A 111,522-nucleotide genomic window follows, 5' to 3' on the forward strand; every position below is an offset into this window, starting at 1 on the left:
CCGAGATGGCCTATTTCGAGTGTCTGCACGAAGTGAAACTGATCGTGGATCTGATCTACGAAGGCGGCATTGCCAACATGGACTACTCGATCTCGAACACTGCCGAATACGGCCAGTACGTCACCGGCCCGCGCATTCTGAAATACGACGAGACCAAAGCCCGCATGAAAGCCGTTCTGGACGACATCCAGCAAGGTAAATTCGTCCGTGACTTCATGCTGGAAAACGCCGTTGGTCAGCCGACCATCAAGGCGGCCCGTCGCGCCAACGACGAGCATCAGATCGAAGAAACCGGTGCCAAGCTTCGCGGCATGATGCCGTGGATCTCGGCCGGCAAGATGGTCGACAAAGAAAAGAACTAAGCCTGACTTTAGTCAGCATAAGGGCGGCCGCAATGGTCGCCCTTTTTTGTTTGCACAATAAAGTGACGCGACACATAAACACCCGGTCAGATTAGTCTTTTTCGCGAATTCGCGCTGCCCGACAGGACAAACCAATGGTTCAACAGCCGACAAAACAGGATTGGAGCGGCGTCTTCACGCTGGGCCTGATCTGGGGCGCGACGTTCATGGTCGTTGCCCTGGCGCTTGAAGGCTACGGCCCGATCACGGTTGCAACGTCAAGAACCACCTTGGGGGCCGTGACGCTTCTGATACTGATGTGGGTGACCGGGCGCAGAATGCCGATCCTGACGCCTGCTCTGGCGGGATCGATACTTCTGATTGGTGTTTTATCCACTGCCATACCCTTCATGCTGCTCAGCTGGGGGCAACAATTTGTACCATCCGCATTTGCCGGGCTGTCGATGGCCGCTATTCCGCTGATGGTATTGCCGCTCGCGCATTTCTTTTCTGACGAGCCACTTAATCTACGCCGGTTGCTGGGCGTGTGTCTGGGTTTCTCGGGCGCTTTGGTGTTGATCGGTCCCGGTCTGGCACAGCTTGGCCAAGGAACCGAACCTCTGGCCCAATTGGCCTGCGTCACTGCCGCATTATGCTATGCGTCTTCGTCAATTTTGACCCGTCGCTGCCCGCCTGTCGATCCGCTGGCGCTGGCTGCGCTGACCCTGCTTGTGGGCGCTGCCTTGTTGGTGCCGATCATGCTGATGACCGAAGGCCTGCCCAAATGGCAAGGCACGCGCCCAACACTCGCTCTGATCGTCCTTGGCTTGGTACCGACGGCATTCGCCAACCTGCTGCGCGTGTCTATAACCCGCAGCGCCGGGTCGGTCTTTTTGACATTGGTGAATTATCAGGTACCCATCTGGTCAATGGTATTTGGTGCGTGGGTTCTGTCCGAAGCCCTGCCCCTGCGCTTTTACATCGCTTTAACCCTGATCCTGACAGGCATGGCCATCAGCCAATGGTTCAGCCTGCGAAAAGTTCTGTTCGGGCACTAGCTTGTGGCGGCCTCGACTTCGGCCACGATGCTATCCACCACTTGGGTCAGCAGCCCATCGTCCTCGCATTCGGCCATGACACGGATCAGCGGCTCAGTCCCGGATTTGCGGATCAGCAACCGGCCCTGCCCATTCAGCCGCGCCTCAGCATCGGCGATGGCCGCCTGAACACTTTGAACCTCCAACGGAGTCTGATCGCTGGAATAGCGCACATTCTTCAGCAACTGCGGCACGGTTTCGAACTGCTTGGACAGATCAGACGCCTTGCGCCCGGACAGAACCATTTCCGCAAGGAAATGCAGCCCGGCCATCAACCCATCACCGGTGGTGGCATAGTCGCTCATCACGATATGTCCGGACTGTTCCCCCCCAAGGTTAAACCCGCCTTCCCGCATCCGCTCGACCACGTAACGGTCACCGACCGCCGTACGCTCCAGACGCAGTCCTTGTGCTGTCAGGTGACGCTCCAGACCCAGATTGGACATAACGGTCGCCACCAATGCCTCACCTTTCAACTGGCCCGATTTCTTCCAAGCCGTCGCCAGCAGCGCCATAAGCTGATCGCCATCGGCCACCTGACCGGTTTCGTCGACTACAACCACCCGGTCCGCATCACCGTCCAGACAGATGCCGACATCTGCCCCATGGGCCACTACAGTTTCCGCCGCCAGTTGCGGTTTCGTGGATCCGCAGTTGAGGTTGATATTCTTACCATTGGGCGCAATACCAACGGGAATAACATCGGCGCCCAGTTCCCACAGAACCTCTGGTGCTGTGCGGTGGGCTGCGCCGTTCGCACAATCGATCACTACTTTGAGACCATCCAAACTCACGTCACGCGGCAACGACGATTTCACGCGCTCGCCATAACGGAAACGTGCGTCATCGACGCGGCGCGCCCGGCCAATGTTTTGCGCCTGAGCGGGCCTGACGCCTTCGTCGATCAGCCTTTCGATCTCGATCTCGGCCTGATCGGACAGCTTATAGCCATCTGGCCCGAAGAACTTGATCCCGTTGTCTTCCGCCGGGTTGTGGCTGGCCGAGATCATAACACCCAGATCAGCCCGCATGGACCGTGTCATAAGACCAACTGCGGGCGTCGGAACAGGCCCCAGCAGCAGAACGTTCATACCCGTGGACGTCAGGCCCGCCGTCAGGGCATTTTCCAGCATATACCCGGACAGGCGCGTATCCTTGCCGATGACCACGCGGTGCACACCTGTTGCGTCGCGGCGAAAATACCGCCCAACCGCTGCCCCGATGCGCAAGGCCATTTCCGCTGTCATCGGATGCGTGTTGGCGGTGCCCCGCACCCCGTCGGTTCCGAACAGCTTGCGCATATGTGTCACTCCGTGATTTATCGTGAGACCGGATTACCGGACAGCAGCCCATAGGCGCAAGGCCTGAGAGGTTTCGGCCACGTCATGAACCCGGATGATCTGCACACCCTGAGACAATCCAGCCAGAGCCACCGCAATTGATCCCGGCGCGCGCGCAGTCTTGCGCGGCTCTTGCCCAATTGATCCGATGAAGCCTTTGCGCGACACGCCCAGCAGGATCGGACAGCCCAGCCCGTGAAACAGGCTGAGATTGCGCAGCAAGGTCAGGTTGTGATCTTCGGTTTTGCCAAACCCGATTCCTGGATCCGCGACGATTAGATCGCGGCTCAGGCCCAAACCTTCGAGCATCGCAATCTGATCCTCCAGAAAGTCGTACACATCCAGCAAGACGTTGTCGTATTGCGGATTGTCCTGCATCGTGGCCGGGTCACCCTGCATGTGCATGACACAAACAGGTGTGTCCTGCGCCGCACAGAACGGCGCCAGATCTGGATCAAACGTAAAGCCCGACACATCGTTCACCAATCCTGCCCCAGCTTCACAGGCGGACTTTGCAACATCGGCCTTGCGGGTATCGATTGAAATCAAAGCGCCTGTTTCTGACCGGATCGCTTCGATCAACGGTCGGGTCCGGGCAATCTCTTCTTCCGCTGGCACAAAATCCGCGCCCGGGCGGGTGGATTCTCCACCAATGTCCAAAATCGTGGCCCCATGCGCCACCATCTCGGCAGCTGCCGCTTGGGCAGCGTCCACGGAGCTGTGAACACCGCCATCCGAAAAACTGTCCGGCGTCGCGTTGAGAATGCCCATGATATGGGGGGCCTGCATGTCCAGACCCGCGATGTCAGCCCGCGGTCGGGTCAAACGGCTCAGATGATCAGACGGGACTTCCGGGGCAGGGACGATTTCGGGTTCAAACCCGCGCCGCAGGGCCTCAACATGGGTGAACCAGAGGGGTTGGCCCGCCAGCAGTACAGCGCCTGCGGGACGTGCTGTTCCACTCTGAACCAGCGGTCTGTAATAGGTGCTCACAGCTGGGCCTGATCCACGGCAACAGCGCGCAATGGTGTTTTGGGTTCTGTCGGCAATGCGCCGCCGATCACCATCATTTCGCTGGCTTCAAAAGTCGCCGCGAACCATGCGGCCAACGCTACGGCATCCGACGGTGCGGCAGACGGGCCGTCAACAGCGTCCAATACGATCTTGGATGGCGCCCAGACGCAGATCTGGCCATTCTTCATCGCCCAGTCCAATTCGGTCCTCGTTGAAACCACAACACAGCGATGGTCCCGCGCCGCCAGCACCCACGCGTTTTGCTCGATGGCCAGTAAATCGATCCGGCGTTGCGTCATGGCGTGGCCAGTTTGCGGAGCTGCCAGTTCCGACGCCCCGACACACAGGATCAACGGTCGCTGACGGCTCTCCAACTGATCAATCCATCCAGTCAGGTTATCCGAGGAAATGGCGTCATTCGACAGGAAGACAAGGCGGGGATGCGGGCGTTCTTCTTCGACCACATCGTGATGGGTGGAATCTTTCCCACGCACGATCTCAACGCCCAGCGCACCCGGGCCCCGATCCAGTTTTTCTATGCGGACAAAAACTCTTACAGCCTGAGGCTCAAGCAGTATGCGTTCAGCAACACGCTCTGCCAATGTCTCGAGCAGGTTCAGGCGTTCGGCGGCCAACTCATAGGCAATGGATTCCGTTACCCTGTCATAAGACAGGATGCGATCCACATCATCGTCGATCGGGTCCTTCAGAGGCCGGACTTCGACCACGATATTGAAACAGATCCGTTGGGTCGTTCCCCGCTCGGCCTGGAATGCACCAATTTCGACTTCGACAATATGGTCGCGTAGCGAGATACGATCCAACGGCCCTCGGGGGGACGTCGCCTCGGACCGTTCGGACGGATGTGCGAATGCCAGACGGATTTCAGAACTCATGGGTCAGGCCTTTTCGGGCTCGTTGCAAAGTTCGCCTACTATAGGCGTTGCGAGGGCCTATAGCATTCAAACAAGCGCCATTCCAACCGCCGATTGCGGCGTCAGGCGACCCGAAACCAGTTCATCATCCCGGAAGCGGCGTGCCCCAGCATATGGCAATGCAGCAACCAGTTCCCCGGATTATCCGCAACCAATGCGATCTGACGCGCCTGCCCTCGCCCAACCAAAACGGTGTCACGCCAGGGGCCAAGGGAACCATCGTCCAGGATCAGTCTGAAGTGATGCCCGTGTAAGTGCATCGCGTGCGGAAAGGCTGTTTCATTCACAAACTCAATCCTGTGCAAACTGCCAAAAGCAGCATCCAGAAACGGCTCATCGGGGCGTTTGGCGTAACCGTTCAGCGCCCAGAACCGGCCCAATTGTGCCAATTCGCGGCCCGACAATTCGGTTTCGCCCAGACGGGCATTTTCCAGCCAGCGCATTGCACCGCCTTGAAGAACCATATGGTGCGTTTGTGCTTCTTGAAGATTCCCGATCTGAGGCAATGGATTAGGCGGCAAAGCTGACACACCATTCCTGTGCAACCTCGCGGCATTACCTTTGACGTCGAACCTAGCCAGACCAAAGGCTCCATCCCTTTCTACACTGACCAGGCTTGCGGAATCTCCTTCGGCGGTGACATCGACAATCAGGTCCGCGCGCTGCGCGGGTGCCAGCGGAAAAGAGCTGGATAGCTCCAATGGCTTTTCCAAAGGCATTCCATCCAATGCGACGATCCACCCCGAAAAACCATCAATATCCAGATCGAATATCCGAGCGTTGGAGGCGTTAATCAATCGCAGTCGCAGTCGCTGGTTTCTTCGCACCGCAAACACAGGATCAAATGATCCGTTGACGGTAACGATATTCCCAAGCCGACCTGCATGGCTCAGATCATGACCATTGTCGAAATCATCTGTTATCTGAGCGGTTTCCGGGTCCAACCGCCAGTCGTCCACCATCAACACAAGGTCTTGATCGACATCTGGCGCCATGGCCTCATCGACGATCAGCGGCCCATAAAGTCCACGGGCCACCTGTTCCATCGACCGGTTATGCGCGTGGTACCAATATGTACCGGCGTCAGGAGCGATGAAGTCGTAGTTAAAGGTCTCGTCCGCACCAACCGCGTCCTGCGTAAGCCCGGGCACGCCATCCATGGCGTTGTCTATGCGAATCCCGTGCCAATGAATCGATGTTGGTTGCGGAAGCTCGTTCATCAGCTGGCGTTGCACAGGTTCACCCTGCTTCACCCGCAACGTTGTTCCGGGGATCGAACCGCCATAGCTCCAGACCGTCGTTTCAGGAAATCCATCAGGAGCAACGCGCTGCCGGCTCACATGTGCCTTGAGCGGTGGGAAACCGGCCCGGGCCGCCAGTGGTAACATTGAGGCTGCAGCGGCAGTTTTCAGAATATGTCGTCGGGTGAAAAGCATTACGGGCCTCCTGGCCCGCAATATAGACTGCAACTCGCCCTGCGCCATCAAGCTTCCAGCGCAGGTGCGTCAATCAGTTGCTCGCCGTCCGGTAGTTGTGGCGATAGAAAATGTGCACGCCAATCCGCGCAGTCTGCTTATAAACCCGCGACCAGGACGGGCGAACCGCCGTCGTGTGGTAGTGCGTCGCCCCTTCAGTCAGCTCTTTGGCAACGCCGTCGATGGCGGCCCGGGCGACTTTTGACACCCGCTCATAAGCCTTCTTCTCGTGAATGACTTCTTTGCGACCATCGCAGGTGTAAGTGAACTGGCACTGGTATTTCTTACCGGTACCCTGGCGGATTACACCACACAGAGAGCTCGGAAAGCGGCTGCTCTTGACCCGGTTCAGGATGACTTCGGCCACGGCAAACTGACCGCGAACACTTTCACCACGCGCTTCGAAGTACAGCGCTTCGGACAGGCACTTCCAGTTTTCGTCACCGGTTGCAGCGGGTTGCTGGTCAAGCCAGTCTTTGGAATAGGTCACTTCAACAGGTTTAGCCGCCTTTCGGGGCTGGAACAATTTGAAGTAGTCACGAAAGCTCTGCGCCGGCAATTCGCTGCGGGCGACAAGCTCTTCTTTTGCAGTATCAGTTGCTTCCCTTTCAGCAAAGGACGCACTCGGCAGCACGGTTGCTGCCAATGCGGCAACAGCCATTATGTAACGTAGCATCAGATAACCTCGCACAGGCACTTCACGCGCCATACCCTCCCCCGGCGGGCGCGACGAGGCATCTAACGCAATCAAGCGCAAAGGTCCAGCCTTTGAGAAAATGCAAGTGGAAAACCGCCCGTAGCGAAAATTACTTTCGCTTACGAGTGGCTCGATAACCCACTAATCCTTGGGTTTTGACGCTGTGTCAACCCCCAAGTCTGGAGGAAATTGCCAGTTGAGCGGCAGCCAGCCGAGCGACGGGAACCCGGAAGGGTGAGCACGAAACATAGTCAAAACCCAAATCCCTGCAGATGGCGATTGATTCGGGGTTTCCGCCGTGTTCTCCGCAAACCGACAGGGTCACATCCGGTTTGGCAGCACGGCCGCGTTCCGCCCCGAGCTTCAACAGTTCACCCACCCCATCCGGATCAAGGACGTGGAAGGGATCTTCGCCAAAAACACCTTGTCGCACATAAGCCGACATGAAACGCCCCGCGTCGTCGCGGGACAACCCATAGGTCATCTGTGTAAGGTCGTTGGTGCCGAAACTCATGAACGCGGTCTGCGGTGCGATCTCTTCCGCCCGGAGACAAGCGCGCGGGGTCTCGACCATGACACCCAACCGATATTCGAATTCCTGCCCGCGTTCGGACGCAACCGCAGCGGCCACGGAGTCGATGCGGGATTTGACCAGTTCAACCTCGCGCTTGGCTGAAACCAGCGGGATCATCACTTCGGGCACGACCGGAGCACCGTTTTTTCTGGCGTCCAGTGTGGCTTCAAAAATCGCACGGGCCTGCATGTCATAGATTTCGGGCACGGTCACACCCAGGCGAACGCCGCGCAGGCCAAGCATCGGGTTGTATTCGGTCATCGCGGCCACCCGACGCTCGACGTCGGACACCGGAAGGTCAAGCGCCTCAGCCAGTTCTCGCTGCCCACTACGCGTGGTCGGCAGAAACTCGTGCAGAGGTGGATCGAACAGACGAATGCAGACGGGCTGCCCTTCCATAATTCTGAACAACTGAACAAAGTCTTCACGCTGCATCGGAAGCAATCGCTCCAGCACAGCAGCCCTGCCCGACGACGTTTGTGCGAAAATCATCTCGCGCATCACGATCAGACGGCCGGGATCAAAGAACATATGCTCTGTCCGGCACAGACCGATCCCCTGAGCCTGAAAATTCCGCGCCGTCTGTGCATCCGCCGGTGTGTCTGCATTGGCGCGGATGTCAATGTCACGCTCGGCATCGGCCCACGCCATCAATGTCTGAAAGCAATCATCCAGCGCGGCCTCAAGCATGGCTGGTTGGCCTGCCAGCACCTGACCCGAACTACCATCGATGGTCAGAACATCACCGGTTTTGAAAACACGCCCGTCCGGTGCGGTCAGCATCTTCTTCTTTGTCTGGAACCGGATGTCGGAAGCACCAACGATACAGGGCAAGCCAAGTCCACGACCAATCACAGCGGCGTGGCTGGTCATCCCGCCCTTTTCCGTCAGAACCGCAACGGCTGCGTGCATCCCGCGTACATCTTCGGGTGAGGTTTCGCGGCGAACCAGTACACAAGCTTCACCGCGCGCGGCACTGGCCTGAGCCTCTGCCGATGTGAACACGATCTTTCCGGTCGAGGCACCAGGGCTTGCACCAATGGCTGATGTCAGAACATCGCGGCGCGCTTCGGGATGAACCTGTCGGTGCAACAATTCGTTCAGCGCATGCGGATCCACCCGCATTACTGCTTCCTGCGGCGGAATTATTCCATCTTCAGCCAGACGAACCGCAATCCGCATCGCCGCGCGCGAGGCTCTCTGAACCCGGACACCATCAAGAATATGCACGTTGCCATTTTGGATGACGAATTCCACCTGCATCTCTTCGCGCAGTTTTTCGCGCATAAGTGCGGCCTGAGATTTGACCTCGGCGAAGGCATCGGGTGCGACCTCTTCAAGCGACGGGCCGCGTGGATCTTTTTCCAGAAACAAGGCCGCCACATCTTCGCCCAGCGCATCCCGGCCCTGGCTCTGGCTCAGGTAGCGGCCCGTGATCTGCGGCATTCCGGTAGTGGAATCGACCAGTTGCAAGACGCCTGACCCGCATTCCCCTTGTCCGACCCCGGGAATCATCTCCTGAATGACCAGTCCAAGCCCGGCGTCGGCCGGGGCGCCTTTGGCCTGCCGCAACAAGCGCGCAGAAGTCCCATCCCAGGCGCGGGCCATAGAGCGTAGAACACCGATCAACTGTTCGCCTCTGTCCCGAGGGAAGGCTTCGTCCGTTTCATCTTCGTATGCGCGCAAGGAGTGGCGCAAACCCTCGCTGCCATCCATGTCGATGTCGTCGAACACATCCGCGTCCAGCCGCGCCACGTGAATCGCATAACTTTGAACGAACCTAAGATACAGCGCCGCAGCAGCCTCTGCCCCCATGGTATCGGACAGGTCCACATAGCGCGCATCATTCATCCCGATGTTCAGAACCGCACCGGGCCCACCCCAGTCGGGGTCTTCAGAGCTTGGTCGGACGCAAAGCAATGCCGATGGATCGAACTGTTCAAGGATCGCAGCCAGGTTCGGAACTTCGCCCTCCGCAATCTGATGGACCGCTTCAAACGACAATGCGACGGTCCGAGGCACGGGCAGGTCCAGGCGGACCAGTCGTTGCAGACACTTGGCCCTCCCGCCATGGGTATGGGCCGTGACCGGCGCGTCGGATGTAATGAGCGTGGTATGCGGATTATTCTGCACTGCAGCACCTTTTGATTTGCGTGCAGCATAAGCGCTTGCGTCCATCGCGCAAGGGCGTTCTGGGCGCGCAGTCCCGCGCGCCCGGCGTATTAACCTTCGATCCGGGTCAGATCGGCCACACTGGAACAAACCTGCCGAATCTGGCTAAGCAGGTTCAGGCGGTTGCGGCGAACAATGTCGTTGTCGGTGTTGACCTGCACGTCCTCGAAAAACGCATCCACCGGACCGCGCAGCGCGGCCATGGCGGCCATGGCCGTCGGGAAGTCTTCCGATTTCAGCGCTGGATTGATCTGGGCCTGCGCATCATCCAGTGCCGAGAACAAGGCTTTTTCGCTGTCCGTCTCCGCGAACTTCACATCCGCCCCATAGGAGTATTCCACCCCGTCTTTTTCTTCAGCCTGCATAAGAATGTTGTTGGCGCGTTTGAATCCCTGCACAAGGTTCTCGCCGTTCTCAGTCGCAATCACCGCGTTCAGAGAACGAGCGCGTTTGACCAGCAGGTTGAGATCGTCATTCCCCTCCATCGCGATACAGGCGTCGATGATGTCGTGGCGGATACCCTCGTCGCGCAGGAACACCTTTAGACGGTCGTGGAAGAACGCCAACAGGTCGGCCGGAGCAGACGAAATAATCGCATTCGCGGCCTCAACCTGATGTGCCAGATCATGCACACGTTTTGCGGCAGCTTCCGCGGCCTCACCTGTAGCCTGCGCTTGCTGTGCCTTGGCCTCAAGAACGGCGGCCTGCCATTCCGGCAGTTTCAACAGCGAACCCAGCGCAGTTGCAAAGGTCTGGTTCAGAGGCAGTCGAAGATCGTTGGTCAGGATCAACCGGATCACACCCAGCGCCGCACGGCGCAGGGCATATGGATCCTTCGACCCGGTTGGTTTTTCGTCGATCGCCCAGAAACCGGTGAGCGTGTCCAGCTTGTCAGCCAGTGCGACGGCCACCGAAACCGGTGCAGTTGGCACGTCATCGGACGGGCCGAGCGGTGAATAGTGCTGTTCACTGGCTTGGCCGACTTCAGCGGGAAGACCAGCCGCGTTGGCATAATAACGCCCCATAAGCCCTTGAAGTTCAGGGAATTCATACACCATCTCGGATGACAGATCTGCTTTACAGCCCTGCGCGGCCAGCATAGCCAATGCGGGATCGGCTGAAACTGCAGGAGCCAATTCATGCGCCAGCGAGGCAATGCGGTTCACCCGTTCCCCTTGTGACCCCAGTTGCGCGTGGAAGGTGACAACATCCAACTTATTGACCCAGGGTTCAAACCCATCGGATTTGACGATGCGCAGGTCGTTCTCCCAGAAGAATTTCGCGTCTGCCAGACGTGCTGACAGAACCTTTTGGTTGCCTGCCAGAATAGTCGCGCCGTTATCGGCGGTTTCACGGTTGGCGACGGTGATGAAGCGTTCGATCCGACCGCTCTTGGGATTGCGGACCGAGAAAAACTTCTGATGCTCTTTCATCGAGGTCTGGAGAACCTCAGGCGGCAGGTCGAGGAATTCTTCGTCGATCTTCCCCATCAGCACCACGGGCCATTCGACCAGACCGGCAACTTCAATCAGCAGACCTTTGTCTTCGACTACTTCCAAACCGGCTGCAAAGGCCATGTTCTGGGCGTCGTTCCAGATATGCTCGGCACGTTCTTGGGGCGACAAAACCACGAAAGCGCGTTTCAGCTTTGCGGCGTAATCCCCAAAAGATGTAACCGAAATTCGGTTGGGGGCCATGAAACGATGACCGGCTGTGGTGTCGCCAGTCTTGATGCCTTCGACCTCCATCGGTACGACTTGTGCCCCGGTTTCATCTGTCAGGATGCAGAGGATTGAATGCAGCGGGCGCACCCAACGCAGGCTGCCACTGCCCCAGCGCATGGACTTGGGCCAGGGAAAATTGCGGATGGTGGCTTCCAGAACTTCAGCAATAATCCCGGCGGCCGGACGACCCGCCTTTTCAATGGTGGCGAAATAGACCGCACCCTTGGGTGTCTCACGCTCTTCCAATTGATCGCGGGTCAGACCTGCGCCCCGCAGGAATCCTTCAATCGCCTTGTCTGGCGCACCGACCTTTGGGCCCTTGCGTTCTTCCCGGATTGTGGGACTTTCAGCCAGCAGCCCCTCGATCGCCAGCGTCAGACGGCGGGGAGTGGTCAGGGCAGCGGCGCTTGCATAGGTCAAACCGGCCTCGACCAGACCATCGGTAATCCGCTTTTTCAGATCCTCACCGGCACGGGCTTGCATCCGTGCAGGGATCTCTTCGGAAAACAGTTCGATCAGCAGGTCGGGCATTGTCGGTCCTTAGAAATTGACGATCGTCTGAATGACGATGGCATTGGCGATATCCACAAAGAAGGCGGATACAAGGGGCAGTACAATAAAGGCAATAGGGGATGGGCCATATCGCTTGGTCACGGCGGTCATATTTGCAATTGCCGTGGGCGTTGCGCCCAATGCAAAGCCGCCAAAACCAGCCGCAAGTACAGCAGCGCGGTAATTCGACCCCATAACCGGAAACAACACCCACAAGACGAATGCCACCGCAAAAAGTGTCTGTGCCGTCATGATCACGACGATGGCCAGGCCCAGCTCAGCTATGGTCCAAAGTTGCAGGCTCATGAGGGACATCGCCAGAAACGCGCCCAGTGCAAATTCGGATATCAGGGCCAGCGACGGCGTACGCGACACTTTCGGAGCACCGGGGAAAACCGCATCACGCAGATTTGCGATCACTATGCCCATAATCAGGCACGGCACGAACAGTGGCAGTTTTAACCCAGCCGCCGATATCGCCTCACTCAGAATGTACCCTAAGATGATGGCCAGATTCAGATACAGCAAAACGCGCATGATGGTCAGATGATCGATGCGGGTCGTCTGCCCATCATCTTCATCCGGCAATCCGACGCTGTGTTCTTCTTCCGGGCGATTGGGGGTCAGACCGCGCCCCTCAACAAGCAGGCGCGCAATTGGTCCGCCAACCAACGCGGCCAGCACAAGCCCCAAGGTGGCAACAGCCACACCCAGCTCAGTCGCGCCACTCAGGCCGGTTGCTTCCGCAACATCCGGCGCCCAGGCAATCGCAGTACCGTGCCCGCCAATAAGCGAGGCTGATCCGAACAGCACACCCGCTTGTGCCGGATAGCCAAACATCGCTGCCCCGGCGGCGCCGATCACGTTTTGAAAGACAATCGTTGTCAGTGTCAGAACAAGCAGCAAAAATAACGGCTTACCCCCTGCTACGAGATCGGAAAGTCGCGCGTTCAAACCTATACCGGCAAAGAACAAGACCAGCAGAAAATCTCGGGCTGACAGCCCAAAGGACAGCTCAACGTTGAACACCAGAAACAGCAGCAAAACAAACAGTGAGGCCAGCAACCCGCCGGTCACGGGCTCGGGGATATTAAAATTTCGCAGTGTAACGACACGGGCGTTGATCTCGGCTCCGATCAGATAGACCGCAAAGCCCAGCGTGGCCGTCAGGAAATCGGGGATTTCAACGACATGGCCCACGGCACACTCCTTTTAGTTTTCCGGCCGCGGCGGGCATTCCTCGCCAACAACAGTGCCGTCATAGGCTTTTTCACCGCAATTGTTCAACGCATGCCAAACGTATCCCTTTCCGTCCATTGTAACCGCCACAATCCGGTCCACCCCGAAATGGATGTTCTTTGCGCCCAAGAACGCCCGAGCCTGTCCGGATTTCAACGCATCAGCAAGCGACACGGCATCGTAGCAGTCGAACCAACCCGGTGCGGTCAAAGGCTCGGGGTTGTCGACCGGAACAAAACCGGCCATCTGATCCGGTGTCAGTTCGGTTTCAAAACAGGCGCGATACCGGATCGGGGAGCTGTCTGCGTCAATCGCCCGGAAATCCGAATAGGCGATGGGTGTCGGCACTTCCGTCCCTTCTGTCACAAGGGCAACATCCTTGCCCGGTTGCGGCTCAACCTCATAGTAAAAGCCGTAGACCTGCAAGTAATACATGCCCACACCTGCCAGTACAGCCGACAGCAGCAGAAGGATTGCCAGCAATTTTCCCGTCATCTTTCAGGCCGCCTCTTTCAAGTTCTTGTAAAATAGGACAGGTTTCACTCGGGTACAGGCAGAAACGAGGTCAAAACCATGGAATCCACTCTTGCCGTCGGGTTTTTCGGCGCATTGTTTGCGATCATGAACCCGGTTACCAACCTCCCGGTGTTTCTGAGCGTCACGCAGGACTTGCCCGCCGCCGAACAGCGCAAGATTGCGGTAAAGACGGTGACCTACTGCCTGATCCTTGGGGCAGCCTTTGCCTTGGTCGGAAGTCAGGCGCTTGGCCTTTTTGGCATTAGCGTAAATCACCTGCGTGTCGCTGGGGGGCTGGTGGTCATGATGATCGGCCTCAACATGCTGAACGGGCGCGAAAGCACCTCTCACCACGGAACCAAGGGGGAAAAGGAAGCTTACCCCGAACCCGACACCGTAGCCTTTTACCCGCTGGCCTTTCCCATTTTGGTAGGTCCGGGAACGATCACAACGCTGATCCTGTATGCACACCAGATCAAGACGCCAGTCGAAACCTTTGTTTATGCAGGGGTATTCCTTGCCGTGGTCGGGCTGCTTCTGATCACGTTCTGGAACGCCGCCTGGCTGGCGGAACGACTGTCCGACAATGCGCGCGTGATCATGGGCCGCTTCATGGGCATGATCCTTGCGGCCATCGCTGTGAGCATGATCGCAGACGGCCTGAAAGCACTGTTGCCGGGGCTGGCCTGATTGCCTCATCAGGCTGAATGTCCGGCGGCCTCGGTCTGCACAAACGCATCCGCACATTGCTTGGCCAGAGCACGCACCCGCCCGATATAGGCCTGCCGTTCGGTGACTGAAATTACGCCGCGCGCGTCCAGCAAGTTGAAGATATGGCTGGCCTTGATGCACTGGTCATATGCCGGGTGCGCCATGATGATACGTTTGCCGGTTTTGGGATCGTCGTGCGCCTGCGCCAGAATGGTGGCACACTCAGCCTCGGCCTCTTCGAAGTGGCGCAGCAGAACCTCGGTGTTTGCCACATCGAAGTTCCAGCGGGCGTATTCTTCTTCGGTCTGTTTGAAGATATCGCCGTATTTCAACAGGCTGGGCGATTGCGGATCGTTGAACGGCATATCCATGACATGATCGATACCCAGAACGTACATCGCCAGACGCTCCAGACCATAGGTCAGTTCACCCGATACCGGCACGCAGTCATGGCCGCCGACCTGCTGGAAATAGGTAAACTGGCTGACTTCCATTCCGTCACACCAGACTTCCCAGCCCAGACCCCATGCCCCCAGCGTCGGGCTTTCCCAGTCATCTTCGACAAAACGGATGTCGTGCAGGTCCATGTCAATGCCGATCGCCTCCAGGCTGCCAAGATACAGCTCTTGCAGGTCCGGCGGGCTGGGTTTGATCAGCACCTGGTATTGGTAGTAATGCTGCAAGCGGTTCGGGTTCTCGCCATAGCGACCGTCCGTTGGGCGGCGCGAGGGCTGTACATAGGCCGCGGCCCAGGCCTTGGAACCCAGTGCGCGCAATGTCGTCGCGGGATGGAACGTCCCTGCCCCGACCTCCATGTCATATGGCTGCAGAATCGCGCAGCCTTTTGACGCCCAATAGGTCTGAAGCCGCAGGATGATCTCCTGAAAAGAACGCGGTGCGCTGGTCGGTTCGGTCATGACATTCCCTCTGGGCGCCTTTACGCCCGGTTCCGGTCGGTTTTGCCCTTCCTATGCAAGGGGCCAAGGGGCGTCAACGGGGCTTTGACCAACGGCTGTAACTGCAGGGCCACACCGTAAATTCCCCGTATTCATGGCATGGCGTTTGGCAAATGAATTCGAGTATTCTGCACCAAAGCACGAACACTGCATAACACGGGCAGACTATGACACGCGTATTTTCAGCAATCCTATTGTTTCTTCTGGTCGGCCTGCGTGCCGCAACCGCCCAACAAGACCCCGGCGTCTGGGTTCAGGTCGAGGCTCAGCCCTCGCTGCGCGAAGCGCAGGAACGGGCACAGGCCTATGCCGGAGCGTTGCCTGACGTGAACGGGTTCCGTCTAAACAGCGGCTGGTACGCCATCGTAATCGGCCCTTATACACGCACCGACGCCGAACAGGTGCTGCGCGTCTATCGGGCGGAGGGTCAGATTCCGCGCGACAGCTACATCGCTTTTTCCAACGCGATGGGACAACAATTCTGGCCCATCGGAGCAAACGTACTGAACCGTGGCACCGTTGCGGCGCCAATTGAACCGGCGGCGCAGCAGGAAGAGGCTCCGGCAGTTGTCACGCCCCAGGATTCGGATGAAACCCGCGCACAAGCGCTTCAGTCCGAACGTCTGCTGACCGCGCAGGAGCGCAAGGATCTGCAAACGGCTCTGGGCGCGGCAGGGTTTTACAACTCGACCATTGATGGCGCTTTCGGGCAAGGAACCCGCCGCTCGATGGGCGAATGGCAGCGGTTCAACGGGTATGAGGCCACGGGCGTTCTGACCACGTTGCAGCGCAAGGCCCTGATGGATGAATACAATGCGCCGCTGATTTCAGTCGGGATGGAACGGTATTCGGACGACAAGGCCGGGATCGCGCTCGACATGCCTTTGAGCGCTGTGCGCCTTGACCGTTACGAGGCGCCTTTCGCACATTTCGCCAGCAACTCTGACCTGAACGCCAAGGCTCTTCTGATCAGCCAGGACGGCGACAAGAATACATTGCGCGCTCTCTATGAGGTGATGCAGTCGCTTGAAATCGTTCCGTTGAACGGCCCTCGTGATCTGGGCCGTGACAGGTTTACCCTTGAAGGGCGCGGCAATGGCGTTGTGTCCTTCACTCAGGCGCGATTGACGGACGGCAAGATCAAGGGGTTCACTCTGGTCTGGCCCGAAGGGGATGAGGCACGCCGTCTGCGGGTGCTGGCTGCGATGACCTCCAGCTTCAGCACCACAGACGCGGTTTTGGATTCCGCTGCCGGCGCAGATGCGGAACAGCGCATCGATCTGGTGTCAGGCCTTCAGGTCCGCAAACCAAGGCTGTCACGTTCAGGTTTCTTCGCGGACGAGAATGGTACAGTTCTGACCGTTTCCGAGGCGGCCGACAGCTGCACCCGGATCACTCTGGATGGTGATCAGGAAGTTCAACTGGCCTTGACGGATCAGGATCTTGGCGTCTCGGTCCTGCGGCCCGCGCAAACCCTCGCGCCCATGAGCGTTGCCGCATTCAGCGCCGCTCAGCCCCGCATTCAGTCGGAAGTGGCTGTATCCGGTTTCTCCTATCAGGGCGCATTGGGCGGACCCTCGCTGACCTACGGGCAAGTCGCGGATATCCGTGGCCTGAATGGTGAACCCGGCGTCAAACGTCTGGCTTTGAACGCGCAACCCGGCGACGCGGGTGGCCCGGTATTCAATGACAGCGGCAACGTTGTCGGTATGTTGTTGCCCACACCGTCCGAAGGGCGCACCCTGCCCGCCTCGGTCAGTCTTGCAGCCACTGTTGATCGGTTGACTGAGATTCTGGCAGAGGCCGGAGTTTCAGGTCAATCGAGTGAGGAAACCACGCAAATCTCACCCAACGAACTGAACCGGCGCGCGACCGGCATGACGGTTCTGGTTCACTGCTGGGATTGAACCGACAGCATATCATTGCAAAAAAGCGCCGTATGAAAGTACGGCGCTTTTTCGTTACAGAACGTCCGGTGTCACGTGGATCAAGGTCGGCACGGGCGCATCGAACGCGGCGCGGACTGCGTTTTGCATCTCTGCGACATTTGAGGGGGCTGTGGAAAGCGCACCAAAGGCTTCGGCCAGTTTGCAGAAATCCGGGTTATGCGCCATGACCGCATTGGGTGCGATCTGGCTGCGAACCATGCTGTCTTCGATCTCTTTCAGCTTGCCATTATCCCACAAGATAATCGGAAGAGACAAACCCAACTCAACTGCCACGCCCAGTTCCTGCATTGTGTAATGGAACCCGTAATCCCCGGCGATAACTGCCGTGGGTTTTCCGCGTCGCGCCACCGCCCCTCCAATTCCCGCAGGTAATCCGTAGCCAAGGGTGCCAAAACCCGTCGGATGATGCCAGTGATGGGGATAGGCCATGTCCCACGCCTCTTTTGCGACATAAGCGAGCTGGGTCATGTCCGAATAGATCATGGTGTCGGCGGGCATAGCTGCGCGCAACGAATCTGCGATCGGCACAATTCCGGGCCGTTCGGCATCTACCTCGGCGCGCCATCGGGCGCGTGCTTCGGCCACTTCTTCCGGCGACCATCCCGTTGCTGGTTTCATGTCCTCGGTCGCGTACCACAAGGCGCGGGCAAAGCTTTGACTATCGGCCTGCAACTTGATTGCAGCGCGGTGACGATCAGACAGAACCTCGGGATCGAGATCAACACGTATCAACGTCGCTTGGTGTCCCAACTCTTGCCGCCACAAATCGACTTCACCCAGCTCAGCGCCAACTGCGATCACCAGATCTGCCGAGGCAACGACTTCGGCGCTGCCAGGACGCGGCAACATGGACCCGAAGTTCAACGGATAGTTCATCCCAACCAGCCCGCGCCCGGCGAAGGTGGTAAAGCAGGCCGCCCCCAACTGAGTCAGAATCTGCCGCCAATCGTTGGACTTGCAGCCGCCGCCCAGAATGAACAGCGGCCTGCGCGCAAGGTTCAACATGGACACAACCGATGACACATCAGGCGGCAACGCTTTGGTGCGCAGCGCGGATTGGTTTGGGAACGAGGCGGGCTCGGCCTCGGCCTCCAACTGCGCGATAGGCACCTGAATGTGTTTGGGCCGCGGGCGCGACAGCTCGAATTCCTCAAAAGCTCGCTCAATCAGCCCATACGCAGCCTCAGCCGAATTGGCCTGCGCCGACCAATCTGTGACCGTCCCGGCTGCCGCACGCTGGTCTTTCATCTGGTGCAACTGACCACGATTGGCTTGTGTTTCGTCCAGGCAGGAGGACAACACCAGCATCGGAACAGAGTCACTGTAAGCCTGTCCAATCGGCGTCATGGCATTGCACAATCCCGGACCGGTGATCACATAGGCGACACCCGGCTGGCCGGTCGCGCGCGCATAACCGTCGGCCATGAACCCTGCGCCCTGTTCATGCCGGGCAAGAACATGCGTGATGCCAGCCTCTTCGATGCCGCGATACATTTCCTGATTGTGGACGCCGGGAATTCCAAAAATCACATCCACGCCACGGTCCTTGAGCATATGCGAGATTTGCGCGCCAAGGGGTCTTTTCATCAGCCTCTCCAGAATTGAACGGTGAAGATTGCATAAACGGCCAACAGCTCTAGCCGTCCGACCAGCATTCCGATTGTCAGCAGCCATTTGGCAGTGTCGTTGAGACCCGCAAAATTACCAGCCGGTCCAATCTGATCACCGAGGCCGGGGCCTACATTGGCCAGCGCGGTCGCAGCCCCGGACACGGAGGTGATGAAATCCAGACCCGTCAGTGCCAACGCCCAGGACAACACGCCCATCGACAGAACGAAGAACATGAAAAAGCTCATAACCGATGTCAGAACATCCCGCCCGACCGGCCGCCCATCATAAAGCGGCATGAACACGCCATGCGGGGACCTGATCCGTTTGATCTGAGTTTTGATAGACGCGATCAGCAATTGGTACCGGAAAATCTTGATCGAGCACGCGGTCGACCCAGCGCATCCACCGATCAGACCGATCAGGAAGAACAACATGATCGGAAAACTACCCCACCCCATGTAATCGACACTGGCATATCCGGTACCGGAAATGATTGAGGTGATATTGAACAGAGACTCGCGAAAGGCCTGTTCCCAGTGATGCGGAAAAACCGATGTCAGGAAGACTGACATAATGACAACCAGAACCAGAATGGTCGCCAGAAACGCTCTGATTTGGCTGTCTTTCCACAAGGACGCTGTGTGGCCGTTGGCGAGTTGGACGTAGCGTACAAAAGGAAGTGCTGCCAAAACCATGAAAACAGATGCCGCATATTCAGTCGGACCCGAAAATGTCCCAAACGACGCATCGTAGTTCGAGAATCCACCGGTGGAAATAGTGGTAAAAGCGTGCACCAGAGCGTCAAAGAAACTCATTCCGAAACCAGCGTAAACAAGCACGCAGACGAGTGTCAGGAAGACGTAGATCAGGGAAATCTGCCCCGCGATCTCTTGCGCGCGAGGCAGGATTTTTCCCATGGTTTCAAAACCTTCCGAACGGAAGATTTGCATACCACCCACCCGCAGCTCCGGCAGGAACACCATCGCGACGACGATGATGCCGATGCCTCCCAGCCATTGCAGGATACCGCGCCATAACAAAAGCCCCTTCGGCAGCGAATCCAACCCCGATATCACGGTTGAACCGGTTGTCGTCAGGCCGGACATCGCCTCAAAATAGGCATCGACAAAGCGCAGCTCGGTATCGCCGAACAGAAACGGAATTGCGCCGAAAACAGGCAGCGCCACCCAGACCCCTGTCGTCAACAGGAAGGTCTGCCGAATGGTCAGCCCCTCGCCCACTCCGTTCGAACAGCTCATCGCCAGAACGGATCCGGTCAGCATCGTGATGATCGCGCTTTCCAGGAAGACATTCCATTCGCCGCGTCCCTCGATAAAGTCCGCGAGCATAGGGAACAGCATGGTCGCCCCAAGAATGGCGACCAGCAAGCCAATCACATATCCGACCGGGCGAAGATCCATCATAACGCGCAGCGTTGGCGCGCCAGCCCGACGGTGTCAAGCAGATGATCCCGGTTTACGTGTCGGTTTTGGTATCTGTCCCCGGCATTGCGGGTGGTTTGGACGGCGTGCGAGATTTGCGCGCCTGAGGTTTTGGCTGTTCAACCGCGGGTGCTGGCTTTGCCGATGCCGCAGTTGGCGCAGGTTTGGTTGCCGCAGCCCGACGCACGCGTGGTGCAGGTTTGGGGCGCTCTGTGGTCGTTTTTTCGGTTACAGCGGATACCTCGGTTTTGCTTGCAATAGCTTTGGCCGGAGCAGGAGAAGCTTTGGTCGGAGTAGTACGGGCTGGTGCCGATTTCACCGGGGCTGCTTTACGCGCAACGGGTTTGGCAACTTTCGCAGCGGGTTCAACCGGTTTTGTGGCTGTTTTCGCTTTTGCTGCCGTTGCTGGTTTTGCTTTCACAGGCACCGCGGAAGCCGCTCGAGGTTTGGCAGTAAACTCGACCGATTTGGCTTCGGATTTGGCCGGAGTGGATTTTTGCATCGGTTTTTTTTCTGCTGGGACCGCGGCAACTGATACACGTTTGGTTCGCGGCGCAGTTGGTTTGGGTTGTGCCGCACGTTTCTCAGCCGTCTTTTCCACTACTGGCGCCGGGGTTGATGCTGCCAGATGCAAAGCATGGACGGGAGCCATCGGCAGCTCAAGCGCCGACCGGGTCATGATCTGCATGATTTTCATCTGGTTGACCATTGCATAGCCAGCCATGCGAATTGCCGCAGCTTGAAACTCCAAAGGTTGGATAATCGGATTCATCACATGTTTCTCCTGTAAATACGATGCAGCCCGAACTTGGTGGATAAAGTGCCTTGCCCGCTCCGATTTCTCGAGCGGCGGGTGCGGTCTTGCAGTCCAAGGCGTCTCACGTCTCGGCTTCCTTTCGGGGCCGTACACCATTCCAATGGCAAACATACGGCTGCTGCATTCCCGATAGATATACATCAAAGGACTGCGCAAATGCAGCATTATTGCTGCATTGCGGCAAAAGAACGCTTACTGCCAAAATCTCTGATTAAATTCTAGCCGCTTACGCGGGAGTATTCACCCTACATGAAACAGAGTGGTGAATAGTTTTGGGTCCAGACTGGACGCAGCAAAGGTTGGACCTTCGGTCAGAATCGACACAGCGTCGTGGCTGTGCAGGCTTTCCTGATGGCTGGCTACAACACGGAAATCACCGACGTGATGATCTGCCAACAATTCGGCGCAGAACAACCGTGCCGCATCTTCGACAAAAATCGGATTGGCGGCGTTCATCTCCGCAAAGGCCTGTTCGTCTTCACGTTTGACCATAACCTGCGTTTCGGTCGGCACCGCACGGCGGCACAGCGCGATCATGTCTTCAAACCACAGACAGTCGGCGTCGCAATCCACAACCACGGAAATCCGCGCGACGGAACGTTGCGAATGCGGTGTCGCCAATTGTCCCCGCATGGAACGGGCATGTTCACTCAATTCCAGCGAGCAAGGACAGGTCGAAGAATAGACGTAGTCCAGATGCATGATCTTCTGGCGCACACCATTATGTTCCACCAGTTCCAGTGCGATGTCGTAATATTGATACCCTTCCAACCCGGACCGCAGGCTTTTGATCCTGTCCGGGTAGGAAAAACGCATCTGAATGCGAGCGTCGAAACTGTCCAGATCGGTCATATAGTCGTCAAGTGCCGCCTCCATGACCTCGAAGCTGAACGTGCGTTCAGCGTGTTTGTAGAAGGACCGCATGATCCGGGACATGTTTATGCCCTTTTTCTCGGCTTCAAGGCTAACGGTGCCCGTGATCGACGTCTCCAGCGTCAGATCTTCCCCATCTTTCCGATGGAACCGGATCGGCAGGCGGAAATTCGAAATACCAACGTGCTGAATCTGCTGTTTGGCACCACGGATCAGGCTGGACGGACCGTTTTGCAAATCAGGCAGGGACGCGCGGTAATCCGCGTCAACGGAAAAGTCTTCGGGGTACTCCCGCGAGAGCGAAGGATAGTTAACCGCAGTCAGGCCAGGCACCAGGCGCGCAATAGCCGGATCCAATTGGCTGATCTCGGATGCTGTCGCAGACTCCGCCCATTGCCGCAGAACTTTCAGGGCCTCGGCGGCTTTTTCCCGATCCGGGGTATCATCAATGTCGCGCGGGTGAACGTTCATCGGCTGCGGTTCCTCGATTGGTCGTCGGAATATATACGACTGCAGGTCTTTTACCAGTCTAACCCAATACGCGGGCAATAGCAGTCCGGATTGAAAAAACCGGTGCAAAACCGTCATTCTGCAACAATTTACGCCTTTTGCAGGCGTAATATCCGGCGACAAGACCAATGTGTCGCCTGAAAGGACGTTGCGAACAAATGACCAAGTCGCAAGGTCCCCGAACGCCAAGAAGACGTTCGGGGTGAAAAAGTTACTTCTGCGAGGTTTCCAGCGCCTGCTGGATGTCTGCCAGCAAGTCCCCGGCGTCTTCCAGACCGACGGAAAAACGGATCAGGCCCGGAGTAATACCCAACTCATCTTTCTGTGCGTCGCTCAGACGTTGGTGCGTGGTGGTCGCCGGGTGCGTCGCGATCGACTTGGCGTCCCCCAGATTGTTGGAGATCACAGGAATGGTCATCGCGTTCAGGAAAGCAAAAGCCGCATCCTTGCCGCCCCTGATATCCAGAGACAGCACGGTCCCGCCTTTGCCGCCCAGCTGAGATTGAACCAACGCGTTCTGTGCATGGGTCTTCAAACCAGGGTAGAGGGTACGCTCCAATGCGGGATGCTCTTCCAAAGCTTCGGCGATCTTTTGTGCACTGTCGGCCTGCGCGTTGACCCGCAGAGCCATGGTTTCCAAACCTTTCAACATGACCCAGGCATTAAACGGGCTGAGCGCGCCACCGGTATGCTTCAGATAAGGCTCAACTGTTCCGCGGATGAACTCCTTGGTGCTGATGATGACACCGCCCAGCGCACGGCCCTGCCCGTCGATATGCTTGGTCGCCGAATAGACAACGACATCTGCGCCTTGTTCAATCGCGCGAGAAAAGACCGGCGTCGAGAACACGTTGTCGACCACGACAAGTGCGCCAACGGCATGGGCCAGATCTGACACGGATGCGATGTCGATCACTTCAAGTGTCGGGTTCGACATGGATTCGAAGAAGACCGCCTTGGTGTCCGGGCGGATCGCGGCCTGCCATTGCTCCAAATCGGTGCCATCGACAAAGGTCACCTCAACACCATAACGGGTCAGGATGTTTTCGAGGATGTACAGGCACGACCCGAAAAGCGCCTTTGCGGAAACAACATGGTCCCCGGCCTTCAGCATCGAGGTCAGCGCACCGTTGACCGCTGCCATGCCCGAAGCTGTAGCAAACGCATCTTCGCCACCTTCAAGTGCCGCGATGCGCTGTTCGAACATGGACACAGTCGGGTTGCCGTAACGGGCATAAATGAACTCATCAGGGCCGCATTCCAGAAACCGGGCTTCGGCCTGTTCAGCGTTTTCGTAAACAAAGCCCTGCGTCAGGAAAATCGCCTCGCTCACCTCGTTGTACTGACTGCGGCGGATGCCGCCGTGGACGGCTTGTGTGCGTTTGTTCCAGTTCTCGCTCATCTCATTCCTTTCAGCCTCCGGCGGAGGCAAACAAAAAACCCCAGACGCGGCCAAGCGAAAGGGGTCTTTCATCCTGACCTTTTAGCGGTGTTGTTTAGCGTGGCCCGCAATCCGGTAACAAATCGCCACGTAGCTCTGGGTTGGCAATACGCCTTGGGCGGTTTGCGGTCAAGCCCGGCCTGCGCGTCAGTCACGCTTTCGTAAGCGGTACTTGCCGAACCGGCAGAAACCCGCATGATCACCTCAAAATCAGGAGAACACATGGCTGACCCGATTGATCTGTATTTCTGGCCCACACCGAACGGCTGGAAAGTATCCGTTGCTCTGGAAGAGATGGAACTGCCCTACACCACCCATCTGATCAATATCGGCAAGGGTGACCAGTTCGACCCCGAGTTTCTGAAGATCGCCCCAAACAACCGGATGCCCGCCATTGTCGATCCCGATGGTCCAGACGGCGCGCCGATCTCGGTTTTTGAAAGCGGCGCAATCCTGATGTATCTGGCCCGCAAGACCGGGCGGTTCTATGGCAAATCTGAAAGGGACCGCATCGCGGTCGAAGAATGGCTGATGTGGCAAATGGGCGGCATTGGCCCAATGGCGGGGCAAGCGCACCACTTCCTGAAATACGCCCCGCAACTGGACCCGCCACAGGACCTGCCCTATCCGAAAGACCGCTACCGGGCCGAGGTCGGGCGTCTATACGGCGTGCTGGATCGCAGGCTGGCCGAGAACGAATACGTCGCGGGCGATTTCTACTCCATCGCCGACATGTCGATCTGGGGCTGGGCCAGCCTGTGGGAAGGACAGCAGCAGGTGCTGGAGGACAAACCCCACTTTGCCCGCTGGCTGGAAACGGTCAGCGCGCGTCCGGGCGTTCAGGCTGGGCGCGCACTGCATGCGGAGTTACGCGGCGATCACCGGGACAAGCAGGCGCAGGGGGTTTTGTTTAGGCGGTAGCTCGCACTGGCTAATGTCTTCTTAGAGCCCGGAGCTAATCGGGAGCATCGCACCGAATGGCTGGATTTTGGCCCAAAAAGCAACGGCCTTTTACTTATTGCCCTCTTGGTACCCGATCACCTGCTTTGTAGAAGGGGGGTAACTCAATGCCTTTCGGAATACAGAATTCAACAAGAGATGATGATTTTTCACCGACCCAAATGATGGCGTCACTACCTTGGCGTATATAGCCCGTTTGTTCGCAATAGGCTTGCGCTGCGGCTATCACGGTGCGAACATCGCTTTCCGCATCGAAGTCGCCGCTCATGAAGTCAGCGATGTCCAGAACAGAAGATACTGAAACAACATAGGTATTTCTGTCTAAAGTAGTGGCGACTGGAGCGAAATGATGAATAACTCTAGAACCGTCTTGCTCGAAGTGAAAAACGGATCCCTTCACTATCTGAATATCGTGTTGCAACGTGACCTGTTCCGTTGGTCGGTCGGCAAACGGAATGAATGCTCCAGCGACTTCGTTTTCAGGTGATGGTGAGGCACAACCGAGCAAAAGGAGCAAAAGCGAGATTGAGATTGCTTCGCGCATTGCAGAGTCCTCCTTTAGGTTGCCAGTTGCCCAAAGCTATTCAAAACCTGACATGACCTCAATGTCCGTTTCGTCCGCTTAGCTGACTACCCTTCCCCCCGCACCAGCACATCCAGCATCCCCGAAATATCCTCGATCTCTTCCGCGATCACATGGATGACCGCATTAGCCTTCTGCATCCGCCCCGTCACGCGCAACAACCGCCCCGAAATCACCGCGCGGCGGAATTGCTCATAGATTTTGCGCCAGACCACGACGTTTACGATGCCGGTCTCATCCTCAAGCGTAACGAAGATCACGCCCTTAGCCGTCCCCGGCCTCTGCCGCAGGATCACCAGCCCCGCCACCGTCACCCGAGCCCCCTCGGGCGGGGCATTCAGCCGGCTGGCGGGCAAACAGGCGGGCGGACGCGGCCAGTCCTCAGGTGAGATCGCGGGGCGAACAGGGGCAACAAGCATGAGAACAAAAATAGAACAAATGGCAAGAAAGTCCAGAGGCGGCGCACTGAGTCGCAAATGAGGCTGGAAAGACCTAAATGCCTTCACTAAGGAAGAATTCGAACATCGCAAAAGGAAGACGCACGCAATGGCAAAGATCACCTATGTCGAGCACGGCGGTACCGAACACACTGTCGAGGTCGCCAACGGACTGACCGTCATGGAAGGGGCCCGTGACAACAACATTCCCGGCATCGAGGCCGATTGCGGCGGCGCTTGCGCCTGCTCGACCTGCCATGTCTATGTCCATCCCGACTGGGTCGAGAAAATCCCGGGCAAGGATGACATGGAAGAAGACATGCTGGACTTTGCCTTCGAGCCCGACCCGGCCCGCTCGCGTCTGACCTGCCAGATCAAGGTCACGGATGCGCTGGACGGTCTGGTCGTTCAGATGCCCGAAAAGCAGATCTGATGACCGTTGGGCTGATCGCAAAAATAGCAATCGCGATCAGCCTTTGCCCTGTTGCGGCCCAATCCCAACAACCTTGGGAATACGAGCCCCTAATTACGGCGACGTACACTCAACCTACCGCACGCTACCCACATGGGGTCCTCGGCGATCAAATCGAATATGGAGCCCTTGTGCTTCAATATGCGCCCAGATGGGCTGCATATACGATTCGACTACCCGAAGAACGGGTTTTCGAAGACCTGAAACCCCGCCTCGTCGATATCGACGGAAACGGCAAACGCGAAGCAATGGTCGTCGAAAGCCATCGCGACAAAGGTGCAAGGCTCGCAATCTACAACGGTGGCGGCCTTATCGCTGCAACTCCTTACATAGGCACCCGCTTCCGCTGGCTCGCCCCAATCGGAGCCGCCGACCTGGACGGCGACGGCCATATAGAAATCGCTTATATCGACCGCCCGCACCTTGCCAAAACGCTCCGCATCTGGCGCTATAAAGACAAGGCCCTGACCGAAGTCACCTCGATCCCAGGCCTGACCAATCATCGAATCGGCGAGGACTTCATCTTCGGCGGCTTGCGCAACTGCGGTGACCGCCCGGAACTGATCGTGGCTAGTGCCGACTGGTCGCGGATCATCAGAATTTCCTACGACAACGGCTGGACCAAAACCGACCTGGGCCCGTTTAATGGCCCCAAAAACCTCGCCCAAGCCCTGAACTGCTGATCCGCCTCTTCATCTGGCCCAAAATACCTTGGGGGTGAGACCTCGGAGCCAAGTGGCTAAAGCCCCCTGCCCGATCAGCCATCCAAAGCACGCCATCCGATATCGCGCCGATAAAACCCTTCAGGCCAATCCACACCATCAACCATTTTATAGGCCCGGTCGCGCGCCTCCTGCAGCGTGTTCCCGCGCGCGGTGACGTTCAACACACGCCCGCCCGCAGCCTGCACTTGCCCGCCAACAGCCTTAGTGCCCGCGTGAAAGGCCATGTTGCTGCTGTCTTCAGGCAACCCATCCAATCCATTAATAACAGAGCCTTTCTGGTACGCACCCGGATACCCTTTGGCCGCCATCACAACCGTCATCGCATGATCATCGGCCCAGTTTACCCGCATCTCGTTCAGCCGCCCTTCGGCAGCGGCATGCATCAGATCCATCGCCTGCGCACCAAGACGCATCATCAGCACCTGACATTCCGGGTCGCCAAAACGCACGTTGTATTCCACAAGGCGCGGTTGGCCGTCCTTGATCATCAATCCTGCGTAAAGGACACCCTGAAACGGCGTTCCCCTGCGCTTCATCTCGGCGATGGTAGGGCGCACGATCTCTTCCATCGCGCACGCTTCAACCTCCGCGCTCAGCACCGGTGCCGGAGAATACGCCCCCATGCCGCCCGTGTTCAGCCCGGTATCCCCTTCGCCAACACGCTTGTGGTCCTGAGCGGTCCCAATGGACAAGATGTCCTCACCATCGCACAGAATAAACAGCGAGGCTTCTTCACCCTCCATGAATTCTTCAATGACGACTTCCGCGCCAGCGCCGCCAAAAGCGCCACCAAACATGTCTTCAATCGCGTCCAGGGCCGTCTCTTCATCCATCGCTACAATCACGCCCTTGCCAGCGGCCAGACCATCGGCCTTGACCACAATCGGCGCGCCTTGCTCGCGGATATAGGCCTTGGCAGGTCCGGCTTCGGTGAACCGGGCATATGCTGCGGTGGGCGCATTGGCCGCGTCGCAGATTTCTTTTGTGAAGCTTTTCGACGCTTCCAGCTTTGCCGCCTCGGCTGAGGGCCCAAAAACCAGAACTCCGGCTTCGCGCAAGCGATCAGCCACACCGGCAGCCAAAGGTGCCTCGGGGCCAACAATCACGAAATCAATTGCGTTTTCTTCGGCAAAGCTGACGACGGCCCCTCCATTTTCGATATCCAGAGCAGCACAATCAGCGATTTGAGCAATCCCTGCATTTCCCGGTGCCACGATCAGACGGTCGCATTTGGGGTTTTGCAGCACTGCCCATGCGAGGCTGTGTTCGCGCCCGCCGCTGCCGAGAATGAGGATGTTCATGAATGCGCTCCGATCTGCTTGGCCTTGCCTGCGCGGCGTTCTAAGCTGGCCTGACATTTGAAACAAGGCGCTGAAATGTCCGACCTGCTTGATGACCCGATTCCGGGCCAAAATACCCCTGAATACACGGTGTCCGAGATCTCGGGTGAGGTTAAACGGACACTTGAAGGCTCGTTCGGGCGAATCCGTGTGCGTGGTGAAGTCGGGCGCGTGTTCAAGGCGCGATCCGGACATCTGTATTACGACATCAAGGATGACCGGAACGTTCTGGCCTGCACCACTTGGAAAGGGCAGATTTCCGGCCTGTCGGTTGTGCCTGAAGAAGGGCTTGAAGTCGTCGTCACTGGTCGCCTTACCGCTTTTGGAGCGCAATCCAAATACAACCTGAATGTCGATGAGGTTTCTGTCGCTGGTCAGGGTGCGCTTATGGCGTTGCTGGAAAAGCGCAAGAAGCAACTGGAATCCGAAGGCCTGTTCGCGCCCGAGCGCAAAAAGCCCTTGCCATATCTGCCGCAGATCATTGGCGTTGTGACCTCCCCTTCAGGCGCAGTGATCCGCGACATTCTGCACCGGCTTCGTGACAGATTCCCGCGCAAGGTGCTGATCTGGCCCGTGGCCGTGCAAGGATCGAACTGCGCGCCCGAGGTTGCCCGTGCCATCGAAGGCTTCAACCAGTTGACGCCTGGCGGCGCATTGCCACGTCCTGATCTTATCATCGTGGCCCGCGGTGGCGGGTCGATCGAAGACCTCTGGGGCTTCAATGAAGAGGTCGTCGCGCGCGCTACCGCCGAATCGAACATCCCGCTGATATCGGCCGTTGGGCATGAAACCGATACTACCCTGATTGATTTCGTCTCGGATCAACGCGCACCAACACCCACCGCCGCCGCCGAATTGGCGGTCCCAGTCCGCATGGAACTGCTCGCCTGGACCGGAGAACAAAGTGCGCGATTGTCGCGCGCGGCAACGGATGCAGTTCAACGCCGAACGCAAAGACTGCGCGATCTGTCCCGCGCCCTGCCGCGCCCGGACAGCTTGTTGAACTCCCCGAGACAACGGCTTGATTTGATTGCAGATCGGCTAACACCTGCCCTGACCCGCGGGGTGCAGAACCGTCGCCTGCAAGTGGTGGAGCTGTCCGCTCATCTGCGCCCCTCAACCCTGCGCAGTCTGGTAACAACTCGTCAGGAATCACTACGCAACCTGTCATCCCGCCTGTCTCTGCGCCCAATTCAACGCGAGATCGACCAGCAGCGGCAAAACCTCACCCGACTTGGCGATCGTATGAACACCGCACAATCCACTCGGCTGGAACGCCTTCAGCAACAGCTTGAGGCGGCAGACCGCCTGCGCGAAACGCTCAGCTATAAAGCCACGCTGGAACGTGGATACGCGGTCGTCCGAGCAGACGGGAACATAGTCACCACCAAAGCTCAGGCTGCAAAACACACGGCGTTGGAGATCGAATTCTCCGATGGCATCCTCAGCACCGGAGCAGCGGCAAAATCGTCGCCCAAGAAATCCAAACCGGATACGCCAGATCAGGGATCGCTGTTCTAAGCCATGCTGACAATCTGGGGCCGCAAGACGTCATCGAATGTACAGGCACTGATGTGGTGCGTCGGCGAGTTGGGGCTGGATTTTCATCGCCACGATGTTGGGCACAGGTTCGGTGGGCTGAACAATGATGCCTTTCGCAAACTGAACCCAAACGGCACCATCCCCGTGATTCAGGATGGCGAACGGCCCCCACTTTGGGAGACAGGCGCAATCCTGCGGTACCTGGCATCCACGTATGGTGAAGATGATTTCTGGCCGCGCAACCCGACCCAGCAAGCCGAAGTGGACAAATGGGCAGAATGGGCCAAGATCAACGTCGCGATGGCGTTCACGGTACCGGTGTTCTGGCAGGTTGTGCGAACGCCTCAGGCAGAACACGACCATCTTGCAATCGAAAGAGCTGTCACAGCACTAGAGAGCACGCTGGCGATCGCCGATACGCAAATGTCTGGACACGCATTCCTATGCGGCTCTTGCCTGACGCTGGCCGATATCCAGTTGGGACACGTGCTCTATCGCTACTACGATATCGAGATTTCGCGCGCATCACTGCCCAACCTGCGCCGATACTACGAAAGGCTGGCAGGCAGGCCAGCTTACCAAAACCATGTCATGATCAGCTATGATGAGCTGCGCACCAGCTGATCAAACGCCAACGTCCGGCCCGTAACATACCATTTCTTCGCCAAGATCTTCTGCCTCATACAGTTCGGTCGCTTGCGGATTGCCTTCGAACTGCGCGATCAGACCGCCGCCGGATTGCGTAAAGACCCAGCATTGGGGGTCCAGCCTGTCTTCGTAAACAAAACAGATCTGATCTTCCCGCTGATACCAGATACCTTCCTTGCATTTCCCGTCCAGAAAAGACCAGATCACGCGACGGTTCGGCAAGTAACGCTCAACCCCGTACACCTGCCCCTCGAACCCGTAAAACAGGGTTTTCCCCTGCGTATACCTATCGAATTCCGGGCCAGACAAAGGTGTCTGTGCCCCAGCATATTGTGCGACAATGCTTGCGAGAATCATCAGAAATCGGAACATGCTCCCATTTTGACAGAAGCGCTCCGGTCATGCCATTCGCCTGTGGGCCGGGGTCATCACAAGACGCTTAACTCAACGTAAGCGGTTGATTTCACGTCACACCTCGGATCAGATTATTCTGAAACGGCCAGGAGATGACATGACAACCGTACTGTTCTGGATCGCCCTTGGCAGTGCCCTCGGTTATCTGCCTCTGACAGCTCGACCCGCCGGATCTTGGCGCACTTTTCTGAAAACCGCTTCGGTCGCCCTATTGGCGGTCATAGCGGTCTTACAAGGCGGACCTTGGTTGCTGGTTCTTGCGCTTCTTCTGTGTGCATCAGGCGACGCCCTGTTGTCGCGTGAAACAGATGCAACGTTCATGGCTGGCATCGCCGCTTTTGCCGCCGGGCATCTGGCCTATATCGCTCTGTTCCTGTCTCATCCAACCAGTTCTGCTGCGCAAATTTGGAGCGCACCTGCAATTGTATGGTCTTTGATCATCCTGGGCATCATCATGGCCACATTGCTTGCACCCCGCGCCGGAGATCTGAAAGGACCCGTCCTGACCTACATACCCATCATCCTTGGCATGGGGGTCACTGTACTGGCGCTGCCGGATGCAGGCCCCTTGCGATGGGCACTACCCGCCGCATTTGCTTTCATCGCGTCCGATCTGATCCTTGCGACCGAAAAGTTCCTGCTGCCGCCGAACCATCCGGCCCTCAAGGTGACACCCTATCTGGTCTGGCCCCTTTACTGGGCTGCGCAATTCGGCTTTGTCCTTGCGTTCGCGTGACCCTTTGCAACTGCCGCAAATCCGCATTAGGTGAAGGGAACACCTGCGGAGACCAAAAATGGCGTTTTTCTCAAAGCTAAAGGACAAGCTGTTCAAATCCTCATCTCGTCTTGAAGAGGGGCTGGAAGCCATCGTCGAAGATGGCGGCGAGGAAACAGCTCCGGACCCGGTGATCCCCGAACCGCAGCCCGAGCCGCAACCCGTCCCCGAAATTCCGGACCCTGCCCCGGCGCCGCAACCGGTTGAACCGCCCGCGCCGATCCCGACCGACCCCACCCCCGTCACTCCACCGCCGGAAATCCCTGAGTCCAAAGGTATCCTGAACCGCCTGTTCAACCGCGGCGCCGCCACTGAGATGCGCCGTACGCTGGATGACGACATGCTGGAGCAGCTCGAAGAACTGCTGATCGCCTCAGACATGGGAGTCGATACGGCCCTACGCGTCACTTCAAACATGGCCGAGGGGCGTTTTGGCCGCAAGCTGTCGACCCCGGAGATCAAACAACTGCTGGCGCAAGAGGTGGCCCGTGTGATGGAGCCCGTTGCCAAACCTTTGCCGATCTATCCCAAACGGCCGCAGGTGGTGCTGGTCGTCGGCGTCAACGGTTCGGGTAAGACCACGACCATCGGCAAGCTGGCCAGCCAGTTCAAAGCAGCTGGCAAAAAGGTCGTCATCGCTGCCGGTGACACCTTTCGCGCCGCCGCTGTTGAACAACTGCAGGTTTGGGGCGATCGCGCCGGAGTTCCGGTTCTGACAGCACCGGAAGGCTCGGATCCGGCCAGTCTGGCTTTCGATGCGCTAACCCGCGCGCAGGCAGAGGGTGCCGATCTGCTGATGATCGATACTGCGGGTCGGCTGCAAAACCGTGCCGACCTGATGGAAGAACTGGCCAAGATCGTCCGCGTTATCCGCAAGGTTGACGACACCGCTCCTCACAACACCTTGCTGGTCCTCGACGCCACAACCGGTCAAAACGCGCTGAGCCAGGTGGAAACGTTCCGTAATCTGGCAGACGTTTCGGGCCTCGTCATGACCAAGCTGGACGGCACAGCCAAAGGCGGTGTTCTGGTGGCCTTGGCAGACAAGTTTGGCCTGCCCATCCACGCAATTGGCGTCGGCGAACAGATTGATGACCTTGCACCGTTCGACCCCGAAGAATTCGCCGCCGCCCTGACCGGCCTCGACAAAGGCTGATCCTCCGCTTCATCTGGCCCGAAATATCTTCGGGGGGGGTGTTGGGGCAGACGGCCCCCACCCTCTCCGCCCCGCAAAAGGTCTGCGTATTTGAGCGACTGGCTTATCTCTCTCGAAGGCACCGAAGCTGGACATCAACTGGCGCTGGCCTTGGCGTTGATGGCCGCGTTCCTGCACGCCGTGTTCGGAGCGCTGCAGAAAGGCCGGCACGACCCGTGGCTATCCCGAGGTGCCATTGACGCCTGCTATTGCCTGATGGCCGCCCCTTTCGCCTTCTTCGTGGTGCCCTGGCCCGAACCACATATGTGGCCGATCTTCGCCCTCGTCTGGTTGATCCACATCGCCTACAAGACCCTGCAGGCCATGGCCTACACCAAAGGCTCCTATACCGTCGTCTACCCGGTGGTTCGCGGTACTGGTCCGCTTTTCACTGTCATCGGCGCCTATCTTCTGTTCGGTGAAACATTCTCAGCCGTTCAATGGCTGGGCGTAGCCACCTTGCTGGCCGGGATCTTCGGGTTGGCCGCCTATAATTTCAGATTTTTGGAAACCAACCGCGATACGTTGGGCATCGCGTTGACACTGGCAATCATCACCGGCCTTTTCGTCGCCCTGTACACCACATATGACGCCTATGGCATACGTGCCACCGCCGATCCATTCACCTTTCTGGCGTGGTTTTTCATGATCGATGGCGCGGCCATGCCGATCTACGCCTTTCTCAGATGGCGCGCGATGACGTACAGACCCACGCTTGGTCCGCTGATGCTGCGCGGGCTTGCCGGCGGCATCATCGCCCCTTTATCCTTCGGGGCGATCATGCTGGCCACACGGCTGGATAAGGTCGGTGAAGCGGCTGTTCTGCGCGAAACCTCAACCGTTTTTGCCGCGCTGATCGGCTGGCTTGTCCTCAAGGAAACAGTTGGTCCAAGACGCATCGCTTTGATGGCATTGATTGCACTTGGCGCCGTAATAGTTGAAATGGGCGGGTAAGCAGCAGGAAGTAGCGATGACAGGCAAAAAAGACATCAACCCGTTTCTGAAACAAGTTCTGGAACTGGGCCCCCCGCTGGCCTTTTTCTTCATCTACCTGCGCTTGCGCGATGACAGCTTTCTGATCGGCGGCATTGAGTATTCCGGATTTATCATCGCCACGATTATCTTTGTTCCACTGATGCTGGGGGCAATGGGTATCTTGTGGTATCTGACCGGCAAACTCAGCCGGATGCAGATCTTTACTGCCTTTATGGTAATTTTCTTTGGCGGCCTCACAGCCTGGTTCAATGACGAGCGGTTCTTCAAGATGAAAACCACACTTGTCTACGGCCTGTTCGCCCTGATCCTCGGTATAGGCCTGATGCAAAAGAAATCCTATCTGGCCTACGTGCTGAACGAGATGCTGCCGATGAAACACGAAGGCTGGATGATCCTGACGCGCCGCCTCTGTGCTTGTTTCGCAGTTCTGGCCGCCGCGAACGAGTTCGTCTGGCGCACCATGTCGACGGACCTTTGGGTCAAGATCGAGACCTTCGGTTTTCCCATCGCACTGATGGCTTTCCTGATGCTGCAGTTCAGCATTCTGCAGCGTTACATGGAAGATCCCGAGCAGAAATAGTTGCCCTAACGTCCGCCAGACCTGCCAAAACAAACAAAATTCTTGGCTTGAGCGCCGAGCTATGGGAAGCTGTGCCACCACCCACACTCACACCTTGCCCAAGATCGGTGCATACATGACGGCCTTTCCCAACAGCGGCTTCCTTTCCGAAGCCTCAGACGGGCTCAGAGAAATGCTTTCGGCTCAGGCGACCGAAATTTCTCTCGCCCGGGACGAAATACTATTCGAACAGGATGATGAAGGCGACGCGCTCTACGCCATTCTGGAAGGCACGCTTGAAGTGTCCTTCCTGGCCATGAGCGGCCGCAAGCTGACACTGACCCTGATGCGCCCCGGCGAAGTATTTGGTGAGATCGCTTTGTTCGACAATGGTCCGCGAACAGCGACCATCTCGGCCGCAGAGCCCTCGCGTGTGCTGCGTGTGCGCCGCAACGATGTTATGAACCAGATCAGGCAACAGCCTGATCTTGCAGTAGATATGATCCGTCTGGCCGGATTGAGGATGCGATGGATGGGCTCGCAGTTGAACGAACAGGTCTTTCTGCCCATGCCCATTCGGCTGGCCCGTAAGCTGTTGCACCTGTCAGGGTTGCAGGACGACCCGTCCGAACGCATCACCCTGTCGCAGAGCGAACTGGCCGAGTTCGTCGGAGCCACGCGTGAGGCAGTGTCCAAAACCATCTCAACCTGGAAACGCGACAATGTGGTCGAAGCCTCTCGGGGAGGTTTGCTGATTCAGGATTTCGAAGCCCTGCGGGAATTGGCAGATTCTGATCTTATCTGAAGAGGTGTGATCTGGTTCACAGACCAGTGGACCAATAGTGACCTAAGGTGAACTTGTTACCGTAGGAGGTCAGAGAATCATCCCCGATATCTGTCCACTGACCTCTCCCTGTATCTGAGCCATACGCAATTACTGCGTATGGCTCATTTTTTTGCGTTCATCCGGACTTTTCTTCTGCCCGTAGCCAAGAAAAAGGCCGGGAGCTTGTCCCGGCCTTTTCGGTTATTCCTCGAGGCTCAGCGCCACGAACCGCGGATCGCCGCCCCTGCGCACCAACAGCAGCAGGGATTTACGGCCAGCTTCGCGCGACTCATCCATCCGGGCTTCGAGATCTCCGATGGTTTCCACCTTTTGCTGACCTGCTTCGGTGATCAGGTCACCTGCCCGCATTCCCTTGGCATACGCCTCGGATGCTTCATCGACATCTGTAATCAAAAGACCTTCGGCCTCGGCATCCAGCCCCAGATCCTCTCGCAGAGTGTCAGTCAAAGGGGATATTGTAAGGCCAAGAATATCCGCATTCTCGTCAACCGGCGCTTCTTGCGTTTCCTCTTCGCCGCTGTCAGAGCGCTCCGCATCCTCACGACGACCCAGAGTCACCAGTACGGTCTGCGTTCCTCCATCGCGATGCACGATCACTCTAACGGATTTGCCAACTTCTGCTTCACCGACCTGTCGTACGAGACCACGGGTGTCTTCCACCTCAACGCCGTCAAAGCTGAGGATCACGTCACCTGCCTTCAACCCAGCATCCTTGGCGGGACCGTCCGGCACATCGCTGATCAGCGCGCCGCCGGGCTTGTCCAGACCCATGGCCTCGGCCATATCCTCGGTTACGTCCTGAATACGAACACCCAGCCAACCACGACGGGTTTCGCCATATTCACGCAGTTGATCTACAACTTTCACGACCACATTCGACGCCATCGAAAAGCCGATGCCGATCGAACCACCATTCGGTGACAGGATTGCGGTGTTCACACCGATCACTTCGCCGTCCATGTTAAACAGCGGCCCGCCCGAGTTACCACGGTTGATCGCCGCATCCGTTTGAATGTAATCGTCATAGGATCCACTCAATGCCCGGTTACGGGCCGATACAATCCCGGCAGACACCGAAAAACCTTGACCAAGCGGGTTGCCCATGGCGATGACCCAGTCCCCCACACGGGCCACATCGCTGTCGCCGAACTTCACATATTGCAGTGGGCCCGTAGCCTCGACTTTGAGCAGTGCGATATCGGTTTTCTCATCAGTTCCGATGACTTTGGCCACCAGCTCTTTCTTGGGCTGACCATCGCCAGGGAAGAATTCCACAAGGATTTCATCGGCTTCGGAAATCACATGATTGTTGGTTACGATAAAGCCGTCTTCCGAGATCACAAATCCCGATCCCAGCGCGTTACTGCGCCGCGGCGCGTTATCGTCATCTCCGCCGTTTCGGTCCTGAAACTCGCGAAAGAAATCTTCGAACGGAGATCCTTCGGGCACAATACCCTGCGGGCCGGTCTGGCCTTCGATCAGGGTGCTGGTTGTGATGTTCACCACCGCCGGGCTGATTTTCTCTGCCAGCGGTGCCAGGCTTTCACCCCGGGCCTGAGCTGCGGCCGATTGCGCCAGCAAAAGCAGCGAACCAGCAAAAGCCAGCCACATCAGCCGCATCCAAACACTCACTTCGTCCCACCGGACGGATACACTGCGCGCTTTCGCCTGCACTAGAGCTCTCCTTGTCGACATATTCGCCAAGACCGCGTGTACACGGCCTTTCTTACCAACCAATGTAGTCAGTTTGACCCGGTGAGCAACTCGGGATCGCAGCGAAATCACCGGCAAGTGAAACCACTGCGTCAAAAGCCCAGCTGTTGCGCGCCCCAAAGCAGGATCAGCCCACTGATCACACACAGCAATCCGGCCAGACGCCGGGCTTGCTCCGGCAGGTCCCGCAAGGCTTCAAGCATCCGTTCGATAAGCGAAGGGGCCAGCGCATAGGCCAGCCCCTCGACAATCAGTACCAGCCCGAAAGCCAGAAGGATCATACCCATTATTCAGACGCCGCAGCCGCCGGTGCCCGCCGTCCGGTTGGCGAAGCGAGGTAGTTGAAGAACTCTGAGTCCGGACTTAGGATCAATGAACTATTGCCCCCCTGCAGTGCATTTTCATACGCGGTCAATGAGCGATAGAATTCAAAAAACTCTGGGTCGGCACCATAAGCTTCGGCAAAGATCGCGTTGCGTTCAGCGTCGGCCTCACCGCGGATGATTTCCGCCTCACGGCGGGCATCCGAGACCAGTTCGACCACAGTACGGTCTGCCTGCGCGCGCACACGTTGCGCGGCTTCGTTACCGCGTGCGCGCTCGTCGGTCGCCTCACGTTCCCGCTCGGCTTTCATCCGGTCGAAAGTTGCCTCAAGGTTGGCTTGCGGCAGATCGGTGGCTTTCAGGCGCACGTCAATTACGCTGACGCCCAGCGCGCGAGCCTCAGCAATAGCGCTGTTGCGGATGCGCAGCATCAACGCCGCACGGTCCGAGCTGAGGATGTCACGCGAGGACACCGAACCCAGGACTTCGCGGGTTTCAGCACGCAGGATACGATCCAGACGGTCTTCGGCGACCGGAATGCCACCAACACCTACCGCCTGACGGAACTGCTCCAGATCGGAAATCCGGTAGCGCGCAAAAGCATCGACCACCAGACGACGGTCATCCAGAGGTGTGACCTCAAGCGGTTGTACGTCAATTGACAGGATTCGGTCATCGTATCGAACCACTTCCTGAATCAGCGGAATTTTGAAAGCCAGACCCGGCTCTTCCTTCACCGTGACAACGCGGCCAAACTGCAGAACCAAGGCCCGTTCGCGTTCGTCTACGATAAAGATCGAAGACAGGACACCAACAATTGCCAAAAAGACGACGGGCAGAATAAATGTCGTTTTACGCATCAGTTGCTCTCCCCTGCAGGGCTACGGCGCAGCTCGTTTAGCGGCAGATAAGGCACAACGCCCTGCCCCGATCCTGTCGAGTTTTCGTCCAGAATGATCTTGTCTACATCACCCAGAACCTGCTCCATCCGTTCCAGATAGAGGCGCTTACGGGTCACATCCGGCGCTTTGGAATATTCTTCCAGAACCGCGCTGAAACGGCTGGCTTCACCTTGCGCACCGTTGATCTGCTGGGCGCGATAGGCTTCGGCTTCTTCCAGAACCTGTGCAGCTTCACCACGTGCTTCGGCAAGAACCCGATTGGCATAAGCATCAGCCACGTTTTGCAGTCGGTCACGCTCCTGCGCAGCAGCCTGAACGTCGCGGAACGCAGCAATCACGTCCTGCGGCGGGTCGGCCTTGTCAAAGTTCACGCGGACAATGTTCACACCTGAATCGTAACTGTCCATGGTCGCCTGAATCAGTTCCTGCAAACGGTCCGCGATGATACCGCGGTCGCGGTTCAGGATCGGTGCCAGTTCGCTTTGCGCGATGATCTCACGCATCGCCGATTCAGAAACGGCCCGGATTGTCTGTCGCGGATCGCGCAGGTTGAACAAGTATTTGGCCGGATCGTTGATGTTCCAGACAACCTGATAATCAATGTCGACCACATTCTCGTCGCCGGTCAGCATCAGGCCATCGTCACTACCGCGGGCACCGCCCATGTCTTCGTTCTGTTCGCGGGTCACAGGAATGACCTCGGCTGTGACAAACGGCCATGGTGCAAAATTTAGACCCGGATTGCCGACAGCCGAAAACTCGCCCAGAAACAGCTCAACCGACTGTTCTTCAGGTTTGACAGTGTAAAAACTGGCAAGCCCCCACAAAACGGCAGCCGCCACCAGACCGATGGCAACTGTGCCCTTTGTAAAGGCCGGGCCACCGCCGCCCTGACCACCGCTGCCGCCACGGCCACCGCCGCCGCGACCGCCCATGAGGACGCGCAGCTGCTCCTGGCCTTTTTTCATCAGCTCATCGATCTCGGGGATCTGCGGGCCGTCGCTTTCGGGGGGCTTGCGCCCGTCCCCGTTGTTACCCCGATTTCCTCCGCCACCGGATGAGCCTCCGCCCCCCCAGGGGCCGCCGCTGTTGCCCGCCATATGTATCTTTTCCCTTGTATTGGACCGTGTGATCACGGGTTCCCTTGTAACGTGTGTGCGCGCGCTTGCAAATCAAGCCGTGCGTACAGGTTGCCGCATTGTCACCAGTTCTTCGGCCATCACCGGATGAACTGCAACCGTGCGGTCGAAATCTTCCTTGGTCGCGCCCATCTTTACGGCGATACCAGCCAGCTGAATCATCTCACCGGCACCCGGTGCCACGATGTGGCACCCCAGAACTTTGCGGGTGGCCTGAGAGACAATCAGTTTCATCAGAACACGTTGCGTGCCACCGGCAAACGCCTTCTGCATTGGCTTAAACGACGTCGCGTAGACCTCGATCGGTTCCTGTTCCGCCGCTGCTTCTTCGCTGAGGCCCACGGTACCCATTTCAGGCTGGGTAAAGATTGCGGTGGGGATCAACTCGTGATCCACCGGCGTCGGGTTGCCCTTGAAGACCGTTTCGACAAACGCCATGCCTTCACGGATCGCAACCGGAGTCAGGTTCACCCGATCTGTTACGTCACCGATGGCAAAAATCGAAGGCACACCCGTCTGGCTGTAATCATCAACGATGATCTCGCCCTTGCGCCCGCGTTCAACGCCAAGGGCTTCCAACCCCAGATCATCTGCATTCGGCGCGCGACCGGTTGCGTACATCACAACGTCGAAGGTCTGCTCCGATCCATTGGTGGCTTTGACCCAGATCTTGTCGCCCTGCTTTTTCATCTCAAGTACGTTGGTGCCCAAATGCAGGTCGATGCCATTCTGACACATCTCTTCGCTGATCAGCCCACGCGCCTCGTCGTCAAACCCACGAAGGATCTGTGCACCACGATAGAACTGAGTCGTCTTGACCCCCAGCCCGTTCATGATCCCGGCGAATTCACAGGCAATATAGCCGCCACCGACGATCAGCATGGTTTCGGGCAGCTTTTCCAGATGAAATATCTCGTTCGAAGTGATCGCCAGTTCCGAGCCCGGAAACTCTGGCACAACCGGACGACCTCCGGTGGCCACCAGAATATGCTTGGCGGTCTTGCGGGTGCCGTCTGCCAGTTCAACCGTGTGCGGATCGACGACATGAGCGCGCTGATCAAAGCTTTCGACGCCGTTGTTCTTGAGAATACCGCGATAGATGCCCTCCAGCCGATCCAGTTCGGCATGCAGCTTTCCCTTGAAGGTATCCCAATTAAACGCACCCGGCTTGATATCCCAGCCATAGGCCTGCGCGTCTCCGACCGTTTCCGCAAACTCGCTGGCAAAAACCATCAGTTTTTTTGGCACGCAGCCCCGGATCACGCAGGTTCCGCCATAGCGGTCCTCCTCCGCCAGCGCCACCTTGGCTCCGTTTTCACCGGCCGCCACCCGCGCTGCGCGAACCCCGCCCGAGCCGCCTCCGATGACAAAAAGATCATAGTCAAAGCTCATGCCGGGTTCCTTCGTTCAACTTGCAAAAATTCCTTGGATATCTGGGCGTGAAAACCCCGATGCCAACCCCCGGGGCGCGGAATTTTCGACCTTTTACCGACGCTTGTCCGATTGGCTTTCATAAAACTCAGTCCGTTTTATCGGAAAACAGGTTCTCTCGGGATCCACTTAACAGCTGATCCAGTTCAATGGTGCCCGCATTGATATCCCGCAGTTCGACCCGCCCGTCGCCATGGCCGATGACGACCTTGTCACAGATATCGATGAACAGACCGTTTTCGACCACGCCCGGCACTTGGTTCAGGATCAGCGCCATCTGACGAGGGTTACCGATGCGCTGAAGGTGTAGGTCCAGGATGTGGTTACCTTCATCCGTTACAAACGGGGCCTCGCCATTCATACGCAACGCCGACGAGGTTCCAAGCACATCCATCGTATCCAGCGCTTCTTCGATCAGGGTTCGGGTGGTCTGCCAGCCGAAGGGAACAACCTCTACCGGCAAAGGAAAAGCACCCAGCGTTTCCACCTCTTTCCCCGCATCGGCGATGACGATCATCTGATCGCTGGCCGTGGCCACAATTTTTTCCTGCAAGTGCGCGCCGCCACCGCCCTTGATCAGGTTCAGATCACCGTCGAATTCATCCGCCCCGTCGATGGTCATATCCAGCCACCCGGCCTGATCCAGAGAAATGACCTCAATCCCCACCTCGCGCGCCAACTGCGCGGTGCGGGTGGACGTGGGGACACCCTTGATCCGCAAACCTTCGTCCTGCACCCGTTCACCCAGACGGCGCACCAGCCATGCGGCTGTTGATCCCGTCCCAAGACCCACACGCATTCCGTCTTCGACCATCTCGGCGGCACGGCATGCAGCCACGTATTTTGCGGTGTCGATGGGCGACAGATCTCCGGTCATGGCAGCTTTCCCAGTTTAGTCTGCCGGAGTTATAGGGAATGCGCCGCACAACTGCGACCACAATTTGCGGTCCGGCAAGCGTAAAGATGTCTCAACATTGCGCGTTTCCTATCGGAAACGTCGCAATCATGTCTTACACCCACATCTTTGTCATATAGATTGCCCGCATGATGACCCGATACCGCCTGCATTATGCTCCTGATAACGCCTCTCTGGTGATCCGGCTGGTGCTGGAAGAAATGGGTGTGCCCTATGATACCGTGCTGGTGGATCGCCGTCGGAACGAACAGGACAGCGCAGCGTATCGGGCATTGAACCCCAACGGACTGATCCCTGTGCTGGAAACGCCGCAAGGACCGATTTTTGAAACTGCGGCAATCCTGCTGTGGCTGTCCGAGAGACATGGGCAACTGGCCCCGGCAGCGGAAGCCCCTGAACGTGCCGAGTTTTTGAAATGGCTGTTCTTTGCCTCCAATACTCTGCACGCCGATCTGCGCATCCTGTTCTACGCTGAGAAATACATCGATCCGTCTCAGGCTGACACGCTGCGTGCAGGCATTCGCCCACGGTTGCAGCAGCATCTGCAACTGCTGGACGCGCTCACCAAACGTGCCCCGGCCTGGTTCAGGGCGAACAGCCCGTCGGTTCTGAATTACTATGTCGCCTGTATGATGCGCTGGATGGCCTTGTATCCGGCCAAGGCAGATCGCAGTTGGTATCAACTGGCTGACACCCCGAACCTGCAGACCATCCTGATGCAGCTAGAAACGCGCCCCGCCACCCACTCGGCTATTGCGGCTGAGGGTCTGGGGCTCACACCGTTCACATCTCCTACTTACGCCAACCCCTTAGAAGGCTCAGCTACCTGATATGTTCCTCTCTGTCTTCGATATGTTCAAAGTGGGCATCGGCCCGTCCTCATCGCACACTATGGGCCCCATGGTGGCTGCGGCACGCTTTCTGGACATGATGCGCGCATCGCCTTTTGAATTTGCGGGTCTGAAAGGATCGCTTCATGGCTCGCTCGCCTTTACCGGCGTCGGCCATGCGACAGACCGAGCGACTATTCTGGGATTGGCCGGCTTTGTTCCCGATACCTATGACAACAACATGGCCGAGGCCGCATTGGCGGACATCGCGAACACGCATACGGTTACCCCCGAAGGCCTGCCCACGCTTCAGTTCGATCCCAAAACCGATCTGATTTTCGACTACGACAACAACCTGCCCGGACACGCTAACGGTATGATCCTGATGGCCACGGACGCGCAAGGCGACGTGATCCTGCGACAGGTGTTCTATTCCATCGGCGGTGGCTTTGTCCTGACCGAGGAAGAACTGGCCGAAGGCAAAGCGACAGACGAAGGCGGGCCAGTGCCATTCCCGTTCAAATCCGCCGTTGAAATGCTGGAGATGGCCAAATCCAGTGGCAAGAGCATCGCCGAGCTGAAACGAGCCAATGAAATTGCGCGCGGTTGTGCCGACAGTTTTGCCAAGGGCTCTGCCCGCTTGTGGGAAGTCATGAATGCCTGCATCGAGCGCGGTTTGACGACCGACGGCATCCTGCCGGGCGGGCTGAAGGTGCGCCGCCGGGCTAAGGGTATCTATGACGCGCTGATCGCCGAGCGCGGCATGAACCTGACCGCGCCGCACACGATCAACGACTGGATGAGCGTCTACGCCATGGCGGTCAACGAAGAGAACGCCGCCGGTGGACAAGTCGTTACAGCGCCCACCAACGGGGCGGCGGGCGTTCTGCCCGCTGTGTTGCGCTATTACCTGGACCACGTGCCCGGTGCCTCGGAGAGCCATATCGAGGACTTCCTGTTGACCGCCGCCGCGATTGGCGGGCTGGTCAAGTACAACGCCTCGATCTCGGGTGCCGAAGCGGGATGTCAGGCCGAGGTCGGCAGCGCATCTGCCATGGCGGCGGCCGGGCTTTGCGCCGTGATGGGCGGCACACCCGAGCAGGTGGAAAACGCAGCTGAAATCGCGTTGGAGCATCACCTCGGCATGACCTGCGATCCCGTCGCCGGTCTGGTTCAGGTGCCCTGTATCGAGCGGAACGGGCTGGGCGCAATCAAAGCGGTGTCGGCAGCATCGCTGGCCCTGCGCGGGGACGGGGAACATTTCGTACCTTTGGATTCGGTGATCGAAACCATGCGTCAGACCGGCCATGACATGCACGAAAGGTATAAGGAAACCTCACTTGGCGGGCTGGCCGTGAACGTGCCAAACTGCTGAGATTACAATAGGAGAGGGTCGATATGCGTGGACATTGCTTGTGCGGCAGCATCAAGTACGAGATTGACCCTCCTGCCCTGTCCTGTGTCACCTGTCACTGCGACAGCTGCCGACGCCAATGCGCCGCACCAATGACCACCTACTTCGCGGTCCGCGATGGCCAGTGGCACTGGTCCGGAGAAGAACCGAAATGCTTCAACTCCTCTCCCGGGGTTGAGCGCAGCTTTTGCCCGCATTGCGGTACGCCGATCTCTTTCCGCTCAGCCAAAATGTCGGATGTGCTGCATCTTTACGTTGCTACTTTAGAGAACCCCGAGGCGATGCAACCCACATTGCATGTTGCTCACGAGGAAAAACTTAGCTGGCTGCAAATGGATGACGGTCTGCCCACCTGCATCGGGCCGGATTACACAAAGGTTCAACCTCTGCCCGACGTCTGATATTCGATCTTTCCACTGTGCTGCGAAGCAGATAGCGTCGCGCGCATGACTCAGGATCGCCCCGTCTTAGGCATCTTCTTGATGCTAGGTTTTTGCGTGCTCGCACCATTGGGGGATGCGATGGCAAAGCTTTTGGGCGAAACGACGCCACTAGGTTTGCTGGTTACAGTCCGCTTCGCGGTACAAGCGTTGATTCTCATCCCCCTTGTGGCGATGACAGGGCGGCCGTGGCGGATGCGCGGACGGATCATGCGCCTGACTATCATCCGCACACTGCTGCACATCATCGGCATAACCGCGATGTTCAGCGCGCTGCAGTTCCTGCCTTTGGCTGACGCCATCGCCATCGCCTTTGTCATGCCTTTCATCATGTTGCTGCTAGGTAGATACGTTCTGGGCGAAGAGGTCGGCGCGCGGCGCCTTGTAGCCTGCATCGTCGGATTCATCGGCACCCTGCTGGTCATCCAACCCAGCTTTGCCGAGGTCGGTGCGCCTGCCCTGCTGCCTTTGATCGTAGCCGTGGTCTTTGCCCTGTTCATGTTGGTCACGCGGCAAATCGCCAAGGAAACTGATCCGGTTTCGCTGCAGGCGATATCTGGCATCCTTGCGACTGTGGTACTGATTCCGGTCCTTATGATCGGAACGCCGCTTGGTATCTGGGAGGTGTCAGCAACTTTCCCAGCCCCTGACATGTACTGGTTGCTGATCGCGATCGGAGTTTTGGGAACAGTCGCGCATCTGCTGATGACATGGTCGCTGCGCTATGCACCTTCCGCCACACTGGCCCCCATGCAATATTTGGAAATCCCCGTCGCGACCCTGATCGGCTGGATCATTTTCAGCGACCTGCCTGACGGGCTGGCTGCGGTCGGCATCCTGATCACCATCGGCGCTGGTCTGTACGTCATTCTTCGCGAACGGGCCAACGCTCGGTCTGCCCCGACAGAAACACCTGCATAAGCGGATCGAGAGTGGCGCGGGGAAGCATTACTAAAAGACCCGGCCCATCCATCTTCAACTCAATATCCGACAGCGCGCGATTGGAGGTCCCCACCTGCTTGTCCGGCTGAAACTCAAGCCCGTCGATTGGCCATTCAAGTCCGGTACTTCGCCCGGTCACGGGGCGCATTGGAAACAGGGAAACCACGTCTCCGGGTGCCACCGGAAGCCGGATTTGGGGGGGCGCGTGGAACACCACCTCGTGCTCGCCCAGCAGGATGCAGGCCTGATCCTGACGTCTGACAAGAATGTTCAGAACTGCGAGCTGGTGATCAAGCCGCCCGCCCAGAAACCCGGCCCCCAAAACCAGCGGAGCCTGTATATTGCGCAACGCCTTGTCGAAATCGGTGCTGTCCTGTTCGCGAATGGCAAAAAGCCGGTCAGCCGGGATTTTTGCTTTCGACGCTTTGTCCAGCGAATCAAAATCCCCGATGACCGCATCTGGAATACGACCTGATTCTGTCAGAACTGTAGCCCCGCCATCCGCTGCGACGACCGAAGTGACGCGGTTCAGCACCAAATTCAGATCCTCAGAGCCTACAAATCCGCCCCCAAACAGCCCGATTGGATCAACAGAACGCACAATTGGACCATTTTTCCTAAGATTGGCCATTTTTTCCGGATTTGGACACATTAAGACCACAAAATGATAGGTTCATGCATAAAGTTCAGAGCCTCCGTGTGCACCCGAGTCCGGGTAAGTTGGCTCTCGTAGTTTGTAAAGGACGTGCGTCTGATGGTACAGAATAACAAGGTATTAACCGTTTCCTATGGAACCTTCTCCTGCACTTTGGAAGGATTTGACGATTCCTTTGAAACGATGAAAGCCATTGCCGAATATTTCCGCGATCTTGCTGCGGATGATCGTTATTTCGGTTCGGAACCTCCACAACCAGACGCCGAAATGCTGACCCGCATTGCACGCCGCGACGCATCGCAGCGCGTCGAAGCCAGCCAAAACGAATCCGGCCTGTTGCTGCGTGCCTCTCAGGGTAACGAAGACCCGGCACCTGTCGCTTCTGATGCACCGGCCCCGCACACGGCCGACATCAACATCATGAAATCCCCCACTCCCGAACATACGCAGCCAAGCCTGGCGCAAACCGCGTACGCAGATGTGGAAACTGTCGAAGACACCCCTTCTCCGGCAGCTGATAGCATTGCAGCGAAACTGCAGCGTATCCGGGCCGTTGTGTCCCATTCGGACGTCCCCGCCACTGCCTATTCCGAAGACGAGGAGGCTTCGTTGCTTGCCGACGCCGCCTCTCCGGTGGACGCGGTGGCAGCCGCGTTCGAGGCCGGAGCTCTCAGCTCAGAAGACTTCGCAGAACCTGCGGAGCTGTCGACTGCAGACGTTGAGGATCAGCAAGAACTCGATGTCGAAGACGCGCATGTTGACGAAGTGCAAGCATCCGCACCAACGAAAAATCCAGACATCGAAACCGCAGAAGCGATTATCGAGGACGTGTCCGAACAGCAGGTGCCACTGACCCCCGAGCACCTGCAGGACCCAGAAATCGAAGACACAACGGAAGCGCCGCTTCCCGCCGAGCCCCTGTTCGCGGATCTTGAAGAAGACATCGACGAGGAAATCGACGAAGACGATGTTCCAAACATCCTCAACGTTGAAGACGTTGCGGTTGAGTCAGACGATGAACCTGTTGAAGATTCCCAAGATGGTCAGGCGCAGGGTTTATTGACCGAAGACGACGAAAAAAACCTGCTGTCCGAGATTTCTGAAATCGAAGAAGACATGGCCGGTCGCTCGAGCCAAAAACTGACTGATGACGCCGATCCTGATCAGGATATCTCGCGTCTGATGGCCAAAACTGGCGAACACATGGAGGATCCCTCCAGCAGTGATGCGCGCGAAACTTATTCGCACCTTCGCACTGCTGTTGCCGCAACCGAGGCTGACCGTGACGACCAGGCGACTTCGGGCACCTCGTCTGTCGATGAATATCGCGTTGATCTGGCTTCGGCGGTCAGCCCGCGCCGCCCCGAAGTTAATGTGACCAGTATGCGCCCGGAAGCAGAGGCTCCGGCCCCGTTGAAACTGGTGGCGGAGCAGCGCGTGGATGATCAAAGCAAACCAACCGGCCCTGTGATGCCGCGACGCGTCACCTCAGATCTGGATGACGCCGGATCGGAAGAAGGCGGCTTTGCACAGTTCGCACAGGATCAGGGCGCTCAGTCGCTGCAGGATCTTCTGGAAGCAGCCGCGGCTTATCTGTCCTTTATCGAAGGTCAGCAGCAATTCTCGCGCCCGCAACTGATGAACAAGGTCCGTTCATTGAAGCAGGATGAGTTCAATCGAGAAGAAAGCCTGCGTTCGTTCGGACAGTTGTTGCGCGATGGGAAAATCGAGAAAGCCGGTGGTGGCCGTTTTGCGGCATCCAACCTGATCGGTTTCCGTCCGGATGATGAACGCGCAGTCGGATAACCGCTGCGCCGATTGGAAGTCAGGGCCGGGTAACCCCCGGCCCTTTTTTTGTCGCTCGCTCAGATGCGAAACGCCTGAAAACTAAACACGGAACTGAGTTGGCTATTGAATCGGGTCTGACCGATGCGCTTGTGCCCACACCTTTCACCATGGCCAATGAAATTACAGGCAAACAGCGCGTTCACACGCGTGTCACTCAGCGAGCCCAGTCTTTTGCGGTTTTTCCAATGCTCAGGACTGATCCGGGTCTTCCTTGCCAACGCCGCGAAAAACGAATTTGAACGGCAAGGCCCAAAGAATGCCCAGAACAATATAAACCAGAAGCTCCACCCAGATCGGGGGTCGCTCCAGCCAGTTTAGGACCGTCACCACCGCCACAATGTAAAGAGGCAGTCCTATAACAAGGATCACCAGCGACCAACGCCGGCGCGCCTTGTAACTCAGACCTGTTTTCTGCTCTTCGTTCATCAGTCAGCAAATGGGTCGGTCACCAGAATGGTGTCGTCCCGCTCCGGGCTGGTGGACAAAAGTGCCACCGGGCACTCGATCAGTTCTTCGACCCGGCGCACGTACTTGATCGCATTGGCCGGAAGTTCCGCCCAACTGCGCGCACCTTCAGTGGATTCGCTCCAGCCCGGCATTTCTTCGTAGATGGGCTTGCAGCGCGCTTGCTGATCAGCAGCGGTGGGCAGATAATCCAGACGTTCGCCGTCCAGTTCATAGCCGGTGCAAATCTTCAGCGTTTCAAAGCCGTCCAGAACATCGAGTTTGGTCAGCGATATGCCGTTTACGCCACTGGTCGCGCAGGTCTGACGCACCAGACAGGCATCAAACCAGCCACAGCGACGTTTGCGGCCCGTGACGGTGCCAAACTCATGCCCACGGGTTCCAAGACGCAGGCCGTCATCGTCGTCCAATTCGGTTGGGAACGGCCCCTCACCCACACGGGTGGTATAGGCTTTTACGATACCCAGAACGAAGTCCACGGATCCCGGACCAATACCGACACCAGTCGCCGCCTGCCCGGCAATCACGTTAGACGATGTCACAAACGGATAAGTTCCGAAGTCGATATCCAGCAATGCCCCTTGCGCACCTTCAAACAGGATACGTTTGCCGGCTTTGCGTTTTTCGTTCAGCACTTTCCAGACGGGCGCCGCGAACGGCAGGATCTGCTGTGCGATCTCTTTCAACTGAGCGATCAGCCCGTCGCGGTCGACCGGTTCAATCCCCAGCCCTTTGCGCAGCGGATCATGATGCTGCAACGCGCGGTCGACACGCGCCTCAAGCGTCGCTTCGTCAGCCAGATCAGCAACACGAACGGACCGGCGGCCAACCTTGTCTTCGTAAGCGGGCCCAATGCCGCGACCAGTGGTTCCGATTTTGGTGCCTTTGCTCGCGGCTTCTTCTCGGGCGCGGTCCAGCTCTCCATGAATAGGTAGAATCAACGGCGTGTTTTCTGCGATCATCAGCGTTTCCGGAGTGATCTCGACCCCCTGCTCACGGATCGATGCGATTTCCCCGACCAGATGCCAGGGGTCCAGCACAACCCCGTTACCGATGACGCTCAGCTTACCGCCGCGCACGACGCCCGAAGGCAATGCGTTCAGTTTGTAGACTTCTCCGTCAATGACCAGCGTGTGACCGGCGTTATGCCCGCCCTGAAAACGCGCGATCACGTCCGCCCGTTCGCTGAGCCAGTCGACGATCTTGCCTTTTCCTTCGTCACCCCACTGGGCGCCGACAACAACCACATTGGCCATATCCGGTCCTTTTGCGCTGAAATATCAAACCCGGCTCATATAGCGGGGCACAAACGGCAGGGAAACCGATATTTCGCCGCAGATGAAAATCGCGCGAACGCGCGATACCTCGGGGGAGTCGCCCAGCAAGGGCGGCGGGGCAGAGCCCCCCCCCGATTTCAACGCAGACGCACCGGTCGCCCGTGGGGTGTCGTCAGATAGGCCTCTTCCCAAGCCTGATGCAGATCTTTCACTTCTTGCGACGGCGCGGCGCCCTGCTCGGCCAGCAGACCCTCCAGCGTTTCCAGCCACGCATGGAAATAGTCGTCGCCGCCATCCAGCTCTCGAGAGAGCCCGTGGTGCTTCAGTGTTTCCGAGAAACGGGCCGCCCAGTCGGGCCACTCAAACCGCCCCGCTTCGTTCAGGGCAACGGTGACGGCGAAAACCTGAGCGTGCCAAGGTTCGGCAAAGACGGGCTCGGGCGCGCTATGGGTGATACAATCGCTCATGCCGGCTCCAGATAGCTTTGCCACAGATCCAGCACCACGTCGTCATCGGGGTGTTCAGGGTTGGCCCAAAGCTCCGAGGCCGGGAATGCCACGGCATAGATCGGTTCAGGCGCTTCGCCCAGCCCATGAGCATTGGAATCAGGCAGGACATGCGTTCCGTGCAGGCGCAGGATTCGGCCCTTCGCCCCAGACGCATAGATCGGCAGACGTGTATGGCCACCATCCACAAGGCGATTTGCTGCGGGGCGGGAAGTGACAACTTCCTGCCCGACAGAATACAGCGCCGCCACGTTAGAAGGTCTGTCCGCAGGCCCACCTTTGGCCAATGCGGCAGACACGGCTTCCGCTTTAAGCATCTTTTCTGCCAACGGGTGCGATCCGACATTTCCATCGCCACACAGGTCGTCCAAGGTGAGAACACCTTTTTCGACCAGAAGATCAGCCAGACCCGATATCCATTTTTCGTAGTACGAAAAGCGCGTGTAGTCTTTTGGCGAAAGCCGTTCGCGTGCATGGCGGGATACGTCGATGTTCCACTGCCCCAGAAAGCCGGAGGCAAGTGTCACCGCCAGTGCTCGTGCGTGCCAGTCCTCGGCAAAAACCGGTGCATCTTCTGCTTCCGGATTTATTGGACCATCCCCAAAACGGCCTCCCATGTCATGAACGCGGGTCATGAGGGAACCTTCGGCAGGCCTGTGCCGATCATACTGTCGCGTGTCACTAGTGCGGCAAGCTCCTCCTCATTCATCCCATCAGTGCCTTTGGGTCGCATGGGCAATACGAGGTAGCGAATCTCGGCAGTCGAATCCCAGACCCGCACCGAAGTGCCCTCGGGCAAGGTGACATCGAATTCAGCCAGCACTTTGCGAGGCTCCCGTACCGCACGGGCGCGGTAGGCGTCAGATTTGTACCAGCCAGGCGGAATACCCAGCAGAGGCCACGGGTAACAGCTGCATAATGTACAGACGACCATGTTGTGTTGAGCAGGCGTGTTCTCGACAACAACCATGTGTTCGCCTTGTCGGCCATAATATCCAAGGTCGGCAACCACCGGGGTGGCGTCTTCCAGCAAGGCGGCTTTAAAGGCCGGGTCACTCCAGGCTTTGGCAACAACCCGCGCGCCGTTCTGCGGGCCGATCTTGTTCTGGTAGGTGTCGATGATTTCATCCAGAGCAGCCGGATCGATCAAACCTTTGCGGGTCAGAATCGTTTCAAGCGCTTTGACGCGCAGCGCGGGCTCGGGCGGTAAAAGGGCGTGCGGGTGGTCATGATCGTCGTGTGGCATGGGCCGCAGCCTGCGTCAGGCATCGGTGTTCTGTCCAGTCCCTTTACCGTGATATGATACATCACGCGCGGTGATGCGAACTCCTGACTTGCCCCCGCTGGCAAACTTGCATAAGTACCACGCGATACACGCCACGCTGTACAGGACCACCATGGAAAACGTCGTTCTCATCATCCACCTTCTTTTGGCTCTGGGCCTGATTGCCGTTGTCCTGATGCAGCGGTCCGAAGGCGGTGGCCTTGGCATGGGTGGCGGCGGTGGTGGCGCCATGACAGGCCGGGCAGCAGCGACCGCTTTGGGTAAACTGACCTGGATTCTGGCCGCCTGTTTTATCGTGACCTCGATCACGCTGACCATTCTGGCGGCTCAAAAATCTTCGGGCAGCTCGGTCATTGACCGGCTGGGCGTTCCGGCTCCGGCCTCGACCGAAGAAGGAACACCTGCAGTTCCGTTGGCTGATGATCTTCTGCCACCGGCACAGGGCGACAATGCGCCGCTGATTCCGCAAGCTGGCGACTAAGCCACAAAACCTAGAATTCTGAAAGAGAACTGCAACAGCATCTTGCGGTTCTCTTGCGCTTTTGGCGCGAATCCTTTATACGTGAAGTCCCGTGATGCAGCGGTTTTTCGGAACCGCCGGGCAGCTGATTTTGACGTCTCACGGGAGCAGCCGAAAAACTATGGCGCGTTTTATTTTCATCACTGGTGGTGTGGTTTCGTCCTTGGGCAAAGGACTGGCTTCGGCGGCGCTGGGGTCGCTTTTGCAGGCCCGGGGATACTCAGTTCGACTGCGCAAACTGGACCCCTACCTTAACGTCGATCCCGGCACGATGTCGCCCTTTGAACATGGTGAAGTGTTCGTGACCGACGACGGTGCCGAAACCGATCTGGACCTTGGCCACTACGAACGTTTCACCGGTGTAGCCGCACGCAAGACCGACTCGGTCAGCTCGGGCCGGATTTATTCCAACGTGCTCGAGAAGGAACGCCGTGGCGACTACCTCGGCAAGACCATTCAGGTGATCCCGCACGTCACCAACGAGATCAAGGATTTCATAGCCATTGGCGAGGATGAGGTCGATTTCATGCTGTGTGAGATCGGCGGCACCGTAGGTGATATCGAGGGCCTGCCCTTTTTCGAAGCCATCCGCCAGTTCAGCCAGGACAAGCCGCGCGGCCAGTGTATCTTTATGCACCTGACCCTGCTGCCCTACATCAAGGCGTCCGGTGAGCTAAAAACCAAACCGACGCAGCACTCGGTCAAGGAACTGCGCTCGATCGGTCTGGCGCCTGACATTCTGGTTTGCCGGTCCGAAGGCCCGATTCCGACCAAGGAGCGCGAGAAGCTGGCTCTGTTCTGCAACGTGCGCCCCGACAGCGTGATCGCGGCGCAAGACCTCAGCACCATTTACGACGCGCCGCTGGCCTATCACCGCGAAGGTTTGGATCAGGCGGTTCTGGATGCGTTCCAGATCAGCCCTGCCCCGAAACCGGATCTGGCCAAATGGGAAGACGTCAGCGACCGCATCCACAACGCCGAGGGCAAGGTAAAAGTTGCTATTGTGGGCAAATATACTCAGCTTGAAGACGCCTATAAGTCGATTGCCGAGGCGCTGACCCATGGCGGCATGGCAAACAGGGTCAAGGTAAAGGTTGAGTGGGTGGACGCCGAGGTGTTCGACAACGAAGACGTCGCACCGTACCTGGAAGGCTACCACGCTATCCTCGTACCCGGCGGGTTCGGCGAGCGTGGCACCGAGGGCAAGATCAAGGCAGCGCAATACGCGCGTGAGCATAAAGTGCCCTATCTGGGTATCTGCTTGGGTATGCAGATGGCCGTCATCGAAGCCGCTCGGAATGCGGCTGGCATCAAGGAAGCGGGTTCGGAAGAGTTCGACCATGAGGCTGGCAAGAAGCGTTTTGAGCCTGTTGTTTACCACCTGAAAGAATGGGTGCAGGGCAACCACAAGGTCGAACGCAAAGTCGGCGACGACAAGGGCGGCACCATGCGTCTGGGCGCTTATGACGCCGTGCTGGCCGAAGGGTCAAAAGTAGCTGAAGTCTATGGTAGCACCAGTATCGAAGAGCGCCATCGCCACCGATATGAAGTGGACATCAAGTACCGCGAACAGCTTGAAAAAGCCGGGCTCAATTTCTCGGGCATGTCGCCGGACGGTCGCTTGCCAGAGATCGTGGAATGGTCGGATCACCCGTGGTTCATCGGCGTTCAGTACCATCCGGAACTGAAATCCAAACCGTTCGACCCGCACCCCCTGTTCCGCGATTTTGTACGCGCTGCGAAAGACACATCGCGTCTGGTTTGATTCTGGGCTGTGTCGGACTGTCACCCCGCGTTGTTTTATGGGGGCTGATCTCTTAACTGTATGGCGAAGCAGAATTTCTGCTTTGCACGTTAGATGCAGTTCAGAGTTTCAGGAGATTTACGATGAGCAACGCAACAACGATCACCAACCTCCAGCAAGCGCTTCACATGGAGCTGACGGCGGCGCACCAATATCAGCTGCACGCCCATATGCTGGAGGACTGGGGGCTTGATATCCTGGCCGAAAAGATGCGCGGTGAGATGCAGGAAGAACTGGGGCACTCTGACGCGTTCATCGAGCGTATTCTGTTCCTTGGCGGCGTGCCCGAGCTTGCATTTCAAAAAGACCCGGCGGCTGCGGGTTCTTTGGAAGAGATGTTCGCCGCGGACCTGAAAGACGAAATCGAGGCCGTTGATTTCTACACCAAAGCCGCATTGCAGGCCGCTGAGGTCGGAGATGTCGGTTCACGCACCCTGTTCGAACGCATTCTCCTTGAGGAAGAAGGCCACAAAGACTGGCTGGACACGCAGTTGAACCTGCTGAAGCGCCTGGGTGAAGCCAATTTCAGCGCGAAATTCGTTTCCGGCGCAGCAGACGAAGCCTGACGTACCTAAGCTCGCCTGACCAAAGCACCAGCATTGCTCAGACCAGAGTTTCATGGTCTGAGCGGACGAACTTTCGTCACTTCAAAGTGACGTTTCAATACAAAAAACTTCTACTCGGTCTGCCTTTGTGGGGTTAACTGTTGATTACACCACGACAGGAGAGCCTCGATGACCGATCAGTCCCAAAAAGCAGAGACCTTTGCCAGTCTTCACAAGAAAGGCGACCCGGTCGTATTGTTCAACATCTGGGACGCTGGAAGCGCGGGCGCGGTTCAAGAGGCTGGTGCACAGGCCATTGCCACAGGTAGCGCTCCTGTTGCCATGGCTCAGGGGTTTGCGGATGGGCAGAACATCCCGCTTGAAGCCGCCTTGAGCAACGCTCAAAGGATCGTGAACGCCGTGGACGTGCCTGTCACACTGGATTTCGAGGGCGGTTATGCCAATGATCCAATGGGCATTATCGCCAATGTTCAGGCTGCTTTGGAAACCGGAGTGGTCGGCTTCAACTTCGAAGATCAGATCGTTGGCACCAAGGAATTGTATGACATAGAAACTCAGGCTGCACGCGTAGGAGCCATGCGCGAGGGGTGCAATGCGGCAGGTATCCCTGCCTTTATCAATGCGCGCACGGATATCTTCCTGAAGGTCGCCCCTGAAACACATAGCGAGGCGATGCTGGAGGATGCTATGGCTCGGGCCAAGGCATATGATGATGCAGGCGCCAGCGGATTTTTCGCTCCGGGTCTGAAGGACGAGGCCATGATCGCCCGGCTTTGCGAGGCAACGAACCTGCCCGTAAACATCATCGCCCTGCCCGGTACCCCTGACACGCGACGGCTGGCAGAACTCGGCGTCGCCCGCGTCAGCTATGGCCCGGTTCCCTATCGTCATATGATCGGGCGGCTGACGGATGAGGCGCGCACGGCCATTCATTACAAGGGTTGATCATACTTAAGTGATGGGATTGCAATTGCGACCATTTCTCATCACCTTGCCCCTGAACCTGAACAGGAGGCAAATGTGACAAAAGGATATTGGGTTGCGCATGTCGATGTGGACGACATGGAAACTTACAAGAATTACATTGCCGCGAATGCAGAACCCTTTTCGGCTTATGGCGCGCGCTTTCTGACGCGTGGAGGTGAGCGTTCGGTAAAAGAAGGTGCGGCACGAGCCCGAACAGTTGTGATAGAGTTTCCAAGCTATGAGGATGCGCTGGCCTGTTATGAAAGCGAGGCGTACCAAAATGCCAAAGCCCTGCGCGATCCGGTATCGATCGGCGATCTTGTGATCATTCGGGGCTATGACGGGTAGTCTGCGCTTGGCGCACCACAAAATATGGAATAACCTGTAGCTATGTTGAAAAAGTTCTTTCAAGCGCTCAGACCGCCTCAGCATGAACACCTGCCGGACCCGGATGCCGAACTTGCTTTGGGCGCGCTCATGGTGCGCGTGGCGCAGGCCGACCGGGACTACAAACTGGAAGAGATCAGCCTGATCGACAAAATTCTGGCCCGTCTCTACCAGCACAATGCAATCGAAGCGGCCAAGGTTCGTGCCACTTGTGAAAAGCTCCATGCCGCAGCGCCCGAAACCGATACTTTTGGCAAATTGATCCGCGAGACAACGGACCTGAAAGAACGCCTGGCGGCGCTGGATGCACTATGGGAGGTCGTTCTGGCCGACGGAACGTCCGACGAAGGTGAAATGAAGATCGTCGAAGAGGCCCGCGTTGCCATGGGGTTGAGCTTCAATGACAGTCAGGCTGCGCGTGAACGCGTTCAAAGCCGCTTGGATGTAAACTAGGCCAGCGTTATATCTACCCAATGTTCAGTGAATTTCTTTCCAGGCTCACGCAGCCTCAGCCCGACCCGCTTGTCGAAGATGACGCCCGCCTCGCCCTGACGGCCCTACTGGTACGTCTGGCACGTTCCGACAACGACTATTCTGATACCGAGATGGCGCGCATCGACCGAATCTCGGCAGAGCGTTATGGCCTGTCCCCGTTCGAAAGCGCCGCCCTGCGCGCCCGCGCTGAGGAACTGGAGGCGGAGGCCCCGGATACGGTCCGCTTTACCCGAGCTATCAAAGAGGCGGTTGCCTATGAAGACCGCTTGGCGGTTGTTCAGGCACTGTGGTCCGTGGCTCTGGCCGATGGGCACCGCACGAGCGAGGAAGATTCGCTGCTGCGTCTGGTTGTCAGTCTTCTGGGCGTGAGTGACGTGGATTCCGCCTTGGCACGACAAAAGGCAGCAAAAACGTGATTGCCATGCTGGGCATGTATGACATGCCCGCCGTGCACGCCGCCAATGACCGGTTCTGGGGGTTGATTCGCGCGAATCTTGGATCTGGCCCAGAACACCTTACCCGCGACACGGATGTGTGGGAGGTCTGGCGAGACCCGAACCTGGTTTTGGCACAAACGTGTGGCATGCCGTTCCGAACCCGATTGCATGGTGATGTGCAACTGGTTGGCACCCCGGATTATGGCCTGCACGAGTGCCCTCCCGGACACTATTGCTCGATCTTCGTGATACGCCGCGATGAAACGCGCGATCTGGCGGGGCTAAGTACCGGTGTGTTCGCGTATAATGAGGGCTTGTCCCAGTCTGGCTGGGCAGCCCCGATCACCTACATGTCCCGCGCAAACCTGCACCCTGCCGAACTGTTGGAAACCGGCGGGCATGCACGTTCAGCCCAGGCGGTTGCAGACGGCAAAGCCGACTTTGCCGCGCTGGACATGCTGACGTGGCTGATGCTGCAGCAACACACCGACTTGGGAAACAAACTGTGCGAACTGGCAAGGACACCCCCGACCCCGACCCTTCCCTACATCACATCAATGGGTCAGGATCCTCAGGTCATTGCGGGCGCTGTGCGAGCTGCAATTGACCAACTTGGCGACGATGATCAACGATTGCTGCATATTCGCGGGCTGATCGACATTCCGGCAGCAGACTATCTGGCTGTTCCAACTCCGCCTTTGCCGTGAGATTTCCAAGTCAACGACTGCCCAAATTGTCGACTGAATTTGACCAATTTGGTTGTTTCCCTGCTTGATTCTGTGATTTGCACATTGCATTGAGCTTATTTTTCGGTCCTAGTACCGCACCAACACCACAAACCACTGGACTGCCCGTGACAGAAACTGCTCCCGTCATCGAAATCAAAGACCTTCACAAAAGCTTCGGCAATCTAGAGGTGTTGAAGGGAGTAGATATAACAGCCCATCGGGGCGACGTAGTTTCACTGATCGGGTCGTCAGGGTCCGGCAAATCGACACTTCTGCGCTGTTGCAACCTGTTGGAAGATAGCCAGCAAGGCGAAATCCTGTTCAAGGGCGAACCGGTCAAATGGTCCGGGCAAAACCATGGGCGTCGTCCTGCCGACCCCAAACAGGTTCTGCGAATCCGCACCAATCTGTCGATGGTGTTTCAGCAGTTCAATCTTTGGGCACATTTGACGATCCTGCAAAATGTGATGGAAGCTCCGGTCACTGTTCTGGGCCGCGACAAGGCCGAGGTCGAAGACAGCGCCCGCAAGTACCTTGAGAAAGTCGGCATCGGCGACAAGTGCGATGTCTACCCCGCTCAATTGTCCGGTGGGCAACAACAGCGTGCCGCCATCGCGCGCGGTCTGTGCATGGAGCCTGAGGCCCTGTTGTTCGACGAACCGACCTCAGCACTGGACCCGGAGCTGGAACAGGAAGTCATCAAAGTGATCAAGGACTTGGCGGCCGAGGGGCGCACTATGATCATCGTGACCCATGACATGAAAATGGCTGCCGATATCTCAAGCCACGTGGTGTTCTTGCACCAGGGCCTGATCGAGGAAGAAGGCACGCCAGAAGATATCTTTACGTCACCCGAATCCGAACGGCTTCGGGGCTTTCTCTCCGCCACCAAGGCGGCTTAACTTCAAAAACAGAACCAAACTGGGGAGTAACCAATGAAAAACCTGATTCTGTCCACTGCAGCACTGGCGCTGACCGCCGGTATCGCCATGGCCGACACGGTCCGTATGGGCACCGAGGGCGCCTACCCTCCGTATAACTTCATCAACGACGCTGGCGAGATCGACGGTTTCGAGCGTGAAGTCGGTGACGAGCTGTGCAAGCGCGCCAATCTGGAGTGTGAGTGGGTCAAGAACGACTGGGACTCGATCATTCCGAACCTGGTTTCAGGCAACTATGACACCATCATCGCCGGCATGTCGATCACCGACGAACGCGATGAGGTCATCGACTTTACCCAGGACTACTACCCTCCGACCGCTTCGGCCTATGTCGCGACTTCTGACGCGGCAGACGTAACCGGTGGTGTTGTTGCAGCGCAGACTGCCACGATCCAGGCGGGCCACGTCGCCGAATCCGGCGCAACCCTGGTGGAATTCGCAACCCCGGAAGAAACCATCGCGGCCGTCCGTAACGGTGAAGCCGACGCCGTTCTGGCCGACCGTGACTATCTGGTACCGCTGGTCGAAGAATCGGGCGGTGAGCTGGTCTTTATCGGTGACCCGGTTCCGCTGGGTGGCGGCGTCGGCATGGGTCTGCGTGAAAGCGACGGCGAGCTGCGTGGCAAGTTCGACGAAGCCATCACTTCGATGAAAGCTGACGGCACGCTGAACGAAATGTTGATCAAGTGGTTCGGTGAAAGCACCGCCACGTACGGTACTGACGGTTCGGTCGTCACCAACTAATACCAGATCTACCCCGGTCCGGTGCCTCGGCGCCGGGCCGCATCCGGCCTTGCCGGAACAGACGTTCGAAAGACGCCATATGTTCTCCTACTGCGCTGATCCTGACACGCTGGGCACGTTCCGCTGGTTTTCGTGCTACCTGACCAATGGCGTCCACTGGTCGTTCTACCTGTCTTTCATCAAGGTTCTGGCCTTGCTGGCTGTGACTGCCCCTGTAGCGCTTAGTTTCGGGTTTGCAGGTGCCATGGCAGCGCGGTCGCATTTCCCCCCGCTCAGCTGGCTGGGCAAGGCTTACATCGCCATTGTGCGCGGCGTGCCCGACATCGCCTTCTTTCTCTTCTTCGTCATCGCGCTGGATCAGGGATTCGAGTGGATTCGCCACAAGGTTCTCTGCCCGGAGTGGACAGATCCGATCCGTCAGGGCAATGACTTCCTCGTCTGCCAAGCGGCTAAGTTGCCATTGGGAACCGCACCGGAATGGGTGCATGAAACCTATGGCTTTTTCCTTGCCGTCATCACCTTCTCTATCGTTTTTGGCGCCTTCGCCGCCAATGTCCTGTTCGGCGGCATGCGCGCCGTACCTCACGCGCAACTTGAAACCGCCGAAGCCTATGGCATGAATCGCCGCCAGACCTTTTGGAAAATACTGGTGCCTCAGATGTGGGTCTATGCCCTGCCCGGCCTCAGCAACCTGTGGATGGTGCTGATCAAGGCGACGCCGCTGCTATTTTTACTGGGTGTCGAAGACATCGTGTATTGGGCGCGCGAACTCGGCGGCACCAAAACTTCGAAATTCACGCAGTACCCTCATGGCGACTGGCGTATGTGGTACTTCCTGTTCCTGCTGATCTTCTATCTCGGTATGACGCGTGTGTCGGAGCTTGGGCTTGAAAAGCTGATGCGCCGATTGTCCCACGGACAGGCCACTTCCGGCGGAGAACTTCTGCGCAAGGAGACCACGGCATGAGCTGCATTCAGACCATTCAAGACTACGGCCTGCGCTCACTGGGTTTCGGCGAGCGCCTGTTGCCAAAGTCTGATTTCACACTGTGCGAACATTTCACACTGATCGGTTCGGGCATGATCTGGAACGTCTATTTCGGCGTCATGGCGATGGTGACAGGATTCTTCTTGGCCACTGCACTCGCGGTGGGCAAGGCCTCGAGCAACAAGTTGCTTCGCAAACCTTCCGAATGGTTCATCTTCCTGTTCCGCGGCTCGCCACTCTTCATTCAGTTCTTTTTTGCCTATTTCTTCTTCCTGTCGCTGAAGAAACCCTATCCGATGTTCGACGCATTCACGTCGGCCTGGCTGGGGGCGCTGATTGTCCTGTTCCTAAACACATCGGCTTATTCGGGTGAAATCTTCTATGGCGCGCTGCGATCCATTCCTAAAGGGGATATTGAAGCCGCCGACGCCTATGGCATGTCTGGCTGGTCGCGGTTTCGCCGGATCATTTGGCCCACAATGCTGCGGCTTGCATGGCCTGCCTACACAAACGAAGCGATCTTTGTGTTCCAATCAACCACGTTGGTCTTTTTCTCGGCCTTTCCGGCCTGGCAACAACGCGGCGACGCGCTCTATTACGCCAGCTATTTTGCGGACAAAACGTTCAACCCGTTTGTTCCTTACCCAATCCTCGCGTTCTACTTCATCCTGCTGACGCTGGTAATTGTCGGTGGTTTTGGGCTGGTGAACAAACGCCTGAACCGGCACCTGCCCGTCGCCAGACAGTCGAAAATGCGCTTTAAACTGAACCTGGCGCGCTGACAAACAGCGCGCCCGAATCCTCGGCGTTTCAGGCAAAAACAATGCGCCACTCGCCCATGTAGATGCGTTGTGTCTTCTGTCGCTGATTAAGGAGAGATGGTACCGCCTCCCTGGCTTGAACAGGGGACCTCTGGATCCACAATCCAGCGCTCTAACCAACTGAGCTAAGGCGGCACTCGTGAGGGGCGATGTACCGAACGTGCCCGGGGAATGCAAGAGGATTAAAGCCGAAATTTCCAGCTTTGTTCGACAAGATCGACCCCAAAGGAATGCACGGGTTTGCTGTCGATCAATTCCCAGCCAAACGCTTGGTAAAGCGCACAGGCAGCTGTATGGCTTTCATGTGTCCATAAGACCATTTCATTGTAACCAGCGGCGCGCGCGAACTCTGTGCAGGCTTCCAGCAGCCGTTTTCCCAGCCCAAAACCCCGGGCCTCAGGGACCAGCAGAAACAGGCGCAATTTGGCGGTGTTCTCGTCGATACCGACACAGAATATGCTGCCCAGACGCCGCTCTGCCTGTTCAGCAATCCATCCCCTATCCCGAAGGGGGTCACTGTTGGCGACAAAATCATCCAGGATGCGCGCCACCAAGGGGGCAAAGCTTTCATCGAACCCTTCGTCGCGTGCGTAAAGCACGCCGTGTTGTTCGACCAGCCAAGCCGCATCTTCCGGGCGAAACGTCCTGAGAACCACATCTTCCATGTCTTATCTGACCGCAAAGGTGACTTGATTCTCAACCCCGTGCGCGCTAGCAGGAACGCTCAGTCTCGGAGGCACAGATGGGCATCAATACCGAACGCGATATTCAGGCAAATCTGCAAATCGGTCCGACCGATCAGGGTATGGTCCGCCTGTTCATCGAAGCTGACGGCATCGAAATTCCAATGGATTTTGACCCGGAAGAAGCCGAAGAAATCGCCGACGAAATTCGCGCCGCGATACAAGCCGCCCTCGCCGTCAAAGGCTGATTTTACAGCCTTGGATCTCGCAGCGCGTGTAGACGCCGCGCTGCATCTGTTGCAAATTTCTGGATCATCTTCTTGCGCCGGGCCGGGGCAATTTTGTCCTCGGGTGCCATACGCACGATTTCCGCATCATAAGCGTCAGCGATGATCAGGCCCGTTTGATCCGGCAACAGATCGGTCGGGAACTCTGTGTCGACGGCCCAAAAGAATCGGTCACACCATTCCAAATAGCCCTGCCATTTCGCATCCGACTGATAATCGGCACGGTTGGATTTGCATTCAATCACCCACAACTCACCCCTTGGCCCCAACCCCATTACATCCACACGCAACCCGCGGGCAGGCACGAATTCCTCAACAGAAACAAACCCATGCGTCGAAAGATGTCGCGCAACACCGCGCGCTAATTTTTGTCCAGGCTGAAGATCCAAAGTCATGTCTGAAAATGTGAACAATTAGCGAACAAAAGTAAAGCATCATTGCACCTTGACATAATACCTTATGGTATCGCATTAATGTGATACCAAATGGTATCTCATCTGAGGTTGCTTATGGAAAACCAAACTCAAAATGCGTTTCGTGCGCTGGCCGATCCCACACGCAGGGACATCGTGCAACTGCTCTCGGCTCAGGACATGACGATCAGGCAGTTGACCGACCGGTTCGACATGACCCGGGCTGCGGTCAAAAAGCATCTGACGGTGCTGTCCGACGGTGGACTGATCACGGTCGAAGTGCGCGGTCGAGAACGCATAAATCGACTGGAACCACTGGGGATGGCCCCTGTGCTGGATTGGCTCAGATATTTTGACCAGTTCTGGGACGATCGCCTCAGCTCACTTAAGGAAGCTATTGAAAGGAAACAGAATGACTGATGCAGTTTTAAAGAAATCTATTTTCCTTCGGGCAGAGCCGGAAACGGTATGGGCCTATCTCACAGAACCTGATCGTCTGGCCGAGTGGTTCCACAAACCTGAGAGAACACTGGCAGAAGGTCAGAAGCTTGAAATGTTTGGCACAACAAGCGGCGATCTGTTGATCTGGGGTGAGGTTCGTGTCGCCAGACCCCCAAAGTACCTGGAACATACCTTTACAGTGAAACCGATGGGTGATGCCGTAAGCGTGGTGAAATGGACCCTGGAACCGGTGGCTGGCGGAACACGTCTTGAACTGTTGCACGAAGGTTTACCACAAGGTGCCGATGCATTTGGCCTGATCCTGGCCCTGGACAAAGGTTGGGATGAACATTTCGGCAGGATGCGCGCCGCATTGCACGAAACTGTTGACGCCTGACCCCTTGTGCGAACCCGTCAGACGCCCTACTTAAGCGCGTGGCGGGTTCTGCCCTTCTTGTGACCGGTAGCATTCTGGTGGCCTTAAGCAATTCCGAGGGGGCTGGCTCTGTTCAGGTCCTGGCCTGATTACCTGGCGCCCACCTGTACATACAGGTCCTCGGGAATCAAACCGCACGGTTGACTGGTGGTCCCGCCGCACTTTCCCTGAAATCTCAGCGCCCTGCGCGGGCTTCCTGTTTCACAGTTGCCGGTTCAAAGCTGTGAGCGACCGGAGTACCCCGGCGCGGCCCCTGCGGCTTTTCGGCCATGCTCATGATCTTGTAAGCGAACTGTACGCCGGCGAAGACTATGCCGTTCATGAACCAGATCATCACCAGCGCGACCAAACCCGCCTCAGAGCCGGTGATCAGGTGGCGCAGGTTTGCGACATTCAGGGCCAGCAGCACTCCGACAAACACGGCCGAGATGACAAAACCCCAGACAACTTGCGTGATATACAGGCGGATCAGTTTCGGCATCGCATCTCTCCTTGCCTATCGCAAATATGATAGCGCATGCTTGGGCGCAGTAAACCGCAAGGGGTGCGGCAATTTATCGGAGACACAATGAACGCGCTGGACCATTTCGTTCTGGACCTTGTTGACGACTTTTCCAAACTTCCAATTGACAGCGACCGCTGGGAGTTCACGCTCAATCGACTGGCTGAACTGGGTATTAACGCCTTAAATATGTTGTGTTTCACACCAAAAACCGGGCAGATCCATTGGGTGCGCAGTTCGATGTCCAAACCTTGGTTGGAACAGTATGAACATGGGGGCTATGCCGAGGCCGATCCCATGCTGGCGCAAGTCTATAACGGCACCGAGAGCCTTTATGTACAGGCCGCCAGCTTGCACGCAGAAGATGGTCATTCCGAGCTGTCCGTGGGGTTAAATCACGGACTGAGCGACGCGGGCTATATTCACCTCTTTTCCTTGGTCGTTCCCTGCCCCGAGAACGAGGCCAAACTGGTTGTTCTGGCCTCGGACCGTCCCGAGATGCATGAGGTGATGGCCAGGCAAGATCGTAGTATGCGCATTCTCGCAACGATACTGGCCACTAATCTGGGGGCAGAGATCCCGGACGATCATGGACGGGTCTATGATATTGCCTCGCTGGTCGATCGAAGGCTTGAGCTGACACGACGCGAAACCGAAGTGCTGACATTGCTGGCGGAAGGTTTTCGCAACGAGAGAATTGCAGACACGCTGAACCTGTCCGAGGTCACAGTCCGTGCCCATCTGCAAAGTGCTCGGCAGAAACTGCAGGCCCCCACTCGTGAATCCGCCTTGGTTCGGGCGATGCAGTTGGGGCTGATTTCGCCCACACCCTATCGGAATCGATAGCTAGCCCCTTCTGTCAGAGGCGTTAAGCTGATTGAACCGTGGATAAAACCTGTGAGTGGTGAAAATCGTCGGTGTTTTTGAGCAATTATTTTAGAAGTTTAGGCGCGGATTGGTCACACAACCACCGCGCCTTATTTCATCGCCGCTCTGCTGTGTTCAGAACGCTTCGGGCTGTGCCTCGCGCGCCATATGGTCAAGCACGGCATTGACGAATTTCGGCTCTTTGCCCTCTGGGAAAAACGCCCGCGCGACATCGACAAACTCAGTGATGACAACCTTGGGCGGTGTGTCGCTTTGTGTCAGTTCGGCACCGGCGGCTCGGAACAATGCGCGCAGGGTTGGATCGATGCGCGAAATTGGCCATTTTGCCACCAGCGCCCGGTCGGTCATTTGGTCAATCGGAGCTTGGTAGTTCACTGCATTGTCGACCAGCGACCGGAAAACCGAGATATCGCCGTCCAGCATTTCATCCCCCTCATAGACAGCGCCAAACCGGTGATCCAGAAACTCGTTTACAACCTGCTCGGTCGTCTGCCCGGATTGCTCCATCTGGAACAGCGCCTGCACGGCATAAAGCCGGGCGGCGGATTTCATCAGGCGTTTCTGGTTGGCCGGTTTCGGCGCGTCTGTCTGGGTCATACTGTCGTGGGTCCGTTGCTGTCGCCCGCCACTAGGATGGACTCGGACGGCGGCTTGAAGCCAACGCCCTTTTTGGAAGAGCCCCACTTACGGCTGAGCGCGATCAGATGCAAGGCCGCAGCAGCCGCTCCGCCGCCTTTGTTCATCTTTTCGGGGTTGGCGCGGACTTCGGCCTGATCATCGTTTTCAACAGTCAGGATGCCATTGCCGATGCACAGGCCTTGCAGGCCCATCAATTGAATGGCGCGGCTGGAATCGTTGCAGACGGTTTCGTAATGCGTGGTCTCGCCGCGAATGACGCAGCCAAGCGCAACATAGCCGTCGAAATTGCATTGGCGGTCGGCCATAGCGATGGCAGTGGGGATTTCCAGTGCGCCGGGGACTTCGACCACCTCGCAGGTGCCGCCAGCCGATTCGATCTCGGCCGTGGCACCAGCAATCAGGTTGTCGGCAATCGCGCGATAGAACGGGGCTGCCACGATCAGAATTTTCACCGGCTTGTCGAAGCTGGGTGTCGGCAAAATGCCATGTTTGTCTTGTTCCGCCATGATCAATCTTCCTTCAGAATCGAGCGGGTGCCGACGATGGACAGGCCAAACGCGTCGAGTCCCAGATACACGGTTTCAGGCGAGTCGGTCAGCAGCACCAACTCCTGAATACCCATCTTGGACAGGATCTGCGCCCCCAGACCTGTCTGCTTGATGGTGCGCGGGCCTTCATCTTCAACTGCATACAAAGAGTTGCGCGGTTGGCGGAACAGGCAGACCACACCGCGGCCTTCCTCGGCAATCTTTTCCATGGCTCGCGGCAGCTCGCGCGAGGATTTCGGCCCAAGACCCAGAATATCCGGCGCTTCGTGCAGGGCATGGGTACGTGTCAGAACGGGCTCTGGCGTGGTGATGTCGCCCTTGACCATGACCACATGTTCGATGCCGTGGGTCTGGTCGGTGAAAATCCGCATTTCCCACTCACCGCCATATTCCGAGGTGACTGTTTCACGCGAGGTTTCGACCACCAGGTTGTCGTTGCGCGACCGGTAGCTGATCAGATCGCTGATCGTGCCGATTTTCATGTTGTGCTCTTTGGCGAACTCGACAAGATCCGGCAGGCGCGCCATGGTTCCGTCCGCTTTCATGATCTCGCAGATCACGCCCGACGGGTTCAGTCCCGCAAGGCGCGAGATATCCACGGCTGCCTCGGTATGACCTGCGCGCACCAACACTCCGCCCCGCTTGGCCCGCAATGGGAAGACATGGCCCGGGGTGGCGATATGGGCCATCGTGTTCTGCTCGTTGATTGCAGTCGCCACAGTCAGCGCACGGTCAGCGGCAGAAATTCCGGTGCTGACACCTTCGCGCGCCTCAATCGATACGGTGAAGGCCGTCTCGTGCCGGGACGAGTTGTTGACGGCCATCATCGGAAGCCCAAGCATGTCCACCCGTTCCGCGGTCATCGGCAGGCAGATCAGGCCTCGCCCATGTGTGGCCATGAAGTTTATCGCCTCGGCATCGGCAAACTCGGCGGCGATCACCAGATCGCCTTCGTTCTCGCGATCTTCGTGGTCGACCAAAATATACATCCGACCGGCGCGCGCCTCTTCGATGATGTCTTCGATCGGGCTGATCGCGTCGCGCAGCTGGGCCTCGACCGGTCCGGGAGTTTCAAAGCTCATGGGGCAGCCTTTCACATGGCATGTTTGCACGGCGGAATAGACCACTGAGGGCGCAAAGACCAGTCCACAAACGGCGCAGGTGCATTCCGACGCGACGTATCAGGACATCTCGGCCAGACGCGCCACGTACCGCGCCAGCGTATCGATCTCAAGATTGACGCGATCACCCACGCCCACATCGCCCCAGGTTGTGACCTCTTTCGTGTGGGGAATGAAATTGATGCCGAAATCGCAATCATTCACGTCATTGACTGTCAGCGATGTGCCGTTCAGTGCAACCGACCCTTTGGGTGCAATGAACCGCGCCAAATCCTGTGGCGCGCGCAAGGTAACACGGGTACTGTCGCCTTCATCCTCAACCGCGACCACTTCGGCCACGCCATCCACGTGACCCGAAACAATATGGCCGCCAAGTTCGTCACCAACCTTCAGCGCACGCTCCAGGTTGACACGCTTGCCGACTGTCCATGTATCAAGATTCGTCTTTGAAACCGTTTCGGCGCTGATCTGAACATCATACCAATCGTCGCCCAGCGCGATCACCGTCAGACATACGCCGTCACTGGCAATCGAAGCTCCGATATCGATACTGGCCGTGTCATAAGCTGTCGTGATCCGGGCTCGCAGATCTCCCTTCTGCTCCAGCTCGGTGACAGTGCCCATGTCGGTGACGATCCCTGTGAACATTCCGTTAACCCTCAGTTCCTAATCTGCGCCTGACTCTCACCGTCGAGGTAAGCCCAACGGACCCGGCGGGCAAGCCCCGCCTTGCCGTACACGGCCCAAACGGGCATAGTTTCGGCAACAAAACCAAAAAGAGCAGTCCAGATGCCGCACGCGCCCTCAGGCTCTCATGATCGGGTATTCCTGTTTCTTCAGGGACCTCATGGACCGTTTTTCTCGGCTCTGGGGCGTATGTTGCGCGCCACGGGAGCGCATGTCTGGCGGGTTGGGTTCAATGCCGGCGATCAGGCTTTCTGGTTTGACAAAACCAGGTACATTCCATTTCTGGGCCATCCAGACGATTGGCCTGAAACGCTGAGCAGATTGATCGCCGATAAGGGCGTGACTGATATCGTGCTCTATGGAGACACACGACCGATTCACGCCCGCGCAACTGAAATCGCAAAGTCACGCGGCGTGGCCATACACGTTTTCGAAGAAGGCTATTTGCGTCCCTGGTGGGTGACGTATGAGCGCGACGGGTCGAACGGAAACTCGCGTCTCATGTCATTGGATGTGGACCAGATGCGGCAGGCTTTGGCGCAGTCAGACAGTAAAGCACCCCCGCCACCGTCGCACTGGGGGGATATGCGACAACACATTTTCTATGGTGCCCTCTATCATTGGTTCGTGATGTTCCTGAACAAGAGGTACCGCAATTTCCGGCCACACAGGGAATTGTCGGTATCGCAGGAATTCAGATTGTATTTCAAACGTCTGATGTTGATGCCTGTTCATCGTCTGCAACGCAGTGTTGCTACGGCACGCGTCAGATGGGGCGGCTTCCCCTATCATCTCGTGCTGCTGCAACTCGGGCATGACAGCTCGGTTCAGGTTCATTCCGATTTCTCCCGCATGTCCGATTTTCTGGAACAGGTTATCGCAGGTTTTGCGCAAGGCGCACCCGCGCACCACAAGCTGGTCGTGAAAGAGCACCCTTTGGAAAACCACCGTGAACCATTGCATCGCCGCGCGATGGAGATCGCCAAGAAACATGGCGTCCGGAACCGGGTTCACTACGTCCCCGGCGGCAAACTGGCGAGACTGCTGGATGAGGCGAATTCAGCCGTCACCGTGAATTCCACAGCGGGACAGCAGGTTTTGTGGCGGGGCATTCCGCTGCGCATTTTCGGACGCTCGGTTTATGACAAGACAGACTTCGTATCGCAGCAGTCGATCGCCGCTTTTTTTGCAACACCTGACGCGCCTGACGTCGAAGCGTATCGCTGCTATCGGCAATTCCTTCTGGAAACAAGTCAGGTGCCCGGCGGCTTTTATTCCCGTCGCGGACGCCGGCAGTTGTTGCGCCGGGCCGTGGACATGATGCTGAATACCAGTGACCCCTATCAGTCTATTCTGAGCAAGAACGAGGCGCGGACGCCACAGTTGAAAATCGTCGAATAGATCGGATGCTCTGTGACTGGAAGTTGAGCGTTTTACCGGGTAATCTTCCCGCAACAACAAAAGACTGAGGATATCCGGCAGTGCAATTCTCTCCTAAGCGATGGATGCGGGGGGTTTCCCTTGTGGCCGCGATCGGCTTGCTGGCGGCCTGCCAGCTTCCGAAATCCGGGCCAAACAAGACCGAAATTCTGGCTGGTGCGGTCCAGAACGGAGGCAATGCGTTTGTCGTGGAGGTCGATGACCGCGTGACGCGCGCCACGTCCGCCGTTCCTCAGTTTGGCTTTTCCTCCTCGTTCAGCAGTGCCCAGACCTTGACCGCCGACACTGTCCGCCCTGGTGACGTTCTGGGCCTAACCATATGGGAAAACGTCGACGATGGGTTGCTGTCAGGTGAAACTGGTGCTGCGACTGCGCTGGATGAAGTTCAGGTCGATAGCGACGGATTCATCTTTGTCCCTTATGCAGGCCGGATTCGGGCTGCCGGGAACACGCCGGAACAACTTCGTGTATTGATCACAAGCAAGTTGCAGGAACAGACGCCCGACCCGCAGATCGAAGTGCGGCGTGTCGCTGGTGACGGGTCCACGGTCTCTCTGACAGGAACAGTCGCGACCCCTGGTATCTACCCGATCGAGCGGCCTACCCGTTCATTGCTCGGCATGTTGTCTCAAGCAGGCGGGGTTTCTGTAGCTTCTGATATCGCACTGGTGACTTTGATCCGAGGGGATCAGAAAGGCACCGTTTGGTACGAAGATCTGTTCCGCAATCCCAAACTGGATGTTGCGCTGCGCGGCGGCGACCGCATTTTGGTGGAAGAAGACAGCAGATCGTACATTGCGCTTGGCGCGACCGGCGGTCAGTCCCGTGTCGCCTTTGACAGCCAGGACCTTACAGCATTGGAAGCTTTGGCTCAGGTCGGCGGTTTGCTGACACTGTCCTCTGATCCGACCGGCATTTTCATCCTGCGAGAAGAACGTCAGGATATCGCGCGCAGTATCACCGGGCGTGCCGATCTGAAGGGTGACCAGCGCATGATCTACCTGTTGAATCTGACAGCACCCAACGGCCTGTTCATTGCGCGGGATTTCGTGATCCGAGACGATGATACGATTTATGTGACCGAAGCGCCCTACGCCCAGTGGAGTAAATCGATCTCACTTATCGCTGGTGGTCTGACACCCATCGCAAACGTTGCCACGCTGACCGGCAATTGATGCATGGCACCCGAACCGGACAGAGCAGCCGGGGCCGAGCGCACCCAGCTGTTTGTCTATAACGGTGGTTTCCTGACACAGAAACGTCTGAAGCGCATTCTTACGCTTTCCGGATATGACATTCGATTGGGTCTTCCTAAGGATGGCGATTGCGTAGGAATCTGGGGCAACAGTCCTACTGCGTATCGGGGCCTTCGGGTGGCGGAAAAACACGGGGCCTCGGTTCTGCGAGTCGAAGATGCCTTTCTCAGATCTCTGCATCCTGGCCGTGGTGGTGAGCCCCCTTTGGGCCTGTTGCTGGACCGTTCAGGCCCGCATTTTGACGCGGCACAACCTTCGGACCTTGAGAAGCTTCTGAACACTGATCCGTTGGACGACACCGCGCTGCTGAACCGCGCGCGTGCGGCGATGGAGCGGGTCAGTGAACTGCACCTCAGCAAGTATTCCGCTTTTGACCCGGACCTAATCGCACCCGATCCCGGCTATGTTCTGGTCATCGATCAGACGGTTGGCGATGCCGCGGTCACAGCCAGCGGCGCGGATCGTGCCCGGTTTCTTGAAATGCTGGTGGTCGCGCAAGAGGAAAATCCCGGCGCGCGCATTCTGATCAAGACACATCCCGAAACGCAGGCTGGTCATCGTCAGGGGCATTTCACCGATCAGGACCTGTCGGACCGGATCGTACGGTTTGACAAACCGATCAGCCCCTGGCCCCTGCTTGAAGGGGCCATCGCAGTCTACACCGTATCGTCGCAACTGGGGTTCGAGGCGATCCTGGCCGGCCACAAGCCGCGCGTTTTCGGTAAACCCTTCTATGCCGGATGGAGCCTGACGCAGGACGAATTCCCGGTCCCGCGTCGCAAACGCAATCTGACCCGTGCGCAACTGTTCACGGCTGCGATGCTGCTTTATCCCACTTGGTACGACCCGTATCGCGACCAGTTGTGCGAGCTGGAAACAGTTCTGGACACGTTAGAGGCGCAGACCCGCGCGTGGCGGCAGGACAGGAAAGGTTGGACTGCCTCGGGTATGCGCTTATGGAAACGCAAGCATTTGCAGCAGATTTTCGGGCAGTACGGCAAGTTGCGTTTTACGGCCACGCAGCCCGGCACACCGGATTGCCCTCATATGGTCTGGGCCAATCAGGCCCGCGACAGTGAAGGGGCTGTCCGTGTAGAGGACGGATTTCTACGCTCGCGCGGATTGGGGGCAGCACTTGCACCACCCCTGTCCTTGGTAACTGACGAGATCGGCATCTACTACGACCCCACAAAGCCCAGCCAGTTGGAAAACCTGATCGGTGAACGTGAAACTTTGCGTCCGGATCAGGAATTACGCGCTGAACGACTTGTTGAGAGGATGCTGACCGACGGTTTAAGCAAATACAACACGGGTCAGCCCTCACCTCCTCTGCCCGATGGGCATCGCATTCTTGTGCCCGGGCAGGTTGAAGATGACGCCTCAATCCTGTTGGGCACCCACACGGTTCGCAGCAATCTGGAACTGCTGCAAGCCGCGCGCGATGCCAATCCAAACGCGGTCCTGATCTACAAACCGCATCCCGATGTCGAAGCCGGTTTACGTGAAGGGCAGATTGAAGCTGAGGCAATCGCGGACTTGATCGTGACCGACACAGATCCCGCCTCGTTGCTTCCGCAAGTGCAGGAGGTGTGGACAATGACCTCACTTCTGGGGTTCGAGGCTTTGCTGCGAGGGGTAAAGGTCACGACTCTGGGCGCACCTTTCTATGCGGGCTGGGGCCTGACCACCGATCTTGGGGCGGTTCCCGTCAGGCGGGGTGCACGACCGTCGCTGATGGGCTTGGTGCACGCCACCTTGATCGATTATCCCAGATACTACGACCCGGTCACCGGACAACATTGCCCCGTTGAAGTGGCCGTTGAGCGTTTGGCAGCAGGGTACACGGCGCCATCCGGCCCGTTCAATCGTATCCTGTCAAAACTTCAGGGCGCGTTTGCCACGCACGCTCATCTTTGGCGCTGACGTTATTCCGAAGCTCTGCGCCAGCGGTGCAGGATGTCGCCGCCGACCACTTGCGTTTCGATCAATTCGAACCTTGGCGCGGCCTCCAGTGTTTCCAAACCCAGTGTCCCGACTGCGGCCAGCCCCTCGGCTCCAATGGTTAAACCTGCAGTAAAGCCGATCAGTTCATCCACCAGATCCTCGGCCAGCAATGAGGCTGCAAGCGCGGCCCCGCCTTCACAGAACACGCTTGTCAGACCGGTCTGACCCAATTGCTGAAGCAGATCCACCGCATCGATATGGTGATCTTTCAATGCACAGGGGATCAGCTTTGCACCCAACCCTTCCCAAGCCTGTGCCCGCTCGGCATCCGGGTGATGCGCATGGCAAAGCCAGACAGGTATCTTTGATGCTGTGCGTGCCAACTGCCCCATCAGGGATATGTCCATATGGCGCGAAACCACAACGCGGACAGGCTGATGTTCAACGCCAAGATCCCGAACGGTCAGCGAGGGATCATCGGCGCGCGCCGTCCCTGCCCCGACCATCACCGCATCATGACGCGCGCGCATCGCATGGACCACACGACGCGCCTGCGGCCCGGTGATCCACTGGCTATGTCCCGTCGAGGTTGCGATGCGCCCGTCAAAACTGCTGGCCATTTTGAGGGTTACAAACGGTCTGCCCTGTTCGGTCTTGAGGAAAAAGCCCTCCAGATCCCGTTCCGCCTGTTCCGCAAGAACGCCGGTTACGACATCAATTCCCGCCTCGCGCAACATGGTAAAACCCTGCCCAGCCACACGCGGGTCGCTATCTTCCACCGCGGCTACAACGCGGGACACGCCTGCGGCTATCAAAGCCTCGGCGCAGGGCGGTGTCTTGCCGTGATGGGCACAGGGTTCCAGTGTTACATAAACAGTCGCACCTCGCGCGACCTGCCCCGCCTGTGCCAACGCCTCGGTCTCGGCATGAGGGCGGCCGCCAGGTTGGGTCCAGCCACGCCCAACGATCCGACCATCACGCACGATGACACACCCCACTGCGGGGTTCGGCCAACACGTCCCTTGGCCGCGCCGCCCTAATGACAGGGCCAGCGCCATGAATCGCTTATCTGTTTCGCTCACTCGTCAGTCGAAGGCTGCGGCGGGCGCAGTTCGTGGACGAACTCCTCGAAGTCATCGGCCGCCTGGAAATTCTTGTATACACTCGCAAAGCGAACATAGGCTACGGTGTCGATCCGCGCCAGAGCTTCCATGACGATCTCACCGATCTTGTTGGACGGAATATCCGTGTCGCCCATGCTTTCCAGCCGGCGCACGATGCCAGAAATCATCTGATCTATCCGCTCAGGGTCAACAGGCCGTTTCTGCATCGAGATACGGATCGAACGCTCCAGCTTGTCGCGGTCGAAATCCTCGCGTTTACCATTGGTTTTTATGACAACCAGATCACGCAGTTGAACACGTTCATAGGTCGTGAATCGTCCGCCGCAAGCCGGGCAGAACCGGCGTCGGCGGATTGCCACGTGGTCCTCTGCCGGGCGTGAATCTTTCACCTGAGTGTCGATATTTCCGCAAAACGGGCAGCGCATCCGCCGTCTCCTCGTCCCATGTTCGGCCTCTTTTTGTAAGCGCTGCGGCTTACTTATCCACAACTATAGGGCAGCCGCTAGAGTTTGGGTAGTCGGAATTTTCGACCGCTAGATAAAGGGTCAGGCCAGATGCGCCGCAACCTGTCTTCGGTGTGGCGCTGTGCGGTGTTCAAACAGATAAATCCCTTGCCATGTTCCAAGCACGGGTTGACCCTGTGACACAGGGATCGACAGCGAAACCGGCATGATCGCAGCTTTGATATGCGCTGGCATGTCGTCCGGGCCTTCATACGTATGCCGCAGGTACGACATGGCAGGATTGTCTGACGGCGGAACGAGCCTTTCGAAAAACGCCCGAAGATCGGTTTGAACCTCAGGATCCGCGTTTTCCTGAATCAACAATGAGCAAGAGGTGTGGCGAACGAACAGGGTCAAAACCCCATCCTTCGCCACTTGTCCAAGCCATTGCCGCACATCGGACGTGAATTCGTATAGCCCTGACCCTTGGGTGTGCATTACGAACTCAGTCTGCATTTTGGCGGTTCCGTCGGGCTATCAATCGTTGATGAACGGACGATAGTTACACCTTGCATTCGCACCTTGTACAGACATGCTGTAACCGGGCTTAAACCCAAAAGACACAAAACTGCTGGGTTGCGCTCCAATGTTCTGAGGTTGCTTGACCGAAAACTGAACAGCTGTTCTGCGCCCAGTGGTTACACTCGGCCCATATCCCCGCACGACATAAATCTGGTCTTTCCAGCCTGCGCCCAATGTGCGGCGCGCATAGTCAGCCGCCGCGCACCAATATCCCTCGGCGCGCTGATCTCCGCGCGGGATGACCTCAAATTCAGTGGCATTGATGGGTTCTGTTCGATACCCGTTCCGCGCAGCATCTGCGGTTACAGGAATACTTAGGGCCGCAGCTGCAAGCGCCGCAATGGCAAATAAAGGTTTCATCGTTAAATCTTCCCTGATTGTTTGTACCAAATAGGTTAGGCGAACTTCGCCGAGTGCACAGGGCACTTCACGATCAATTCAGACCGCCCCTTGCATTGCGTGATCCGGCGTGAGCCAACCCTGATATCGGATCAGCAATCCCAATCCCGGCGCCTCAGCTGACACGTCAAACCTGAACCGACCCTGCGCGTCCTGCCATTCACGTGTGTTCGATCGTGGCAGCGCAAAGAATGGCATCGGAATGCCAAAAACCGTCAGGCGGAGGACATTGATATACAGCGCATTGCCCTGCCAGTCGGGCCGCAGCCAGATCGAAATCGCTCCGAAATCCTCGCGAACACATGTCCGTTTTCTGTCGTAGCTCAGATGAGACGTGGTGCGATGACCGGCGAAGTCACGTTCCCAAATCAGGGCCTGACCGTCCGAACGTATCTTAACCGATATTGCAACGTCTTTTCCATCTCGCGGAAAGCCGGCCAGGCGCGTCACAATGGCCACCAACGCGCCTGCGCCAAGCTCAATATCGCATTGGCCGGAGTAGCAGCCCTCGACGCTGTGCAACTGAAGAACCGCGTCTGACATGCCATCGACCGGACCCAGCGCCAGCAAAAATGGATCCCTCGACATCAAAACCCATCGCTAGCAAAACGTGCCTTCAGATCGGGTCCGGGCACCAAACATGTCGCGGTTCTTCCAAACACCGCATATCTGTTTCGCGCAATCAGACGATAGGCTGGATCTTTGACGAAACCGGGCAGGAGTCGGCACACCGAAAGCAGCGGCCACAAACCCGGCAACTGACGCATCGCGGCGGCAAACGCATCCAGATTCTGATAGATTGTACCGTTCACGATCACCAGATTTGTCTGAAAGTCGCACGTGGGCAGATCAAGGTCGCGATACAGTTTTTGTCCAAGTGGCGATTGCGCTGTCGCGAATTGGAAACGCTTGGAGCGATCATGTTTGAGCATGAAACGAAAAAAGCCGGAGCACAGCACGCATTCACCATCAAACACGATCAGATTTCCAATATAGGTATCTGTGTTTACAACATTATCCCACATTGGTTCGACCCAGTTTCAGTCCTTCGAAGCAGGATGACAAAATCAGCGACACAGAACAATGCGACACTAACGAGAAGAAGAGAATGTGCCGGGGAGCCTCGAGCAGTGACCGGCGAATTCCTCCGTGGCTCTGACCTCATCCCCATAAAAGTCCGGACCCGGCAACACCGCCGATTTGCGGTACGCTACGCAGGAACACATGTGCATTCCGGTCAAACCTTTTCGAGAACTTGCCGATGCAGAGAACGCCGGTGCAAAATCCTTCTTGCCACGACCGCCGGTCATGAAACGGTGTTTCTGTGATAAGCTGCGGGTGTATTTGAGAACTTAGGGTGTTGTTCCACGATGGATGTAGATATCGGCCGACTGCAATTCTTGACCCGGGCACTGGATCGCCACACTGGCAATAGCGAAGCATCTCAACGGGTTCTGATACAGGCCGGGCTGCGACCGCAAGATATCGCGCCCCCTGCCACAGCCTACAGTGCGCATAAAGAAGCTCTGTTCATCCGGCATGCTTGCGACGCCGTCAGTGACATTACATTTGCTGCACGCACAGGGCTTGAGGTCACATCCGCTTCGACCGTGACAGGGTATATCAGCAAATACTCGCGCGACCTTAAGCAGGTGATGGAAAACCTCTCGCGTTTTCACGGGATCATCGATCCGGCCATCGCACTCAGCTTTCGTTCTGCCGGCAATTTCGCAGCCCTTGAGGCCGATTGGAAGGATGCCAGCTTTGCCCGCTATCACCGGCGCACAGAATTCCTGTTGTTTGCCGCCTTGGCCAGAATGAGAACCCTGACCCAAGTGAATCTGTACCCGATTGAGATGCGTTTTCAGCACAGGGTCGGCGATCACGCAAGAACCTACGAAAAGCTCGCGGGGTGTCCAGTGGTGTTCGGATCTGAAAAAATTGAGATCATTTTGCCACTTTCTGCGCTGGAACTGCCGGTGCCAACCTATGATCCCAAGTTGCGAGAGCATTTGCTGGAATACGGTGAACGCCTGCTTGCCGAGAAGCCATCCCCCAAGCATATGATCCGCGCCCGTGTCGAAGGGCTGATTACCCGGTCCCTGCCCGGAGCGATCTTGCAAGCCGAAGATGTAGCAGATGATCTGGGCATGAGCCTCAGAACCTTCAGCCGACGCCTGAAGGATGAAGGCACCAGCTATCGTGATATTGTTGATGATCTAAGGTGCGATCTGGCTCAGACCTTCATCACAAACGGTATGACCCTGTCTGAAATTTCATACGCGCTGGGTTATTCCGATCAGGCCGCTTTTTCGACCGCCTTCAAACGGTGGACAGGCCAGCCGCCCAGCGCCTTCAAAACCCGTGTGGAACATCCCATTCGGACGGTGGGCCGGGGGTCATCGGCCTGAAAGGCCTCACCCCGGCCCGTCCCATGAGTGGACAAGCCCGATATAGAAAGGCGCGCCGTCGCGGCCTTGTGCATTCTCGCCAATGTGATGTGAGGACCAGCCAATGTGAATAAGATGAAAAAAGGCGCCTCGGATGAGGCGCCTTTGAACTTACTGATCCAGGAAAGACCGCAGCTTTCGTGACCGGCTGGGATGTTTCAATTTCCGCAGCGCTTTCGCTTCGATCTGACGAATACGCTCGCGGGTCACGCTGAATTGCTGGCCAACCTCTTCCAGAGTGTGGTCAGTGTTCATACCGATGCCGAACCGCATCCGCAGAACCCGTTCCTCACGCGGGGTGAGCGAGGCCAGAACCCGTGTCGTAGTTTCCTTGAGGTTTTCCTGAATGGCGCTGTCCAGCGGCAAAACGGCATTCTTGTCCTCGATGAAATCACCAAGCTGGCTGTCTTCTTCGTCGCCAATCGGGGTTTCCAGAGAAATCGGTTCCTTGGCGATCTTCATCACCTTGCGGACCTTCTCAAGCGGCATCTGCAACTTTTCGGCCAGTTCTTCCGGCGTCGGCTCGCGGCCGATTTCGTGCAGCATCTGACGACCTGTCCGGACCAGCTTGTTGATCGTTTCGATCATATGGACCGGAATACGGATCGTGCGGGCCTGATCCGCGATAGATCGCGTAATCGCCTGACGGATCCACCACGTCGCATAGGTCGAGAACTTGTAGCCGCGACGGTATTCGAACTTGTCTACCGCCTTCATCAGGCCAATGTTACCTTCCTGAATAAGATCAAGGAATTGCAGGCCACGGTTCGTGTACTTTTTGGCGATTGAGATAACCAGACGCAGGTTGGCTTCGACCATTTCCTTCTTGGCCTGCCGCGCCTCTTTCTCGCCCTTCTGAACCTGCTGCACGATGCGGCGGAATTCCGAAATATCCAGACCGACATATTGCCCGACCTGAGCCATATCGTTGCGCAGTTCTTCGACCTTCGCAGTTGAGCGTTCGATGAACATCTGCCAACCCCGGCCAGGCTTTTCGGCCATCTCGGCCAGCCAGTTCGGGTCCAGCTCGCGCCCGCGATACGCCTCGATAAACTCACGGCGGTTGATGCGCGCCTGGTCGGCCAGCTTCACCATCGAACTGTCCAGCGACATGACACGGCGGTTGATGCCATAGAGCTGGTCGATCAATGCTTCGATCCGGTTGTTGTGCAGGTGAAGACCATTCACCAGCTCCACAATCTCGGCCCGCAGCTTCTGATACGTCGCCTCGTCCTTTTCGCTGAAAGTACCGTCTTCGTTCAGGGTGGCCGAAATCCGGCTGTCTTGCATTTCAGACAGCATGGAGAAGTCGGTCGAGATACGCTCCAACGTGGTCAGAACCTGATCCTTCAGGGCCGCTTCCATCGCGGCCAGAGACATGTTGGCCTGATCGTCGTCGTCGTCGTCATCATCATTGTTCAGCGGGTTGCCATCGGCATCCAGCTCGGGGCCGGTATCCTTGGCCGGCTTGTTCGCCTGCACAGCCGACGTATCGACGACCGGCTCTTCAACGTCGCCGTCTTCGTCCAACTGGTTGCCAAACGTGGTTTCCAGATCAATGACATCCCGCAGAAGAATGTCTTCGGACAGCAATTCATCGTGCCAGATGGTGATCGCCTGAAAGGTCAGCGGGCTTTCGCACAGTCCGGCAATCATGGTGTTGCGCCCGGCTTCGATCCGCTTGGCAATGGCGATCTCGCCTTCGCGGCTCAGCAGCTCAACCGAACCCATCTCGCGCAGATACATGCGCACAGGGTCGTCAGTACGATCCAGCTTCTCTGTGCCGGCACCGGCCAGCGCGACTTCTCGGTTGCTTTCGGTAGCAACCAGTTCGGTCGAGCCCTTGTTCTCTTCTTCTTCGGCCTCTTCATCTTCGATGATGTTGATGCCCATCTCGGACAGCATCGACATTACGTCTTCGATCTGTTCCGAACTGACCTGGTCAGGCGGAAGAACCTGATTGAGCTGGTCGTAGGTGATGTAACCTTTCTCACGGGCCTCGGCGATCATCTTCTTGACCTGGGCCTGGCTCATGTCCAGCGAGATTTCCTGTTCCTGCTCTTCGGATTTGCGATCTTCGCTCGTGTCTTTGGCGGCCATTCAATGCTCCTGCAGGGATGGGTGATTCGTTTGAACCGAATCATTAGCGCGTAGAAGTGATTCGGCCACCCGTTTACCTGTTTTTCTTTTCCAGTGCCTTACGAAAACACCACTTTACCGGCGTTTCCGCTCAAATTTGATACCTGACATGATCGCCTGAAACGCGTCTTTCTCGTCGCGGTTGATTCGCGCACCGTTGTCGGCAATGTCGAATACGGCCCTGTCTTCGTTCTGACTACGGTTCGTCCGGTTACGCTCTTCGGCGGCCTGTGCCAGCCGATATGTCAGCGCCTCATCGGCCAGATCTGACAGTTCCTCTTCCGCTTCGGCGATCTCGGCATCCAACCCCCGGAGCGCTTTGATTTTCGCGAGTTCCTCGGCCAGTGTCATCTCGGCCTTTTCAACATCGCCCGGTTTGAACACACAGGGGATGATTGCCACATGGCGAAGGGCCAGCAGGTTTTCAAGGGCGTCAGGGCCCATTGCTGCAATAATGTGTTCTTTCAGGTTCTCAGGGTCATCAATCGCGTGCCGCAATATCGCTTCACGCAAACCCGCGTGATAAGGATCTTGGCATTCCATCTCTTCCAACTGTTGTTCGAACTGAACAACAACTTTGGGATTCAGGATGGAGATTGCCAGAATAGCGGCTTCGCGCAGTTGAATGTCCGCATTCTCAGATGAGGCCAGAAACGAACTGCGCGCGCCCGGCGTCGCCGGTTGAGGCTGTGGCTTCCACTTACCACGCGGTTGCCACGGCCTGGTTTGTTGGTCTCGCTGAGGTCGGAACAATTGCCAGCGAAGATCCTTGATCGCTTGCCCATAATGAGATCGGATAGACGGATCACGGATCAGCTTGATCTGTTCACGCAGCGACTTGTCGAGCGCGGCCTTGCGCTCGGGGCTGTCGAACACCTTACCCTCGGTCTCGCGCTGCCACAGCAGCTTGACCATCGGAATGGCCCCTTCCAGCACGGCCTGAACAGCACCCGGCCCTTCGGCGCGCAGAAGATCGTCAGGGTCCTTCCCTTCCGGCATCAGCGCAAAGCGCAGCGACTTTCCGGCTTCCAACAACGGTAGCGCAAGGTCCACAGCACGCATTGCTGCGCGTAGTCCTGCTGTATCTCCATCCAATGCAATGATCGGCTCATCTGCGATGCGCCAGAGCAACTGCAACTGGTGTTCGGTGATGGCCGTTCCCAGCGGCGCGACGGACGCGCCGAACCCGGCTTCGGCCAAAGCGATCACATCCATATAGCCTTCGGCCACGATCAACGGCTGCCCCTTGCCTGCCGCCTGCCGGGCCGGACCTTGATTGTAGAGGCTGCGCCCTTTGTCGAACAACTCCGTTTCGGGCGAGTTCAGGTATTTCGCATTGTCGTTCGGATCCATTGCCCGCCCGCCAAACGCGATACAGCGTCCGCGCGGATCGCGGATTGGGTACATGATACGGTTGCGGAACGTGTCATAAGGCTTTTTGCCCTTGTTCGAAGGCTTGGCCAGACCGGCCCCGAGGATCAGGTCCTCGGCGACATTCTTTCCACGCAGATGATCCCACAGGGCCTGCCATCCGTCCGGGGCAAACCCTATCTCCCACCGCTCCAGCGCTTGGGCGTCCAAGCCTCGGCGGGTTAAATAATCTCGCGCCGCTGCGCCTACGCCGGTCTTGAGCTGCAAGCGGAAGAACTGCACCGCTTGCTCCATCACGTCGGCCAGTTGCGTGCGACGATCCTGCTTTTCCTGCGCCTTGGGATCACGCACCGGCATCGGCATCCCGGCCTCGCGGGCCAGTATCTCAACGGCTTCCATGAACGAGACATTCTCGGTCTCTTTCACGAAGCTGATTGCGTCACCTTTGGCGTGGCAACCGAAACAGTAATAAAAACCTTTCTGGTCATCGACATGGAATGAGGCGGTCTTTTCGTGATGAAACGGGCAAGGTGCCCACATGTCACCCTTGCCCTGATTGGACTTGCGTTGATCCCACATAACCTTACGGCCGACAACCTGAGACAAGCTCAGCCTGGTACGCAACTCATCCAAAAATCCGGGGGGCAAAGACATTGACCAAACCTGCCAGAAATGGAAACGCGCGCCAAGGGGATGGCGCGCTTATCCACAAGGAATTACGGAAGCTGTGGATTATTGCTGCAGACACAGCTCCAGCCATGCTGCACCCAAATCCTTTTTGCGCACGTCGCGCATCTTTTGTTCATAGACCCACGGTGTGATCAGTGGGACCGCCGCATTGTAGTTCTCGGGCCACGTAGGACCGCTATCTGCCACGGCCTGTGCGACATCACGTTCTTTCACGCGATCCAGCCGGGCCTTTTGAATCGCTGCCACGACATCCGCCTGATACTTGCAGCTTTCTTCCTTGGTTTCCTGAGCGGCCAAAGGGGTGGCCAGCAGAGCCGCGACTATGGCGATACGCAACATGGAGTTCTCCGGGATTCGTTTCTTTGGAATTCTATTAGCCGTCAAACTAACGGGCTGCCATCGACATTCAAGCCGCGGCGCGTACAGGCGGGGTGAAATGATCACCCCGCCCGCCTGTTTCAGAGACCTTTGGCGCGATAGCTTTTGGCCACGCGGTCGATGGCTACAATATAAGCCGCCGTACGCAAATCTTCGACATCATCACGGCTGTGCCACACCTCTCGCATCGACTGGTAGGCAATGCGCATCGTGTCGTCGAGGCCCGAGCGCACCAGCTCAAGCTCATCCGCACCCTTGAGATATTTCGCCTTGAAGTCCGGCGACATCGACCACGCGTCACCCAGATATCGGTCCAGCCGCTGCAACTCGCTGACGATCAGTTCATGCCGCGCCTCTTCCTGGCGGCGCTGCATCCGGCCGAAACGAATGTGGCTAAGATTCTTGACCCATTCGAAATACGACACCGTCACACCGCCTGCGTTGGCATACATGTCAGGGATGATCACTGTTCGCTTCTTGCGTAGAATCTCATCCGCGCCAGCGGTGACCGGGCCATTCGCCGCCTCAATAATCAGTGGTGCCTTGATCCGATCAGCGTTGGACAGATTGATGACACCCTCCAAAGCAGCCGGAATCAGGATATCGCACTCGGCCTCTAATACGCTTGAGCCTTCTGCCGAATGCGTGGCGTCGGGATAGTCCTTGACGCCGCCGTGTTTGACGATCCACTGGCGTACGGCCTCGACATCGATGCCGTCCGGGTTATACAGCGCCCCGTCCCATTCGATGATCCCTACAATGCGCGAGCCGTCTTCCTCGCTCAGGAACTTCGCCGCGTGATAGCCCACGTTACCGAGCCCCTGCACAACAACGCGCTTACCGTCCAGTTTTCCAGACAAACCCGCCTTCTGAACATCTTCGGGGTGACGGAAAAACTCGCGCAGAGCATATTGTATGCCCCGCCCGGTCGCCTCGACCCGCCCCGCGATGCCTCCCGCATTCAATGGCTTACCCGTCACACAGGCGCGCGCGTTGATATCTGTGGTGTTCATCCGCGCGTATTGGTCGGCCATCCAGGCCATTTCGCGTTCACCCGTACCCATGTCGGGCGCCGGAACGTTTTGCGACGGGTTTATCAGATCCCGCTTGGCAAGTTCATATGCAAAGCGCCGCGTGATCTGTTCAAGCTCGTGCTCTTCGTATTTTCGCGGGTCAATGCAGAGCCCGCCTTTCGATCCGCCGAACGGTGTTTCGACAAGCGCACATTTGTAGGTCATCAGCGCAGCCAGTGCTTCGACCTCGTCCTGATTTACCGCAGTGGCGTAGCGAATGCCGCCCTTGACCGGCTCCATATGCTCGGAATGGACGGACCTGTACCCGGTGAAGGTATGTATCTCGCCGCGTAGCCGCACACCAAAGCGAACTGTGTAGGTCGCGTTACAAACCCGGATTTTCTGCTCCAGCCCCGGCGGCAGTTCCATCAGGGCCGCCGCCCTGTTGAACATCAGGTCAACACTTTCACGAAAGCTTGGTTCTTGGATGCCGGTCATAAAATCCTCCGTACAGCTGGATGACGAAACGTCATGACGTTTTGTCGCACCACTGAAGGCGGGCTGCAATCAAACAATGCACTTTTTTTCATCATCTTCTTTACAGCAGTCTGAGCGCCTGATGGTGAGTCGCTCAATCCGGTCAAATGCTTAAGGGATTGTCTTCATTTCATCGACAGACCGAGGGGAATAGTAAAAATTATACCTTGAATGTACGCAAAAAGGCCAAAACCAAGCCTTTTTCGCCCCATTCACGCCACGTTTGAAAATTAAATTTAACCCAAATTTCTTTTCTATGTCGCACGAATTCTATGTGCGAAGCGGAGTCATCAAAATGATAAAATTCTCGCTTCACAATGACGGTTCGAAGCCGAAGTGCAAGATTTCCTGGTTGCGGCGGTTTGCCAAAGAAGAAGATGGCACTTTTACTATTTTTGTGCTGTTCATGTTGATCCTGATGCTTGCGATCACAGGCATGTCCATGGACGTCATGAATTTTGAACGCGATCGTGCGAGCCTGCAATCCACACTGGACCGCGCTGTGCTTGCAGCTGCAGACCTTGACCAGAAGGATCCCCCCGCAGACGTGGTTGACGCCTATATGGAGAAAGCCGGACTAGGTCACCTTCGGAAGACTGTAGTTGTGACCGAGGGAATTGGCTCCAGAACAGTTTCCGCGTCAGCTGACGCGGTTTTCCCGACGCGCTTTCTAAGGTTCGGAAAAGTCACAGAACTGGGGCTTGTGGCAGGTAGTACCGCAGAAGAATCCATCGGCTCAGTCGAAATCTCGCTTGTTCTGGACATGTCAGGCTCGATGACCAGATCTTCTGCAACACCGGGAAAGTCGAAAATCGATGTGCTCAGAGACGCTGCCAAGGAGTTCGTCACGCTGATGCTCGACAAACCCGAGGAAACAAAGATCTCAATGTCGATCATTCCTTACGCGACTCAGGTAAACGCCGGTGAAGACATTTTGGGCAAATTTACGAATGTCACGTCAGAGCATAACTATTCCCATTGCGTGAACTTCACTTCAGGACATTTTGGAAGTGTAGGACTTGACCCGGAAGCATTCTATCAGCGCACTGGGCATTTCGACCCATGGCGCTATAGCAACGTATTCAAAAACGGCGAATATACTGACGGTGAACAGGACCCCGCCTATCGGGTGTGCCCGGTACGCGCAGGCAGCGAAATCACGCCTGTAACCAACGACATCAATTACCTGCATCAGAGGATCGACGCCCTTACCGCTGACGGCAACACATCTATTGACATAGGTATGAAATGGGGTGTCGGTGTTATGGACCCGAAATTCCAGCCGGTTATCAATGAACTAGCCAACGAAGGTAAGGTGCCTGCAAGATTTGCCGTGCGTCCGGAATCCTTTGACTCGGACGTATTGAAAGTCGTTATTGTCATGACCGACGGACAGAACACCACGCAATATATGTTGGACCCGTCGGTTCGGAGTGGGCAAACAGAGGTCTGGTTTAATCCTGAATATGAACGGGGTGACGGGGACAAAGGGGAATACAGCATTCGCTATTCCCGTAACCCGGACCGCTGGGTCTGGATGCAGCACACTGAAAACAACGGCGGCAGCTATGTCACGTCAGACCATCCTTTCGGCAACCCGGACAATGAAAACCCTACGAACGAAGAAATCGGGACCTCTGTTCGACTGACTTATCCTGAGTTGTTCAATCTCGCGTCGCTTTGGTGGAACGCCAAAAACAACTTCTACTGGCAGAACAATCACGAGAATGACTGGTACTGGAACCTTCGGGATACGGTGGGCTCATCCACAAAGAACACGCGTACAGCCAATATCTGTGGTGCGGCCAAAGACAAGGGTGTCATCATCTATGGCATTGCCTTCGAAGCCCCTACCAGCGGCCTGAACACCATCAAATCCTGTGCCAGCTCGGATAGCCACGTCTATAACGTGAGCGGTCTTGATCTGGAAAAAGCGTTCGAGTCCATTGCTTCGTCCATTCGCAAACTGAGGCTGACCCAATGATCCGGAGAACACTGTCGAAACTCCGCCCCTTCAAACGTTCCGAGTCCGGAAGCGCGACGATCGAGTTTGTCATGATCGTCCCGTCCTTTCTGGCGCTTCTTGTAGCTGGCGGAGAACTGAACGTCATCACGATGCGACACGCTGCATTGGAACGAGGCGTTGACCTGGTCGTACGGGACATTCGACTGGGTACTGGCACCAACTGGGATCATGATGAGATCAAGAACCGTATCTGCGATGTTTCCGGTATTCAGGACTGCAAGGGCAACTTGCGGCTGCAAATGATCAAACAGGATGCATTCCAAGGTATTGTACTCTCTGACGATGTTCCTTGCACTGACAGTTCCGAAGATCCCAAGCCTGTACTGGACTTCAAAAGTGGACAATCTAATGAGTTGATGATCCTGCGCGCTTGCCTGCGTATCGACCCGGTGCTCGAGGCGACAGCCATCGCAAAAATTGTCCCGGACGAATCCGGCCACTATGCAGTGACCGCGACAACAGCATTCGTACAGGAGCCGATTTAAGATCATGTCTGTACTCAAAACTCTGAAAAACCGTGTCAAAGCCTTCAAGAACGACGAACGAGGCATTCTGACCGTTGAAGCCATCATGATCTTCCCGCTGATGCTTTGGACACTCACCTTCACGTTCACCGCTTTTGAGGGATTTCGTCAAAGCGCGTCGAACCTTAAGGCGGCCTATACAATCAGCGATCTGATCTCGCGTGAAACGCAAGCTGTCACTGATGTATATATCGACTCGCTGCACGACTTGGCAGGCAAGATGATCAACAACCGGTCTGAAGTAGACTTGCGGGTCTCACTTATCGTTTACGATGAAGATGACCAGCGCCACTATGTTCGTTGGTCCACTGTGCGCGGTTTTGATGAAGAATGGAATGACGACAATGTCCGGCAGATAGAAGACCGATTACCGCCAATGCCTAATCAGGACACGCTCATTCTGGTTGAAACTGCCAATGAGTACATTCCAGTGTTCAGACCTGGATTTGATTTCGCTACGGGCATTATCTTCGATAACTTCATCTTCACCCGTCCCCGCTTTACGAACGAAGTAGCCTGTGATTTAGCGAAGGCTCCGTTCGTCTGCGTGGATAATAGCGCTTAAGACCTCTGACATAAACTTGGCCTCGGCGGCAGACGTCATGCCGCCCACGCCGACCCGATGACCAATCCGCCACCACAACCCCGGAGCCCATTGGTTTTTTGCTTTTTGCTTTGTACGAACCAGAAAACCATTAGACGGCTTGAACGCGAACACGCCGCGATCCACCGCCTCAATATCTGTCACTTTCGCAATCATTTGACCTGACCCAGTGCGCAATTCCGATTGCGTCAGTTCAATATAATCCTGAGTCGCGTGCCAAACGCGATAGGCCAGCCAAAGCGACGCGCCACCAACTGCAAACAAAAACACCTGCCACACCGGTTCAGGCGGCGATGCCAAAGCAACGTAAGTAACCAACGCCCCAACCGTCGACAGCATCCCTACTCCGGCCCACCGTCTGGGGGATGATGCCTGAATCGTTGCCAGCACTTCGTCCTGCATGAACGTCTCCTGTTTCGTCCACTTCGCTTTAGCCACTTTGGACCGGAAACAACAGAGCCTCGGTTGCTCAACATATTTGCACAGGTTCGGTTACGTCACGCAAATTGACCGCATTCACGCAGAGGTTACATGCTGCTTACACGAACCGGAGGCCGACATGTCCCTTAGACCTACATTGGAAACGCGCCAAGCAACCCCGACAATGGAAGGGGCTGGCGTGAAACTTCACCGCGCGTTCGGGTTTCAGGACCCGTCCGAACTTGATCCTTTCCTGCTGTTCGATGACTTCAGAAGCGAACGGCCTCAGGACTATCAGGCCGGTTTCCCCTGGCATCCGCATCGCGGGATCGAGACCATCACTTACGTTCTGGCCGGATCGGTCGAGCATTCGGATTCGCTGGGCAACACAGGCACTTTAGGGGCCGGCGATGTGCAATGGATGACTGCAGGATCCGGTATTCTGCATCAGGAAATGCCACACGGAAACACCTCGGGTCAGATGCACGGGTTCCAATTGTGGGGCAATCTGCCCTCGGAGCAGAAGATGACCGCCCCGCGCTATCAGGATGTTCAAAGCAGGGATATCCCCGAAATCACCGACGATGACGGCACGACTGTTCGGGTGATTGTCGGAGAGTTCTGGGGCAAAACCGGCCCTGTGGACGGCATCGCAGCAGACCCGCAATATCTGGATATCTCGGTCCCCGCAGGTGTGAGAAAGACGTTTCGCATCGACACCTACCGCCGCGCCTTCGCCTATGTGTTTCAAGGTCAGGCGGCCTTTGCAGATGCATCACAACCGACAGGTGTGCTGCTTGAAAAAGAGGTCGCCGGACGAGAGATCAATATCCGCGACATGTCGGGGGATCGCACCCTTGTTCGTTTCGGCACGGGGGATGAAATCACCGTTCAGGCTGGCCCCGAAGGCGTGCGATTTCTGCTGATCTCGGGGGCTCCGATTGATGAGCCTGTCGCATGGCATGGTCCGATTGTGATGAACACGCGGGCCGAATTGGAACAGGCCTTTCGGGAATTGCGCAACGGGACCTTCATTCGTCCTGCGCACTAAACCGTGGCGGTCTGGCCGTGTCAGGCCGTCACAGCCTTATGCACCATGTTCCAATAGATCTGTTCGACCTCGTCCAGCGACAATCGGCCACCGGATCTGTACCATGTCATCACACCGTTCAGCATGGCAATCACCGCAAGCGTGGCGATCTTGGTGTCCGGGATCGCAAACTGACCGGCCTGTTGACCCGTGTGAAGGATGTCTTCCAACGCGTTTTCGTACTGGCGCCGAAGGTCTTCTATTTCAGCAAAGTTCTCAGGCGAGAGATTGCGCAATTCCATATAGGCGATGAAGACCTCATCGGGACGTTGCAAATGGAAGCGGATGTGAAAGCCTACAAATCGACGCAACGCATCTTGTGCGTCATCGCAACGCTCCAACGCATTAAGCGCTGACAGCAGATCCTGCATATGTTCGCGCATCAATCGGTACAGCAAACTCTGCTTGTCCGGAGTGTAGTTGTACAACGCCCCTGCTTGAACGCCGACCTCTTTGGCGATCTGCCGCATCGAAACCGCTGCATAGCCGTGGCGGGCAAACAGGTTCAGTGCGGCCGTGCGGATGCGCGGACCTGTTATGTCGGAATGAGAGCCTTGAGTTCGTGCCATGTACCCACAATATCTGAACAAATGTTCATATAGAACCCCGCTTGATCGACGCCGGTAAAAGGTGCATCACGATGAGACGAGTGAAACCGAAAAGCGTACCAAATGAAACTGCTGCCTGTTCTGCTTTTTATTCTTGTGTTTGCCGGATGCGCAGACATTCCCGAACTTAAAGGTAGCGAACCGGCCTCGGTCAAGTCGGCCCCCTACCCGCGCCTTGTCCCGTTGCAGGAAACGTTGGGGCCATCGATAGACCCCGTCAGCCAGGCCGCCGAAGTTGAAGAGGACCTGACGCAGCGCAGCGAGGCGCTGGCGAAAAAGGCGGAAGCATTGCAAAACGCGCAAACGAACTAAAGCGCCACGATTCACGTCCACAATCCCCGGTGACGGATTGCACCCTGTGCCTGAACCCGCTAAGGCAGCGCTGATCGGACAAGCGTCCGAATTCAGATAAATTTCGAGCGGAAAGGAACCCACGAAATGACACAGGCGCTGCGGCTGGGAATTGCGGGCTTGGGAACTGTCGGCGTGGGTGTCGTCAAGATTGTCCGCCGTCATGCTGAGTTGCTGAAGGCACGCACGGGTCGATCGATTGAGATCGTGGCCGTATCGGCGCGGGATCCGAGCAAAGACCGCGGCGTGAACCTGTCGGATTATGCCTGGGAAACCGATCCGGTTGCGCTGGCGAAGCGCGACGATATCGATGTCTATGTCGAATTGATGGGCGGGGAAAACGGCCCTGCCAAAGCCTCGGTCGAAGCCGCGCTGGCCAGTGGAAAGGATGTCGTCACTGCCAACAAGGCATTGCTGGCCATCCACGGGCAGGAGTTGGCCGAACAGGCCGAAGCCGCAGGCCGCGTCATCCGGTTTGAGGCCGCTGTCGCTGGTGGTATCCCGGTGATCAAATCCCTGACCGAAGGCCTGACCGGAAACGAGATCACACGCGTGATGGGTGTGATGAACGGCACCTGCAACTACATTCTGACCAGGATGCAATCGCAACGTCAGGGTTACAACGCTCTGTTCGACGAGTGCGCCGAGCTGGGATATCTTGAGGCCGATCCCAATCTGGATGTGGGTGGCATCGACGCTGCGCATAAACTGGCTTTGCTGGCCTCAATTGCGTTTGGCACCAAGCCGAATTTCGACGGAATCCAGATTGAGGGCATTCAGCACATCAGCCTCGACGATATCGATCAGGCCGAGGATATGGGCTTCCGTATCAAACTGCTGGGCGTGGCACAGCGCACCGCGCGCGGGCTGGAGCAGCGTATGCAGCCTTGCCTGGTGCCCAGCGACTCACCGTTGGGTCAGCTGGAAGGCGGCACCAATATGGTGGTGATCGAAGGCGACGCGGTTGAACAGGTTGTTCTGCGCGGCCCCGGTGCAGGCGAAGGCCCGACGGCCAGCGCCGTGATGGGTGATGTTTGCGATCTGGCACGTGGATTGCAAATCCCAACCTTTGGCCGACCGGCCCTTTCGCTTGAAGCTGCGGCACCAGCCGTCACCGGCCTGCCTGCGCCGTATTACCTGCGGCTGGGTCTGTTGGACAAACCCGGCGCTCTGGCCAAGGTTGCGGCCATTCTGGGCGATGCCGGCGTTTCGATCGACCGGATGCGCCAGTATGCCCACGCTGAAAGCACAGCGCCCGTGCTGATTGTCACCCACAAAACCACTCGCGCTGCGCTGGACGTCGCGCTGGATGGGTTCCGGGAAACGGACGTGGTTGCTGGCGACCCCGTCGCATTGCGGATCGAAGAGGTTTGATCTTGCGGCCTGTATGAAACGCAAGTTATGCCGGTAGAAACGGCTTTACTGACCAGAGGATACTGAACCATGAGTGCTGCCAAAACTGATTTTAATGACCGCCTGCTGTCTCTGGGGCTGGCAAGGGTAGCGGAACAGGCTGCGCTGGCCTCGGCTTCGCTGGTGGGTCGCGGTGACGAAAAAGCCGCAGATCAGGCTGCGGTAAACGCGATGCGCGAACAGCTGAACTTGCTGGACATCGCTGGCGTCGTGGTGATCGGTGAAGGTGAACGCGATGAAGCGCCGATGCTGTATATCGGCGAAGAGGTTGGTACCGGCACCGGCCCCGGGGTGGACATTGCGCTGGACCCGCTGGAAGGGACTACGCTGACCGCCAAGGATATGCCCAACGCTTTGACCGTAATTGCAATGGGTCCGCGCGGCTCGATGCTACATGCGCCGGACGTTTACATGGACAAGCTTGCGGTAGGTCCGGGCTTGCCTGAAGGCGTAGTCAATCTGGACATGTCACCGCGTGAACGTGTTGAGGCTCTGGCCAAGGCCAAAGGCTGCAAACCGGCCGACATCACCGTCTGCATTCTGGAACGTCCCCGTCACGAGGCGATGATCGACGAAGTGCGCGAAACCGGAGCCTCGATCCGACTGATCACCGATGGTGATGTTGCCGGTGTCATGCATTGTGCTGAAAGCGAAGTGACCGGCATCGATATGTATATGGGCCAGGGTGGCGCACCCGAAGGAGTGCTGGCTGCTGCCGCGCTGAAATGCATGGGCGGTCAGATCTTTGGTCGCCTGTTGTTCCGCAACGATGACGAACGGGGCCGTGCTGCCAAGGCAGGCATCACCGATCTGGACCGTGTGTATGCGCGCGATGAGATGGTAACTGCGGATGTGATCTTTGCCGCAACAGGCGTTACCGGCGGCTCTCTGCTGCCGCGTATTAAGCGCGAGCCGGGTTGGGTGGAAACCACGACGCTGCTTATGCGTTCCAAGACCGGGTCGGTGCGTCGCATGTCCTATCGCACACCCACATGGCCGCACGACGAGGCATAACGAATTGCGCCGTTGCCTTCGGCGGAAATATTTCTGAAAAGATAAAAAGGCCGGGTCCGCAAGGGTCCGGCCTTGGCGCATAAGAGGCAAGAGATGAGTTTTCTTGGGGTTGAGCAATCGTTGACAGGTCGGCGCTGGGTTGGCCCGGGAGCCGAGGTGGAGCGAGCCACCGAGATGATGGCACAACAGACCGACCTGCCTCGCGCGGTATGTCAGGTTCTTGCCCGACGCGGCGTGCCGGTCATGGAGGCGCGTGGCTTCCTGGACCCCAAACTGAAAGAGCTGTTGCCCGATCCGCGCGCCATGAAAGACATGGAAACAGCCGCGGCCCGCTTTCTGGACGCCGTACGCCTTCGCCAGAAGATCGCGGTGTTCGCGGATTACGATGTTGACGGCGGCAGCTCTGCCGCGCTGCTGCTGGTTTGGCTTCGGCAAATGGGGGTGCAAGCGACACTTTATGTGCCAGATCGGATTGATGAGGGCTATGGCCCCAATGTCCCGGCAATGCAGAATCTGGCAGCCAGCCACGATCTGATCATTTGCGTCGATTGCGGCACGCTCAGCCATGAACCGATTGCCGCCGCCAAGGGTGCGGATGTGATTGTGCTGGATCACCACCTCGGCGGCGAAACGCTGCCCGACTGCGTCGCAGTCGTGAACCCCAACCGACAGGATGAAAGCGGCGATCTGGGCTATTTCTGCGCCGCAGGAGTCGTGTTTCTGATGCTGGTCGAAGCTGGGCGCCAATTGCGCGAGGCGGGCGCAAAGGGGCCTGACCTGATGTCGATGCTGGACCTGGTGGCTCTGGCAACCGTGGCTGACGTTGCGCCTCTGATCGACGCCAACCGCGCCCTGGTGCGACAAGGCCTGAAAGTCATGGCGCAGCGGCAGCGCCCCGGCCTTGTCGCGCTGTCTGACGTCTCACGCATGGATACCGCGCCAAACAGCTATCACCTGGGTTTCCTGCTTGGTCCCCGGGTGAATGCAGGTGGGCGCATTGGGCAGGCCGATCTGGGTGCCCGCCTGCTGAGCACTGAATCCCTGCACGAAGCTCAGGCCTTGTCCGAACGTCTGGACGCGTTGAATACCGAACGCCGCGACATTGAAAACGCTGTACGCGCCGCCGCGTTGGAGCAGGCAGAGGACCGCGGTCTCGACGCTCCATTGGTTTGGGCGGCAGGTGAAGGCTGGCACCCGGGTGTAGTAGGCATTGTGGCGTCTCGCCTGAAGGAAACCGCCAACCGCCCCGCCATTGTGATCGGCTTTGATGGGGATGAGGGCAAAGGCTCCGGCCGCTCGGTCTCGGGCGTGGACTTGGGGGCATCTATCCAGCGTCTCGCGGCCGAAGGGCTGCTGGTCAGAGGTGGTGGCCACAAGATGGCCGCTGGCCTAACTGTCATGCGCGACAAGCTGGAACCTGCCATGGAACGTCTCAGCGAATTGCTGGCGAAACAAGGCGCTGGTCAGGGCGGCCCCGCTGACATGAAGCTGGACGGCGCGCTTATGCCGGGCGCGGCGACAGTTGATCTGATTGAACAGATCGAACAGGCTGGACCTTTTGGTGCAGGAGCCCCTGCCCCGCGCTACGCGCTGCCGGATTTGCAGGTGCGTTTTGCAAAACGTGTGGGGGATACACATCTGAAGCTGTCGCTGGCCGACGGCATGGGCGGCGGGCTGGACGCGATTGCCTTTGGCGCCTTTGACGGGCCGATGGGCGACAAACTGTCAAATCATGGTGGCGCACGCTTTCATTTTGCGGGACGACTTGAGGTGAACACCTGGGGCGGGCGTCAATCCGTACAGCTCAGACTCGAGGACGCGGCAGAGGCAAATTGACCTCTCGCTTTGAAGGGCCAAAAAACTTTCACATCCCTGCATTTTTCCGCTTGCGGGGGTCACGGTGAAACCGTAAAAGGCCCTCCACAAGCCAGCGTGGCCCGTTCGTCTATCGGTTAGGACGCCAGGTTTTCAACCTGGAAAGAGGGGTTCGATTCCCCTACGGGCTACCACTTGTGCTTGCGCCATTATCACATGGCCCGTTCGTCTATCGGTTAGGACGCCAGGTTTTCAACCTGGAAAGAGGGGTTCGATTCCCCTACGGGCTACCATTTCCTGACAGACTTGGCCGTAGCTTTCTGATCCGGCTTTTGATCTTTTCCGTCGCATGATTGATGTCATGCCGCGTGAGATTCACCTGCTTTCGCAATCTGTAAGTTGATGCCCCAGCGCTCGAACGACTTGGCAGCCGCCCCTTTCGGCGCAGAGTCCGTCACCAGCGTGTGCACCAGGCGCGGGTCCGGCCCGACATAGGGGGCCGTGTCGCCAAATTTGAAATGCGCGGCTGCCATGACAACTTTGTCCGCTTGCCCGGCCACGACCGAGGCAAGATCTGCTTCAGCCGGGCTGTGATACAGAAACCCCTTGCTGTCCGAGATCGCATCCGTACTGAGGATTGCAATATCAAAGGCATATCGTTGCAATTGTTTCTGGGCAACGTGGCCGAATGTTCCCCTCTCATCACTTTGCAATTCTCCCCCCAGAAGATGCACTCGGTTTCCATTGATCCCCGCCAATGTCTGCACAACACCGATGGAATTGCTGACAACCGTCAGGTGGTTTGCCCGGCGCAATTCTTCGGAGACAAACGCCGTGGTCGAGCCGACGTCCAGAAAAACTGTCATCTGATCCCGGACCATTTTAGCGGTATGCGCAGCGATCAGACGCTTTTCGTCGGCATGTTGGGAAATTCGGCGAAAGAAACTGGGATCGCCTTGCGCCCCGGCAAGGTAGGCACCGCCATGAACGCGTTCGACCGTGCCCGCCTTGGACAAGGACTTGATTGTGCGGCGTACTGTTTCTTCAGACACGCCGAGTACATTTACAAGTTCAGAGTTTCGCGCCGCCCCTCCGAGTCGCCGCAAAGCGTCCAGCAATTCCAGTTCGCGATGGGTGTTTGGGGTTTTTTTCTTCACAACCAGCTCCGAATGCTCGATTTTGCTTCATAAGGGCATGGATCGTCGCGCACGACAAGCCAGTGACACGAATGTGCCGCAAGGTATTTCCAGTCTCCGGGAATAACAGGAACGAAACGGTATTATCTGTCTCAAACCCCAAACTTTTCACGGCACAGATCTTGGATCTTTTGCCAGGTGGAGTTGTACTCGGGTGTATTTTCTGCCGCATAGTGGAAGTTTTTCATCAGCCCGGTCAATTGCGTGAAAACCTGTCGGACCTCGGCCTTGCTCACAAACGCTGCCGTGGATTGCGTCACATCGTACACCAGCTTGAACGTCATCTTTTGCCGTTCGAGAGGTACGGTTGCATCAACCTTGTCAAATGCGTCCTGCTGCAAATAGACCATGTCAACGAACAGCGCTTTTTGTTGGGTTACAAAGTCGTCAATCGTGACACCCTCTTCCCCGGTGACCTGCATCATCTGATCGACCTGTTCGCCTTTTTCGATAAGGGTCAGAAGGTCGCGCACTTTGGCCGTCCACCCCGGCTCGGCGTTCTTGTCGTACCATGCTGAAAGTTGGTCCGTGTACCGAGACCAGCTGAGCATCGGATCGACCGCCGGATAAAAGCGTTTATAAGCGCGCTCGGACGACAGGCCGAGAAAGCACTTGACCGTCGACAGGGTGGATTGCGTCACCGGTTCATCAAAGTTGCCGCCAGCTGGTGAAACCGTACCAATCAGCGTCAGGCTGCCAAGATCGCCGTCATTCGTTTTCAACGCCCCGGCACGTTCGTACAAACCCTTGATCGAGCTTTCCAGATATGCTGGGAACCCCTCTTCGCCCGGAATCTCCTCGAGCTTGCCAGAGGTCTCGCGCATGGCTTGCGCCCACCTGCTGGTGCTGTCCGCGATCAGCAGGACGTCATAGCCCATCTGGCGATAGTATTCGCCCAACGTTATCCCAGTGAAAATCGACGCTTCGCGCGCGGCTACTGGCATGGATGACGTGTTGCAGATAATAATCGTCCGATCCATCAGGCTGCCGCCCGTGGTTGGATCGGTCATCTTCGGAAATTCCTCGATGGTCTCGACTACCTCACCCGCACGTTCACCACAGGCCACAACGATCACGATATCCACTTTTGCATTTCGCGCGATCAGGTTCTGCAGCACGGTCTTACCTGCCCCGAACGGCCCGGGAATGCAGGCTGTTCCACCGCGTGCGATCGGAAAAAACGTATCGATCAGTCGTTGCGAAGTCAGAACCGGTTCGGTCGGATACAACCGCTCGGACAGTGCTCGTTTCAATACGTTTTCCGGCAAAGGCCGCCGAACCGGCCATTTCTGCGAAAGCGTCAGAGTATGCTCGCCGCCATTGTCGTCTTCAAGACGCGCCACAATGTCATGGATCGTGGCGGCCCCCTTTTGCACCCAGACCACCTTGTAGTCGCCGGACCAATTGAACGGCAGCATGATCTTGTGGGTGAAGTGACCCTCGGGCACTGTTCCGATACTGCCCCCGGCAGTGACTGTGTCGCCTACTTTCACCGACGGTGTAAACGACCACTTCGCCAGTTCATCCAAGGGCGCAACATCCGCGCCGCGTGGCAGGAACGTGCCGAATTCAGCGGCCACCTTAGGCAGCGGCGACTGCAACCCGTCATACACCTGCCCCAACAGCCCCGGCCCCAACTCCACCGACAACAACTGGCCGGATTGCTCAACCGGGTCGCCAACGGCCACACCGTCGGTGCTTTCATAGACCTGAACGTCTGCTGTATCTCCGCGCACGCGCAGAACTTCGGCCTTGAGCCGCTCCTGACGCCCACCGGGGCCGAGACGCGACGGCAGGATGAAAACCACTTCGTTTTTGACCAATTGGCCGGGATGTCCAGTTGCGTCCGGATTGGACTTTATCTGCACAAGCCCTTCCTGAACCGAGACAACACGAGCGGTCGATGTTTGTTTAGCTGAGGTTGGGGCCGTCATGCGCTTGCTCCCTCAAAATCGATATCGGCAACATCAGCCATGGCCTGCTGCGCCAGTTTTTCAAATCTCTTGGCTGCTTCCGTGGCGCTGTTTTGTGACCAACGGTTGAATATGTTCCAGATCAGAACGTAGATCGCGACCGCCTCAAAATCGAACATGTGGCGGGCTGCATGTCGTTTGAGTTGCTTGTGGCTGATCGACAGAAGCAGACGTTCCAGACCAAGCGGATCTTCGTCTTCGAGCAATTGGCGCGCCTCTTTCAGCCACGGCATGGGTGTTTCCAGCCGAAAGGTGGGATCGCCCCAGTTTGTCGGAATAAGACGGCTCCAGCGTCCGACGCCGAATGAGCCAGAAGGCGCTGGCTCTCCGCGTTTTCTCAGGCGCAGTGCCGCGACCGCCGAACGTAGCTCCATGCGTTCCATAAAGAGCTTGCGCAAAGTTGGCTGCGGGATGTCCTGCATCGCTTGTTTACAGCGCTGGATCGCCTGCGCGTCGGTGACATCCATGTCGTAAGCGCTCCAGTTCAGCGTGTGTTCCAGCACTTTCAAGACCTTGGCATCTTCTGGTGTCAGAGCCGTCAAACGACGCTCGAGCCTGATTCGCGACAATGGCGGCTGTTTGGCAACAAACAACCGCTCCGAGCCCGGAAGGCTGCACATCAACGCGATATAGGCGTCCTGCCCTGACATCTCAGCGGATGACCCCTTCCAGCACGGCACGGAACCGGGGTTGCAGATGCTCCATCAGCAATGAAGCGACGGCCTTGTCGGTCAGGTCCAGAACCACCCCCTGATCCTCTGCGTGAACGCGGATACCTTCCTGTGTGTCATCGGCGGCATGCAGTTCGACATTCTCGCGCAGCATTTTCGCCGTCAGCCCAAGAACGTATTTCGTCAACTGGCCGGACTGAATATCATCGGCGTTCTGCTTTATATCTTCTTGCGTGGCGACCTTGGCGGGCAAAACGACCTGAACTTTGCCATCCAGGTTGGCACCTTTCCCGGCTCGGCCGACAATTTCGAGGATCATTTGCCTGAGAAGTTCAGGATCAGACATCTCTTTGGTCACAAGACGTTCGACATCCGCCTTGAAGCGATCCGTCAGGCCGGCCTTCATGGTCAACACAGCATCCCGCATCGCGGTGTTCAGTGCTTCTTCTCCAGCAGCCCGGTAATTATCGGATTCTGTGCGGGCTTTCTTTTTGAACTCCTCAGCTTCGCGTTTTGCATCCGCCAGAATACGCGCAGCCTCAGCCTTGGCGTCGTCGCGCAGTTTTTCGGCTTCGGTTTGACCGGCAGCAACTCCATCGTTGCGCAGCTTTTCGATCAGAGCGTCAACGCCATGTGAAATTATTCCGTTCTGTGCCATCAACTGATCCCCGCACTAATGACCAGTGCAAAAACAAAGGCAAAAACCCCGAACCCTTCGATGATCGCGGCAGGAGCAAGCGCAAGACCAAAAATCTCGGGCTTTTCCTTGGTCGCGTTGATCGCAGCGGCACAGGCCCGGCCCTGCCAGATGCCGCAATACATTAGTGCGATGCCCGACAGGATGCCGATCCCGAACAGGCCCCCCGCGTTTTCGGGCGTGACGGCGCGGTTCAGGGTAAACATGATGACGATCCCATAGATCACCATCGTGGACGGAAAGGCCGAAACGCCCACAAAGCGCCCATAACCGCCCTCGGTCTCGGTCATGGCCCCGATACTGGCCATTCCGGCGATCGAACACCCAATGGCGCTTGCCGCAGCCCCCAACGCCATTGGTGCATAGATGCCCAGCCAACCCAGTGTAAGAACAAGCTCATTCATTCCTGAACCTCCTTGCGGGCAAACGGACGAAAGACGATGCCTTCGTCCGGCAGACCCCATTTAAAGAATTCGATGTAATTGAGACGTAAGCCGTGGACGACGCCGCTCATCATGGCGAGCGCGAAATTCAGAACGTGACCGATGATCAGGATCAGCAAGCCAAACAGAATGCCCGGTCCTTTGAGCGCTTGCACGACGGACACGGCCAGATCATTGAACGTGATCGCAAGCGAGGCCGACGCAAGGCCCAGCGCGAACAGGCGCATATAGCTGAGGACATCGCCAAACGCGCCCATCGCCCCGGCGAGGCTTTGAAAGCCCTCGACCAGACGCCAGATCCAGTCTGTCGGCTTCTGAATAATCCGTTCGCTGGAAAACAAAACGATCGCCACAATGCCGAGGATCAGGATCGCCGATCCCGGTACCGGCGACTTGCCGTTCATGTAGCTGAGCCAAAGGACAAACCCGCCGATCAGAGCAGCAATCCACCCCAGATTGGCGATCGCTTTGCGTTGTCCCCACGAGGCACGGGCCGCCAGTGCGTTGGCCAGAACCAGATGCAAGACACCAACCACAATCGAGACCATCATCATGGCACCGAAATTGTTCAAATCCAGCACCTTGAGCTTGGCCCAAATCGAGCCAGCGGATGGAGACGCCCCAAAGTAGCTCCCCACCATGACCCCATACAGAATCGTAGCCCCCGAGATAATCAGGCCAAACCGACGCCAGGACCTTTGACCGGCTGTGCCATCCATCCGTTTCCAAAACGTCAGCAGCCCCAGCAGGATGACAGCACCATATCCCGCGTCCGCAACGATCATGGCGAAGAAGATCGCGAAGGACGCCGATACGATGACGCTGGGGTCCCAATCCTGATACCCGGGCACCTGATAGAAAAGTGCCAGATCGACAGCGGCACTGCGGTTTTCAGGCTGTTCCAGCAAGGTCGGAGGTGTGTCGCCCGGGCCCGGCTCCTCAATCAGAGCGGCACAACCTTTGGTGCTCGCCATATCCAGAACTGCATTTACCCGATCTTCCGGAACCCACCCCTGCAATGCAAACATAGCCTCTTCGTCGCGCACTTTCTGTGTTGCATGGGCCAGTTCGGCAGCGCTTTCGGCGAGGGACAAGTTTTGGCGCATCAAGGTCAGATAGCGGGTTTGCGCCACGCGCTCGGCTTCAAGCGCCTCAAGGGCGATTTCGGCTTCCTCCAACTGCGCTTCAAGCTCGTGAATGGGAAGCGACCCGACGTGCGTGCGCGGGATCGGCAAAATGTCGTCGTCAGGTTCGTCCGGCGAGATCAGAACGGCGTAAAGGAACCGGTGGTCCTCTTCCAGTATAGCCCAAGGCAGATTGACCTCTGACAAAGTCTCACGATGCTTAAACGGCAGTTGGTAGAACCACAATCTGTTGCCGGCCAGAACATCTGTTGGCGGGAAGTCCAAATCACCCCACGGCCGCACCTGGGCAATGCGGTGCGCCAGAAAATCCCGCCGGTCCATCGTATCCCGTGTGCGCTGCATGAGGTCAGTCACCTCTCGCACAAATCGGTCCATTTCAAAACCGGGGTCTCGCTGAATCTGGCGGCGCGGGTCTGGAACTTCTGCAAGGAAACGCAATGCTTTATACGCTTCTCTTGCGCCGCGCAGGTTGATCTTTTCAGGTTCATTTGGTGGCGGAACAAGTGGCAGAACATGCATACATCCCAGGTCCTGTAGCGCCTCAAGCGTTTCCGCTTTATGCGCCGCAGGTCCGATCAGAGACATCTTTTTCAAACGCGCAACACTCATGTCAAAGCCTCCTGCGCGTGTTTGCGTTTGGAGATTTTTGACCGCACGACTGCCTGCATCTGCTCATCGCTCAGATAGATGCGGATCTTCTTGATATTGGCCTTGGCGCGTGGGATCAGAACTTTCTCGAACAGGTTGACCCGCTGGGTAATCGTGGCCACCGCCTTGTCGAAAATGCGCACACGCTCTTCAGCGATTTTGACCCGCAGCCTCGCCTCGATCATGTCGTGCAGCAACTGCGCGGCGGCATCGACCCAATGAGGTTTGGCCAAAGGAGAATATGGGCGGACGACAACTTCGATCCGGTCAAGATCGGGCATCTTGACGCCCACCACGTTGACCTCTTTGACCTTGTAATCTTTAAGCTCAACAAGCCCATCCAGATCAATGCCCTGCTGGGCCAGCATCGGAAGCTTTTCACCCACCTGCTGCGCAAGGGCCTGCACTTCGTGCTCAAGGCGTTTGACATCGTCGCGGGCTTTTACACGTTCTGCCATCAATTGCTGACGCTTCAGGTCCAGCGATGGCAGGAACCGCTCATAGCTTTTCAGCTGCGTCTGCTGGCGGGCCAGCGACGATTTATTCAGCTGCAACCGCGCCATTGGCATCCTTTGGAAAGTACTTGTCGATCAACGCCTGCTTCATCAGCAACTGTTCCGGAGCAAAGCACTCGGCCAGCGTTTTCCAACCCAGGTCCAGAGCGTCTTCCAGCGGGATTGAGACATTGATGTCCATGAAACGCGACCGAAACAGTCCGCCGAATTTCAGCAATTGGTGATCAAAATCCGACAGGTCGAACGCCATCGCCTGTTTCTGCGCGGCATCACGGCTCTCAGAGTAGAAGCGGATCATCGTGTTCATGATCTGGCCATGATCTTCGCGGGTGGTCTTGCCGATCACGTTCTGCTTCAGGCGCGACAAGCTACCGAAAGGATCAATCACGCCGGAATGCAGATAGATCTGCCCCTCGGTGATATAGCCTGTGTTATCAGGTACAGGGTGGGTCACATCATTGCCGGGCATCGTCGTGACGGTCAGGACAGTTACCGATCCACCTTTGGCATAGTCACAGGCTTTTTCGTATCTGCGCGCCAGTTGGGAATAGAGATCCCCCATATAGCCACGTTGCGATGGCACCCGCTCCTGACTGATTCCGACCTCTTTCATTGCGTCGGCGTAGGCTGTCATGTCGGTCAACAGGACAAGCACGCGCCTGCCCTCTTCCACTGCAAATTTCTCGGCCACAGCCAACGCCATGTCGGGCACCAACAGACGCTCGACCAGAGGGTCCATCGCCTGATTGACGAACATCACGGTGCGCGAGAACACGCCAGCATCTTCGAAAGACGTGCGGAAGGTGTGGTAATCATCAAAGATCAGACCCAACCCGCCAAAAACCACGATATCGGCGTCGGCCTGTATGCCGATTCGGCTGAGGAACGCGTTGAACGGCTCGCCCGAGACCGAGAAAATCGGGATTTTCTGACTTTCGACCAACGTGTTGAACACGTCGATCATCGGCACGTCTGTGCGGATCATTTTATTCGGAACCGCCCGTTCCGCCGGGTTAACAGTTGGTCCGCCAATATCGATTCGCGGTTCCGCGGACAGATCCGGCCCGCCATCAATGGCAACACCGGCCCCATCAAAGACCCGCCCTAAAATGTTGGCCGAATACGGTGTCTGCATCGGGTGTCCGAGAAAGGTCGCGGTCGCCTCGGTCGATATACCTTTGGTACCGGAAAACACTTGCAGCGTGACGACATCCCGGTCGATGAAGATCGCCTGAGCCAGTGTTTTTCGGCCATCCACCGTCTCGATCACTGCTAGGTCGTTGAACCGGACGGCTGGTTCACCCTTGCCCTCTATCGGCACTCGAACCTTGATCGTGTCCCCGACAATTTCCAGAACACGCGTGTACTTCAACAGACTTCGGGACATTGCCTATCCTCACTGTTCCAAGTCGTTTTTCGCAATTCTCGCCGCACGGTTCAGCGGTAATTTTTGTAATAACAATCCCAGCTTACAACGAATTCACAAATTGGCAAATGAGTTCAAATTCATCTCTCTCGGCACGTCCGGACGTCAATTACTAAAAATTTAGTTTGACACGTACGCAAAAAATCGCTGATGCTGTCCGGCATCCGGTTTCCGCCGGAGAACCATAATTTTTGGGAGGAGACAGATGCGGAGACATCTACTTTCCGCAGTGGCGGCGGCTGCCGTCATTGCGGGGCACGGTTCTGCTTGGGCCGACGAAGCCGCAGCACAACGTTGGATCGACGACGAATTCCAGCCATCGACCTTGTCGAAGGACGAACAGATGGGCGAGATGAAGTGGTTCATCGAAGCTGCCCAGCCTTACGCCGGTATGGAAATCAACGTCCTGTCCGAGGGTATTCCGACACATTCTTACGAGTCCGAGGTCTTGACCAAGGCGTTCGAGGAAATCACCGGCATCAAGGTCAACCACCAGATCCTTGGCGAAGGCGAAGTGGTTCAGGCCGTTCAGACCCAGCTGCAAACAGGTCGGAACCTTTATGATGGCTATGTCAACGACAGTGACCTGATCGGTACTCATTCGCGCCTGCAACTGGCTTATCCGCTGACCGACATGATGGGTGGCGACTGGGCGGCGACAACTTCGCCGACGCTGGATCTGGATGACTTCATGGGCATTCAGTTCACCACCGGTCCGGACGGCAAGCTGTATCAGCTACCCGATCAGCAGTTTGCCAACCTCTACTGGTTCCGCAAGGACTGGTTCGACGATGAGGCGAACAAAGCCGCGTTCAAAGAGAAGTACGGCTATGACCTGGGTGTTCCGGTCAACTGGTCGGCTTACGAAGACATCGCCGAGTTTTTCACCAATGACGTGAAAGAAGTCGATGGCACCACGATCTATGGCCACATGGATTACGGCAAGCGCGCGCCTGACCTTGGCTGGCGTATGACCGATGCCTGGCTTTCGATGGCCGGTGCCGGTGACGTGGGTGAGCCGAACGGTGTTCCGGTCGACGAATGGGGTATCCGCATGGAAGCGGGCACCTGTAATCCGGTCGGCGCTTCGGTGTCGCGCGGTGGTGCGGCCAACGGTCCTGCTGCGGTCTATGCGATCCGCAAATGGGATGAGTGGCTGCGGGCCTATGCGCCTCCGGGTGCGGCGTCTTATGACTTCTACCAGTCGCTGCCCGCGCTCAGCCAGGGCAACGTGGCCCAGCAGATCTTCTGGTACACCGCCTTTACCGCCGACATGGTGAAGCCGAAGTCCGAAGGCAACAACACCGTGGATGACGAAGGCACGCCGCTGTGGCGGATGGCACCCAGCCCACATGGCCCCTACTGGGAAGAAGGCCAGAAGGTTGGTTACCAAGACGTAGGCTCCTGGACGTTCCTCAAATCGACCCCCTCGGATCGTGCGCAGGCAGCCTGGCTCTATGCTCAGTTCGTGACATCCAAGACTGTTGACGTGAAGAAATCCCACGTGGGTCTGACCTTCATCCGCGACAGTTCGGTCAATCACGAGTCGTTCACCGAACGCGCACCCAAGTTGGGTGGTCTGGTCGAGTTCTATCGCTCGCCTGACCGTGTGGCATGGTCGCCGACCGGCATCAACGTTCCGGATTACCCGAAGCTGGCCCAGATCTGGTGGCAGCAGATCGGTGACGTGAACTCAGGAGCGTTTACCCCGCAAGAGGCGATGGACCGTCTGGCAGAAGAGATGGACATCACCATGGCCCGTATGCAGGCTGCGGATGAAAGCGCCGGTGTCTACGGTGGCTGTGGTCCGCGTCTGAATGAGCCACAGGATCCGTCCTTCTGGCTGGAAAAAGCCGGTTCGCCCAAGGCCAAGCTTGAGAACGAAAAACCGCAGGGTCAGACCGTCAACTATGACGAACTGGTTCAGCGCTGGCAGTCTCAGTAAGCTGATGAAACCGGGGGTGCCGCATCAGGCATCCCCACCCCAAGACCAGTGCCACGCACTGAAGAACCGGAACCCACGGACATGATCGAACTTCAAGATGCCACCAAACGGGTTGGCAACGTCATCCATATCAAGCCGACAAACCTGACCCTTCGCACAGGTCACTTCAACGTGCTGCTGGGCGCGACCGGATCAGGCAAGACCTCTCTGATCAAGATGATGGCCGGCCTGGATCCGATTGCCTCGGGCAAGGTCCTTATGGATGGGCAGGATGTCACGCGGCTGAACACGCAAAAGCGACAAATCAGCCTCGTGCACCAGTTCTTCGTGAACTACCCGCATATGACCGTTTTCGACAACATCGCTTCGCCCCTGCGCGTGGCAGGTATGGCCCAATCCGAGATCGAAGGCCGCGTAGAAGAAGCCGCTGACCTGCTGCAATTGCGCCCCATGCTGCACCGCCGCCCGCATGAGCTGTCGGGCGGGCAACAGCAACGGACCGCGCTGGCGCGTGCCATTGCGAAAGAGAGCCGCGCGGTGTTTCTTGATGAGCCGTTGGCGAACCTTGACTATAAACTGCGCGAAGAACTGCGCGAGCAATTGCCTGACCTGTTCGCGGGTCGTGGCGCGGTTGTGGTTTACGCCACCTCGGAACCCGAAGAGGCGCTGTTGCTGGGTGGCCATACCGCCCTGATGGAAGATGGTCACGTGACTCAATTCGGTCCGACCGCAGATATCTATCGCAACCCGGAGAACATCGCTGCTGCGCGCGTCTTCTCGGATCCGCCGATCAATGTGGCCCGCATCACCGTATCAGGCTCGCAAGCGCAGTTAGAAGGCGGCGGTGGCTGGGCAGTCACCGACATGGCTGATGGAGAATACATGGTCGCCGTGCGCCCGCACCGCGTGACGCCGTTCCGTACGTCTGACGCGGACATAGAGCTAACAGGCCGGGTGATCGTGACCGAGCTTTCAGGCTCGGATTCCAGCGCGCATTTCCAGCACGGGGAGGACGCATGGGTGTCGCTTGCTGCTGGTGTCCACCCCTATCACGTGGGCGAGGATCACAGTTTCTACATGAACCCGGCCCATTGCCGGTATTTCGGCCAAGACGGCAAAAGGGTGGCCTGACATGGCACAGATCAAACTTTCGAACCTGCGGCACAGCTACATGCCTTCGCCGAAAGGCCCTGAAGACTATGCGCTGAAGGAAATCGACGTCACATGGCGCGACGGCGGAGCCTATGCACTGCTTGGGCCGTCAGGTTGCGGTAAGTCTACGCTACTCAACATCATATCCGGCCTGTTGACCCCCTCGGAAGGTCGGATCCTGTTTGACGATCAGGATGTGACTGCCCTGCCCCCCGATCAGCGCAACATCGCGCAGGTTTTCCAGTTCCCGGTGATTTACGACACAATGACCGTGGGTGAAAACCTGGCCTTTCCGCTCAAGAACCGGGGCGTGGATGCCGCAACGATCAAGCGCCGCGTCGATGAGATCGCCGAGATGCTGGATGTCACCGACATGCTGAACACCCGTGCCAGCGGCCTCAGCCCGGACAACAAACAGAAAATCTCGATGGGTCGCGGGTTGGTCCGCGACGACGTGAACGCGGTGATGTTCGATGAACCGCTGACAGTGATCGACCCGCATCTGAAATGGAAACTGCGGTCGAAGCTGAAAGAGCTGCACCAGCGTGTGCAGGCCACCATGATCTACGTGACCCACGACCAGACCGAGGCGCTGACTTTCGCCGATGAGGTCGTGGTAATGCAGGAAGGCGAAGTGGTTCAAATCGGCACACCGGTCGAGCTGTTCGAGCGTCCTCAGCACACGTTTGTCGGCCACTTCATCGGCTCGCCCGGCATGAACGTTCTGCCGTGTGAGGCAAAAGGCGACCTCGCTTTCTTTGAGGGGCACGAGGTCATGCTGGAAGGCCCCACTCATGGCGATGGTGGCCGCACTGATCTGGGCATTCGCCCTGAATATGTAGGCTTTGGCGATACCGGCATCCCCGCGCACGTAACCAAGGTTTCGGATATTGGTCGCCACTTTGTCGTCAGCGCGATGGTCGGAAAAACCCCGCTAAAGGCCGTGGTGGAACACAACGCGCCAAACCCGGGTTCGCACGTGTTCCTGCAATTCAAACCTGAACAATCCCGCGTCTATCGCGACGGCTGGATAGCAACCGAGGAGCGGGCGCAATGAGAACCGAAAATCAAAAAGCATGGTTCTTTGTCCTTCCCGTTCTGGCACTGGTCGCGTTCAACGCGCTGGTGCCGATGATGACGGTAGTCAACTACTCGGTGCAGGAAACCTTTGGTAACAACCAGTTCTTCTGGGAAGGTTTGGGCTGGTTTGAACAGATCCTGCGATCCGACCGCTTCCAGGCCGCGCTGGGTCGGCAATTCCTGTTCACCTTGCTGATCCTGCTGATCGAAGTCCCTCTGGGCATCATCGTTGCCCTGTCGATGCCTCGAAAAGGCTTTTGGGTGCCAGTCTGTCTGGTGCTGATGGCCCTGCCGATGCTGATCCCGTGGAACGTTGTTGGGTCCATGTGGAACATCTTCACCCTGCCCAAAATCGGTCTGTTGGGATATTTCCTGAATGACGTTCTGGGCATCAACTATGACATGACGCAACAGCCGCTTTCGGCCTGGATCACCGTCATCGTTATGGATGTCTGGCACTGGACGTCGCTGGTCGTGTTGCTGTGCTATGCAGGCCTCGTGTCGATCCCGGATGCCTATTATCAGGCGGCCAAGATCGACGGGGCAAGCCCTTGGTCGGTGTTCCGCTACATCCAGCTGCCCAAGATGAAGACGGTTCTGACCATCGCGGTCCTGCTGCGGTTCATGGACAGTTTCAACATCTATACCGAGCCGTTCGTGCTGACCGGGGGTGGGCCCGGCAACTCGACCACCCTGCTGTCGATCGATCTGGTGAAGATCGCGCTGGGGCAGTTCGATCTCGGCCCGGCGGCGGCGATGAGCCTGATTTATTTCGCCATCACGCTGCTGGTTTCGTGGCTCTTCTATACTCTGATGACAAAGGACGACGCAGAATGAAAAAGCGGTCCATCATCCCGATCCTCTATATCGCGTTCCTGATGCTGCCGATCTATTGGCTGGTGGCGATGTCCTTCAAGACAACGAACGAAATCCTGTCGGGCTTTTCCCTGTTCCCCCAGACCTTTACGCTGGAGAACTATATCACCATCTTCACTGACCCGACGTGGTATTGGGGCTACATCAACTCGATCACCTATGTGACTCTGAACACAGTGCTTTCTGTTTGTGTCGCACTGCCCGCTGCCTATGCGTTCTCTCGCTATCGGTTCCTAGGTGACAAACAGCTGTTCTTCTGGCTGCTGACCAATCGGATGGCCCCGGCAGCGGTATTTGCGCTGCCATTCTTTCAGCTCTATTCCTCGATCCATCTGTTCGACACTTATCTGGCCGTAGCGTTGGCGCACACGCTGTTCAACGTGCCACTGGCAGTTTGGATTCTGGAAGGCTTCATGCGAGGAATTCCAAAAGAACTGGATGAGACCGCCTATGTCGACGGCTACTCCTTTCCGCGCTTTTTCGTGACCATCTTCCTGCCAAATATCAAAGCAGGTGTCGGCGTCGCAGCTTTCTTCTGCTTCATGTTCTCATGGGTCGAGATGCTGCTGGCCAAAACCCTGACTGCGGTCGAGGCGAAACCCATTGCCGCTGTGATGACCCGCACGGCCTCCAGCGCCGGGTATGAGCTGGGCCTGCTGGCCGCCGCCGGAACCCTGACCATCATCCCGGGCGCCATCGTCATCTGGTTTGTCCGCAACTACATCGCGCGCGGGTTCGCGATGGGACGTGTGTGAGGTTCGATATGCGTAGATTTCTTCTCACCTTCCTCTTCCTACCTTCCACGGCATTTGCCCAGCAGGCCGGATGGGGCAATGTCGGCCAGCAAGAGGAAAAGGGGTTTTCATGGACCGCCCCCTTGTGGCCCGACTTCTGGATGGCCTGGACCCCGGCGACGCTGGCCGTGTTCGTCGGAATCTTTTCGGCCATTGCACTGATTGGCGTTCTTGAAGGCTTCAAGTACCGGGACGGTATAGAACGGCGCGGTGTGCTGGGGCTGACAACCACATTGGGCGACCGATTGTTCATCACCCTTCTGGGGTCCGCCTATATCTTCCTCGCCTGGCTGGGTCTTGTCGGACAGCCGGTCTGGACGCCGCTTTTCCTGTCTATCGGCTGGGGCGTTTTTGTGTTCTGGAAAGTTTAGACTTTGAGAAATCGCGAAAGGATGCTTGTCTGACAGGCATACTAAACATGACAACACCGAGATCAATGCGAAAGAAAAAGACAACAAATCTGCTGACCGAGGTCGAACTGGAGTTCATGAATGAGCTCTGGGCCCTCGGGCAAGGCTCGGTGAGAGATGTCCTGGACCGCCTGCCCTCAGAACGCAATCTGGCCTACACATCCGGTGCCACGATCCTGCGTATTCTGGACGAAAAGGGTTTTGTGGAAAGCCGCAAGTCAGGAAAGACCCTGATCTATACGCCGCTTCTGGAAAAGGACAGGTATCAGGCCCGTTCGCTACAGAATCTGTCCCGCACACTTTTCGACGACACCCCGGCCACGTTGGTAGCACGGCTTGTCGATGATGCGGGGCTGAGCGAAGCCGATCTTGAGGAAATTCGAGCGCTGGTAGAGAGGAGGCTGCAAAATGACAGCGGTTAGACCGGTTCTCGACGCATTTATCGAACTGAACATCGTGCTGGCCTTGGCGGCCGTCATCTGGCTGATGGCGCGTGCCGCCCTGACCCGCACAGCCTTGCGCCATAGTTATGTCGCGCAGTTGCGCGCGCTCAAAGCGCTGTGCGTTTGTGTACTCATAAGCCCATTTCTTGCATTGGGCGTATCGTCACTGGCCACTTATGCATGGCCGGGAAGCGCTGTGGCCCTTGGCGACATAGCTGTTGCGGCCTACCTGCGCGGCGACATCGCCATGCCTGCCACGCAATTCGAGGCACTGCTGAATACCCGCGAAAGATGGGTCGACCTTGCAGTGTCGGGACAACAGCCGATGATCACCGCACTTGTGGCGCTGCTCGCTGTAATAGCCGCGGTATTCGCCATCCGTGCCATGCGGGACGCAGTTATGATCCGTCAAACGGTCAAATCCAGCTTTCTGTGGCGCCAATCGACCAAAGTGGATATCCGCCTTTCCGATCGCATCACTGTGCCATTTGCTGTGCGCGGATTGCGCCGTCGCCATGTCGTACTGCCAAGCCATCTGCTGGATACTCCGCACGAATTGCGTTTTGCGTTGGCGCACGAGCTTCAGCATGTTCGGGCGGGTGACGTGGAATGGGAACTGGGCTTTGAAATGCTGCGCCCGCTCTTGTTCTGGAATCCAGCCTATCTGATGCTCAAGTATCAGTTCGGCCGTTTGCGTGAATTGGCATGCGATCAGTCTGTCGTGGCGCGCAAACGGATTGATGCGCGAGAATACACGGCGTGCCTGTTGGATTATTGCGCTCGCACGATCTCATCCAGCAATCCACGCGTTCTCAATGTTGCCTTTGTGACTGGCGGCAAGGCCAAGCGTGTCCTGCGTCAGCGCGTGCTTGCGCTGACCGAGGCGCAGCCGACGGTGCCCACCCTGCCCGTGCTGTTCTTTGGGATGGCATTGACCTTCGCCACCCTTCTTGCGCTGGGGTCTGCTTCGATCCAACAAACGCAAGACTGGAGCCATGATCGCCTGATGCTGTCGACTGTTGTCAATCTAGAGCGGCTAGAGGCGCGCAACCAGGGGAATTGATCTCGCCCGATCACCAACCGCGCCGACCGAAAAGTGACTGAAGCCGACCTTGCTCGGCAAAGGGCTCGGGCGCTTGTGATCGGCCAAGCCGTGCAATAACACGTTCGACGACGATCCAACCAATGGCAGCAAAAATAACGCCTCCAAAAGCCTGCCCCAAGAGAACGCCGGGTGCCCCGGCGATCTGTGAGCCGAGGGTCACGAAGACCCACGTGCCAATGGTGTGGCGACCCCAGTTTATCCATGTCGAATAAACCGGATGCCCCAGATTGTTGAAACTGGCATTTGTTACGAAGATCACACCATTGAAAAACGAAGCCAAAGCCAACGGACCGCAGAACAGGTAGATCAAAACCCGGGTTTCGCCTTGGGCCGCGAACAGATCCGCAATCGGCGCGCGCAGCAAAAACAGAATGGCTGACATGCATAGGACATAGACAGCCGTAAACTTGATCCCGGCCAGAAAGGCCGCGCGGACACGGACGAATTTCTCGGCCCCGAAATTCTGCCCTATGATTGGCCCTATCGCGCCAGACAGTGCGAAAATGACAGAAAACGCCACCGGTAAAAGCCGCCCTATCACCGCCATACCTGCAACTGCATCCGTTCCATATTGCGCAATTTCCCGCACCACGATGGCATTCCCGATCGGAGTAGCGACGTTCGTCAAAACGGCAGGAATTGCGATGGCTCGCACAGGGCGCAAGTCCTGTGCCACCTGTTTCAGCGACGGGCGCGCAAATCCCTGATGCACTCGTAGCGCAGGCCACAACGCCGCCCCCAACATGCAAAGCCGTGCCAGAACCGACGCAATCGCGGCCCCGTCCAGTCCAAGCCCAACAGCAAAAATCAAGATCGGGTCCAGAACAGCATTCACAACGCCGCCATAAATCGTGGACATCATCGACCGGCGCGCATCGCCATGGGCACGCAGCACCGCCATCGCCGCCATAGCTATAGACATCACGCACATGGTCGGAAGGATGATCGACACATAGCGCGTCGCCAGCCTCAGAACCTCGCCTTCCGCGCCGAGCAATGACAGCAAGCAGCTGAGATTCAACAAAACCAATGCCGATGTTATCAGCCCCGCAATCAACCCGATTACGGCCACACTGGACGCATAATGCCTTGCCTGTTCAGCCCGCCCCGCCCCGAGTTCGCGCGCAACCAGGGCTCCGGCGGAAATCGACAGGCCGATATTGATCGCGTTGGTAAAAAACAGCAGCGTGCCAGCATAGCCGACCGCCGCTGCCAGCGCGTCATTGCCCAGCATCGAGATGAAGACCATGTCCACAAAGTCGACGGCAAAGATAGCCATCAGCCCGATGCTCGTCGTTAACGACATGCGGGTGACATGCCGCATCAGACTGCCACTCAGAAAAACGGCTTTGGTTTGGGATTGGCTGGACATTCTGACCTGTCATGCTCTGTCTTCTACCGAGCCAGCATTACAGATCACCGCCACGCGTCAACGGTTTCGTCCCGACCTTGTTGGACGAGTTTGCGCATCCGACGCGACCCGCAATTCTGTTTTGGCATCCACAGCTCCGCGAGGGCGTGCTAGAACAACCATAACACCGATGGTTCGAGGCAAAAACAGAGCATGAAACTGGAATTCCATCACATCAATTTCGTGGCCGACGATGTTGATCGTATGCATGATTTTTACACAAACGTGCTAGGTTTGGATGATATCCCCCAAGACAATTTCCCGCGCACCGTAGCCGACCGCAATAGCGGTTATGACGGCAAAATTCGCTTTGCAACTGAGGGCAACATGCAGATGCATCTGGCCGAACGCGCT

115 protein-coding genes, 3 tRNA genes and 1 riboswitch (2 of these 119 running past the window's edge) are annotated in these 111,522 nt (G+C 57.3%); of the genes, 58 read left to right on the forward strand and 60 right to left on the reverse strand.

Annotation, left to right across the window (positions count from 1 at the left end):
* On the forward strand, nt 1-362 hold the end of the coding sequence (ilvC, locus tag ACR0K5_RS01485) for a ketol-acid reductoisomerase (protein WP_480627968.1). It extends 661 nt beyond the left edge of the window; only the last 362 of its 1,023 coding nucleotides appear in the window; its start codon lies off the left edge, out of view; the stop codon is at nt 360-362.
* Between the two features lie 134 nt (nt 363-496).
* A complete protein-coding gene (locus tag ACR0K5_RS01490) occupies nt 497-1,399 on the forward strand; it encodes a DMT family transporter (protein WP_480627969.1) in 903 nt (300 codons plus the stop codon).
* Here the strand turns inward: ACR0K5_RS01490 and glmM are convergent.
* The 9 genes from glmM to ACR0K5_RS01535 form a co-directional block, all read right to left on the reverse strand.
* A complete protein-coding gene (gene glmM / locus ACR0K5_RS01495) occupies nt 1,396-2,739 on the reverse strand; it encodes a phosphoglucosamine mutase (RefSeq protein ID WP_480627970.1) in 1,344 nt (447 codons plus the stop codon). The two genes, ACR0K5_RS01490 and glmM, sit on opposite strands and share 4 nt — an antisense overlap.
* Nucleotides 2,740-2,772: 33 nt before the next feature.
* On the reverse strand, nt 2,773-3,771 hold the full coding sequence (gene folP / locus ACR0K5_RS01500) for a dihydropteroate synthase (RefSeq protein WP_480627971.1): 999 nt from the start codon (nt 3,769-3,771) through the stop codon (nt 2,773-2,775).
* A complete protein-coding gene (locus ACR0K5_RS01505) occupies nt 3,768-4,688 on the reverse strand; it encodes a dihydroneopterin aldolase (protein ID WP_480627972.1) in 921 nt (306 codons plus the stop codon). The genes folP and ACR0K5_RS01505 overlap by 4 nt, the downstream gene beginning before the upstream one ends.
* Nucleotides 4,689-4,789: 101 nt before the next feature.
* Complete coding sequence (locus ACR0K5_RS01510; RefSeq protein ID WP_480627973.1) at nt 4,790-6,163, reverse strand: multicopper oxidase family protein; 1,374 nt, start codon at nt 6,161-6,163, stop codon at nt 4,790-4,792.
* 73 nt (nt 6,164-6,236) lie between these two features.
* A complete protein-coding gene (locus ACR0K5_RS01515; protein WP_480627974.1) occupies nt 6,237-6,911 on the reverse strand; it encodes a cell wall hydrolase in 675 nt (224 codons plus the stop codon).
* A gap of 154 nt (nt 6,912-7,065) precedes the next feature.
* Nucleotides 7,066-9,651 (reverse strand): putative PEP-binding protein, encoded by a 2,586-nt coding sequence (locus tag ACR0K5_RS01520; RefSeq protein WP_480627975.1) that lies wholly within the window; start codon nt 9,649-9,651, stop codon nt 7,066-7,068.
* Nucleotides 9,652-9,695: 44 nt separating this feature from the next.
* Entirely contained in the window at nt 9,696-11,900 is a 2,205-nt protein-coding gene (glyS, locus tag ACR0K5_RS01525; RefSeq protein WP_480627976.1) for a glycine--tRNA ligase subunit beta, read from the reverse strand.
* A 9-nt stretch (nt 11,901-11,909) separates the two neighbouring features.
* Nucleotides 11,910-13,121, reverse strand: coding sequence for a sodium/glutamate symporter (gltS, locus tag ACR0K5_RS01530; protein ID WP_480627977.1), 1,212 nt, complete (start codon nt 13,119-13,121; stop codon nt 11,910-11,912).
* Nucleotides 13,122-13,133: 12 nt separating this feature from the next.
* Nucleotides 13,134-13,655, reverse strand: coding sequence for a DUF6446 family protein (locus tag ACR0K5_RS01535; RefSeq protein ID WP_480627978.1), 522 nt, complete (start codon nt 13,653-13,655; stop codon nt 13,134-13,136).
* Between the two features lie 78 nt (nt 13,656-13,733).
* Between ACR0K5_RS01535 and ACR0K5_RS01540 the strand changes: the two genes are divergently transcribed.
* Nucleotides 13,734-14,366: a MarC family protein gene (locus ACR0K5_RS01540; protein ID WP_480627979.1), complete on the forward strand. Its 633-nt coding sequence runs from the start codon at nt 13,734-13,736 to the stop codon at nt 14,364-14,366.
* Between the two features lie 8 nt (nt 14,367-14,374).
* On the opposite strand, the gene ACR0K5_RS01545 is transcribed toward ACR0K5_RS01540, so the two are convergent.
* Nucleotides 14,375-15,304, reverse strand: coding sequence for a glycine--tRNA ligase subunit alpha (locus ACR0K5_RS01545; protein WP_480627980.1), 930 nt, complete (start codon nt 15,302-15,304; stop codon nt 14,375-14,377).
* A gap of 206 nt (nt 15,305-15,510) precedes the next feature.
* Between ACR0K5_RS01545 and ACR0K5_RS01550 the strand changes: the two genes are divergently transcribed.
* Nucleotides 15,511-17,250 (forward strand): serine protease, encoded by a 1,740-nt coding sequence (locus ACR0K5_RS01550; RefSeq protein WP_480627981.1) that lies wholly within the window; start codon nt 15,511-15,513, stop codon nt 17,248-17,250.
* A gap of 54 nt (nt 17,251-17,304) precedes the next feature.
* On the opposite strand, the gene ACR0K5_RS01555 is transcribed toward ACR0K5_RS01550, so the two are convergent.
* The 5 genes from ACR0K5_RS01555 to metZ form a co-directional block, all read right to left on the reverse strand.
* Nucleotides 17,305-18,879 carry a 5-guanidino-2-oxopentanoate decarboxylase gene (locus ACR0K5_RS01555; protein WP_480627982.1) on the reverse strand — a complete coding sequence of 525 codons (1,575 nt, stop codon included), beginning with the start codon at nt 18,877-18,879 and terminating at the stop codon, nt 17,305-17,307.
* Nucleotides 18,879-20,327 carry a TrkH family potassium uptake protein gene (locus ACR0K5_RS01560; RefSeq protein ID WP_480627983.1) on the reverse strand — a complete coding sequence of 483 codons (1,449 nt, stop codon included), beginning with the start codon at nt 20,325-20,327 and terminating at the stop codon, nt 18,879-18,881. The genes ACR0K5_RS01555 and ACR0K5_RS01560 overlap by 1 nt, the downstream gene beginning before the upstream one ends.
* 52 nt (nt 20,328-20,379) lie before the next feature.
* Entirely contained in the window at nt 20,380-21,117 is a 738-nt protein-coding gene (locus ACR0K5_RS01565) for a hypothetical protein (RefSeq protein ID WP_480627984.1), read from the reverse strand.
* Nucleotides 21,118-21,402: 285 nt separating this feature from the next.
* The gene (gene folE2 / locus ACR0K5_RS01570) at nt 21,403-22,506 is read right to left on the reverse strand and encodes a GTP cyclohydrolase FolE2 (RefSeq protein ID WP_480627985.1); all 1,104 of its coding nucleotides are present in this window, start codon (nt 22,504-22,506) and stop codon (nt 21,403-21,405) included.
* A 250-nt stretch (nt 22,507-22,756) separates the two neighbouring features.
* Nucleotides 22,757-23,947 (reverse strand): O-succinylhomoserine sulfhydrylase, encoded by a 1,191-nt coding sequence (gene metZ / locus ACR0K5_RS01575; RefSeq protein ID WP_480627986.1) that lies wholly within the window; start codon nt 23,945-23,947, stop codon nt 22,757-22,759.
* Between the two features lie 61 nt (nt 23,948-24,008).
* Nucleotides 24,009-24,086, reverse strand: a riboswitch (SAM riboswitch).
* Nucleotides 24,087-24,208: 122 nt separating this feature from the next.
* On the opposite strand from metZ, the gene ACR0K5_RS01580 reads away from it, so the two are divergent.
* Complete coding sequence (locus ACR0K5_RS01580; RefSeq protein ID WP_480627987.1) at nt 24,209-24,907, forward strand: glutathione S-transferase N-terminal domain-containing protein; 699 nt, start codon at nt 24,209-24,211, stop codon at nt 24,905-24,907.
* A gap of 94 nt (nt 24,908-25,001) precedes the next feature.
* On the opposite strand, the gene ACR0K5_RS01585 is transcribed toward ACR0K5_RS01580, so the two are convergent.
* Nucleotides 25,002-25,490 (reverse strand): hypothetical protein, encoded by a 489-nt coding sequence (locus tag ACR0K5_RS01585; protein ID WP_480627988.1) that lies wholly within the window; start codon nt 25,488-25,490, stop codon nt 25,002-25,004.
* A gap of 86 nt (nt 25,491-25,576) precedes the next feature.
* Complete coding sequence (locus ACR0K5_RS01590; protein ID WP_480627989.1) at nt 25,577-25,948, reverse strand: OB-fold nucleic acid binding domain-containing protein; 372 nt, start codon at nt 25,946-25,948, stop codon at nt 25,577-25,579.
* 127 nt (nt 25,949-26,075) lie between these two features.
* Here ACR0K5_RS01590 and ACR0K5_RS01595 point away from each other — a divergent pair, with 127 nt between their 5' ends.
* Entirely contained in the window at nt 26,076-26,399 is a 324-nt protein-coding gene (locus ACR0K5_RS01595; protein ID WP_480627990.1) for a 2Fe-2S iron-sulfur cluster-binding protein, read from the forward strand.
* Nucleotides 26,399-27,121, forward strand: a complete 723-nt coding sequence (locus ACR0K5_RS01600; protein WP_480627991.1) for an FG-GAP repeat domain-containing protein — start codon at nt 26,399-26,401, stop codon at nt 27,119-27,121. The genes ACR0K5_RS01595 and ACR0K5_RS01600 overlap by 1 nt, the downstream gene beginning before the upstream one ends.
* Before the next feature lie 74 nt (nt 27,122-27,195).
* On the opposite strand, the gene purD is transcribed toward ACR0K5_RS01600, so the two are convergent.
* Nucleotides 27,196-28,464: a phosphoribosylamine--glycine ligase gene (purD, locus tag ACR0K5_RS01605; protein ID WP_480627992.1), complete on the reverse strand. Its 1,269-nt coding sequence runs from the start codon at nt 28,462-28,464 to the stop codon at nt 27,196-27,198.
* A 75-nt stretch (nt 28,465-28,539) separates the two neighbouring features.
* Between purD and xseA the strand changes: the two genes are divergently transcribed.
* Both xseA and ACR0K5_RS01615 read left to right on the forward strand, forming a co-directional pair.
* Nucleotides 28,540-30,024: an exodeoxyribonuclease VII large subunit gene (xseA, locus tag ACR0K5_RS01610; RefSeq protein ID WP_480627993.1), complete on the forward strand. Its 1,485-nt coding sequence runs from the start codon at nt 28,540-28,542 to the stop codon at nt 30,022-30,024.
* A 3-nt stretch (nt 30,025-30,027) separates the two neighbouring features.
* Nucleotides 30,028-30,669 (forward strand): glutathione S-transferase family protein, encoded by a 642-nt coding sequence (locus ACR0K5_RS01615; RefSeq protein WP_480627994.1) that lies wholly within the window; start codon nt 30,028-30,030, stop codon nt 30,667-30,669.
* On the opposite strand, the gene ACR0K5_RS01620 is transcribed toward ACR0K5_RS01615, so the two are convergent.
* Nucleotides 30,670-31,065 carry a hypothetical protein gene (locus ACR0K5_RS01620; RefSeq protein ID WP_480627995.1) on the reverse strand — a complete coding sequence of 132 codons (396 nt, stop codon included), beginning with the start codon at nt 31,063-31,065 and terminating at the stop codon, nt 30,670-30,672.
* Nucleotides 31,066-31,204: 139 nt separating this feature from the next.
* Between ACR0K5_RS01620 and ACR0K5_RS01625 the strand changes: the two genes are divergently transcribed.
* The 5 genes from ACR0K5_RS01625 to ACR0K5_RS01645 all read left to right on the forward strand — a co-directional run bounded on the left by ACR0K5_RS01625 (nt 31,205) and on the right by ACR0K5_RS01645 (nt 35,437).
* A complete protein-coding gene (locus ACR0K5_RS01625; RefSeq protein ID WP_480627996.1) occupies nt 31,205-31,843 on the forward strand; it encodes a lysoplasmalogenase family protein in 639 nt (212 codons plus the stop codon).
* A 58-nt stretch (nt 31,844-31,901) separates the two neighbouring features.
* Entirely contained in the window at nt 31,902-33,038 is a 1,137-nt protein-coding gene (gene ftsY / locus ACR0K5_RS01630) for a signal recognition particle-docking protein FtsY (RefSeq protein ID WP_480627997.1), read from the forward strand.
* Between the two features lie 90 nt (nt 33,039-33,128).
* A complete protein-coding gene (locus ACR0K5_RS01635) occupies nt 33,129-34,031 on the forward strand; it encodes an EamA family transporter (protein ID WP_480627998.1) in 903 nt (300 codons plus the stop codon).
* A gap of 16 nt (nt 34,032-34,047) precedes the next feature.
* Nucleotides 34,048-34,653, forward strand: a complete 606-nt coding sequence (locus tag ACR0K5_RS01640; RefSeq protein ID WP_480627999.1) for an inner membrane-spanning protein YciB — start codon at nt 34,048-34,050, stop codon at nt 34,651-34,653.
* A 115-nt stretch (nt 34,654-34,768) separates the two neighbouring features.
* Entirely contained in the window at nt 34,769-35,437 is a 669-nt protein-coding gene (locus ACR0K5_RS01645) for a Crp/Fnr family transcriptional regulator (RefSeq protein WP_480628744.1), read from the forward strand.
* Nucleotides 35,438-35,659: 222 nt separating this feature from the next.
* Here ACR0K5_RS01645 and ACR0K5_RS01650 read toward each other — a convergent pair whose 3' ends face one another.
* The 6 genes from ACR0K5_RS01650 to rpiA form a co-directional block, all read right to left on the reverse strand.
* A complete protein-coding gene (locus ACR0K5_RS01650; protein ID WP_480628000.1) occupies nt 35,660-37,174 on the reverse strand; it encodes a Do family serine endopeptidase in 1,515 nt (504 codons plus the stop codon).
* 110 nt (nt 37,175-37,284) lie between these two features.
* A complete protein-coding gene (locus ACR0K5_RS01655; RefSeq protein WP_480628001.1) occupies nt 37,285-37,479 on the reverse strand; it encodes a DUF2065 domain-containing protein in 195 nt (64 codons plus the stop codon).
* Nucleotides 37,479-38,375: a protease modulator HflC gene (gene hflC / locus ACR0K5_RS01660; RefSeq protein ID WP_480628002.1), complete on the reverse strand. Its 897-nt coding sequence runs from the start codon at nt 38,373-38,375 to the stop codon at nt 37,479-37,481. The genes ACR0K5_RS01655 and hflC overlap by 1 nt, the downstream gene beginning before the upstream one ends.
* Entirely contained in the window at nt 38,375-39,517 is a 1,143-nt protein-coding gene (gene hflK / locus ACR0K5_RS01665) for an FtsH protease activity modulator HflK (protein ID WP_480628003.1), read from the reverse strand. Before hflK ends, hflC begins: the two co-directional genes overlap by 1 nt.
* Before the next feature lie 72 nt (nt 39,518-39,589).
* The gene (gor, locus tag ACR0K5_RS01670) at nt 39,590-40,948 is read right to left on the reverse strand and encodes a glutathione-disulfide reductase (RefSeq protein ID WP_480628004.1); all 1,359 of its coding nucleotides are present in this window, start codon (nt 40,946-40,948) and stop codon (nt 39,590-39,592) included.
* 127 nt (nt 40,949-41,075) lie between these two features.
* On the reverse strand, nt 41,076-41,864 hold the full coding sequence (gene rpiA, locus ACR0K5_RS01675; RefSeq protein WP_480628005.1) for a ribose-5-phosphate isomerase RpiA: 789 nt from the start codon (nt 41,862-41,864) through the stop codon (nt 41,076-41,078).
* 167 nt (nt 41,865-42,031) lie between these two features.
* On the opposite strand from rpiA, the gene ACR0K5_RS01680 reads away from it, so the two are divergent.
* The 4 genes from ACR0K5_RS01680 to ACR0K5_RS01695 are packed head-to-tail and all read left to right on the forward strand — an operon-like array spanning nt 42,032 to nt 45,508.
* The gene (locus ACR0K5_RS01680; RefSeq protein WP_480628006.1) at nt 42,032-42,733 is read left to right on the forward strand and encodes a glutathione S-transferase family protein; all 702 of its coding nucleotides are present in this window, start codon (nt 42,032-42,034) and stop codon (nt 42,731-42,733) included.
* Nucleotide 42,734: 1 nt separating this feature from the next.
* On the forward strand, nt 42,735-44,108 hold the full coding sequence (locus ACR0K5_RS01685) for an L-serine ammonia-lyase (RefSeq protein ID WP_480628007.1): 1,374 nt from the start codon (nt 42,735-42,737) through the stop codon (nt 44,106-44,108).
* A 23-nt stretch (nt 44,109-44,131) separates the two neighbouring features.
* Nucleotides 44,132-44,548 (forward strand): GFA family protein, encoded by a 417-nt coding sequence (locus ACR0K5_RS01690; protein WP_480628008.1) that lies wholly within the window; start codon nt 44,132-44,134, stop codon nt 44,546-44,548.
* A 45-nt stretch (nt 44,549-44,593) separates the two neighbouring features.
* Nucleotides 44,594-45,508 carry a DMT family transporter gene (locus tag ACR0K5_RS01695; protein ID WP_480628009.1) on the forward strand — a complete coding sequence of 305 codons (915 nt, stop codon included), beginning with the start codon at nt 44,594-44,596 and terminating at the stop codon, nt 45,506-45,508.
* Here ACR0K5_RS01695 and ACR0K5_RS01700 read toward each other — a convergent pair.
* Nucleotides 45,453-46,130, reverse strand: a complete 678-nt coding sequence (locus ACR0K5_RS01700) for a thiamine diphosphokinase (RefSeq protein ID WP_480628010.1) — start codon at nt 46,128-46,130, stop codon at nt 45,453-45,455. The two genes, ACR0K5_RS01695 and ACR0K5_RS01700, sit on opposite strands and share 56 nt — an antisense overlap.
* A gap of 153 nt (nt 46,131-46,283) precedes the next feature.
* Here ACR0K5_RS01700 and ACR0K5_RS01705 point away from each other — a divergent pair, with 153 nt between their 5' ends.
* The gene (locus tag ACR0K5_RS01705; RefSeq protein WP_480628011.1) at nt 46,284-47,990 is read left to right on the forward strand and encodes a hypothetical protein; all 1,707 of its coding nucleotides are present in this window, start codon (nt 46,284-46,286) and stop codon (nt 47,988-47,990) included.
* Nucleotides 47,991-48,221: 231 nt separating this feature from the next.
* Here the strand turns inward: ACR0K5_RS01705 and ACR0K5_RS01710 are convergent, their stop codons facing one another.
* From ACR0K5_RS01710 to nthA, 5 genes are all read right to left on the reverse strand, one after another.
* The gene (locus tag ACR0K5_RS01710) at nt 48,222-48,458 is read right to left on the reverse strand and encodes a DUF2842 domain-containing protein (protein WP_480628012.1); all 237 of its coding nucleotides are present in this window, start codon (nt 48,456-48,458) and stop codon (nt 48,222-48,224) included.
* Nucleotides 48,458-49,753: an adenylosuccinate synthase gene (locus ACR0K5_RS01715; protein ID WP_480628013.1), complete on the reverse strand. Its 1,296-nt coding sequence runs from the start codon at nt 49,751-49,753 to the stop codon at nt 48,458-48,460. The genes ACR0K5_RS01710 and ACR0K5_RS01715 overlap by 1 nt, the downstream gene beginning before the upstream one ends.
* 158 nt (nt 49,754-49,911) lie before the next feature.
* Nucleotides 49,912-50,241 carry a nitrile hydratase accessory protein gene (locus ACR0K5_RS01720; RefSeq protein ID WP_480628014.1) on the reverse strand — a complete coding sequence of 110 codons (330 nt, stop codon included), beginning with the start codon at nt 50,239-50,241 and terminating at the stop codon, nt 49,912-49,914.
* Nucleotides 50,238-50,915, reverse strand: a complete 678-nt coding sequence (nthB, locus tag ACR0K5_RS01725; RefSeq protein WP_480628015.1) for a nitrile hydratase subunit beta — start codon at nt 50,913-50,915, stop codon at nt 50,238-50,240. The genes ACR0K5_RS01720 and nthB overlap by 4 nt, the downstream gene beginning before the upstream one ends.
* Nucleotides 50,912-51,526, reverse strand: coding sequence for a nitrile hydratase subunit alpha (gene nthA / locus ACR0K5_RS01730; RefSeq protein ID WP_480628016.1), 615 nt, complete (start codon nt 51,524-51,526; stop codon nt 50,912-50,914). The genes nthB and nthA overlap by 4 nt, the downstream gene beginning before the upstream one ends.
* A 151-nt stretch (nt 51,527-51,677) precedes the next feature.
* Between nthA and secG the strand changes: the two genes are divergently transcribed.
* From secG to ACR0K5_RS01790, 12 genes are all read left to right on the forward strand, one after another.
* On the forward strand, nt 51,678-52,046 hold the full coding sequence (gene secG, locus ACR0K5_RS01735) for a preprotein translocase subunit SecG (RefSeq protein ID WP_480628017.1): 369 nt from the start codon (nt 51,678-51,680) through the stop codon (nt 52,044-52,046).
* Nucleotides 52,047-52,206: 160 nt separating this feature from the next.
* A complete protein-coding gene (locus ACR0K5_RS01740) occupies nt 52,207-53,850 on the forward strand; it encodes a CTP synthase (protein ID WP_480628018.1) in 1,644 nt (547 codons plus the stop codon).
* A 122-nt stretch (nt 53,851-53,972) separates the two neighbouring features.
* Nucleotides 53,973-54,455 (forward strand): bacterioferritin, encoded by a 483-nt coding sequence (locus ACR0K5_RS01745; RefSeq protein ID WP_480628019.1) that lies wholly within the window; start codon nt 53,973-53,975, stop codon nt 54,453-54,455.
* Between the two features lie 168 nt (nt 54,456-54,623).
* Nucleotides 54,624-55,400, forward strand: coding sequence for an isocitrate lyase/PEP mutase family protein (locus ACR0K5_RS01750; protein ID WP_480628020.1), 777 nt, complete (start codon nt 54,624-54,626; stop codon nt 55,398-55,400).
* A 75-nt stretch (nt 55,401-55,475) separates the two neighbouring features.
* On the forward strand, nt 55,476-55,769 hold the full coding sequence (locus ACR0K5_RS01755) for a DUF1330 domain-containing protein (protein WP_480628021.1): 294 nt from the start codon (nt 55,476-55,478) through the stop codon (nt 55,767-55,769).
* A 42-nt stretch (nt 55,770-55,811) separates the two neighbouring features.
* The gene (locus tag ACR0K5_RS01760) at nt 55,812-56,261 is read left to right on the forward strand and encodes a tellurite resistance TerB family protein (protein ID WP_480628022.1); all 450 of its coding nucleotides are present in this window, start codon (nt 55,812-55,814) and stop codon (nt 56,259-56,261) included.
* A gap of 20 nt (nt 56,262-56,281) precedes the next feature.
* Nucleotides 56,282-56,719 (forward strand): tellurite resistance TerB family protein, encoded by a 438-nt coding sequence (locus tag ACR0K5_RS01765; protein WP_480628023.1) that lies wholly within the window; start codon nt 56,282-56,284, stop codon nt 56,717-56,719.
* 5 nt (nt 56,720-56,724) lie between these two features.
* Nucleotides 56,725-57,447, forward strand: a complete 723-nt coding sequence (locus tag ACR0K5_RS01770; protein ID WP_480628024.1) for a phosphate/phosphite/phosphonate ABC transporter substrate-binding protein — start codon at nt 56,725-56,727, stop codon at nt 57,445-57,447.
* 146 nt (nt 57,448-57,593) lie between these two features.
* Complete coding sequence (locus ACR0K5_RS01775; protein WP_480628025.1) at nt 57,594-58,370, forward strand: ABC transporter ATP-binding protein; 777 nt, start codon at nt 57,594-57,596, stop codon at nt 58,368-58,370.
* 33 nt (nt 58,371-58,403) lie between these two features.
* Nucleotides 58,404-59,153, forward strand: a complete 750-nt coding sequence (locus ACR0K5_RS01780; RefSeq protein ID WP_480628026.1) for a transporter substrate-binding domain-containing protein — start codon at nt 58,404-58,406, stop codon at nt 59,151-59,153.
* A gap of 79 nt (nt 59,154-59,232) precedes the next feature.
* Nucleotides 59,233-60,120: an ABC transporter permease gene (locus ACR0K5_RS01785; protein WP_480628027.1), complete on the forward strand. Its 888-nt coding sequence runs from the start codon at nt 59,233-59,235 to the stop codon at nt 60,118-60,120.
* Nucleotides 60,117-60,923 (forward strand): ABC transporter permease, encoded by an 807-nt coding sequence (locus ACR0K5_RS01790; RefSeq protein WP_480628028.1) that lies wholly within the window; start codon nt 60,117-60,119, stop codon nt 60,921-60,923. Before ACR0K5_RS01785 ends, ACR0K5_RS01790 begins: the two co-directional genes overlap by 4 nt.
* 97 nt (nt 60,924-61,020) lie before the next feature.
* On the opposite strand, the gene ACR0K5_RS01795 is transcribed toward ACR0K5_RS01790, so the two are convergent.
* Together ACR0K5_RS01795 and ACR0K5_RS01800 are read right to left on the reverse strand one after the other, a co-directional pair.
* A tRNA-His gene (locus tag ACR0K5_RS01795) sits at nt 61,021-61,097 on the reverse strand.
* 47 nt (nt 61,098-61,144) lie between these two features.
* Nucleotides 61,145-61,627 (reverse strand): GNAT family N-acetyltransferase, encoded by a 483-nt coding sequence (locus tag ACR0K5_RS01800; RefSeq protein ID WP_480628029.1) that lies wholly within the window; start codon nt 61,625-61,627, stop codon nt 61,145-61,147.
* Between the two features lie 77 nt (nt 61,628-61,704).
* On the opposite strand from ACR0K5_RS01800, the gene ACR0K5_RS01805 reads away from it, so the two are divergent.
* Nucleotides 61,705-61,893, forward strand: a complete 189-nt coding sequence (locus ACR0K5_RS01805; protein ID WP_117869403.1) for a DUF6324 family protein — start codon at nt 61,705-61,707, stop codon at nt 61,891-61,893.
* Nucleotides 61,894-61,895: 2 nt separating this feature from the next.
* Here the strand turns inward: ACR0K5_RS01805 and ACR0K5_RS01810 are convergent, their stop codons facing one another.
* Nucleotides 61,896-62,327, reverse strand: coding sequence for an MmcB family DNA repair protein (locus ACR0K5_RS01810; RefSeq protein WP_480628030.1), 432 nt, complete (start codon nt 62,325-62,327; stop codon nt 61,896-61,898).
* 114 nt (nt 62,328-62,441) lie between these two features.
* On the opposite strand from ACR0K5_RS01810, the gene ACR0K5_RS01815 reads away from it, so the two are divergent.
* Both ACR0K5_RS01815 and ACR0K5_RS01820 read left to right on the forward strand, forming a co-directional pair.
* Nucleotides 62,442-62,765 carry an ArsR/SmtB family transcription factor gene (locus tag ACR0K5_RS01815; protein WP_480628031.1) on the forward strand — a complete coding sequence of 108 codons (324 nt, stop codon included), beginning with the start codon at nt 62,442-62,444 and terminating at the stop codon, nt 62,763-62,765.
* Nucleotides 62,758-63,183, forward strand: coding sequence for an SRPBCC family protein (locus ACR0K5_RS01820; RefSeq protein ID WP_480628032.1), 426 nt, complete (start codon nt 62,758-62,760; stop codon nt 63,181-63,183). Before ACR0K5_RS01815 ends, ACR0K5_RS01820 begins: the two co-directional genes overlap by 8 nt.
* A 214-nt stretch (nt 63,184-63,397) precedes the next feature.
* Here the strand turns inward: ACR0K5_RS01820 and ACR0K5_RS01825 are convergent, their stop codons facing one another.
* Entirely contained in the window at nt 63,398-63,703 is a 306-nt protein-coding gene (locus ACR0K5_RS01825; protein WP_480628033.1) for a hypothetical protein, read from the reverse strand.
* An 87-nt stretch (nt 63,704-63,790) separates the two neighbouring features.
* On the opposite strand from ACR0K5_RS01825, the gene ACR0K5_RS01830 reads away from it, so the two are divergent.
* Nucleotides 63,791-64,570: a helix-turn-helix transcriptional regulator gene (locus tag ACR0K5_RS01830; protein ID WP_480628034.1), complete on the forward strand. Its 780-nt coding sequence runs from the start codon at nt 63,791-63,793 to the stop codon at nt 64,568-64,570.
* 156 nt (nt 64,571-64,726) lie between these two features.
* Here ACR0K5_RS01830 and nusB read toward each other — a convergent pair whose 3' ends face one another.
* The 4 genes from nusB to ACR0K5_RS01850 all read right to left on the reverse strand — a co-directional run bounded on the left by nusB (nt 64,727) and on the right by ACR0K5_RS01850 (nt 67,568).
* Nucleotides 64,727-65,209 (reverse strand): transcription antitermination factor NusB, encoded by a 483-nt coding sequence (gene nusB, locus ACR0K5_RS01835; protein ID WP_480628035.1) that lies wholly within the window; start codon nt 65,207-65,209, stop codon nt 64,727-64,729.
* The gene (locus ACR0K5_RS01840) at nt 65,206-65,757 is read right to left on the reverse strand and encodes a 6,7-dimethyl-8-ribityllumazine synthase (RefSeq protein ID WP_480628036.1); all 552 of its coding nucleotides are present in this window, start codon (nt 65,755-65,757) and stop codon (nt 65,206-65,208) included. Before ACR0K5_RS01840 ends, nusB begins: the two co-directional genes overlap by 4 nt.
* 2 nt (nt 65,758-65,759) lie before the next feature.
* Complete coding sequence (ribB, locus tag ACR0K5_RS01845) at nt 65,760-66,881, reverse strand: 3,4-dihydroxy-2-butanone-4-phosphate synthase (protein WP_480628037.1); 1,122 nt, start codon at nt 66,879-66,881, stop codon at nt 65,760-65,762.
* Between the two features lie 99 nt (nt 66,882-66,980).
* Entirely contained in the window at nt 66,981-67,568 is a 588-nt protein-coding gene (locus tag ACR0K5_RS01850; RefSeq protein WP_480628038.1) for a riboflavin synthase, read from the reverse strand.
* Between the two features lie 141 nt (nt 67,569-67,709).
* Between ACR0K5_RS01850 and ACR0K5_RS01855 the strand changes: the two genes are divergently transcribed.
* The 3 genes from ACR0K5_RS01855 (at nt 67,710) to ACR0K5_RS01865 (ending at nt 72,226) form a co-directional block, all read left to right on the forward strand.
* The gene (locus ACR0K5_RS01855) at nt 67,710-69,008 is read left to right on the forward strand and encodes a capsule biosynthesis protein (RefSeq protein WP_480628039.1); all 1,299 of its coding nucleotides are present in this window, start codon (nt 67,710-67,712) and stop codon (nt 69,006-69,008) included.
* Between the two features lie 80 nt (nt 69,009-69,088).
* Nucleotides 69,089-70,222, forward strand: a complete 1,134-nt coding sequence (locus tag ACR0K5_RS01860) for a polysaccharide biosynthesis/export family protein (RefSeq protein WP_480628040.1) — start codon at nt 69,089-69,091, stop codon at nt 70,220-70,222.
* Nucleotides 70,223-70,225: 3 nt separating this feature from the next.
* A complete protein-coding gene (locus ACR0K5_RS01865; protein WP_480628041.1) occupies nt 70,226-72,226 on the forward strand; it encodes a capsular polysaccharide biosynthesis protein in 2,001 nt (666 codons plus the stop codon).
* Nucleotides 72,227-72,228: 2 nt separating this feature from the next.
* Here ACR0K5_RS01865 and ribD read toward each other — a convergent pair whose 3' ends face one another.
* From ribD to ACR0K5_RS01895, 6 genes are all read right to left on the reverse strand, one after another.
* Nucleotides 72,229-73,329 carry a bifunctional diaminohydroxyphosphoribosylaminopyrimidine deaminase/5-amino-6-(5-phosphoribosylamino)uracil reductase RibD gene (gene ribD, locus ACR0K5_RS01870; RefSeq protein ID WP_480628042.1) on the reverse strand — a complete coding sequence of 367 codons (1,101 nt, stop codon included), beginning with the start codon at nt 73,327-73,329 and terminating at the stop codon, nt 72,229-72,231.
* Nucleotides 73,326-73,796 carry a transcriptional regulator NrdR gene (gene nrdR / locus ACR0K5_RS01875; RefSeq protein ID WP_117869416.1) on the reverse strand — a complete coding sequence of 157 codons (471 nt, stop codon included), beginning with the start codon at nt 73,794-73,796 and terminating at the stop codon, nt 73,326-73,328. Before nrdR ends, ribD begins: the two co-directional genes overlap by 4 nt.
* Before the next feature lie 120 nt (nt 73,797-73,916).
* A complete protein-coding gene (locus tag ACR0K5_RS01880) occupies nt 73,917-74,330 on the reverse strand; it encodes a secondary thiamine-phosphate synthase enzyme YjbQ (protein WP_480628043.1) in 414 nt (137 codons plus the stop codon).
* 21 nt (nt 74,331-74,351) lie between these two features.
* Complete coding sequence (locus ACR0K5_RS01885; RefSeq protein WP_480628044.1) at nt 74,352-74,756, reverse strand: hypothetical protein; 405 nt, start codon at nt 74,754-74,756, stop codon at nt 74,352-74,354.
* Between the two features lie 78 nt (nt 74,757-74,834).
* Nucleotides 74,835-75,383 carry a DUF4166 domain-containing protein gene (locus ACR0K5_RS01890; RefSeq protein WP_480628045.1) on the reverse strand — a complete coding sequence of 183 codons (549 nt, stop codon included), beginning with the start codon at nt 75,381-75,383 and terminating at the stop codon, nt 74,835-74,837.
* Nucleotides 75,383-75,820 (reverse strand): thiol-disulfide oxidoreductase DCC family protein, encoded by a 438-nt coding sequence (locus tag ACR0K5_RS01895; protein ID WP_480628046.1) that lies wholly within the window; start codon nt 75,818-75,820, stop codon nt 75,383-75,385. Before ACR0K5_RS01895 ends, ACR0K5_RS01890 begins: the two co-directional genes overlap by 1 nt.
* Nucleotides 75,821-76,165: 345 nt before the next feature.
* Between ACR0K5_RS01895 and ACR0K5_RS01900 the strand changes: the two genes are divergently transcribed.
* Nucleotides 76,166-77,206 (forward strand): helix-turn-helix domain-containing protein, encoded by a 1,041-nt coding sequence (locus tag ACR0K5_RS01900; protein WP_480628047.1) that lies wholly within the window; start codon nt 76,166-76,168, stop codon nt 77,204-77,206.
* A 150-nt stretch (nt 77,207-77,356) separates the two neighbouring features.
* Here the strand turns inward: ACR0K5_RS01900 and rpoD are convergent, their stop codons facing one another.
* From rpoD to ACR0K5_RS01920, 4 genes are all read right to left on the reverse strand, one after another.
* Nucleotides 77,357-79,345, reverse strand: coding sequence for an RNA polymerase sigma factor RpoD (gene rpoD / locus ACR0K5_RS01905; RefSeq protein WP_480628048.1), 1,989 nt, complete (start codon nt 79,343-79,345; stop codon nt 77,357-77,359).
* Nucleotides 79,346-79,459: 114 nt separating this feature from the next.
* Nucleotides 79,460-81,409 carry a DNA primase gene (dnaG, locus tag ACR0K5_RS01910; protein WP_480628049.1) on the reverse strand — a complete coding sequence of 650 codons (1,950 nt, stop codon included), beginning with the start codon at nt 81,407-81,409 and terminating at the stop codon, nt 79,460-79,462.
* 78 nt (nt 81,410-81,487) lie between these two features.
* Complete coding sequence (locus ACR0K5_RS01915) at nt 81,488-81,784, reverse strand: hypothetical protein (RefSeq protein ID WP_480628050.1); 297 nt, start codon at nt 81,782-81,784, stop codon at nt 81,488-81,490.
* Nucleotides 81,785-81,903: 119 nt separating this feature from the next.
* A complete protein-coding gene (locus tag ACR0K5_RS01920; RefSeq protein WP_480628051.1) occupies nt 81,904-83,334 on the reverse strand; it encodes a Glu/Leu/Phe/Val family dehydrogenase in 1,431 nt (476 codons plus the stop codon).
* 334 nt (nt 83,335-83,668) lie between these two features.
* Between ACR0K5_RS01920 and ACR0K5_RS01925 the strand changes: the two genes are divergently transcribed.
* Genes ACR0K5_RS01925 through ACR0K5_RS01935 form a run of 3 tightly spaced genes read left to right on the forward strand, consistent with a single transcriptional unit; the run spans nt 83,669 to nt 86,488 of the window.
* Nucleotides 83,669-85,357: a pilus assembly protein TadG-related protein gene (locus ACR0K5_RS01925; RefSeq protein WP_480628052.1), complete on the forward strand. Its 1,689-nt coding sequence runs from the start codon at nt 83,669-83,671 to the stop codon at nt 85,355-85,357.
* Nucleotides 85,354-85,884 (forward strand): TadE/TadG family type IV pilus assembly protein, encoded by a 531-nt coding sequence (locus tag ACR0K5_RS01930; protein ID WP_480628053.1) that lies wholly within the window; start codon nt 85,354-85,356, stop codon nt 85,882-85,884. Before ACR0K5_RS01925 ends, ACR0K5_RS01930 begins: the two co-directional genes overlap by 4 nt.
* Nucleotides 85,885-85,888: 4 nt before the next feature.
* A complete protein-coding gene (locus ACR0K5_RS01935) occupies nt 85,889-86,488 on the forward strand; it encodes a TadE/TadG family type IV pilus assembly protein (RefSeq protein WP_480628054.1) in 600 nt (199 codons plus the stop codon).
* Here ACR0K5_RS01935 and ACR0K5_RS01940 read toward each other — a convergent pair.
* A complete protein-coding gene (locus ACR0K5_RS01940) occupies nt 86,447-86,929 on the reverse strand; it encodes a hypothetical protein (protein WP_480628055.1) in 483 nt (160 codons plus the stop codon). The two genes, ACR0K5_RS01935 and ACR0K5_RS01940, sit on opposite strands and share 42 nt — an antisense overlap.
* Nucleotides 86,930-87,086: 157 nt before the next feature.
* On the opposite strand from ACR0K5_RS01940, the gene ACR0K5_RS01945 reads away from it, so the two are divergent.
* Complete coding sequence (locus tag ACR0K5_RS01945; protein WP_480628056.1) at nt 87,087-87,998, forward strand: pirin family protein; 912 nt, start codon at nt 87,087-87,089, stop codon at nt 87,996-87,998.
* A 20-nt stretch (nt 87,999-88,018) separates the two neighbouring features.
* On the opposite strand, the gene ACR0K5_RS01950 is transcribed toward ACR0K5_RS01945, so the two are convergent.
* On the reverse strand, nt 88,019-88,606 hold the full coding sequence (locus ACR0K5_RS01950; protein WP_480628057.1) for a TetR/AcrR family transcriptional regulator: 588 nt from the start codon (nt 88,604-88,606) through the stop codon (nt 88,019-88,021).
* Between the two features lie 102 nt (nt 88,607-88,708).
* Between ACR0K5_RS01950 and ACR0K5_RS01955 the strand changes: the two genes are divergently transcribed.
* From ACR0K5_RS01955 to ACR0K5_RS01980, 6 genes are all read left to right on the forward strand, one after another.
* Nucleotides 88,709-88,957 carry a hypothetical protein gene (locus ACR0K5_RS01955; protein WP_480628058.1) on the forward strand — a complete coding sequence of 83 codons (249 nt, stop codon included), beginning with the start codon at nt 88,709-88,711 and terminating at the stop codon, nt 88,955-88,957.
* Between the two features lie 126 nt (nt 88,958-89,083).
* Nucleotides 89,084-90,370 (forward strand): homoserine dehydrogenase, encoded by a 1,287-nt coding sequence (locus tag ACR0K5_RS01960; RefSeq protein ID WP_480628059.1) that lies wholly within the window; start codon nt 89,084-89,086, stop codon nt 90,368-90,370.
* 69 nt (nt 90,371-90,439) lie between these two features.
* Entirely contained in the window at nt 90,440-91,423 is a 984-nt protein-coding gene (glpX, locus tag ACR0K5_RS01965) for a class II fructose-bisphosphatase (protein WP_480628060.1), read from the forward strand.
* A gap of 93 nt (nt 91,424-91,516) precedes the next feature.
* A complete protein-coding gene (gene recJ / locus ACR0K5_RS01970) occupies nt 91,517-93,259 on the forward strand; it encodes a single-stranded-DNA-specific exonuclease RecJ (RefSeq protein ID WP_480628061.1) in 1,743 nt (580 codons plus the stop codon).
* 98 nt (nt 93,260-93,357) lie between these two features.
* Nucleotides 93,358-93,432, forward strand: a tRNA-Glu gene (locus ACR0K5_RS01975).
* 24 nt (nt 93,433-93,456) lie between these two features.
* Nucleotides 93,457-93,531, forward strand: a tRNA-Glu gene (locus ACR0K5_RS01980).
* A gap of 66 nt (nt 93,532-93,597) precedes the next feature.
* Here the strand turns inward: ACR0K5_RS01980 and ACR0K5_RS01985 are convergent.
* The 8 genes from ACR0K5_RS01985 to ACR0K5_RS02020 form a co-directional block, all read right to left on the reverse strand.
* On the reverse strand, nt 93,598-94,395 hold the full coding sequence (locus ACR0K5_RS01985) for a DeoR/GlpR family DNA-binding transcription regulator (RefSeq protein WP_480628062.1): 798 nt from the start codon (nt 94,393-94,395) through the stop codon (nt 93,598-93,600).
* 131 nt (nt 94,396-94,526) lie between these two features.
* Nucleotides 94,527-96,368 (reverse strand): V-type ATP synthase subunit A, encoded by a 1,842-nt coding sequence (locus tag ACR0K5_RS01990; RefSeq protein WP_480628063.1) that lies wholly within the window; start codon nt 96,366-96,368, stop codon nt 94,527-94,529.
* On the reverse strand, nt 96,365-97,087 hold the full coding sequence (locus ACR0K5_RS01995; protein WP_480628064.1) for a hypothetical protein: 723 nt from the start codon (nt 97,085-97,087) through the stop codon (nt 96,365-96,367). Before ACR0K5_RS01995 ends, ACR0K5_RS01990 begins: the two co-directional genes overlap by 4 nt.
* Complete coding sequence (locus ACR0K5_RS02000; protein WP_480628065.1) at nt 97,059-97,736, reverse strand: hypothetical protein; 678 nt, start codon at nt 97,734-97,736, stop codon at nt 97,059-97,061. Before ACR0K5_RS02000 ends, ACR0K5_RS01995 begins: the two co-directional genes overlap by 29 nt.
* A complete protein-coding gene (locus ACR0K5_RS02005; protein WP_171089197.1) occupies nt 97,736-98,179 on the reverse strand; it encodes an ATP synthase subunit C in 444 nt (147 codons plus the stop codon). Before ACR0K5_RS02005 ends, ACR0K5_RS02000 begins: the two co-directional genes overlap by 1 nt.
* Entirely contained in the window at nt 98,176-99,972 is a 1,797-nt protein-coding gene (locus ACR0K5_RS02010) for a V-type ATP synthase subunit I (RefSeq protein ID WP_480628066.1), read from the reverse strand. The genes ACR0K5_RS02005 and ACR0K5_RS02010 overlap by 4 nt, the downstream gene beginning before the upstream one ends.
* The gene (locus ACR0K5_RS02015) at nt 99,969-100,574 is read right to left on the reverse strand and encodes a V-type ATP synthase subunit D (protein WP_480628067.1); all 606 of its coding nucleotides are present in this window, start codon (nt 100,572-100,574) and stop codon (nt 99,969-99,971) included. Before ACR0K5_RS02015 ends, ACR0K5_RS02010 begins: the two co-directional genes overlap by 4 nt.
* Entirely contained in the window at nt 100,552-101,913 is a 1,362-nt protein-coding gene (locus tag ACR0K5_RS02020) for a V-type ATP synthase subunit B (protein ID WP_480628068.1), read from the reverse strand. Before ACR0K5_RS02020 ends, ACR0K5_RS02015 begins: the two co-directional genes overlap by 23 nt.
* 244 nt (nt 101,914-102,157) lie before the next feature.
* Between ACR0K5_RS02020 and ACR0K5_RS02025 the strand changes: the two genes are divergently transcribed.
* The 8 genes from ACR0K5_RS02025 to ACR0K5_RS02060 all read left to right on the forward strand — a co-directional run bounded on the left by ACR0K5_RS02025 (nt 102,158) and on the right by ACR0K5_RS02060 (nt 109,715).
* Nucleotides 102,158-103,897, forward strand: coding sequence for an ABC transporter substrate-binding protein (locus tag ACR0K5_RS02025; protein ID WP_480628069.1), 1,740 nt, complete (start codon nt 102,158-102,160; stop codon nt 103,895-103,897).
* A gap of 81 nt (nt 103,898-103,978) precedes the next feature.
* Nucleotides 103,979-105,028, forward strand: coding sequence for an ABC transporter ATP-binding protein (locus ACR0K5_RS02030; protein WP_480628070.1), 1,050 nt, complete (start codon nt 103,979-103,981; stop codon nt 105,026-105,028).
* A gap of 1 nt (nt 105,029) precedes the next feature.
* Nucleotides 105,030-106,106, forward strand: a complete 1,077-nt coding sequence (locus ACR0K5_RS02035; RefSeq protein WP_480628071.1) for an ABC transporter ATP-binding protein — start codon at nt 105,030-105,032, stop codon at nt 106,104-106,106.
* Complete coding sequence (locus ACR0K5_RS02040) at nt 106,103-106,966, forward strand: carbohydrate ABC transporter permease (protein WP_480628072.1); 864 nt, start codon at nt 106,103-106,105, stop codon at nt 106,964-106,966. Before ACR0K5_RS02035 ends, ACR0K5_RS02040 begins: the two co-directional genes overlap by 4 nt.
* A complete protein-coding gene (locus ACR0K5_RS02045; RefSeq protein ID WP_155139158.1) occupies nt 106,963-107,760 on the forward strand; it encodes a carbohydrate ABC transporter permease in 798 nt (265 codons plus the stop codon). Before ACR0K5_RS02040 ends, ACR0K5_RS02045 begins: the two co-directional genes overlap by 4 nt.
* An 8-nt stretch (nt 107,761-107,768) precedes the next feature.
* Entirely contained in the window at nt 107,769-108,170 is a 402-nt protein-coding gene (locus ACR0K5_RS02050; protein ID WP_480628073.1) for a DUF2160 domain-containing protein, read from the forward strand.
* Nucleotides 108,171-108,235: 65 nt separating this feature from the next.
* Nucleotides 108,236-108,631, forward strand: coding sequence for a BlaI/MecI/CopY family transcriptional regulator (locus ACR0K5_RS02055; RefSeq protein WP_480575826.1), 396 nt, complete (start codon nt 108,236-108,238; stop codon nt 108,629-108,631).
* Nucleotides 108,618-109,715, forward strand: a complete 1,098-nt coding sequence (locus ACR0K5_RS02060) for a M56 family metallopeptidase (RefSeq protein WP_480628074.1) — start codon at nt 108,618-108,620, stop codon at nt 109,713-109,715. Before ACR0K5_RS02055 ends, ACR0K5_RS02060 begins: the two co-directional genes overlap by 14 nt.
* A gap of 10 nt (nt 109,716-109,725) precedes the next feature.
* Here the strand turns inward: ACR0K5_RS02060 and ACR0K5_RS02065 are convergent, their stop codons facing one another.
* Nucleotides 109,726-111,129, reverse strand: coding sequence for an MATE family efflux transporter (locus tag ACR0K5_RS02065; protein WP_480628075.1), 1,404 nt, complete (start codon nt 111,127-111,129; stop codon nt 109,726-109,728).
* A gap of 192 nt (nt 111,130-111,321) precedes the next feature.
* Here ACR0K5_RS02065 and ACR0K5_RS02070 point away from each other — a divergent pair, with 192 nt between their 5' ends.
* Nucleotides 111,322-111,522: the start of a VOC family protein gene (locus ACR0K5_RS02070; RefSeq protein WP_480628076.1), read on the forward strand. It continues 225 nt past the right edge of the window; only the first 201 of its 426 coding nucleotides appear in the window; it begins with the start codon at nt 111,322-111,324; its stop codon lies off the right edge, out of view.

The organism is Ruegeria sp. AB9 (assembly GCF_056542585.1).

What these genes read in the sequence shown, in the direction of transcription:
- ACR0K5_RS01490 (WP_480627969.1), top strand. Translation starts at nt 497, where the DNA reads ATGGTTCAACAGCCGACAAAACAGGATTGGAGCGGCGTCTTCACGCTG.
- glmM (WP_480627970.1), bottom strand. Translation starts at nt 2,739, where the DNA reads ATGCGCAAGCTGTTCGGAACCGACGGGGTGCGGGGCACCGCCAACACG.
- ACR0K5_RS01505 (WP_480627972.1), bottom strand. Translation starts at nt 4,688, where the DNA reads ATGAGTTCTGAAATCCGTCTGGCATTCGCACATCCGTCCGAACGGTCC.
- ACR0K5_RS01510 (WP_480627973.1), bottom strand. Translation starts at nt 6,163, where the DNA reads ATGCTTTTCACCCGACGACATATTCTGAAAACTGCCGCTGCAGCCTCA.
- ACR0K5_RS01515 (WP_480627974.1), bottom strand. Translation starts at nt 6,911, where the DNA reads ATGGCGCGTGAAGTGCCTGTGCGAGGTTATCTGATGCTACGTTACATA.
- ACR0K5_RS01520 (WP_480627975.1), bottom strand. Translation starts at nt 9,651, where the DNA reads ATGGACGCAAGCGCTTATGCTGCACGCAAATCAAAAGGTGCTGCAGTG.
- glyS (WP_480627976.1), bottom strand. Translation starts at nt 11,900, where the DNA reads ATGCCCGACCTGCTGATCGAACTGTTTTCCGAAGAGATCCCTGCACGG.
- ACR0K5_RS01535 (WP_480627978.1), bottom strand. Translation starts at nt 13,655, where the DNA reads ATGACGGGAAAATTGCTGGCAATCCTTCTGCTGCTGTCGGCTGTACTG.
- ACR0K5_RS01540 (WP_480627979.1), top strand. Translation starts at nt 13,734, where the DNA reads ATGGAATCCACTCTTGCCGTCGGGTTTTTCGGCGCATTGTTTGCGATC.
- ACR0K5_RS01545 (WP_480627980.1), bottom strand. Translation starts at nt 15,304, where the DNA reads ATGACCGAACCGACCAGCGCACCGCGTTCTTTTCAGGAGATCATCCTG.
- ACR0K5_RS01550 (WP_480627981.1), top strand. Translation starts at nt 15,511, where the DNA reads ATGACACGCGTATTTTCAGCAATCCTATTGTTTCTTCTGGTCGGCCTG.
- ACR0K5_RS01555 (WP_480627982.1), bottom strand. Translation starts at nt 18,879, where the DNA reads ATGAAAAGACCCCTTGGCGCGCAAATCTCGCATATGCTCAAGGACCGT.
- ACR0K5_RS01560 (WP_480627983.1), bottom strand. Translation starts at nt 20,327, where the DNA reads ATGATGGATCTTCGCCCGGTCGGATATGTGATTGGCTTGCTGGTCGCC.
- ACR0K5_RS01565 (WP_480627984.1), bottom strand. Translation starts at nt 21,117, where the DNA reads ATGAATCCGATTATCCAACCTTTGGAGTTTCAAGCTGCGGCAATTCGC.
- folE2 (WP_480627985.1), bottom strand. Translation starts at nt 22,506, where the DNA reads ATGAACGTTCACCCGCGCGACATTGATGATACCCCGGATCGGGAAAAA.
- metZ (WP_480627986.1), bottom strand. Translation starts at nt 23,947, where the DNA reads ATGAGCGAGAACTGGAACAAACGCACACAAGCCGTCCACGGCGGCATC.
- ACR0K5_RS01580 (WP_480627987.1), top strand. Translation starts at nt 24,209, where the DNA reads ATGGCTGACCCGATTGATCTGTATTTCTGGCCCACACCGAACGGCTGG.
- ACR0K5_RS01585 (WP_480627988.1), bottom strand. Translation starts at nt 25,490, where the DNA reads ATGCGCGAAGCAATCTCAATCTCGCTTTTGCTCCTTTTGCTCGGTTGT.
- ACR0K5_RS01590 (WP_480627989.1), bottom strand. Translation starts at nt 25,948, where the DNA reads ATGCTTGTTGCCCCTGTTCGCCCCGCGATCTCACCTGAGGACTGGCCG.
- ACR0K5_RS01595 (WP_480627990.1), top strand. Translation starts at nt 26,076, where the DNA reads ATGGCAAAGATCACCTATGTCGAGCACGGCGGTACCGAACACACTGTC.
- ACR0K5_RS01600 (WP_480627991.1), top strand. Translation starts at nt 26,399, where the DNA reads ATGACCGTTGGGCTGATCGCAAAAATAGCAATCGCGATCAGCCTTTGC.
- purD (WP_480627992.1), bottom strand. Translation starts at nt 28,464, where the DNA reads ATGAACATCCTCATTCTCGGCAGCGGCGGGCGCGAACACAGCCTCGCA.
- xseA (WP_480627993.1), top strand. Translation starts at nt 28,540, where the DNA reads ATGTCCGACCTGCTTGATGACCCGATTCCGGGCCAAAATACCCCTGAA.
- ACR0K5_RS01615 (WP_480627994.1), top strand. Translation starts at nt 30,028, where the DNA reads ATGCTGACAATCTGGGGCCGCAAGACGTCATCGAATGTACAGGCACTG.
- ACR0K5_RS01620 (WP_480627995.1), bottom strand. Translation starts at nt 31,065, where the DNA reads ATGTTCCGATTTCTGATGATTCTCGCAAGCATTGTCGCACAATATGCT.
- ACR0K5_RS01625 (WP_480627996.1), top strand. Translation starts at nt 31,205, where the DNA reads ATGACAACCGTACTGTTCTGGATCGCCCTTGGCAGTGCCCTCGGTTAT.
- ftsY (WP_480627997.1), top strand. Translation starts at nt 31,902, where the DNA reads ATGGCGTTTTTCTCAAAGCTAAAGGACAAGCTGTTCAAATCCTCATCT.
- ACR0K5_RS01640 (WP_480627999.1), top strand. Translation starts at nt 34,048, where the DNA reads ATGACAGGCAAAAAAGACATCAACCCGTTTCTGAAACAAGTTCTGGAA.
- ACR0K5_RS01645 (WP_480628744.1), top strand. Translation starts at nt 34,769, where the DNA reads ATGACGGCCTTTCCCAACAGCGGCTTCCTTTCCGAAGCCTCAGACGGG.
- ACR0K5_RS01650 (WP_480628000.1), bottom strand. Translation starts at nt 37,174, where the DNA reads ATGTCGACAAGGAGAGCTCTAGTGCAGGCGAAAGCGCGCAGTGTATCC.
- ACR0K5_RS01655 (WP_480628001.1), bottom strand. Translation starts at nt 37,479, where the DNA reads ATGGGTATGATCCTTCTGGCTTTCGGGCTGGTACTGATTGTCGAGGGG.
- hflC (WP_480628002.1), bottom strand. Translation starts at nt 38,375, where the DNA reads ATGCGTAAAACGACATTTATTCTGCCCGTCGTCTTTTTGGCAATTGTT.
- hflK (WP_480628003.1), bottom strand. Translation starts at nt 39,517, where the DNA reads ATGGCGGGCAACAGCGGCGGCCCCTGGGGGGGCGGAGGCTCATCCGGT.
- gor (WP_480628004.1), bottom strand. Translation starts at nt 40,948, where the DNA reads ATGAGCTTTGACTATGATCTTTTTGTCATCGGAGGCGGCTCGGGCGGG.
- rpiA (WP_480628005.1), bottom strand. Translation starts at nt 41,864, where the DNA reads ATGACCGGAGATCTGTCGCCCATCGACACCGCAAAATACGTGGCTGCA.
- ACR0K5_RS01680 (WP_480628006.1), top strand. Translation starts at nt 42,032, where the DNA reads ATGATGACCCGATACCGCCTGCATTATGCTCCTGATAACGCCTCTCTG.
- ACR0K5_RS01685 (WP_480628007.1), top strand. Translation starts at nt 42,735, where the DNA reads ATGTTCCTCTCTGTCTTCGATATGTTCAAAGTGGGCATCGGCCCGTCC.
- ACR0K5_RS01690 (WP_480628008.1), top strand. Translation starts at nt 44,132, where the DNA reads ATGCGTGGACATTGCTTGTGCGGCAGCATCAAGTACGAGATTGACCCT.
- ACR0K5_RS01695 (WP_480628009.1), top strand. Translation starts at nt 44,594, where the DNA reads ATGACTCAGGATCGCCCCGTCTTAGGCATCTTCTTGATGCTAGGTTTT.
- ACR0K5_RS01705 (WP_480628011.1), top strand. Translation starts at nt 46,284, where the DNA reads ATGGTACAGAATAACAAGGTATTAACCGTTTCCTATGGAACCTTCTCC.
- ACR0K5_RS01710 (WP_480628012.1), bottom strand. Translation starts at nt 48,458, where the DNA reads ATGAACGAAGAGCAGAAAACAGGTCTGAGTTACAAGGCGCGCCGGCGT.
- ACR0K5_RS01715 (WP_480628013.1), bottom strand. Translation starts at nt 49,753, where the DNA reads ATGGCCAATGTGGTTGTTGTCGGCGCCCAGTGGGGTGACGAAGGAAAA.
- ACR0K5_RS01720 (WP_480628014.1), bottom strand. Translation starts at nt 50,241, where the DNA reads ATGAGCGATTGTATCACCCATAGCGCGCCCGAGCCCGTCTTTGCCGAA.
- nthB (WP_480628015.1), bottom strand. Translation starts at nt 50,915, where the DNA reads ATGACCCGCGTTCATGACATGGGAGGCCGTTTTGGGGATGGTCCAATA.
- nthA (WP_480628016.1), bottom strand. Translation starts at nt 51,526, where the DNA reads ATGCCACACGACGATCATGACCACCCGCACGCCCTTTTACCGCCCGAG.
- secG (WP_480628017.1), top strand. Translation starts at nt 51,678, where the DNA reads ATGGAAAACGTCGTTCTCATCATCCACCTTCTTTTGGCTCTGGGCCTG.
- ACR0K5_RS01740 (WP_480628018.1), top strand. Translation starts at nt 52,207, where the DNA reads ATGGCGCGTTTTATTTTCATCACTGGTGGTGTGGTTTCGTCCTTGGGC.
- ACR0K5_RS01745 (WP_480628019.1), top strand. Translation starts at nt 53,973, where the DNA reads ATGAGCAACGCAACAACGATCACCAACCTCCAGCAAGCGCTTCACATG.
- ACR0K5_RS01750 (WP_480628020.1), top strand. Translation starts at nt 54,624, where the DNA reads ATGACCGATCAGTCCCAAAAAGCAGAGACCTTTGCCAGTCTTCACAAG.
- ACR0K5_RS01760 (WP_480628022.1), top strand. Translation starts at nt 55,812, where the DNA reads ATGTTGAAAAAGTTCTTTCAAGCGCTCAGACCGCCTCAGCATGAACAC.
- ACR0K5_RS01765 (WP_480628023.1), top strand. Translation starts at nt 56,282, where the DNA reads ATGTTCAGTGAATTTCTTTCCAGGCTCACGCAGCCTCAGCCCGACCCG.
- ACR0K5_RS01770 (WP_480628024.1), top strand. Translation starts at nt 56,725, where the DNA reads ATGCTGGGCATGTATGACATGCCCGCCGTGCACGCCGCCAATGACCGG.
- ACR0K5_RS01780 (WP_480628026.1), top strand. Translation starts at nt 58,404, where the DNA reads ATGAAAAACCTGATTCTGTCCACTGCAGCACTGGCGCTGACCGCCGGT.
- ACR0K5_RS01785 (WP_480628027.1), top strand. Translation starts at nt 59,233, where the DNA reads ATGTTCTCCTACTGCGCTGATCCTGACACGCTGGGCACGTTCCGCTGG.
- ACR0K5_RS01790 (WP_480628028.1), top strand. Translation starts at nt 60,117, where the DNA reads ATGAGCTGCATTCAGACCATTCAAGACTACGGCCTGCGCTCACTGGGT.
- ACR0K5_RS01800 (WP_480628029.1), bottom strand. Translation starts at nt 61,627, where the DNA reads ATGGAAGATGTGGTTCTCAGGACGTTTCGCCCGGAAGATGCGGCTTGG.
- ACR0K5_RS01805 (WP_117869403.1), top strand. Translation starts at nt 61,705, where the DNA reads ATGGGCATCAATACCGAACGCGATATTCAGGCAAATCTGCAAATCGGT.
- ACR0K5_RS01810 (WP_480628030.1), bottom strand. Translation starts at nt 62,327, where the DNA reads ATGACTTTGGATCTTCAGCCTGGACAAAAATTAGCGCGCGGTGTTGCG.
- ACR0K5_RS01815 (WP_480628031.1), top strand. Translation starts at nt 62,442, where the DNA reads ATGGAAAACCAAACTCAAAATGCGTTTCGTGCGCTGGCCGATCCCACA.
- ACR0K5_RS01820 (WP_480628032.1), top strand. Translation starts at nt 62,758, where the DNA reads ATGACTGATGCAGTTTTAAAGAAATCTATTTTCCTTCGGGCAGAGCCG.
- ACR0K5_RS01825 (WP_480628033.1), bottom strand. Translation starts at nt 63,703, where the DNA reads ATGCCGAAACTGATCCGCCTGTATATCACGCAAGTTGTCTGGGGTTTT.
- ACR0K5_RS01830 (WP_480628034.1), top strand. Translation starts at nt 63,791, where the DNA reads ATGAACGCGCTGGACCATTTCGTTCTGGACCTTGTTGACGACTTTTCC.
- nusB (WP_480628035.1), bottom strand. Translation starts at nt 65,209, where the DNA reads ATGACCCAGACAGACGCGCCGAAACCGGCCAACCAGAAACGCCTGATG.
- ACR0K5_RS01840 (WP_480628036.1), bottom strand. Translation starts at nt 65,757, where the DNA reads ATGGCGGAACAAGACAAACATGGCATTTTGCCGACACCCAGCTTCGAC.
- ribB (WP_480628037.1), bottom strand. Translation starts at nt 66,881, where the DNA reads ATGAGCTTTGAAACTCCCGGACCGGTCGAGGCCCAGCTGCGCGACGCG.
- ACR0K5_RS01850 (WP_480628038.1), bottom strand. Translation starts at nt 67,568, where the DNA reads ATGTTCACAGGGATCGTCACCGACATGGGCACTGTCACCGAGCTGGAG.
- ACR0K5_RS01855 (WP_480628039.1), top strand. Translation starts at nt 67,710, where the DNA reads ATGCCGCACGCGCCCTCAGGCTCTCATGATCGGGTATTCCTGTTTCTT.
- ACR0K5_RS01865 (WP_480628041.1), top strand. Translation starts at nt 70,226, where the DNA reads ATGGCACCCGAACCGGACAGAGCAGCCGGGGCCGAGCGCACCCAGCTG.
- nrdR (WP_117869416.1), bottom strand. Translation starts at nt 73,796, where the DNA reads ATGCGCTGCCCGTTTTGCGGAAATATCGACACTCAGGTGAAAGATTCA.
- ACR0K5_RS01880 (WP_480628043.1), bottom strand. Translation starts at nt 74,330, where the DNA reads ATGCAGACTGAGTTCGTAATGCACACCCAAGGGTCAGGGCTATACGAA.
- ACR0K5_RS01885 (WP_480628044.1), bottom strand. Translation starts at nt 74,756, where the DNA reads ATGAAACCTTTATTTGCCATTGCGGCGCTTGCAGCTGCGGCCCTAAGT.
- ACR0K5_RS01890 (WP_480628045.1), bottom strand. Translation starts at nt 75,383, where the DNA reads ATGTCGAGGGATCCATTTTTGCTGGCGCTGGGTCCGGTCGATGGCATG.
- ACR0K5_RS01895 (WP_480628046.1), bottom strand. Translation starts at nt 75,820, where the DNA reads ATGTGGGATAATGTTGTAAACACAGATACCTATATTGGAAATCTGATC.
- ACR0K5_RS01900 (WP_480628047.1), top strand. Translation starts at nt 76,166, where the DNA reads ATGGATGTAGATATCGGCCGACTGCAATTCTTGACCCGGGCACTGGAT.
- rpoD (WP_480628048.1), bottom strand. Translation starts at nt 79,345, where the DNA reads ATGGCCGCCAAAGACACGAGCGAAGATCGCAAATCCGAAGAGCAGGAA.
- dnaG (WP_480628049.1), bottom strand. Translation starts at nt 81,409, where the DNA reads ATGTCTTTGCCCCCCGGATTTTTGGATGAGTTGCGTACCAGGCTGAGC.
- ACR0K5_RS01915 (WP_480628050.1), bottom strand. Translation starts at nt 81,784, where the DNA reads ATGTTGCGTATCGCCATAGTCGCGGCTCTGCTGGCCACCCCTTTGGCC.
- ACR0K5_RS01920 (WP_480628051.1), bottom strand. Translation starts at nt 83,334, where the DNA reads ATGACCGGCATCCAAGAACCAAGCTTTCGTGAAAGTGTTGACCTGATG.
- ACR0K5_RS01925 (WP_480628052.1), top strand. Translation starts at nt 83,669, where the DNA reads ATGATAAAATTCTCGCTTCACAATGACGGTTCGAAGCCGAAGTGCAAG.
- ACR0K5_RS01930 (WP_480628053.1), top strand. Translation starts at nt 85,354, where the DNA reads ATGATCCGGAGAACACTGTCGAAACTCCGCCCCTTCAAACGTTCCGAG.
- ACR0K5_RS01935 (WP_480628054.1), top strand. Translation starts at nt 85,889, where the DNA reads ATGTCTGTACTCAAAACTCTGAAAAACCGTGTCAAAGCCTTCAAGAAC.
- ACR0K5_RS01940 (WP_480628055.1), bottom strand. Translation starts at nt 86,929, where the DNA reads ATGCAGGACGAAGTGCTGGCAACGATTCAGGCATCATCCCCCAGACGG.
- ACR0K5_RS01945 (WP_480628056.1), top strand. Translation starts at nt 87,087, where the DNA reads ATGTCCCTTAGACCTACATTGGAAACGCGCCAAGCAACCCCGACAATG.
- ACR0K5_RS01950 (WP_480628057.1), bottom strand. Translation starts at nt 88,606, where the DNA reads ATGGCACGAACTCAAGGCTCTCATTCCGACATAACAGGTCCGCGCATC.
- ACR0K5_RS01955 (WP_480628058.1), top strand. Translation starts at nt 88,709, where the DNA reads ATGAAACTGCTGCCTGTTCTGCTTTTTATTCTTGTGTTTGCCGGATGC.
- ACR0K5_RS01960 (WP_480628059.1), top strand. Translation starts at nt 89,084, where the DNA reads ATGACACAGGCGCTGCGGCTGGGAATTGCGGGCTTGGGAACTGTCGGC.
- glpX (WP_480628060.1), top strand. Translation starts at nt 90,440, where the DNA reads ATGAGTGCTGCCAAAACTGATTTTAATGACCGCCTGCTGTCTCTGGGG.
- recJ (WP_480628061.1), top strand. Translation starts at nt 91,517, where the DNA reads ATGAGTTTTCTTGGGGTTGAGCAATCGTTGACAGGTCGGCGCTGGGTT.
- ACR0K5_RS01990 (WP_480628063.1), bottom strand. Translation starts at nt 96,368, where the DNA reads ATGACGGCCCCAACCTCAGCTAAACAAACATCGACCGCTCGTGTTGTC.
- ACR0K5_RS02000 (WP_480628065.1), bottom strand. Translation starts at nt 97,736, where the DNA reads ATGGCACAGAACGGAATAATTTCACATGGCGTTGACGCTCTGATCGAA.
- ACR0K5_RS02005 (WP_171089197.1), bottom strand. Translation starts at nt 98,179, where the DNA reads ATGAATGAGCTTGTTCTTACACTGGGTTGGCTGGGCATCTATGCACCA.
- ACR0K5_RS02010 (WP_480628066.1), bottom strand. Translation starts at nt 99,972, where the DNA reads ATGAGTGTTGCGCGTTTGAAAAAGATGTCTCTGATCGGACCTGCGGCG.
- ACR0K5_RS02015 (WP_480628067.1), bottom strand. Translation starts at nt 100,574, where the DNA reads ATGGCGCGGTTGCAGCTGAATAAATCGTCGCTGGCCCGCCAGCAGACG.
- ACR0K5_RS02020 (WP_480628068.1), bottom strand. Translation starts at nt 101,913, where the DNA reads ATGTCCCGAAGTCTGTTGAAGTACACGCGTGTTCTGGAAATTGTCGGG.
- ACR0K5_RS02025 (WP_480628069.1), top strand. Translation starts at nt 102,158, where the DNA reads ATGCGGAGACATCTACTTTCCGCAGTGGCGGCGGCTGCCGTCATTGCG.
- ACR0K5_RS02030 (WP_480628070.1), top strand. Translation starts at nt 103,979, where the DNA reads ATGATCGAACTTCAAGATGCCACCAAACGGGTTGGCAACGTCATCCAT.
- ACR0K5_RS02035 (WP_480628071.1), top strand. Translation starts at nt 105,030, where the DNA reads ATGGCACAGATCAAACTTTCGAACCTGCGGCACAGCTACATGCCTTCG.
- ACR0K5_RS02040 (WP_480628072.1), top strand. Translation starts at nt 106,103, where the DNA reads ATGAGAACCGAAAATCAAAAAGCATGGTTCTTTGTCCTTCCCGTTCTG.
- ACR0K5_RS02045 (WP_155139158.1), top strand. Translation starts at nt 106,963, where the DNA reads ATGAAAAAGCGGTCCATCATCCCGATCCTCTATATCGCGTTCCTGATG.
- ACR0K5_RS02050 (WP_480628073.1), top strand. Translation starts at nt 107,769, where the DNA reads ATGCGTAGATTTCTTCTCACCTTCCTCTTCCTACCTTCCACGGCATTT.
- ACR0K5_RS02055 (WP_480575826.1), top strand. Translation starts at nt 108,236, where the DNA reads ATGCGAAAGAAAAAGACAACAAATCTGCTGACCGAGGTCGAACTGGAG.
- ACR0K5_RS02060 (WP_480628074.1), top strand. Translation starts at nt 108,618, where the DNA reads ATGACAGCGGTTAGACCGGTTCTCGACGCATTTATCGAACTGAACATC.
- ACR0K5_RS02065 (WP_480628075.1), bottom strand. Translation starts at nt 111,129, where the DNA reads ATGTCCAGCCAATCCCAAACCAAAGCCGTTTTTCTGAGTGGCAGTCTG.